The sequence below is a fragment of the Pseudomonas sp. Irchel s3a12 genome, from assembly GCF_900187485.1.
GTDB lineage: Bacteria > Pseudomonadota > Gammaproteobacteria > Pseudomonadales > Pseudomonadaceae > Aquipseudomonas > Aquipseudomonas neuropathica.
The window spans coordinates 1-115,343 of the sequence record NZ_FYDN01000015.1; the positions used below are offsets into that span (position 1 = coordinate 1).

At 59.4% G+C, this 115,343-nt stretch carries 99 protein-coding genes, 1 tRNA gene and 1 pseudogene (1 of these 101 running past the window's edge); 57 read left to right on the forward strand and 44 right to left on the reverse strand.

The annotated features are described in order from the left end of the window. Window positions 1-142 precede the first annotated feature (142 nt). Window positions 143-1,342: a tyrosine--tRNA ligase gene (gene tyrS / locus CKW14_RS23235; protein ID WP_095126209.1), complete on the reverse strand. Its 1,200-nt coding sequence runs from the start codon at window positions 1,340-1,342 to the stop codon at window positions 143-145. A gap of 212 nt (window positions 1,343-1,554) precedes the next feature. Here tyrS and CKW14_RS23240 point away from each other — a divergent pair, with 212 nt between their 5' ends. Both CKW14_RS23240 and CKW14_RS23245 read left to right on the forward strand, forming a co-directional pair. After that, window positions 1,555-2,973 carry a peptidoglycan DD-metalloendopeptidase family protein gene (locus tag CKW14_RS23240; RefSeq protein WP_095050332.1) on the forward strand — a complete coding sequence of 473 codons (1,419 nt, stop codon included), beginning with the start codon at window positions 1,555-1,557 and terminating at the stop codon, window positions 2,971-2,973. A 3-nt stretch (window positions 2,974-2,976) separates the two neighbouring features. Further along, complete coding sequence (locus CKW14_RS23245; protein ID WP_095050331.1) at window positions 2,977-4,068, forward strand: anhydro-N-acetylmuramic acid kinase; 1,092 nt, start codon at window positions 2,977-2,979, stop codon at window positions 4,066-4,068. Window positions 4,069-4,139: 71 nt separating this feature from the next. On the opposite strand, the gene erpA is transcribed toward CKW14_RS23245, so the two are convergent. Together erpA and argC are read right to left on the reverse strand one after the other, a co-directional pair. Beyond that, a complete protein-coding gene (gene erpA, locus CKW14_RS23250) occupies window positions 4,140-4,490 on the reverse strand; it encodes an iron-sulfur cluster insertion protein ErpA (RefSeq protein ID WP_008077999.1) in 351 nt (116 codons plus the stop codon). Between the two features lie 168 nt (window positions 4,491-4,658). Beyond that, window positions 4,659-5,693 (reverse strand): N-acetyl-gamma-glutamyl-phosphate reductase, encoded by a 1,035-nt coding sequence (argC, locus tag CKW14_RS23255; RefSeq protein ID WP_034155112.1) that lies wholly within the window; start codon window positions 5,691-5,693, stop codon window positions 4,659-4,661. 133 nt (window positions 5,694-5,826) lie between these two features. On the opposite strand from argC, the gene hemJ reads away from it, so the two are divergent. From hemJ to coq7, 6 genes are all read left to right on the forward strand, one after another. Beyond that, window positions 5,827-6,255: a protoporphyrinogen oxidase HemJ gene (gene hemJ, locus CKW14_RS23260; RefSeq protein ID WP_034155111.1), complete on the forward strand. Its 429-nt coding sequence runs from the start codon at window positions 5,827-5,829 to the stop codon at window positions 6,253-6,255. A gap of 33 nt (window positions 6,256-6,288) precedes the next feature. Continuing rightward, a complete protein-coding gene (locus tag CKW14_RS23265; RefSeq protein WP_095050330.1) occupies window positions 6,289-7,260 on the forward strand; it encodes a nitronate monooxygenase family protein in 972 nt (323 codons plus the stop codon). Window positions 7,261-7,338: 78 nt separating this feature from the next. Beyond that, complete coding sequence (locus CKW14_RS23270) at window positions 7,339-8,289, forward strand: DUF805 domain-containing protein (protein WP_095126210.1); 951 nt, start codon at window positions 7,339-7,341, stop codon at window positions 8,287-8,289. A 61-nt stretch (window positions 8,290-8,350) separates the two neighbouring features. Beyond that, window positions 8,351-9,139 carry an SDR family oxidoreductase gene (locus CKW14_RS23275; protein WP_093441854.1) on the forward strand — a complete coding sequence of 263 codons (789 nt, stop codon included), beginning with the start codon at window positions 8,351-8,353 and terminating at the stop codon, window positions 9,137-9,139. 57 nt (window positions 9,140-9,196) lie between these two features. Next, window positions 9,197-9,535 (forward strand): histidine triad nucleotide-binding protein, encoded by a 339-nt coding sequence (locus CKW14_RS23280; protein WP_003228789.1) that lies wholly within the window; start codon window positions 9,197-9,199, stop codon window positions 9,533-9,535. A gap of 190 nt (window positions 9,536-9,725) precedes the next feature. Next, window positions 9,726-10,373, forward strand: coding sequence for a 2-polyprenyl-3-methyl-6-methoxy-1,4-benzoquinone monooxygenase (coq7, locus tag CKW14_RS23285; RefSeq protein ID WP_008077993.1), 648 nt, complete (start codon window positions 9,726-9,728; stop codon window positions 10,371-10,373). 120 nt (window positions 10,374-10,493) lie between these two features. Here the strand turns inward: coq7 and speD are convergent, their stop codons facing one another. Together speD and CKW14_RS23295 are read right to left on the reverse strand one after the other, a co-directional pair. Next, on the reverse strand, window positions 10,494-11,288 hold the full coding sequence (gene speD, locus CKW14_RS23290) for an adenosylmethionine decarboxylase (RefSeq protein WP_095050328.1): 795 nt from the start codon (window positions 11,286-11,288) through the stop codon (window positions 10,494-10,496). Window positions 11,289-11,525: 237 nt separating this feature from the next. Continuing rightward, window positions 11,526-11,948, reverse strand: a complete 423-nt coding sequence (locus CKW14_RS23295) for an OsmC family protein (RefSeq protein WP_003228794.1) — start codon at window positions 11,946-11,948, stop codon at window positions 11,526-11,528. Between the two features lie 237 nt (window positions 11,949-12,185). On the opposite strand from CKW14_RS23295, the gene crp reads away from it, so the two are divergent. Continuing rightward, a complete protein-coding gene (gene crp, locus CKW14_RS23300; RefSeq protein WP_095126211.1) occupies window positions 12,186-12,830 on the forward strand; it encodes a cAMP-activated global transcriptional regulator CRP in 645 nt (214 codons plus the stop codon). A 9-nt stretch (window positions 12,831-12,839) separates the two neighbouring features. Here the strand turns inward: crp and CKW14_RS23305 are convergent, their stop codons facing one another. The 4 genes from CKW14_RS23305 to CKW14_RS23320 form a co-directional block, all read right to left on the reverse strand. Continuing rightward, window positions 12,840-13,541 carry a lipoate--protein ligase family protein gene (locus tag CKW14_RS23305; protein WP_095126212.1) on the reverse strand — a complete coding sequence of 234 codons (702 nt, stop codon included), beginning with the start codon at window positions 13,539-13,541 and terminating at the stop codon, window positions 12,840-12,842. A 135-nt stretch (window positions 13,542-13,676) separates the two neighbouring features. Then, a complete protein-coding gene (gene trpC / locus CKW14_RS23310; protein WP_095050326.1) occupies window positions 13,677-14,513 on the reverse strand; it encodes an indole-3-glycerol phosphate synthase TrpC in 837 nt (278 codons plus the stop codon). Continuing rightward, window positions 14,510-15,559, reverse strand: a complete 1,050-nt coding sequence (gene trpD, locus CKW14_RS23315) for an anthranilate phosphoribosyltransferase (RefSeq protein WP_095050325.1) — start codon at window positions 15,557-15,559, stop codon at window positions 14,510-14,512. The genes trpC and trpD overlap by 4 nt, the downstream gene beginning before the upstream one ends. Window positions 15,560-15,568: 9 nt before the next feature. Further along, window positions 15,569-16,162, reverse strand: coding sequence for an aminodeoxychorismate/anthranilate synthase component II (locus CKW14_RS23320; RefSeq protein WP_095050324.1), 594 nt, complete (start codon window positions 16,160-16,162; stop codon window positions 15,569-15,571). A 408-nt stretch (window positions 16,163-16,570) separates the two neighbouring features. On the opposite strand from CKW14_RS23320, the gene estP reads away from it, so the two are divergent. Then, the gene (estP, locus tag CKW14_RS23325; protein ID WP_095126213.1) at window positions 16,571-18,478 is read left to right on the forward strand and encodes an esterase EstP; all 1,908 of its coding nucleotides are present in this window, start codon (window positions 16,571-16,573) and stop codon (window positions 18,476-18,478) included. A 172-nt stretch (window positions 18,479-18,650) separates the two neighbouring features. On the opposite strand, the gene trpE is transcribed toward estP, so the two are convergent. From trpE to CKW14_RS23375, 10 genes are all read right to left on the reverse strand, one after another. After that, a complete protein-coding gene (gene trpE / locus CKW14_RS23330) occupies window positions 18,651-20,132 on the reverse strand; it encodes an anthranilate synthase component I (RefSeq protein ID WP_095112702.1) in 1,482 nt (493 codons plus the stop codon). A 71-nt stretch (window positions 20,133-20,203) separates the two neighbouring features. Further along, window positions 20,204-21,022, reverse strand: coding sequence for a phosphoglycolate phosphatase (locus tag CKW14_RS23335; protein ID WP_038363360.1), 819 nt, complete (start codon window positions 21,020-21,022; stop codon window positions 20,204-20,206). Continuing rightward, entirely contained in the window at window positions 21,019-21,693 is a 675-nt protein-coding gene (rpe, locus tag CKW14_RS23340; RefSeq protein WP_095126214.1) for a ribulose-phosphate 3-epimerase, read from the reverse strand. The genes CKW14_RS23335 and rpe overlap by 4 nt, the downstream gene beginning before the upstream one ends. Before the next feature lie 114 nt (window positions 21,694-21,807). Next, entirely contained in the window at window positions 21,808-22,956 is a 1,149-nt protein-coding gene (locus CKW14_RS23345) for an iron-containing alcohol dehydrogenase (RefSeq protein WP_095050322.1), read from the reverse strand. Window positions 22,957-23,347: 391 nt separating this feature from the next. Beyond that, window positions 23,348-24,172 carry an ABC transporter permease gene (locus CKW14_RS23350; protein ID WP_008084123.1) on the reverse strand — a complete coding sequence of 275 codons (825 nt, stop codon included), beginning with the start codon at window positions 24,170-24,172 and terminating at the stop codon, window positions 23,348-23,350. 12 nt (window positions 24,173-24,184) lie between these two features. Continuing rightward, complete coding sequence (locus CKW14_RS23355) at window positions 24,185-25,432, reverse strand: ABC transporter permease (protein WP_093441896.1); 1,248 nt, start codon at window positions 25,430-25,432, stop codon at window positions 24,185-24,187. A gap of 198 nt (window positions 25,433-25,630) precedes the next feature. Continuing rightward, the gene (locus CKW14_RS23360) at window positions 25,631-26,674 is read right to left on the reverse strand and encodes an ABC transporter substrate-binding protein (protein ID WP_038363355.1); all 1,044 of its coding nucleotides are present in this window, start codon (window positions 26,672-26,674) and stop codon (window positions 25,631-25,633) included. A 48-nt stretch (window positions 26,675-26,722) separates the two neighbouring features. Further along, window positions 26,723-27,847, reverse strand: a complete 1,125-nt coding sequence (locus tag CKW14_RS23365; RefSeq protein WP_095126215.1) for an ABC transporter ATP-binding protein — start codon at window positions 27,845-27,847, stop codon at window positions 26,723-26,725. Window positions 27,848-28,199: 352 nt separating this feature from the next. Then, window positions 28,200-28,829, reverse strand: coding sequence for a response regulator transcription factor (locus CKW14_RS23370; RefSeq protein ID WP_093441901.1), 630 nt, complete (start codon window positions 28,827-28,829; stop codon window positions 28,200-28,202). Between the two features lie 85 nt (window positions 28,830-28,914). Beyond that, a complete protein-coding gene (locus tag CKW14_RS23375) occupies window positions 28,915-31,311 on the reverse strand; it encodes a PAS domain S-box protein (RefSeq protein WP_095050320.1) in 2,397 nt (798 codons plus the stop codon). Window positions 31,312-31,384: 73 nt separating this feature from the next. Between CKW14_RS23375 and CKW14_RS23380 the strand changes: the two genes are divergently transcribed. Continuing rightward, window positions 31,385-32,368, forward strand: coding sequence for an alpha/beta hydrolase family protein (locus CKW14_RS23380; RefSeq protein WP_095126216.1), 984 nt, complete (start codon window positions 31,385-31,387; stop codon window positions 32,366-32,368). Window positions 32,369-32,494: 126 nt separating this feature from the next. Here the strand turns inward: CKW14_RS23380 and CKW14_RS23385 are convergent, their stop codons facing one another. The 3 genes from CKW14_RS23385 to CKW14_RS23395 are packed head-to-tail and all read right to left on the reverse strand — an operon-like array spanning window position 32,495 to window position 34,951. Continuing rightward, complete coding sequence (locus CKW14_RS23385; RefSeq protein WP_093441918.1) at window positions 32,495-33,262, reverse strand: TerB family tellurite resistance protein; 768 nt, start codon at window positions 33,260-33,262, stop codon at window positions 32,495-32,497. Between the two features lies 1 nt (window position 33,263). Further along, on the reverse strand, window positions 33,264-33,935 hold the full coding sequence (gene murU / locus CKW14_RS23390) for an N-acetylmuramate alpha-1-phosphate uridylyltransferase MurU (RefSeq protein ID WP_095050318.1): 672 nt from the start codon (window positions 33,933-33,935) through the stop codon (window positions 33,264-33,266). Further along, the gene (locus CKW14_RS23395; protein WP_095050317.1) at window positions 33,932-34,951 is read right to left on the reverse strand and encodes an aminoglycoside phosphotransferase family protein; all 1,020 of its coding nucleotides are present in this window, start codon (window positions 34,949-34,951) and stop codon (window positions 33,932-33,934) included. Before CKW14_RS23395 ends, murU begins: the two co-directional genes overlap by 4 nt. Before the next feature lie 130 nt (window positions 34,952-35,081). Here CKW14_RS23395 and CKW14_RS23400 point away from each other — a divergent pair, with 130 nt between their 5' ends. The 11 genes from CKW14_RS23400 to CKW14_RS23450 all read left to right on the forward strand — a co-directional run bounded on the left by CKW14_RS23400 (window position 35,082) and on the right by CKW14_RS23450 (window position 49,190). Next, entirely contained in the window at window positions 35,082-37,895 is a 2,814-nt protein-coding gene (locus CKW14_RS23400; protein WP_095126217.1) for an LPS-assembly protein LptD, read from the forward strand. After that, window positions 37,870-39,192 carry a peptidylprolyl isomerase SurA gene (surA, locus tag CKW14_RS23405; RefSeq protein ID WP_176471329.1) on the forward strand — a complete coding sequence of 441 codons (1,323 nt, stop codon included), beginning with the start codon at window positions 37,870-37,872 and terminating at the stop codon, window positions 39,190-39,192. Before CKW14_RS23400 ends, surA begins: the two co-directional genes overlap by 26 nt. Beyond that, window positions 39,189-40,178, forward strand: a complete 990-nt coding sequence (gene pdxA / locus CKW14_RS23410) for a 4-hydroxythreonine-4-phosphate dehydrogenase PdxA (protein ID WP_095050315.1) — start codon at window positions 39,189-39,191, stop codon at window positions 40,176-40,178. Before surA ends, pdxA begins: the two co-directional genes overlap by 4 nt. After that, window positions 40,175-40,993, forward strand: coding sequence for a 16S rRNA (adenine(1518)-N(6)/adenine(1519)-N(6))-dimethyltransferase RsmA (gene rsmA, locus CKW14_RS23415; RefSeq protein ID WP_095122616.1), 819 nt, complete (start codon window positions 40,175-40,177; stop codon window positions 40,991-40,993). Before pdxA ends, rsmA begins: the two co-directional genes overlap by 4 nt. 113 nt (window positions 40,994-41,106) lie before the next feature. Further along, window positions 41,107-41,487, forward strand: coding sequence for a Co2+/Mg2+ efflux protein ApaG (gene apaG / locus CKW14_RS23420; RefSeq protein WP_095050313.1), 381 nt, complete (start codon window positions 41,107-41,109; stop codon window positions 41,485-41,487). After that, window positions 41,487-42,368, forward strand: a complete 882-nt coding sequence (locus CKW14_RS23425) for a symmetrical bis(5'-nucleosyl)-tetraphosphatase (RefSeq protein WP_095126218.1) — start codon at window positions 41,487-41,489, stop codon at window positions 42,366-42,368. The genes apaG and CKW14_RS23425 overlap by 1 nt, the downstream gene beginning before the upstream one ends. Before the next feature lie 33 nt (window positions 42,369-42,401). Continuing rightward, window positions 42,402-42,731, forward strand: coding sequence for a thiosulfate sulfurtransferase GlpE (gene glpE / locus CKW14_RS23430; protein ID WP_095126219.1), 330 nt, complete (start codon window positions 42,402-42,404; stop codon window positions 42,729-42,731). Between the two features lie 297 nt (window positions 42,732-43,028). Then, window positions 43,029-44,951, forward strand: a complete 1,923-nt coding sequence (locus CKW14_RS23435; protein ID WP_007910115.1) for a PrkA family serine protein kinase — start codon at window positions 43,029-43,031, stop codon at window positions 44,949-44,951. 121 nt (window positions 44,952-45,072) lie between these two features. Continuing rightward, window positions 45,073-46,344 carry a YeaH/YhbH family protein gene (locus CKW14_RS23440; protein ID WP_007910114.1) on the forward strand — a complete coding sequence of 424 codons (1,272 nt, stop codon included), beginning with the start codon at window positions 45,073-45,075 and terminating at the stop codon, window positions 46,342-46,344. After that, on the forward strand, window positions 46,341-47,903 hold the full coding sequence (locus CKW14_RS23445; RefSeq protein WP_093441957.1) for a SpoVR family protein: 1,563 nt from the start codon (window positions 46,341-46,343) through the stop codon (window positions 47,901-47,903). Before CKW14_RS23440 ends, CKW14_RS23445 begins: the two co-directional genes overlap by 4 nt. Before the next feature lie 63 nt (window positions 47,904-47,966). Next, on the forward strand, window positions 47,967-49,190 hold the full coding sequence (locus CKW14_RS23450; RefSeq protein WP_095126220.1) for a multifunctional CCA addition/repair protein: 1,224 nt from the start codon (window positions 47,967-47,969) through the stop codon (window positions 49,188-49,190). A 91-nt stretch (window positions 49,191-49,281) separates the two neighbouring features. On the opposite strand, the gene folK is transcribed toward CKW14_RS23450, so the two are convergent. Next, complete coding sequence (gene folK / locus CKW14_RS23455; RefSeq protein WP_095050309.1) at window positions 49,282-49,797, reverse strand: 2-amino-4-hydroxy-6-hydroxymethyldihydropteridine diphosphokinase; 516 nt, start codon at window positions 49,795-49,797, stop codon at window positions 49,282-49,284. Beyond that, on the reverse strand, window positions 49,788-50,144 hold the full coding sequence (gene folB / locus CKW14_RS23460; RefSeq protein WP_064390789.1) for a dihydroneopterin aldolase: 357 nt from the start codon (window positions 50,142-50,144) through the stop codon (window positions 49,788-49,790). The genes folK and folB overlap by 10 nt, the downstream gene beginning before the upstream one ends. A gap of 74 nt (window positions 50,145-50,218) precedes the next feature. Here folB and plsY point away from each other — a divergent pair, with 74 nt between their 5' ends. Then, entirely contained in the window at window positions 50,219-50,788 is a 570-nt protein-coding gene (gene plsY, locus CKW14_RS23465) for a glycerol-3-phosphate 1-O-acyltransferase PlsY (protein WP_095050308.1), read from the forward strand. Window positions 50,789-50,811: 23 nt separating this feature from the next. On the opposite strand, the gene tsaD is transcribed toward plsY, so the two are convergent. Next, window positions 50,812-51,837 (reverse strand): tRNA (adenosine(37)-N6)-threonylcarbamoyltransferase complex transferase subunit TsaD, encoded by a 1,026-nt coding sequence (gene tsaD, locus CKW14_RS23470; RefSeq protein ID WP_093441977.1) that lies wholly within the window; start codon window positions 51,835-51,837, stop codon window positions 50,812-50,814. 199 nt (window positions 51,838-52,036) lie between these two features. On the opposite strand from tsaD, the gene rpsU reads away from it, so the two are divergent. The 18 genes and pseudogenes from rpsU to CKW14_RS23565 all read left to right on the forward strand — a co-directional run bounded on the left by rpsU (window position 52,037) and on the right by CKW14_RS23565 (window position 73,949). Then, the gene (gene rpsU, locus CKW14_RS23475) at window positions 52,037-52,252 is read left to right on the forward strand and encodes a 30S ribosomal protein S21 (RefSeq protein WP_002551877.1); all 216 of its coding nucleotides are present in this window, start codon (window positions 52,037-52,039) and stop codon (window positions 52,250-52,252) included. 486 nt (window positions 52,253-52,738) lie between these two features. Then, the gene (dnaG, locus tag CKW14_RS23480; protein ID WP_093441982.1) at window positions 52,739-54,703 is read left to right on the forward strand and encodes a DNA primase; all 1,965 of its coding nucleotides are present in this window, start codon (window positions 52,739-52,741) and stop codon (window positions 54,701-54,703) included. A 67-nt stretch (window positions 54,704-54,770) separates the two neighbouring features. Then, window positions 54,771-56,615, forward strand: a complete 1,845-nt coding sequence (gene rpoD / locus CKW14_RS23490; protein ID WP_093441990.1) for an RNA polymerase sigma factor RpoD — start codon at window positions 54,771-54,773, stop codon at window positions 56,613-56,615. A 126-nt stretch (window positions 56,616-56,741) separates the two neighbouring features. Further along, window positions 56,742-60,488, forward strand: a complete 3,747-nt coding sequence (locus tag CKW14_RS23495) for a bifunctional diguanylate cyclase/phosphodiesterase (protein WP_095126221.1) — start codon at window positions 56,742-56,744, stop codon at window positions 60,486-60,488. A 15-nt stretch (window positions 60,489-60,503) separates the two neighbouring features. Continuing rightward, window positions 60,504-60,580, forward strand: a tRNA-Ile gene (locus CKW14_RS23500). A gap of 282 nt (window positions 60,581-60,862) precedes the next feature. Beyond that, a pseudogene (locus tag CKW14_RS23505) lies at window positions 60,863-61,376 on the forward strand (PAAR domain-containing protein). Further along, window positions 61,369-61,593: a hypothetical protein gene (locus CKW14_RS30025; protein ID WP_176471330.1), complete on the forward strand. Its 225-nt coding sequence runs from the start codon at window positions 61,369-61,371 to the stop codon at window positions 61,591-61,593. The pseudogene CKW14_RS23505 and the gene CKW14_RS30025 overlap by 8 nt, the downstream one beginning before the upstream one ends. 188 nt (window positions 61,594-61,781) lie before the next feature. Continuing rightward, a complete protein-coding gene (locus CKW14_RS23515; protein WP_095126222.1) occupies window positions 61,782-62,876 on the forward strand; it encodes a pyridoxal phosphate-dependent aminotransferase in 1,095 nt (364 codons plus the stop codon). Between the two features lie 147 nt (window positions 62,877-63,023). Beyond that, entirely contained in the window at window positions 63,024-63,485 is a 462-nt protein-coding gene (locus CKW14_RS23520) for an Lrp/AsnC family transcriptional regulator (protein ID WP_007910086.1), read from the forward strand. A 223-nt stretch (window positions 63,486-63,708) separates the two neighbouring features. After that, complete coding sequence (locus CKW14_RS23525; RefSeq protein ID WP_095050305.1) at window positions 63,709-65,391, forward strand: NAD(P)/FAD-dependent oxidoreductase; 1,683 nt, start codon at window positions 63,709-63,711, stop codon at window positions 65,389-65,391. 12 nt (window positions 65,392-65,403) lie between these two features. Then, a complete protein-coding gene (locus CKW14_RS23530) occupies window positions 65,404-66,198 on the forward strand; it encodes a carbon-nitrogen hydrolase family protein (protein ID WP_095126223.1) in 795 nt (264 codons plus the stop codon). A gap of 38 nt (window positions 66,199-66,236) precedes the next feature. Beyond that, window positions 66,237-68,651, forward strand: coding sequence for a pyrroloquinoline quinone biosynthesis protein PqqF (pqqF, locus tag CKW14_RS23535; RefSeq protein ID WP_095126224.1), 2,415 nt, complete (start codon window positions 66,237-66,239; stop codon window positions 68,649-68,651). 156 nt (window positions 68,652-68,807) lie between these two features. Then, window positions 68,808-68,882, forward strand: a complete 75-nt coding sequence (gene pqqA / locus CKW14_RS23540) for a pyrroloquinoline quinone precursor peptide PqqA (RefSeq protein ID WP_003422658.1) — start codon at window positions 68,808-68,810, stop codon at window positions 68,880-68,882. A gap of 81 nt (window positions 68,883-68,963) precedes the next feature. Further along, window positions 68,964-69,875 (forward strand): pyrroloquinoline quinone biosynthesis protein PqqB, encoded by a 912-nt coding sequence (gene pqqB, locus CKW14_RS23545; protein WP_095126225.1) that lies wholly within the window; start codon window positions 68,964-68,966, stop codon window positions 69,873-69,875. Window positions 69,876-70,015: 140 nt separating this feature from the next. Next, window positions 70,016-70,768, forward strand: coding sequence for a pyrroloquinoline-quinone synthase PqqC (gene pqqC / locus CKW14_RS23550; RefSeq protein ID WP_095050302.1), 753 nt, complete (start codon window positions 70,016-70,018; stop codon window positions 70,766-70,768). After that, window positions 70,765-71,040, forward strand: a complete 276-nt coding sequence (pqqD, locus tag CKW14_RS23555; protein ID WP_095050301.1) for a pyrroloquinoline quinone biosynthesis peptide chaperone PqqD — start codon at window positions 70,765-70,767, stop codon at window positions 71,038-71,040. Before pqqC ends, pqqD begins: the two co-directional genes overlap by 4 nt. Next, the gene (gene pqqE, locus CKW14_RS23560; RefSeq protein ID WP_016983158.1) at window positions 71,033-72,172 is read left to right on the forward strand and encodes a pyrroloquinoline quinone biosynthesis protein PqqE; all 1,140 of its coding nucleotides are present in this window, start codon (window positions 71,033-71,035) and stop codon (window positions 72,170-72,172) included. The genes pqqD and pqqE overlap by 8 nt, the downstream gene beginning before the upstream one ends. Continuing rightward, the gene (locus tag CKW14_RS23565) at window positions 72,138-73,949 is read left to right on the forward strand and encodes a S9 family peptidase (RefSeq protein ID WP_095126226.1); all 1,812 of its coding nucleotides are present in this window, start codon (window positions 72,138-72,140) and stop codon (window positions 73,947-73,949) included. Before pqqE ends, CKW14_RS23565 begins: the two co-directional genes overlap by 35 nt. A gap of 133 nt (window positions 73,950-74,082) precedes the next feature. Here the strand turns inward: CKW14_RS23565 and CKW14_RS23570 are convergent, their stop codons facing one another. Next, a complete protein-coding gene (locus tag CKW14_RS23570) occupies window positions 74,083-74,241 on the reverse strand; it encodes a YqaE/Pmp3 family membrane protein (protein WP_003228885.1) in 159 nt (52 codons plus the stop codon). Between the two features lie 193 nt (window positions 74,242-74,434). After that, window positions 74,435-75,718 (reverse strand): aspartate aminotransferase family protein, encoded by a 1,284-nt coding sequence (locus CKW14_RS23575; RefSeq protein ID WP_095126227.1) that lies wholly within the window; start codon window positions 75,716-75,718, stop codon window positions 74,435-74,437. 169 nt (window positions 75,719-75,887) lie between these two features. On the opposite strand from CKW14_RS23575, the gene CKW14_RS23580 reads away from it, so the two are divergent. After that, a complete protein-coding gene (locus CKW14_RS23580; protein WP_077574788.1) occupies window positions 75,888-76,802 on the forward strand; it encodes a LysR family transcriptional regulator in 915 nt (304 codons plus the stop codon). Between the two features lie 227 nt (window positions 76,803-77,029). Here the strand turns inward: CKW14_RS23580 and CKW14_RS23585 are convergent, their stop codons facing one another. The 10 genes from CKW14_RS23585 to bioB form a co-directional block, all read right to left on the reverse strand. Continuing rightward, window positions 77,030-78,808: an acyl-CoA dehydrogenase C-terminal domain-containing protein gene (locus CKW14_RS23585; RefSeq protein ID WP_095126228.1), complete on the reverse strand. Its 1,779-nt coding sequence runs from the start codon at window positions 78,806-78,808 to the stop codon at window positions 77,030-77,032. Window positions 78,809-79,022: 214 nt separating this feature from the next. Next, window positions 79,023-80,819, reverse strand: a complete 1,797-nt coding sequence (locus tag CKW14_RS23590; protein ID WP_095126229.1) for an acyl-CoA dehydrogenase C-terminal domain-containing protein — start codon at window positions 80,817-80,819, stop codon at window positions 79,023-79,025. 90 nt (window positions 80,820-80,909) lie between these two features. After that, entirely contained in the window at window positions 80,910-82,199 is a 1,290-nt protein-coding gene (locus CKW14_RS23595; protein WP_095050296.1) for a GGDEF domain-containing protein, read from the reverse strand. 301 nt (window positions 82,200-82,500) lie between these two features. Next, on the reverse strand, window positions 82,501-84,306 hold the full coding sequence (locus CKW14_RS23600) for a phenylacyl-CoA dehydrogenase (RefSeq protein ID WP_095050295.1): 1,806 nt from the start codon (window positions 84,304-84,306) through the stop codon (window positions 82,501-82,503). Window positions 84,307-84,580: 274 nt separating this feature from the next. After that, window positions 84,581-84,877, reverse strand: a complete 297-nt coding sequence (locus tag CKW14_RS23605) for a pyrroloquinoline quinone biosynthesis protein PqqE (protein WP_093429944.1) — start codon at window positions 84,875-84,877, stop codon at window positions 84,581-84,583. A 107-nt stretch (window positions 84,878-84,984) separates the two neighbouring features. Then, the gene (gene bioD / locus CKW14_RS23610; RefSeq protein ID WP_095050294.1) at window positions 84,985-85,665 is read right to left on the reverse strand and encodes a dethiobiotin synthase; all 681 of its coding nucleotides are present in this window, start codon (window positions 85,663-85,665) and stop codon (window positions 84,985-84,987) included. After that, on the reverse strand, window positions 85,662-86,471 hold the full coding sequence (gene bioC, locus CKW14_RS23615; RefSeq protein ID WP_095126230.1) for a malonyl-ACP O-methyltransferase BioC: 810 nt from the start codon (window positions 86,469-86,471) through the stop codon (window positions 85,662-85,664). The genes bioD and bioC overlap by 4 nt, the downstream gene beginning before the upstream one ends. Next, a complete protein-coding gene (locus tag CKW14_RS23620) occupies window positions 86,464-87,195 on the reverse strand; it encodes an alpha/beta fold hydrolase (RefSeq protein ID WP_095050292.1) in 732 nt (243 codons plus the stop codon). Before CKW14_RS23620 ends, bioC begins: the two co-directional genes overlap by 8 nt. After that, a complete protein-coding gene (gene bioF / locus CKW14_RS23625) occupies window positions 87,188-88,366 on the reverse strand; it encodes an 8-amino-7-oxononanoate synthase (RefSeq protein ID WP_095126246.1) in 1,179 nt (392 codons plus the stop codon). The genes CKW14_RS23620 and bioF overlap by 8 nt, the downstream gene beginning before the upstream one ends. Before the next feature lie 159 nt (window positions 88,367-88,525). Beyond that, window positions 88,526-89,581 carry a biotin synthase BioB gene (bioB, locus tag CKW14_RS23630; RefSeq protein WP_007910031.1) on the reverse strand — a complete coding sequence of 352 codons (1,056 nt, stop codon included), beginning with the start codon at window positions 89,579-89,581 and terminating at the stop codon, window positions 88,526-88,528. Between the two features lie 91 nt (window positions 89,582-89,672). Here bioB and CKW14_RS23635 point away from each other — a divergent pair, with 91 nt between their 5' ends. The 5 genes from CKW14_RS23635 to rarD all read left to right on the forward strand — a co-directional run bounded on the left by CKW14_RS23635 (window position 89,673) and on the right by rarD (window position 95,569). Then, complete coding sequence (locus CKW14_RS23635; protein WP_095050291.1) at window positions 89,673-90,407, forward strand: ComF family protein; 735 nt, start codon at window positions 89,673-89,675, stop codon at window positions 90,405-90,407. Window positions 90,408-90,593: 186 nt separating this feature from the next. Beyond that, on the forward strand, window positions 90,594-91,358 hold the full coding sequence (locus tag CKW14_RS23640; RefSeq protein WP_095126231.1) for a TOBE domain-containing protein: 765 nt from the start codon (window positions 90,594-90,596) through the stop codon (window positions 91,356-91,358). Between the two features lie 70 nt (window positions 91,359-91,428). Next, window positions 91,429-93,330 carry a PhoX family phosphatase gene (locus tag CKW14_RS23645; RefSeq protein ID WP_093429938.1) on the forward strand — a complete coding sequence of 634 codons (1,902 nt, stop codon included), beginning with the start codon at window positions 91,429-91,431 and terminating at the stop codon, window positions 93,328-93,330. 170 nt (window positions 93,331-93,500) lie between these two features. Beyond that, entirely contained in the window at window positions 93,501-94,475 is a 975-nt protein-coding gene (locus tag CKW14_RS23650; RefSeq protein ID WP_093429937.1) for a serine/threonine protein kinase, read from the forward strand. Between the two features lie 206 nt (window positions 94,476-94,681). Continuing rightward, the gene (rarD, locus tag CKW14_RS23655; RefSeq protein ID WP_093429936.1) at window positions 94,682-95,569 is read left to right on the forward strand and encodes an EamA family transporter RarD; all 888 of its coding nucleotides are present in this window, start codon (window positions 94,682-94,684) and stop codon (window positions 95,567-95,569) included. 223 nt (window positions 95,570-95,792) lie between these two features. Here the strand turns inward: rarD and CKW14_RS23660 are convergent, their stop codons facing one another. Continuing rightward, window positions 95,793-96,311 (reverse strand): glycine cleavage system protein R, encoded by a 519-nt coding sequence (locus CKW14_RS23660; protein WP_093429935.1) that lies wholly within the window; start codon window positions 96,309-96,311, stop codon window positions 95,793-95,795. A gap of 453 nt (window positions 96,312-96,764) precedes the next feature. Here CKW14_RS23660 and CKW14_RS23665 point away from each other — a divergent pair, with 453 nt between their 5' ends. After that, entirely contained in the window at window positions 96,765-98,942 is a 2,178-nt protein-coding gene (locus tag CKW14_RS23665) for a malate synthase G (protein WP_095050288.1), read from the forward strand. 399 nt (window positions 98,943-99,341) lie between these two features. Here CKW14_RS23665 and CKW14_RS23670 read toward each other — a convergent pair whose 3' ends face one another. Further along, complete coding sequence (locus CKW14_RS23670) at window positions 99,342-99,788, reverse strand: response regulator (protein ID WP_095050287.1); 447 nt, start codon at window positions 99,786-99,788, stop codon at window positions 99,342-99,344. A gap of 259 nt (window positions 99,789-100,047) precedes the next feature. Between CKW14_RS23670 and CKW14_RS23675 the strand changes: the two genes are divergently transcribed. From CKW14_RS23675 to CKW14_RS23710, 8 genes are all read left to right on the forward strand, one after another. Then, entirely contained in the window at window positions 100,048-101,982 is a 1,935-nt protein-coding gene (locus tag CKW14_RS23675; RefSeq protein ID WP_305883329.1) for a putative nucleotidyltransferase substrate binding domain-containing protein, read from the forward strand. Then, window positions 101,979-102,686, forward strand: coding sequence for a PolC-type DNA polymerase III (locus CKW14_RS23680; protein WP_095050285.1), 708 nt, complete (start codon window positions 101,979-101,981; stop codon window positions 102,684-102,686). The genes CKW14_RS23675 and CKW14_RS23680 overlap by 4 nt, the downstream gene beginning before the upstream one ends. Window positions 102,687-103,039: 353 nt before the next feature. Further along, the gene (locus CKW14_RS23685) at window positions 103,040-103,516 is read left to right on the forward strand and encodes an RNA polymerase sigma factor (protein ID WP_256587280.1); all 477 of its coding nucleotides are present in this window, start codon (window positions 103,040-103,042) and stop codon (window positions 103,514-103,516) included. Then, entirely contained in the window at window positions 103,513-104,487 is a 975-nt protein-coding gene (locus tag CKW14_RS23690; RefSeq protein WP_095050284.1) for a FecR domain-containing protein, read from the forward strand. Before CKW14_RS23685 ends, CKW14_RS23690 begins: the two co-directional genes overlap by 4 nt. Window positions 104,488-104,721: 234 nt before the next feature. Next, on the forward strand, window positions 104,722-107,148 hold the full coding sequence (locus CKW14_RS23695; protein ID WP_095126233.1) for a TonB-dependent siderophore receptor: 2,427 nt from the start codon (window positions 104,722-104,724) through the stop codon (window positions 107,146-107,148). Window positions 107,149-107,222: 74 nt separating this feature from the next. Beyond that, the gene (locus tag CKW14_RS23700) at window positions 107,223-108,353 is read left to right on the forward strand and encodes a PepSY domain-containing protein (RefSeq protein WP_095126247.1); all 1,131 of its coding nucleotides are present in this window, start codon (window positions 107,223-107,225) and stop codon (window positions 108,351-108,353) included. Then, entirely contained in the window at window positions 108,350-108,529 is a 180-nt protein-coding gene (locus CKW14_RS23705) for a hypothetical protein (RefSeq protein ID WP_095050282.1), read from the forward strand. The genes CKW14_RS23700 and CKW14_RS23705 overlap by 4 nt, the downstream gene beginning before the upstream one ends. Before the next feature lie 209 nt (window positions 108,530-108,738). Beyond that, window positions 108,739-109,368, forward strand: coding sequence for a glutathione S-transferase (locus tag CKW14_RS23710; RefSeq protein WP_095126234.1), 630 nt, complete (start codon window positions 108,739-108,741; stop codon window positions 109,366-109,368). A gap of 208 nt (window positions 109,369-109,576) precedes the next feature. Here CKW14_RS23710 and creD read toward each other — a convergent pair whose 3' ends face one another. The 4 genes from creD to CKW14_RS23735 form a co-directional block, all read right to left on the reverse strand. After that, window positions 109,577-110,947, reverse strand: a complete 1,371-nt coding sequence (gene creD / locus CKW14_RS23720) for a cell envelope integrity protein CreD (RefSeq protein WP_095050279.1) — start codon at window positions 110,945-110,947, stop codon at window positions 109,577-109,579. Between the two features lie 168 nt (window positions 110,948-111,115). Continuing rightward, window positions 111,116-112,534: a two-component system sensor histidine kinase CreC gene (gene creC, locus CKW14_RS23725; RefSeq protein WP_095050278.1), complete on the reverse strand. Its 1,419-nt coding sequence runs from the start codon at window positions 112,532-112,534 to the stop codon at window positions 111,116-111,118. Further along, window positions 112,534-113,214: a two-component system response regulator CreB gene (creB, locus tag CKW14_RS23730; RefSeq protein WP_038363216.1), complete on the reverse strand. Its 681-nt coding sequence runs from the start codon at window positions 113,212-113,214 to the stop codon at window positions 112,534-112,536. The genes creC and creB overlap by 1 nt, the downstream gene beginning before the upstream one ends. Window positions 113,215-113,287: 73 nt before the next feature. Next, window positions 113,288-113,791, reverse strand: coding sequence for an ATP-dependent zinc protease (locus tag CKW14_RS23735; RefSeq protein WP_095050277.1), 504 nt, complete (start codon window positions 113,789-113,791; stop codon window positions 113,288-113,290). Between the two features lie 185 nt (window positions 113,792-113,976). On the opposite strand from CKW14_RS23735, the gene CKW14_RS23740 reads away from it, so the two are divergent. Then, a complete protein-coding gene (locus tag CKW14_RS23740; protein ID WP_095050276.1) occupies window positions 113,977-114,864 on the forward strand; it encodes an acyltransferase in 888 nt (295 codons plus the stop codon). A gap of 1 nt (window position 114,865) precedes the next feature. Here the strand turns inward: CKW14_RS23740 and CKW14_RS23745 are convergent, their stop codons facing one another. Next, window positions 114,866-115,343: the 3' portion of a DUF2780 domain-containing protein gene (locus CKW14_RS23745; protein ID WP_095050275.1), read on the reverse strand. The gene runs 80 nt beyond the window's last position; only the last 478 of its 558 coding nucleotides appear in the window; its start codon lies beyond the right edge, outside the window; its stop codon occupies window positions 114,866-114,868.

A 115,343-nucleotide genomic window follows, 5' to 3' on the forward strand; every position in this document is an offset into this window, starting at 1 on the left:
TCTGGCTTCGATGAACTGAAGCAACCTGCCGCCGAAACCTACATAACTCATTGAATATCAAGGAGTTTTCCGTTTCGACTGCGCCGGAAGTGGGGCGAATTATAGACATCTGAAATTCGCCGTCAACACTTATTTTCAGCAATCACTCAGATTTCAGAGTGATACGCGCAAACGCCTTCTTGCCAGCCTGGCAAACGTGAGTCGCGCCCAGTACATATATAAAGGAGCGATCAACGACTGCACCATCGACGCGCACACCACCAGACGCCAACAGATCACGCGCTGCCGCCGAGTTCTTGACCAACCCCGCCTTATTAAGAACAGCAGCGATCGGCATATCTTCAGTAGATGCCAACTCGATCTCTGGCAGATCATCCGGCAGCTCGCCATCCTTCATGCGATTGCCCGCTGCACGATGAGCATTAGCCGCAGCCTCCTCACCATGGAAACGCGCGACGATCTCTTCCGCCAGTTTGATTTTGACATCACGCGGATTGGCACCGGCTTCTACATCAGCACGCAGCGCATTGATCTCATCCATCGAGCGGAAGCTGAGCAGCTCAAAATAACGCCACATCAATGCATCCGGAATCGAAACCAGCTTGCTATACATGACGCCCGGCGCCTCCTGGATACCGACGTAGTTGCCCAAGGATTTGGACATCTTCTTCACGCCATCCAGACCTTCGAGCAGCGGCATGGTCAAAATGCATTGAGCCTCTTGACCGTAACCACGCTGCAACTCACGCCCCATCAGCAAGTTGAATTTCTGATCGGTACCACCCAGCTCGACATCCGCCCGCAGCGCAACCGAATCGTATCCCTGCACCAGCGGATAGAGGAACTCGTGAATAGCGATTGGCTGATTGGTGGTGTAGCGCTTATCGAAGTCGTCACGCTCAAGCATGCGCGCCACGGTGTACTGAGAGGTCAGGCGGATGAAGTCCGCCGGCCCCATCTTGTCCATCCAGGTGGAGTTGAACGCAACTTCGGTTTTCGCCGGATCAAGAATCTTGAACACCTGCGTCTTGTAAGTCTCGGCGTTTTCCAGAACCTGCTCACGAGTCAACGGAGGACGCGTAGCACTCTTGCCGCTCGGATCACCGATCATTCCGGTGAAGTCACCTATAAGGAAGATAACTTGATGCCCCAGCTCCTGGAACTGGCGCAGCTTATTAATAAGCACCGTGTGGCCCAAATGCAGATCCGGAGCGGTCGGATCGAAACCAGCCTTGATACGCAGCGGTTGGCCGCGCTTGAGCTTCTCGATCAGCTCGGACTCGACCAATAGTTCTTCCGCACCACGTTTAATCAGCGCTAGCTGCTCTTCAACCGACTTCATAACAGACCCGCAAGGCTCAGATTCAAAGGGAACCAACCATACAAGATCGTGCACCAATTACAAGTTTTGCCCGGCGCACGGACACCAATCCACAAACGCGGCGTCTGCAGACTTGCTTCAGAGATGATTTGGTTATATTTTATACAGTTATTTCATCTTCATCATGTCATTCATCTTTTCCAATTCATCTTTTTTCAAAGTCAAAATTACTTATGACCACAGAACCGTCTAAAGCGCCTCCGCTTTACCCGAAGACCCACCTGCTCGCCGCAAGTGGAATCGCCGCCCTTCTCAGCCTGGCACTCCTGGTATTCCCTTCCAGTGATGTTGAAGCCAAAAAGACGACCCTGAGCCTTGAACTGGAAAGTCCTGCTGAACAACTGACACAAGATCAAGACGCTGCTGACGCAGCTCAAGCCACAAATGAGCCAGTAGCTTCGCCATTTGCTCAAATCGAAAACAGTAGCGAAAACACCCCGCAAACCGCAGAGGCTGCACCTACGCCAGCCGCCGAAAAGCCAAAAGCGCCTGGCCATCGCGAAGTCATCGTTGCCAAGGGCGATACCCTGTCGACCCTGTTCGAAAAGGTCGGCCTGCCGGCTGCCTCCGTTCACGAAGTCCTGGCCAGCGACAAACAAGCCAAACAGTTCAGCCAACTCAAGCATGGCCAGAAACTCGAATTCGAATTGAATCCTGAAGGCCAACTGACCAGTTTGCACAGCAAGGTCAGCGACGTCGAAACCATTACCCTGACCAAGAATGACAAGGGTTATGCCTTCAACCGGGTTACCGCAAAACCAACCGTTCGAACTGCTTACGTCCATGGCGTAATCAATAGCTCGCTCTCACAATCAGCAGCCCGTGCCGGTCTCTCCCATAGTCTGACCATGGATATGGCCAGCGTCTTTGGCTACGACGTCGATTTCGCTCAAGACATCCGCCAGGGTGACGAATTCGATGTGATCTACGAGCAGAAAGTGGTCAACGGCAAAGCCGTCGGCACCGGACCTATCCTGTCCGCTCGCTTCACTAACCGCGGCAAGACCTACACCGCCGTGCGTTACACCAACAAGCAAGGCAACAGCAGCTACTACACCGCTGACGGCAACAGCATGCGCAAGGCGTTCATCCGTACTCCGGTGGATTTCGCCCGCATCAGCTCGAAGTTCTCAATGGGCCGCAAACACCCGATTCTCAACAAGATCCGCGCCCACAAAGGCGTGGATTACGCTGCGCCACGCGGTACGCCAATCAAGGCTGCGGGTGACGGTAAAGTGTTGCTGGCCGGACGTCGTGGTGGCTACGGCAACACGGTGATCATCCAGCACGGCAACACTTACCGCACGCTGTACGGCCACATGCAAGGCTTCGCCAAAGGCGTGAAGACTGGCGGTTCCGTTAAGCAAGGCCAAGTCATCGGCTACATCGGCACCACCGGCCTCTCGACCGGCCCGCACTTGCACTATGAGTTCCAGGTCAACGGCGTTCACGTCGATCCGCTGGGACAGAAGCTGCCAATGGCTGATCCAATTGCCAAAGCCGAACGCGCTCGCTTCCTTGCACAGAGCCAGCCGCTGATGGCGCGCATGGATCAAGAGAAAGCCACCATGCTGGCTTCGAGCAAGCGCTAAGTCATGGCCCTGTATATTGGCGTGATGTCCGGAACCAGCCTCGACGGTCTGGACATTGCCCTGATCGAACAGACCTCGGCGATCAAACTGGTCGCCACGCATTACATTCCCATGCCTGAATCCCTGCGCACCGAGCTGCTTGGCTTATGCGCCAGCGGCCCTGACGAAATCGCCCGCTCGGCGATTGCCCAGCAGAACTGGGTGACACTCGCTGCGCAGGGCATTCATACCCTCCTCGATCAGCAGCGACTCAAGCCGCAGGACATTCGGGCGATAGGCAGCCACGGCCAGACCATTCGCCATGAGCCTGCACGCGGTTTCACCGTGCAGATCGGCAACCCCGCTCTGCTGACCGAACTGACCGGTATCACCGTAGTCAGCGATTTCCGCAGTCGTGATGTGGCGGCCGGTGGCCAAGGCGCTCCGCTGGTACCTGCATTTCATGAAGCGTTATTTGAAGAGCGTACCGGTAACCAGGCCGTCTTGAATGTCGGCGGTTTCAGCAATCTGAGTCTGATTGAGCCGACCAAACCTGTAGCCGGTTTCGACTGCGGCCCCGGGAATGTGCTGATGGACGCCTGGATTCACCAGCAGCGCGGCGAAAACTATGATCGCAATGGCGACTGGGCTAAAACAGGTACAGTCGAGCCGACACTGCTAAACGCACTCCTCAGCGATCCGTTCTTCGTCACCAAGGGGCCGAAAAGTACCGGCCGAGAAGTGTTCAACCTGCCCTGGCTGGAACAACATCTCTCGCACCTGCCAGCCTTTGCTGCCGAGAACGTGCAAGCGACGTTGCTTGAGCTGACCGCGTTGACGATCACTGAATCTTTGCAAAACGCTCAAACCGATACTCAGGAACTGTTGGTCTGTGGCGGCGGGGCGCACAACGCCACGCTGATGAAGCGTCTGGCCGAGCTGCTGCCGACCACCAAAGTCACCAGCACTGCCACTCACGGCGTTGACCCCGACTGGGTCGAAGCCATGGCCTTCGCCTGGCTGGCCCATTGCTGCCTAGAAGGCATCGCGGCCAACCGCCCAAGCGTCACCGGCGCACGCGGGCTGCGGATACTTGGCGCTATCTACCCCGCTTAAAGATTAAGCACAGCAAAACGCCGCAGAACCGTGAGGCTCTGCGGCGCTTTGTTATCTGGAGCGAGGAGCAATCAGATCGAGAACGAAGACCCGCAACCACACGTCGTGGTGGCGTTAGGGTTCTTGATCACGAAGCGCGAACCTTCCAGACCTTCCTGGTAATCCACTTCAGCACCGGCCAGGTACTGGAAGCTCATCGGATCCACCACCAGACTCACGCCTTCGCGCTCGACGATGGTGTCGTCCTCGGCCACATCTTCATCGAAGGTGAAACCGTACTGAAACCCTGAACAACCGCCGCCCGTAACGAATACGCGCAGCTTCAAGCGATCATTCCCCTCTTCATCGACCAGGCTCTTCACCTTGTGCGCGGCACCGTGGGTGAATTGCAAAGCCGTGGGGGTGAAGGATTCGACGCTCATGCTGACTATCTCCCGGCGTTACGCCGCCATAATGCGTGATGACGCGCATTATCCGCTTGTCCGAGAAAATCGGTCAACTATTGTTACGGTATATCAATAAACCCGACGAACTGTTCAGAATGCAAAAAGGCCCGCTTAACGGGCCTTTTGGCTGTGCTGCTTAAAGTATTACGGCAGCATACCGGCGTGGGACAGACCGAAACGCTCGTCCAGCCCGAACAGGATGTTCATGTTCTGCACCGCTTGACCCGACGCACCTTTGACCAGGTTGTCGATCACCGACAGCACCACCACCAGATCGCCATCCTGCGGACGATGAACGGCGATACGGCAAACGTTGGCACCGCGCACGCTACGGGTTTCCGGATGGCTGCCGGCCGGCATCACATCGACGAACGGCTCGTTGGCATAGCGCTTTTCAAACAACGCCTGCAGATCCACCGAGCGATCAACCACGGTCGCGTAGAGCGTCGAGTGAATGCCACGGATCATCGGAGTCAGGTGCGGTACGAAGGTCAGACCGACATCCTTGCCCGCTGCGCGACGCAGACCCTGGCGAATTTCCGGCAGGTGACGGTGACCTTTCACCGCATAGGCCTTCATGCTTTCTGACGTTTCGGAGTACAGCGAGCCGACAGCCGCACCGCGACCAGCACCGCTGACGCCGGATTTGCAGTCGGCGATCAAGCGCGAAGTATCCGCCAGACCAGCCTCGAGCAACGGCAGAAAGCCCAGCTGCGTAGCGGTTGGGTAGCAACCCGGCACCGCGATCAGGCGGGCCTTCTTGATCTGCTCGCGATTGACTTCCGGCAGACCGTAAACCGCTTCGTCCAGCAACTCAGGCGCGCCGTGCGGCTGACCGTACCACTTGGCCCACTCTTCAGCGTCTTGCAGACGGAAGTCAGCCGACAGGTCGATGACCTTGGTGCCCGCTGCCAGCAATTCACCGGCCAACGCATGAGCCACACCGTGCGGAGTGGCGAAGAACACTACGTCGCAAGCGCCGAGGGTCTTGATGTCTGGGACGCTGAAGGCCAGGCCGTCGTAGTGTCCGCGCAGGTTCGGGTACATGTCAGCCACGGCCAGACCGGCCTCGGATCGGGAAGTGATCACTACCACTTCTGCCTGCGGATGCTGCGCCAACAGACGCAGCAGTTCGACACCGGTGTAACCCGTGCCGCCGACGATACCGACCTTGACCATAACCTGCCCTCAAAGAACCCACTGGAAAGCCGTCGATAATAGGGGCCGCGCGGCCCTGCGACAACCGTCAAGGTGACGTGCGGACGCTCAAGCCTCTACTATCCGGCTTACCGTGAACCTGGAATAACTAAAAATGCTCTATCTATGGATCAAAGCTTTTCACATTGTCAGCATCGTTTGCTGGTTTGCCGGGCTGTTCTACTTGCCGCGTCTGTTCGTGTATCACGCGCAAAGCGAAGACACGATCAGCAAAGAGCGCTTCAGTGTCATGGAGCGCAAGCTGTATCGCGGCATCATGGGCCCGGCGATGATTGCGACGCTGATCTTCGGCGGCTGGCTGATTTACCTCAACCCGAGCATCTTCAGCATGGGCGGCTGGATTCACGCCAAATTGACCCTGGTCGTCTTGCTGATCGGCTACCACCACATGTGCGGTGCGCAGGTAAAACGTTTCGCCCGTGGCGAGAACACCCGCAGCCATGTCTTTTATCGCTGGTTCAATGAAGTGCCGGTTCTGATATTGCTGGCTATCGTAATTCTGGTCGTGGTCAAGCCGTTCTAACTTCAACAAGTACAGATCCTTGGGGTGTTCATAATGTCGCTGCCCGCTTTGCTCGAACAACGTCTGCGTTTGCCTGTAGTGGCGGCGCCGATGTTTCTGATTTCCAACCCTGAGCTGGTGCTCGCCTGCTGCCGTAATGGCGTGGTCGGGAGTTTTCCTGCGCTGAACCAACGCGAAAGCAGCGGATTCAAAGCCTGGCTGGAACAGATCGAAGCGGGCCTGGCGACACTGGACAACCCGGCGCCGTACGCGGTGAACCTGATCGTGCACAACAGCAACCCGCGCTTGCAGGCAGACCTGAACATCTGCGTCGAACACAAAGTGCCGATCGTCATCACCAGCCTCGGCGCGGTGAAGGAGTTGGTCGACGCGGTACACAGTTATGGCGGCCTGGTCTTCCATGACGTCACCACTCGCCGACATGCCGAGAAAGCGGCCGAGGCCGGCGTCGACGGATTGATTGCTGTGGCGGCCGGCGCCGGGGGCCATGCCGGGACCTGGAGTCCGTTTGCGCTGATCGCCGAGATCCGTCAGTTCTTCGATAAAACCCTGCTGCTTGCAGGATGTCTTAACCACGGGCATGAGATTCTCGCCGCACAGCTGCTCGGCGCGGATCTGGCCTACTTCGGTACGCGATTTATCGGCACCACGGAAAGTCATGCGCCCGACGCCTACAAGGAGATGCTGCTGACAGCCAAGGCGTCCGACATCATCCATACTCCAGCGGTCTCGGGAGTGCCGGCGAGCTTTATGCGGCAGAGCCTGGAAGCGGCCGGTTTCGACATGGCCGCTCTGCAAGGCAAAGGCGAAGTGAATTTCGGTGACAAGCTCAAGCCAATCAATGATGAAGCCAAAGCCTGGAAGACTGTGTGGTCGGCCGGACAAGGCGTCGGACAGATCGATGACCTGCCGAGCGTGGATCAATTGATCGCACGGCTGGACGCTGAATACCGGCAAGCCCAGGAACACGCAGCACAATTGCCAAAACGCTGGCCGCGCGAATAAAAAAACCGGGCAAGTCGACTCAAGACTGGCCTTACACTGACGACCTTTCAAACCATTCGCGACAAGGATGCCTCGGCCATGAGCGAACCCCGTTACAAGATCGTATTCGACGGTGCTTTGCAGCCCGGTGTCGATATCACTACGGCCAAGCTCAATCTGGCTGATCTTTTCAAAAGTGAAGTGGCGGCCATCGAACGCCTGTTCAATGGCCGCGCCGTAGCACTCAAACGCGACCTGTCCCACAACGATGCACAGGCTTATCTACAAGCTCTGAGCAAAACCGGGATTGATGCACGCATTGAAGCAGAGACGGCAATCGAACTGAATCTATCGGACGTCCAGGAACACTCCACTGTGGTGGCAGAACCGGACTCCCCGTATGCACCGCCTCGCGCCAATGTGGGGGAACATGTTCCGGCGTTCGCCACGCTCAAGCCGTTCAGCGTCGAAGGCCGCATAGGTCGCCTGCGTTTTCTTGCATGGACGATGGTACTGAGCCTGGTCACGCTGCCCATTATCGGGGTATTCGCCCTGTTGGCGCTTGGCCTGGTCAGCGGCGATTCCACCACCGGCCTGATCATCGGCGGAATCTTCGCGTTCTTCCTGTTTATCGCCTTCCTGATCGTCAGCATTCTGTTCAGCGTCCAGCGCCTGCACGATATCGGCTGGTCGGGCTGGCTCTGGCTATTGAACCTTGTACCGTTCGTGGGCAGCTTCTTCCCGCTGGTGATCATGGTCGTACCGGGCAACACCGGCGCCAATCGCTACGGCCCTCCCCCGCCGCCAAACAGCACCGCCGTGAAAGTGCTGTGCTCACTGTGGATCGTGTTCTTCGCACTGATTTTTGTCGGTGGAATGCTCGGCGGCATCTCAGCCATCCAGCAGGAATATGAAAGCAATCTGGAAAGCAGCTACGAAAGTGGCTCGGTGACCACTGATGAAGTCGAAGTAGAGGTCGAAACGCCTGCGGATTCCGCCGACGAGGCAGCCGAAGCGGCGCAGGCCCCTGTAGACTCTGCGAAAGAATGAACAGCGCTCCCCGCCGTGACACCCGCGTCGCCGGCGCGGAGCTGTTGCGATGGAGAATTGCATGACCCGTTACGCACTGATCACCGGCGCCTCCAGCGGCATCGGCCTGGCGATGGCCGAAGCACTGGCCCGGCGTGGCCGCAGCCTGATTCTGGTGGCCCGACAGCGTGATCAGCTCGAAAGCATTGCGATCGAATTGACCCAGCGTTTTGGCGTCGAGGTACTGTTCCGCGCCTGCGATCTGGGCGAGCCATTGCGTCTGTCCGGCTTCCTGCTGGAACTGGAAGAAGGTGACCGACAGATCGACTTGCTCGTCAATTGCGCCGGCATCGGCACCTGCGGCCCGTTTCTCGCACAGGACTGGATGACCGAGCAGGATCTGATCGAAGTGAACATCCTCGCCCTCACCCGTCTCTGCCACGCCATCGGCAACAGCATGGCGCTGCAGGGTGGCGGGCAGATTCTCAATGTCGCCTCGGTGGCCGCCTTCAATCCCGGCCCTTGGATGAGCACTTACTACGCCAGCAAGGCGTATGTGCTGCACTTCTCCGAAGCCTTGCGGGTTGAACTGAAACAAAGTGCGGTGAAGGTCTCGGTACTCTGCCCCGGCCCGACACGCACGGCATTTTTCCGCACGGCGCAGCTGAACAGCGACAAACTCAAAGACAGCAAGTTAATGATGAGCCCGGAGGAAGTCGCGCTATACACCGTACGCGCCCTCGACAAGAACCGCGCAATCATCATTCCCGGACGACGCAACCGCTGGTTCGCGTTCTTGCCGCGACTGGGCTCGCGCTGGCTCAATCGCACCATCGTCGGTATGGTCAATAAAGCTTACTGCCCGCGCTGAAGAAACCGGATTCAACGCGGTACACTCGATTCAGCCCAAACAGCGGAGAAAACAGCAGTGGATACTCTGTTCACCAAGATCATCAACCGGGAAATCCCGGCCAAGATCATTTACGAAGACGACCAGGTTTTGGCCTTCCATGACATCGCCCCTCAGGCACCGGTGCATTTCCTGGTGATCCCGAAAAAACCGGTGCGCACCCTCAATGACCTGACCGAAGATGACAAGGCATTGGCCGGGCACATCCTGTTCACTGCGCAGCGTCTGGCACTGGAACTGGGTTGCGAAGAAGGTTTCCGCGTAGTGATGAACTGCAATGAGAAAGGTGGGCAGACCGTCTACCACATTCATATGCACGTACTCGGTCAGCGTCAGATGAACTGGCCACCGGGCTAAAAAGCCCCCTGCGGGAGCGAGCCTGCTCGCGAAGACGTCGGCACGTTCAATATACCAGTGCCTGACACCACGCCTTCGCGAGCAGCATCGCTCCCACAAAAAAGCATGACCGCGCAGCAAATGACCCAGCGCAAACCTTCCACGGCCGATTCGGTTAAACTGGCCGTCGAGATTCTTCCCGGAGGTCAGCATGACTACCCAACGTCACTACTCGCCAATTGACCGTCTTCTGCTGCAAGCCGATGCCGCAATGCGTACCCTGCTGCCCTTCAGTGGCCAACCGTACCGTCCGTCGCCGGCGATTTTGCAGCCGGACACGCAAATGAGCGACGAAGACACCCGCCACGTTGCCGGCCTGATGCGCATCAACCATACCGGTGAAGTCTGCGCCCAGGCGCTCTATCAGGGACAGGCGCTGACCGCCAAGCTGCCTCAGGTGCGCGAGGCCATGGAGCACGCCGCCGAAGAAGAGATTGATCATCTGGTCTGGTGCGAACAACGTATTCATCAGTTGGGCAGCCATACCAGCGTTTTAAATCCGCTGTTTTACGGGATGTCGTTCGGTATTGGTGCGGTGGCCGGGTTGATCAGCGACAAGGTCAGCCTTGGATTCGTCGCGGCGACCGAGCATCAGGTGTGCAAGCACTTGAATGAACACCTGGAGCAGTTGCCGGCTGAGGACGAGAAATCCCGGGCGATTCTGGAGCAGATGCGCATAGATGAAGAACATCATGCGGAAAGTGCGCTGGAGGCTGGGGGTTTTCGGTTTCCGGCGCCGGTGAAGTTCGGGATGAGTATTCTGGCGAAGGTGATGACCAAGAGTACTTATCGGATCTGAGATCTGTGTGGGTGCTGAAGGCCTTATCGCGAGCAGCCTCGCTCCCACAGGGTGCTTTGTTCCAGCAATAAAAAAGGCGACTGTCCTGAGACAGTCGCCTTTTTTTTGTGCCCGGGAATCTTAAGTAGGCATGTTGCGCGCGTAGAAGATTTCGAGCATTTCGTGTTTCACCCGATCGGTCACCTGAGCACGCTGCTCGAGGGACAGATTGCTGGTGGCGTCGCCGAACAGGTAGTTGTCCAGTTCGAAGTTCTTCAGCAGCATTTTGGTGTGGAACAGGTTTTCCTGATACACGTTCACGTCGGTCATCTGGTACGCGTCGCGGGTGTCTTCAGAGAGGTAGTTCTGGATCGAGTTGATCTCGTGGTCGATGAAGTGCTTGTTGCCTTCAACGTCACGGGTGAAGCCGCGCACACGATAATCCACAGTCACTATGTCCGAATCGAACTGGTGAATGAGGAAATTGAGCGCTTTAAGCGGTGAAATGACACCACAAGTCGACACGTCGATGTCCACACGGAAAGTTGCAATACCGTCGTCCGGATGAATTTCCGGATAGGTGTGCACCGTGATGTGACTCTTGTCGAGGTGGGCCAGGATAATTTCGGGCAACGGGCCCGGCGACTCTTCAATCTGGCTTTCAGTCGGGGTTACCGGCTCTTCAGAAATCAGAATCGTGACGCTGGCGCCCTGAGGTTCATAGTCCTGACTGGCAATGTTCAGGATGTTGGCACCAATGATCTCGACAACTTCTGTGAGAATCTGCGTCAGGCGTTTCGCGTTGTACTCTTGATTGATGTACTCAACGTAAGCCTGCTGGTCTTGCGGGGTTTCCGCGTAGCAGATGTCATAGATGTTGAAGCTCAAGGTCTTTGTCAGGTTATTGAACCCGTGGAGCTTGAGTTTGCTTTTCACCGTAAAAAACTCTCTATGTATGCGGCCCGGCCGCGTGATCAAGCATGCCCGTCAAGTGCGAACAACGCACCTGCGTAGGACGGTTAACACCTCTTCGCGATGGCGATTTTGGTTATCTGTTCAGGCGGCTGATCCGTCGGCTGACCGATCACTGCCCTGAAAAAAGTGGCGCATTATGCAGACGTCAGCGGGGGATCGCCAGAGTCTGCACTGCTTTTATGATAGTTGAATGTCGGTTCAACCGAGTTCGACGATTTCGTAGTCGTGAGTGATCGCCACGCCAGCCGCGCCAAGCATGATCGAAGCGGAGCAGTACTTCTCGGCGGACAGTTCGATGGCGCGCTTGACCTGGGCCTCTTTCAAGCCACGGCCCTTGACCACGAAATGCATGTGAATCTTGGTGAACACCTTCGGATCTTCGGTCGCGCGCTCGGCTTCGAGAAAGGCCTCGCAGCTTTCAACGGCCTGACGGGACTTCTTCAGGATGCTGACCACGTCGAAGTTGCTGCAACCGCCGACACCCAGCAGAAGCATTTCCATCGGACGAACACCCAGATTACGACCACCAGCGTCCGGCGGACCGTCCATCACCACGACATGACCGCTACCGGATTCGCCGAGGAACATGGCTTCGCCAGCCCATTGGATGCGTGCCTTCATCGCCCAGACTCCACTGTAAAAAAAGGGTCGCCAGCTTAGCACAGGGCTTTACCCGGACAGCGAGCAACGTTCCTAGGACAGGATGCCTCCACGCTGTAGGTAATTTCTCGAATTTGCGACGAAGTGTCTGTTAAGCTGGCGCCAATTCGCTGGCGCCCATGTCAGCCCGTGTAGCGACCGCCTTCAGCGCCTCATAAAAAATCAAACATCACCGTGCAGTCTTTTCGGGATACAACCATGGTTGCTATTACCCCCACACCCAAAATCAAGAATCTCGACAAGCTGTTGATGCATTGCCAGCGCCGTCGCCATGCGGCCAAGAGCAACATCATCTGTGCGGGCGATCGCTCGGACACGCTGTACTTCATCATCAAGGGTTCTGTGACGATCCTGATCGAGGATGACGACGGTCGGGAGATGATCATCGCTTACCTCAACGCCGGGGATTTCTTTGGCGAACTGGGCCTGTTCGAGCAAGCGGGACAGGAACAGGAACGCAGCGCCTGGGTTCGGGCCAAAGTTGAATGCGAAACAGCGGAAATCAGCTACGCCAAGTTCCGCGAATTGTCGCAGCAGGATCCGGACATTCTTTTCGTACTCAGCGGACAAATCGCACAACGACTGCGCAACACCACGCGCAAGGTCGGCGATCTGGCGTTCTTCGATGTAACCGGTCGAGTCGCGCGTTGCCTGCTGGAACTGTGCAAACAACCGGATGCGATGACCCACCCGGACGGCATGCAGATCAAGGTGACCCGTCAGGAAATCGGCCGGATTGTCGGTTGTTCACGGGAGATGGTCGGCCGCGTGCTCAAGGATCTTGAGGAACGTAACCTGGTCGATGTGAAAGGCAAGACCATGGTGGTCTTCGGTACGCGCTAAGCCCGAAAGTCAGGCGCTGTAGATCTGCGCCAGCATCAATCGAAACAGCTCATCGAGACGCGCCAAGGCCTGTGGCGCGTTGAATTTCTCATGCAGGCCGATGTGGCTTTCAGCCCGCACGCGTTGCTCCAGGCCGCACACTTCATTGAAGCGATTGACCGCGGCGACCATCGATTCGCGCTCGTTATCCATCAGCATCGCCCCGTGCACCAGGCCCACCGGACGTTGCCCGCCCTGACTCTGGCGCCAGCGCTGGGCCGTGCCGACCATTTTGCGACCGTCCAGATTGACGTTGAAGCGACCGTCGCAGAATGCGCCATCGATTTCACCCAACGATGACGAGCCGCCCAACTCCTCCAACAACTGACAGATCGGATCGCAGAGACGGTGGTAGCCGGTTTCGATGCGGTTCAGGTCGCCTTCGCTGCGTGGTGGCGCATAGACCAGGGCGATGTTGATCGTCGCCGCTGATTGCGGGACGGGTTCGCCACCGGTTTCGCGTAGCAGGACGGGCCAGCCAGCGGCGGCTGAGACTTCGCAGGCGTGGTCGAACGCGGCGAGGCGATTGAGGCGGCGAGGCATGACCAACGCACGATCGCTGGGTTGCCAGAATAGAAGGCCGAATTCTGCGTCGCCGGCGCAGACCGAGGCCAGCAAGTCTTGTTCGGCTTGCAGACCGGCTTCGATGGTCAGGGAGGTTGGCAGCGACATAACAGGCTCCGGCAACATGGAAATCATTAGCGGTTTCGATGGACCCTTCGCTAGCAAGCTCGCTCCCACATTGGAATGCATTTCCCCTGGGGGAGTGAGCCTGCTCGCGATGGTCTCGACTCGGTCTAGAGCGAATCAGTCGAGGGTCGAACCGCTGATGGAAGTGCCACGCTCCGGGAAGAACAGTCGCTGCAGTTCAGTGCCCGGATTCTCCGCACGCATGAACGCTTCACCCACCAGGAACGAATACACTTCGCTGATTTCCATCAACTCGACATCGGCACGATTGAGAATACCGCTCTCGGTAATCACCAGGCGATCGCGCGGAATGCGCGGCAGCAGGTCGAGGGTGGTTTCCAGGCTGACGTCGAAGGTGTGCAGGTTACGGTTGTTGACCCCGACCAGCGGCGTGTCGAGGGTTTTCAACGCACGCTCCAGCTCATCGCCATCGTGCACTTCGACCAACACATCGAGACCGACGCTTTTGGCGACAGCGGCCAGCTCGGCCATTTTCACGTCATCCAGTGCGGAGACGATCAGCAGCACACAGTCAGCACCCAGCGCGCGGGCTTCGACGATCTGGTAAGGATCGATCATGAAGTCCTTGCGAATCACCGGCAGTTTGCACGCGGCCCGGGCCTGTTGCAGATAAGCATCGGCGCCCTGGAAGTAATCGATGTCGGTCAGCACGGACAGACAGGTCGCCCCGCCCTTCTCGTAGCTTTTGGCGATGTCGGCCGGAATGAAGTTCTCGCGGATAACACCTTTGCTCGGCGAGGCCTTTTTGATTTCGGCAATGACCGCGGGCTGCTTCTTCTTGGCTTGCGCCAGCAACGCCTGGGCAAAACCACGGGGTGCATCGGCCGCCTTGGCCAGACTTTCCAGCTCACTCAGGCTCACACGGGCGCTACGCTCGGCGACTTCCTGAACCTTGCGGGCCAGAATGTTTTCCAGAACCGTCGGTACACTCATCCCTCATTCTCCACTTTGAATACCGCGGTAAAGGCACCCAGCTCCTCGAGTTTTTCCCGAGCGAGACCGGTGTGCAGGGCGTCGTGCGCAAGCTCCACACCCTGTTTCAAACTACTCGCCACGTCAGCGGCATACAGCGCCGCACCGGCATTGAGCACAATCATTTCGGCGGCTTTCTGGCCGTTTTCGGTTTTGCGCTTGCCGAGAGCATCACGGATCAGCGCCAGCGACGCCTCCGGGCCTTCGACCGACAGACCGTGCAGGCTCTGGCTCTTCATGCCGAGATCTTCCGGCTCGACCCAATACTCGGTGATTTCGTTGTTCTTCAACTCGGCAACAAAAGTCGGCGCGGCAAGACTGAACTCGTCCAGGCCGTCTTTCGAATGCACCACCAGTACATGCTTGCTGCCCAGGCGCTGCAAGACTTCGGCCAATGGCCGGCACAATGCCTGAGTGAACACGCCCACCACCTGATGTTTCACACCGGCCGGATTCGTAAGCGGGCCGAGCATGTTGAACAGCGTACGCAAGCCAAGATCGCGGCGCGGGCCGGCGGCGTACTTCATGGCTTTGTGGTGGGTCTGGGCAAACATGAAACCGATGCCGACGTTGTCGATGCAACGCGCGACTTGCACCGGCGTCAGGTTCAGATAGATGCCGGCGGCTTCCAGCAAGTCGGCGCTGCCGCTCTTGCCCGATACCGCGCGGTTGCCGTGCTTGGCCACGGTGCAACCGGCTGCCGCTACGACAAACGAAGAGGCGGTGGATACGTTGAAGATGTTCGCGCCGTCACCGCCGGTGCCGACCACATCGACCACGCCGTCGAGGGTTTTCAGTTCAACTTGATCGGCCAGCTCACGCATCACCGACACGGCGCCGACGATTTCGTCGATGCTCTCGCTCTTCATGCGCATGGCCATCATGAACGCGCCGATCTGCGCGTCGGTGCATTGGCCGGTCATGATTTCGCGCATCACGTCGCGCATTTCATCGGTGCTGAGGTCGAGGTGATCGACGATACGGCTCAGGGCTGTCTTGATATTCATGGGAAGTCCTTAGCGCGTGCCGCCGGTTTGTTTGAGGAAGTTGGCAAACAGTTCATGGCCCTGCTCGGTCAGGATCGACTCGGGGTGAAACTGTACGCCCTCAATGTTCAGGGTCTTGTGACGCAGGCCCATGATTTCGTCGACCGAACCGTCATCGTGCTGGGTCCATGCGGTCAGTTCCAGGCAATCGGGCAACGTGTCGTGCTTGACGATCAGCGAGTGGTAACGGGTGACGGTCAGCGGATGATTGAGGCCGGCGAAAACGCCCTTGTCCTCGTGGAATACCGGACTAGTCTTACCGTGCATCACTTGGCGGGCGCGCACCACGTCACCGCCAAACGCCTGGCCGATGGACTGATGGCCAAGGCAGACACCGAGGATCGGCAGCTTGCCGGCGAAGTGTTTGATGGCTTCGATGGAGATGCCGGCTTCAGTCGGCGTGCAAGGACCGGGGGAAACCACAATGCGCTCAGGCTTGAGGGCTTCGATTTCAGCGATGGTCAGTTCATCGTTGCGCACCACTTTGACTTCGGCACCCAGCTCGCCGAGGTATTGCACAACGTTGTAAGTAAAGGAGTCGTAGTTGTCGATCATCAGCAACATGGCGTGTCGAACCTCTTGAATTCTGATTTGAAAACAGCCTTCAGATCACTTGCCCGCAGGGCGCTGCACGATGTCGGACGCAGGAAGATGCGTCGGCACAGCGGCATTTCAAACAGGCAAGGAAGGCAAAGCGATACAGATCCGGCGGGGCCGGCAGAAAAGATTCAGGCGCGCCAACGCCAGCGGGCGTGTGCCTTGATGACTTGATCCAGAAGTTTGCTGGTGATCAACACGGGGAAGGTCTCGTTCATACGTTCCGGCACAGTAACTTAGCTGGGCGGAGCGTGCAATATGGCCGGGGCTGCGGCAGATAAAACCGGGGGAGGATTCGCGACCGATGGCAAAACGCCGGGAGTTTTTGGTACTGTCGTTTCGTTCACCTACAACAATAACTAAACGGACTTGCTCATGATCAAACAGACGTTGTTTGTACCGCTGGCCGGCTGCCTGCTTGCACTGGCCTGCGCTCAGGCCAATGCTGCACCCAATCCTTATTCCAGTTTCATTGTGTTTGGCGACAGCCTCAACGACGCAGGCACCTTCACCGACACTGGCGGACCGGCCGGCTCCACCGAGCGTTACACCAACCGGACCGGGCCGGTGTATCAAGATGGCAGCGGTGAACTGCATTCATTGAATTCCACGCAGTTGCTCGGCGGACGCCTTGGCTTTTCGCCAGACCAGACAGCCTCCTCCAGCTCCGCCGTGCGCGCCGAAAACGGCCAGCCGGACGGTAACAACTGGGCGGTCGGCGGTTATCGCACCGACCAGATCCTCGACTCGATCACGACGCAATCCGCTACCGGCGAACGCACCCGCGCCGGTTACCTGCCATCGAACGGCTTCCGCGCCGACCCGAAGGCGCTGTATTACATTTCCGGCGGCGGTAACGACTTCCTGCAAGGTCGCATTCTCAGCCTGCCGCAAGCCAACGCCGCCGCCGATCGACTGGCCGACAGCGTGCAAACCCTGCAAACCGCCGGCGCCAAATACGTGATGGTCTGGCTGTTGCCTGATGTTGGCCTGACGCCAGCGATCAACGGTACACCGCTGCAAGCTTTCAGCAGCCAGCTCGCCACTCAGTTCAACAGCCAGTTGGTCACGCGCCTGCAAGGCATCAACGCCGAAATCATTCCGCTGAACATTCCGGTCCTGTTGTCGGAAGTGTTTGCCGATCCTGGGCGCTTTGGCCTCGCGACCGACCAGAACCTGACCGCGACCTGCTTCAGTGGCAGCGGTTGCACCGAGAACGCGCGATACGGGATCAACAGTGCAACGCCCGATCCGACCAAGCTGATCTACAACGACGGCGTGCACCCGACCGAGGCCGGGCAAAAGCTGATCTCCGATTACGCCTATTCCCTGCTCGCCGCGCCGTGGGAGCTGACGCTGCTACCGGAAATGGCCCACGCCACCGTGCGTGCGCATCAGGATGAACTGCGCAATCAATGGCAGGCGGACTGGGAGAACTGGCAAGCGGTAGGTCAATGGCGCGCCATTGTTTCGGCGGGCGGCCAACATCTTGATGTCGACAGCCAAAGCAGCGGCGCCAGCGCCGATGGCAGCGGTTACAACCTTAACGTCGGCGGCAGCTACCGCTTGAATGAAGCCTGGCGTGTCGGTGTGGCAGGAGGTTTCTACCGGCAGAATCTGGAGGCCGGTCACAACGACTCGGATTACAAACTCAACAGCTACATGGCCACTGCATTTGCCCAGTACCAGCAGAACCGCTGGTGGGCTGACGCGGCGTTGACCGGTGGCAAACTCGACTACGACAACCTCAAGCGCAAATTTGATCTGGGCGTCAGCGAAGGTGCTGAAAAAGGCGACACCGACGGCAGCCTCTGGGCCTTCAGCGCCCGCGTCGGTTACGACATTGCCCAACCGGGCAGCGAGTGGCACCTGTCGCCATTCGTCAGCGCCGACTACGCCAGCGTCGATGTCGACGGCTACTCAGAGAAGGGCAACCGCGCCACGGCGCTGACTTTCGATGATCAGACTCGTGACTCGAAACGCCTGGGGCTGGGCTTGCAGGGCAAGTACAACATCACCCCGCAAACCCAGGTATTCGGCGAGTACGCTCACGAGCGTGAGTACGAAGACGACGTGCAGAAGGTCAACATCGCGCTCAACACCTTGCCGGCGAATGACTTCAAACTTGAGGGCTACACGCCGCAGAGTCATTTGAACCGTTTGAGCCTGGGCGTCAGCCACAAACTCACGGCGGATCTGGCGCTGCGTGGCGGCTACTCGCTGCGTAAGGATGATGACTTTACCCAGCAGGGCGTTAACGTCGGGGTCGTTCTGGACTTCTAAATCGCAGGCAAAAAAAAGCGGCGCTCTCACAGGCGCCGCTTTTTTATGACCGAACACAGATCAAATGTAGGAGTGAGCCTGCTCGCGATTACGGTGGTTCAAACAACATATCCGTTGAATGTTAATCCGCTATCGCGAACAGGTTCACTCCTACAGGGGGTTTTGCGTGAGTTCAGGCTTCCGGGGTTTGCTCGGCCAGGGCCACGGCGCGGAACATCGCGCGGCGTTTGTTCAGGGTTTCTTCCCATTCCAGTGCCGGCACCGAGTCGGCGACGATACCGCCACCAGCCTGCACGTGCAGTTCGCCGTTCTTGATCACCGCCGTACGAATCGCAATCGCGGTGTCCATGTTGCCGTTCCAGGCGAAGTAACCCACCGCGCCGCCATACACTCCACGCTTGACCGGCTCCAGTTCGTCGATGATTTCCATCGCGCGAATCTTCGGCGCGCCCGACAAGGTGCCCGCCGGCAGAATCGCTCGAAGTGCATCCATCGCCGTCAGCCCGGCTTTCAACTGGCCGGTGACGTTGGAGACGATGTGCATCACGTTGGAATAGCGCTCGATAACCATTTTCTCGGTGAGCTTCACCGAGCCGATTTCCGACACGCGCCCGGTGTCGTTGCGACCCAGATCGATCAGCATCAAGTGCTCGGCGATCTCCTTGTCGTCCGACAGCAAGTCCTCTTCCAGCGCCACATCCGCTTCTTCCGTGGCGCCACGTGGGCGCGTGCCGGCAATCGGGCGCACGGTGATCAGGTTGTCTTCGACCCGCACCAGCACTTCCGGCGAACTGCCAACGACGTGGAAGTCGCCGAAGTTGAAGAAGTACATGTACGGCGTCGGGTTGAAGCAACGCAAAGCGCGGTACAGATCGATCGGCGCAGCCTTGAAGTCGATCGACATGCGCTGCGACGGCACGACCTGCATGCAGTCACCGGCAAGGATGTACTCCTTGATGGTGTCGACGGCTTTTTCGTAATCGTCTTGAGTAAAACTCGAACGGAACACCGGATCAGCCGCTTGTTGCTTGCTGAAGTCCAGGCCACGGCGCGGGGTGATCGGCTGACGGAGCTTTTCCAACAATGCCTGCAGTTGCGCCTGACCTTGTTCGAAGGCATCCGCCTGCGCAGGGTCGGCGAGCACGATCGCGTGCATCTTGCCGGCGAGGTTGTCGAACACCACGACGGCGTCGGAAACCATCAGCAGAATGTCTGGCACGCCAAGTGGATCCGGGTTCGGGCACTTGCCCAGGCGCTTCTCGACATAACGCACGCAGTCGTAACCGAAGTAACCGACCAGACCACCGTTGAAGCGCGGCAGACCGGCGATGGTCGGCACGTTGTAGCGCGCCTTGAAGGTTTCGACGAAGGCCAACGGATCTTCAACATCGTGGCTTTCGGTCTCGACGCCATCAACGGTGATGCTCACGTGATGGTCGTGAACGCGCAGCACGGTGCGGCACGGCAGGCCGATGATCGAATAACGGCCCCATTTCTCGCCACCCTGCACCGATTCGAGCAGGTAGGAGTTGGGCTGGTCGGCCAGTTTCAGGTAGATCGACAGCGGCGTGTCGAAGTCGGCCAGGGTTTCGCAGGCCAACGGAATGCGGTTGTAGCCGTCAGCGGCCAAGCGCAGGAATTCTTCGCGGATCATAAGGTGCCTCGTGGTGTGAGGGGCAAATCAGTCAGGTATGCAAACGCGCCGGCAGGCCGGCCAGGAACAAGTCAGGCGCGCCAACGCCAGCGGGCCAGGGCCTTGATGACTTTCATCCAGAGTTTGCGAGTGACCACCACGATGGCGTTTCCAGAATGGGATTGAGCAGCGTCGGGCAACGTTATCTCAGCGGCCGAACCTAGGCAACCGGGAATTAGCTTGCGCAGATCGTCGATGACCAGCGCCGGTGATTCTTCGGCAATCGGTCGACCGTGGTTGTAGCCATAGCTCAGCGCCACGCATTTGACCCCCGCCGCTTTCGCCGCCAGCACATCGCTGCGCGAGTCGCCGACGAAGAGCGATTGCGAGGCCGGGATGTTGGCCATTTTCATCACAAAGAACAGCGCTGCCGGATCAGGCTTTTTCTGCGGCAGGGTATCGCCACCGATGATCCACTTGAAGTAGCGGCCGATCTTCATCTGATCCAGCAGCGGCGCGACGAAACGCTCCGGTTTGTTGGTAATCAGCGCCATGGCCACGCCTTGCTTGTGCAGCCACTTGAGAGTGTCGCGCACGCCGGGATAGACCACGGTCAGCTCATGGCTGGCGCCGTAGGCTTGCATGAACACTTCCAGCGCGTGCTCGGCTTCGACGTCATCCACCGCCGAATGATCGATACCACCGGCCAACGCACGGCGCACCAGTACTGGCGCGCCGTTGCCAACCCACTCGCGCACCGAATCGATGCCCGCCGGTTGACGGCCGAGGGAGAGCAGCATGGTGTCCACGGCGGCTGCCAGGTCCGGAACCGAGTCGATCAGTGTGCCATCCAGATCGAACATCACCAGCCGTGGCAGTTTTCCCGGGAACAGCTGCTCAAAACCGCTCATGGGCGCGCCAGCGCCAGTTCGGAACGCATCTTGTCGATGACTTCCTGATAGTTCGGCGCATTGAAGATTGCCGAGCCGGCAACAAAGGTGTCAGCGCCAGCAGCGGCGATTTCGCGGATGTTGTTGACGTTGACGCCGCCATCGATTTCCAGGCGGATGTCACGGCCCGAGGCATCGATGATTGCCCGCGCTTCGCGCAGTTTATCGAGGGTGCCAGGAATGAACTTCTGCCCGCCGAAGCCCGGGTTGACGCTCATCAGCAAGACCATGTCGACCTTGTCGATCACGTACTTGAGCACATCCAGCGGGGTCGCCGGGTTGAATACCAGACCGGATTTGCAGCCACCTTCGCGGATCAGTTGCAGCGAACGATCAACGTGCAGCGTGGCTTCCGGGTGGAAGGTGATGTAGGTGGCGCCGGCTTCGATGAAGTCGCCGACAATGCGATCCACCGGGCTGACCATCAGATGCGCGTCGATCGGCGCGGAAACGCCGTACTTGCGCAATGCCGCGCAGACCATCGGACCGATGGTCAGGTTTGGCACGTAGTGGTTGTCCATGACGTCAAAGTGGACGAAGTCGGCGCCAGCGGCGAGAACGTTGTCTACTTCCTCGCCGAGGCGGGCGAAGTCGGCGGAGAGAATCGACGGAGCAATTACGAAGGGCTGCATGACGCACCTTTTCTGAGCTAAATCACGATGGCGCGCATTGTATACCTCAAGTTTCCAAGCGCGCACCGTGACCGCGATGATTGGGTTATGCCATGACCGATGACCGGCGCTGACTCAATACGCCGCGCGGTAGATCTTCTCGATATCGACAGCACTGAGTTTGCGCGGGTTATTGCGCATCAGCCGCTCAATGCCCGCGGCTTCCACGGCCATCGCCGGGATCGCCTCTTCCGGCACGCCGAAACTACGCAGCCCGGCCGGGATTTCCACGGCCGCGCACAAATCGGTCATCGCTTGCACAGCTTTGTCTGCCGCTTCGGCTGCACTCAAATGAGCGGTCTTCACCCCCATGGCTTCGGCAATATCCTGCATGCGTTCGACGCAGGCCATCTTGTTCCAGGTCATGACATACGGCAGCAGCAACGCATTGCTCACGCCATGAGCGATGTTGAAGCGCCCGCCCAGCGGATACGCCAGCGCATGCACCGCGCCGACCCCGGCGTTGCCGAACGCCATGCCGGCCATCAGGCTGGCGGTGGCCATGTCTTCGCGGGCCTGCAGGTTGGCGCCATTGGCGTAGGCCTTGGGCAGCGCTTTGGCGATCAGCTTGATGGCGCCAAGGGCCAGAGAGTCGGTGATCGGCGAGGCATTCACCGACAGATAGGACTCGATGGCGTGCACCAAGGCGTCGATGCCACTGGCGGCGGTGACACTGCGTGGGCAGGTCAGGGTCATCTGCGGGCTGACCAGCGCCACGTCCGGCAATAGAAAGTCGCTGACGATGCCTTTCTTCAACTGTGCGACTTTGTCCGAGAGAATCGCGACGTTGGTCACTTCGGAGCCGGTGCCAGCGGTGGTCGGAATCGCGATCAGCGGCGGGCCTTTGCGTGGTACCTGGTCAACACCGAACAGATCCTCCAGTGCGCCGTGGTAACCGGCGTATGCAGCAACACTCTTGGCGATGTCGATGGCGCTGCCGCCACCGAGGCCGATCAAACCGTCATGCCCGCCTTCGCGGTAAACACGCATGCAGTCTTCGACGATGGCAATTTCCGGGTCGGGCAGTACGCGATCGAAAATCTCGTAGTCGCGCCCACCGAGTTGCACCAACGCTAGCTCGACGGTGCCGGACTTGACCAGCGCGGCGTCGGTGACGATCAGTGGATTGTCGATGTCCAGACGCGTGAGCTCAGCGGCCAGTTGTTCGATGGCGGCGGCGCCGGTGATCAGTTTATGAGCGATTTTGAACTGGGACAGACTCATCGTACGCAGCCTCTTATAGATGTGGGAGCTGGGCACAAGATTAGCTGGGGATTTGGGGTTGTCTGCTATTCAGGTGGTGAATGGTTGATCGGTTAGAAAATCAAGAGCCCCTCACCCTAGCCCTCTCCCAAAGGGAGAGGGGACTGATCGAGGTGAATGTGAGAGGTACACCGACTTGAGATACCGAGTCGAACTCGGGTTTTGAAAAGCACAACGATCTGCTCCCTTTTCCCCAGAAGGTAAAAAGACTGACCGAGGTGCATGGAGGAGATACACCGACGTGCGATACCAAGTCGGATTCAGGTTTTGAAAACCATGAAGATTTGCTCCCTTCCCCCTCGCCCCCATGGGGGAGAGGGTTGGGGTGAGGGGGTGGCTTTTGACCTGGCCCTTAAACCTGAGCCGTACGCAGTTTTTCGCTACGCCCGCGCAGCCATTCCAGGGTCAGCAGCAAAATGACGGAGAAGGCGATCAGCAACGTGGCAGCAGCGGCAATCGTCGGACTCAGGTTCTCACGAATCCCGCTAAACATCTGCCGAGGCAACGTCGCCTGCTCAGGCCCGGCGAGAAACAACGTCACCACCACCTCATCAAACGAAGTCGCAAACGCAAACAGCGCCCCGGAAATCACCCCCGGCGCAATCAGCGGCAAGGTCACCCGGCGGAACGCAGTCAACGGCGATGCACCCAAACTCGCCGCCGCCCGCACCAGATTATGGTTAAACCCCTGCAACGTCGCCGACACCGTGATGATCACAAACGGCACACCCAGCACCGCATGCACGACGATCAATGAGAAGAAGCTGTTACCCAACCCCAACGGCGCGAAGAACAGATAACTCGCCACGCCGATGATCACCACCGGCACCACCATCGGCGAAATCACCAGCGCCATCACCAGCGCTTTGCCGGGGAAGTCACCGCGAGTCAGACCAATCGCCGCCAGCGTACCGAATATCATCGCCAGCACCGTCGCCGCTGGGGCAACAATGATGCTGTTCTTCAGTGCGCGCATCCATTCCGCCGAGGCGAAGAAGTCGTGGTACCACTGCAGCGAGAAACCCTGCAGCGGATAGACCAGAAAACTCCCCGAGTTAAATGACAGCGGAATAATCACCAGCACCGGCAGAATCAGGAACAACAGAATCAGGCCGCAGAGGATCCGCAGGCTGTAGAACCACACCCGTTCAATGGGCGACATGTAAGGACTCAGCATTTCGAATTCCCCTTAGCTCAGGCGCAGGCGACTGGCGCCGACCAGCCAGCTGTAAATCAGATAAAGCACCACGGTCGCCAGCAGCAACAGCCCGCCCAGCGCGGTGGCCATGCCCCAGTTGATGCTGGTGTTGGTGTAGAAAGCGACGAAGTAGCTGACCATTTGATCGTTCGGGCTGCCGAGCAGCGCCGGGGTGATGTAGTAGCCGATAGCGAGGATGAACACCAACAGGCAACCGGCGCCAACACCGGCGTAGGTCTGCGGGAAGTACACCCGCCAGAAACTGGCGAACGGGTGGCAGCCGAGGGAAATCGCCGCGCGCATGTAGGTCGGCGAGATGCCTTTCATCACGCTGTAGATCGGCAGGATCATGAACGGCAGCAGAATGTGCACCATCGAGATGTACACGCCGGTGCGGTTGAACACCAGTTCCAGCGGTTTATCGATGATGCCCATGGCCATCAGCCCACTGTTGATCAGACCGCCCGATTGCAGCAGTACGATCCACGCGGCGACGCGCACCAGGATCGATGTCCAGAACGGCAGCAGCACGAGGATCATCAGCAGGTTGCTTTGCCGCGACGGCAGGTTGGCCAGCAGGTACGCCAGTGGATAAGCCAGCAGTAGGCAGATCACGGTGATGACCAGACCCATCCAGAAGGTGCGGGCGAAGATGTCGAGGTAGATCGCCTGATCCGGGGTGGCCGGGGCGATTTCGCCGAGGTCGTCGATACGGTGATCGACCGCTGCCAGCAAGTAGTAAGGCGTGATGCTGCTGGTGTTGCGTTTGACCGCTTGCCAGTAGGCCGGGTCGCCCCAACGCTCGTCGAGGCCTTCCAGTGCTTCTTTATAGGAGGCCGGTTCGCTGGCGAACGGCAGCGCCCGGGCGGTTTTGGTCAGCAGGCTGCGATAGCCGGCCAACTCCATGTTCAAGCGCTTGGACAAATCGCCCAGCGTCTGGTTTTTACGCGCTTCGGCGAGGTCTTCGCCAGCGGCTTTGTAGACCGGTTCAGCGGGCAGGCCACGGCCGTCCCAACTGGCGATGGCCGCCACGGTGCGCGGCATGCCGCCGACCACTTCGGGGTTGCCGACGCTTTTGTAGAGCAGCGCCACGATCGGCACCAGAAACACCAGCAACAGAAACAGCACCAGCGGCGCAATCAGCGCTTGAGCCTTCCAGCGGTTGACCCGCTCGGCGCGCTTGAGCTTCTGCTTCAAGGTGGGGCTGGTGCCCTCGTTCAGGGGAACGGCGATGGCCATGACGTACTCCGCAAATCTTTGATCGTTACAGAGGTGGCGAACGCTACCTCGAACTTTGGGTACTGATCGTTCCCACGCTCTGCGTGGTAACGCATCCAGTGACGCTCTGCGTCACAGGGACGCGGAGCATCCCGGGCGGCATTCCCACGCAGAGCGTGGGAACGATCATCCGGAAAGCCCTCGGTCCGTATGCTCGGGTTACTTCGCAGCCCAGGAATTGAAGCGCTGCTCCAGTTGCTCGCCGTTGTCAGCCCAGAAGCTGACGTCGATCTGCACCTGGTTGGCGATGTTTTCCGGGGTGGTCGGCATGTCTTTCAGGACGTCCTTGGCCAGCAGAGGCACAGCCTGGGTGTTGGCCGGGCCGTAGGCGATGTTTTCCGAGTAGGTTTTCTGCTGCTGCGGCTGTACCGAGAAGGCGATGAATTTCTTCGCCGCTTCGGCGCGCTTGGCGTCCAGACCTTTCGGGATGGCCCACGCGTCGAAGTCGTAGATGCCGCCGTTCCACACCACTTTCAGGTTGGATTCTTTCTGCACCGCCGCGATGCGACCGTTGTAGGCCGAACTCATCACTACGTCACCGGAAGCGAGGTATTGCGGCGGTTGTGCGCCCGCTTCCCACCATTGGATGCTTGGCTTCAGCTCATCAAGCTTCTTGAACGCACGATCCTGGCCACCCTTGCTCGCCAGCTCTTTGTAGACGTCTTTCGGCGCCACACCGTCGGCCATCAGCGCGAATTCGAGGGTGTACTTGGCGCCTTTGCGCAGGCCACGTTTACCCGGGAACTTCTTGGTGTCCCAGAAATCGGCCCAGCTGGTTGGCGCGGTTTTCAGCTTGTCGGCGTTGTAAGCGAGCACGGTCGACCACACGAAGAAGCCCACGCCGCATGGCTGAATCGCGCCTTTGACGTAGTCTTCAGTCTTGCCGAACAGTGCCGGGTCGAGTTGTTCGAACATGTCTTCGTCGCAGCCACGGGACAGCTCTGGCGATTCAACTTCGACCAGATCCCACGACACGCTCTTGGTGTCGACCATGGCTTTGACCTTGGCCATTTCGCCGTTGTATTCGCCGGCGACGATCTTGCCGTTACCTGCCGCTTCCCACGGTGCATAGAAGGCTTTGACTTGCGCCGCCTTGTTCGCCCCGCCAAACGACACCACGGTCAAATCCGGGCCAGCGGCCATTGCGCTTGCCGCACCCATCAGGCCCAGGGTCAGGGCGGTGAACTTCAGGGATCTCAACATTTATTGTTCTCTCCACGTGCAGGGTTGGTGTTGGTATTGCCGGGGCGATCAGTTCGCCTCTAGAAGAGGATCGAGTGCGCGTACGTGCTCGACCTGCCAGCCAAGCGGAACCACGTCACCGACTGCGAGCGCGGGATCGAGCTCGGCAATCGGCTGTTTCACGAAGAAGTCGGTCTTGCCGCAGACTTCCAGGCGCACCCGGACGTGGTCGCCCAGATAGATGAATTCCGCCACCCTCCCTGAGAAGCGGTTAACGCATTGATCGCTCGAACCGTTGAGGCTGACGCGCTCCGGACGGATCGACAGGGTCACCGGTTCGCCGGTCTGGCCGACATTGACCGCCAGCGCCTCGACCTTTTCGCCACGGCCCAACTCGACCACGCAGCGCTCGCCGCTCTGGCTGAGCAGACGACCGTTGAGGCGGTTGTTCTCACCGATGAAGTTGGCGACGAAAGTGTTTTTCGGTTCTTCGTAGAGGGTGCGCGGTGGGGCGATCTGCTGGATTTCGCCTTGATGGAATACCGCAACGCGGTCGGACATGGTCAGCGCTTCACCCTGATCGTGGGTCACGTAGACCACGGTCACACCGAGGCGCTGGTGCAGGTGCTTGATTTCCATCTGCATGTGTTCACGCAGCTGTTTGTCGAGGGCGCCAAGAGGTTCGTCCATCAGCACCAGTTGCGGTTCGAACACCAGCGCACGGGCCAATGCCACACGTTGTTGCTGACCGCCGGACAGTTGCGCCGGATAACGCGAGGCGAACGCGTCGAGCTGAACCATGCTGAGGACTTTTTTCACGCGGTCACTGACATCGCTTTTGTTCAGGCCACGGACGGTCAGTGGAAACGCGAGGTTTTCCGCAACGGTCATGTGCGGGAACAGCGCGTAGTTCTGGAACACCATGCCGATGTCGCGCTTGTGCGGCGGCACGTTGTTGATCGAGCGCCCGGCCAGCAGAATCTCGCCAGCGGTCGGTGTTTCGAAACCGGCGAGCATCATCAGGCTGGTGGTCTTGCCGGAACCGGACGGCCCGAGCAGGGTGAGAAACTCGCCTTTGCGGATGTCCAGGTTGAGGTCTTTGACGATCAGGTTCTCGCCGTCGTAGCTCTTCTGCACTCCACGAAAGCTGACCAGCACATCACTGGCCCCTGCGTTTGTTTCGACCTGGCTCATACCCACACCTTTGTTGTTGATGACTGCTTGTGGATTAAGCCTAGTGGTTGCTGACAGGCGCGCAAATCGGGGCGCAGGAGAGAATCGCCTCAGCCGGATGGAAGGTTGGGGGTAGGGATTGCCCTACAAGGATGGCGCTAATGGATAAGGCAGTGGCGAGGGTTGAGCTGCAAGCTGCAAGAACAAGCAAAAGCGCGTGTCGCTAACAGATATGCTCAAAATTTCTGGCGCTATGGAGATCCCCTGTAGGAGTGAGCCTGCTCGCGATAGCGGTGGATCAGCCACCACAGCAGTGAATGATCCACCGCTATCGCGAGCAGGCTCACTCCTACAGTTTTGATCGCGGTGATCTTTAGAGGAGTTTGTGTTCCATCGCGTATTTGACCAGTTCGGCCAGCGAGGTGATGTTGAGTTTCTGCATCAAACGCGCCTTGTGGGTGCTGATGGTTTTGCTGCTCAGGGCCAGTTGCTGGGCGATGTCGTTGACGTTGGCGCCTTGGGCCAGGCGCTCGAACACCGAGAATTCGCGCTCCGACAGCAACGAATGCAGCGGCCGCGCATCGGTCAGGCCGACTTCGAAGACCATGCGATCCGCCAGATCCGGATCAATGTAACGCCCACCGGCCGCGACCTTGCGAATGGCGGTGAGCAACAACGCCGGATCACTGTCCTTGGTCGCATACCCGGCAGCGCCAACCTTCAGCGCCCGAGCAGCCATCTGCGCTTCGTCATGCATCGACAGCACCAGAATCGCTGGCGGATTGTTCAGAGCACGGATGCGCGGGATCGCTTCGAGGCCATTGACGCCGGGCATGGAGATGTCGAGCAGCACCACTTCGCACGGCACATTGCGCAGGGTTTCGAGCAGTTGCTCACCATTGCTCGCCTCGCCCACCACTTGCAGATCCTTGGCCAGGCCAATCAATTGCTTGATGCCTTCGCGGACAATGGTGTGGTCTTCGGCTACCAGTACACGGATCAAATCTTTTCTCCAGATTTCAGGTACACACCAATCCCTGTGGGAGCGAGCCTGCTCGCGATAGCGTCAGCCCAAACACCACAAACCTTCAAACCTCACTCACCGGCACCCGCACCACCAGACTGGTGCCCTCCCCCGGCTCACTCTCCAGCGTCAGCCGCCCGCCCATGATCAGCACCCGCTCACGCATGCCCACCAGCCCAAACGAAGTCGGCCGACCGGCAGCAGCGACGAATCCTACGCCATCATCGGCGACCGTCAGACACAATTCGTCGCCTTCCAGCGCCAGCGTCAGTTCCACAGTATGCGCCTGGGCATGGCGCATCACATTGGTCAGCGCCTCCTGCAGGATCCGGAACAGGCCAATCGCCTTGGCATCACTGAGCGCCGGCAGATTGTCCGGCACCTGCACCAGGCATGGAATCTGCGTACGCGCCTCGAACCGCCGCGCCTGCCACTCGATTGCCGACGCAATCCCGGCATCGAGAATCGGTGGTCGCAGCGCCGTCGCCACATCACGCACCAATTGAAATAACTGCGCGATCAGGCGCTTCATGCTGTTCAACCGTTCGTTCAGACCGGGATCGAGTTGCGCGTAGGCCAGTTCGCACATCGATGTTTCCAGTTTCAGCACCGTCAACATCTGCCCCAACTCATCGTGAACCTCGCGGGCAATTCGCGCCTTCTCTTCTTCACGCACGCTTTCAAGGTGCGCCGACAGTTCGCGCAGTTGCTCGCGGGAGGCCGCCAGTTCCAGCTCGATACGCTTGCTCTCGCTGATGTCCCAGACGATGCCGTCCCACACGTACGCGCCGTCCTCCAGTTGGCGAGTGATCGCTTTGATCTCGGCCCAGCGCTGCTCGCCCTGACGCGTGAGGATCCGGCCTTGCCATGACCAGTCACTGTCGGTGTCCAGCGCCTGATCCTGAGTGCGGTGATAACTCGCCTTATCTTCGGGATGCACCAGGCTGCGCAGGCCCATGTCGCGATGGGCAATGGTGGCCGGGGCATAACCGACCAGACTTTCGCTGCCCTCGCTGATGTAGGCAAAGTCGATCTGCCCGGTCACTGGCGCCCGCTCCAGACGGAACACCAGCCCCGGCACATTCGCCGCAATGCCTTGCAGACGCGCCTCGCTTTCCTGCAACGCCGCCAGTGCACGGCGGCGCTCGGTGACATCCGTGAGGTAAACCACCAGGTATTCGCTGTCACGAAAGCGCAGGAAACTCAGCGACACGTCCGCAGGCAAAACACTGCCATCGGCGCGCACGCAACTGGTTTCGAAACTCAGCGGCCCTTCTTCGCTGGCCCGCGCGCGCTTCCACAGATTGAGCCAGCGATCCATGTGCAGTCCCGGCTCGAAGTCGATCAGGGGACGCTCGATCAATCCGCCTGAGGGGTAACCGAGCATGTTTTCCGCCGCACGATTGGCGTAGCGCACATGGCTGTCCCAATTAACCCAGAGGATGCCGACGGTGCTTTGATCGATGGAGAACTGCGTCAACCGCAGCGCTTCTTCGCTGGCTGCGCGCAAGGCGATGTCTTCCCGGGCGGCCAGCAATCGCTGCTCAAGGCTGTGCTGTTGGCGGCGCTGCCAGAGCACGATCGCGACACAACTGAGCAGGATCACCGCAAACAACAGACTGAGGTTCTGCCAGAAGCCGGGCGACTCCGACAGTCGCGGGTATTTCGGTTGCAGCCATTGGTTGTGCAGTTGCTCCAGATCTTTGGCCGGGATCGCGCGCAAAGCACTTTGCACAATGCCGGCCAGCTCCGGCCAATCGCGGCGCGAGCCGACTCGCAGCAGTTGCGGCAGGCCGATATCGCCCACCACCACCAGTTCGGCGAACTCCGGCTCTACCGACAACCGCCCGAGTTGTGCCTCGTCGACCACGGCGTAGGCGGCCTGCTGCGTCAACAGCAACTGCAAGGCTTGACGCTCTAGCGGCACGCCTTGCAGGTTCAGGTGTGGATAGTTGCTGCGCAGATAGTCCGCGGTGCTGCTGGGCATGCGCACGGCGACGCGGACCTGGCTGTCGAGTTTCTCCAGATCGACCACGCCACTGGCCTTCTGCTCACTGACCACCAGTTGCGGCACGCGCATGTAGGGATCGGAAAACTGCCACAGACGCAACGCACTCGGGGTTTGACTCAGGCCCGGAGCGATATCGATCTCGCCCTCGCGCACGGCGGTTTCCAGTTGTGCGAGATCCTGAAAGTTACGCCAGCTCAGTTCGACATTGAGCGTCTTGGCCAACAACTTCATCAGTTCGACGTTAGCCCCGGACAGCCGCTGCAAACGCCGGTCGTATTGCGCATACGGTGCTTGCAGGACCAGACCGACGCGCAGTTCATTGTGCTGCGCCAGCCATTGCTGCTGGCCCGCCGACAATTGCGCAACGTGGGCCGGGGGCGCAGGCGCCGCCCAGCCCATCAAGGGAAACCACAAACAGCCGATAACCCACAGGCAGCAAAATCGCTTCATTGAAGTCTCATACACTGACAAATTCTGACCAACCCATTAGGCTGCCGGGATACTTTCTGGCCTGGAATAACCGATGCCCTCTGTTTACCGCCTGGCAATGCCAGCATTGTGCCTGTCGCTGATCCTGCCCTGTGCGTTTTCCGTCAACGCCGCCGACCCCACTCCTGCGGCGGAAAAACCGGCAGAAGAAAAACCGGCCGAACGCCAGCCACTGCTAGAGCGTAGTCAGGAAGAGGCCGCCGCACTGGAACGTAAAGTCCCGGCGCAAGAACAGCAACAATTGCAGGCCGGCAGCGACAGCTTCCTCGCCCTGTGGAAACCGGCCAACACCGCCGAGCCCAAAGGCGCGGTGATCATCATCCCTGGCGCCGGCGAAACCGCTGACTGGCCGCAGGCAATCGGCCCATTGCGGCGCAAACTGCCGGATGCACAATGGAGCAGCCTGAGTATCACCCTGCCCGACCTGCAAAGCGACGCCATCGCACCGCGCGTGGTTGAAGCGCAGGTTGCGCCGAAAGCACCGGAGTCAGGTAGCAAGGACTCCACCACCGCGCAGCCAATTGAACAAGCCGCTGGCGGTGAAGCCGAAGTGGCGGATCAAGTGGTCGCCGAAAACACTGAAGAACAATCCAAGGCTGACGCCGAACGCATCTTCGCGCGCATCGACGCAGCGATTGCCTACGCCGAACAGCAGAGCGCACGCAGCATTGTCGTGCTCGGACACGGCACTGGTGCCTATTGGGCCGCGCGATACCTGAGCGAGAAACAAACGGCGCAGGTAGAGAAATTCGTCATGGTCGATGCACAGATGCCAGCCAAGGCCAAACCGCCACTGGCCGAGCTGACGCCAACCCTGAAGCTGCCGACCGCAGATATTTTCTACATGGACAAGCCGCTGGATCGCAACGCCGCGCTGGAGCGCATGCAGGCGAGCAAGCGCTTGAAGACTTCGGCGTTCAGCCAAGTGGCGCTGAGAGCCTTGCCAGACAACAAGGCTGAGCAGGAACAGTTGTTCCGCCGGGTGCGTGGCTGGCTGAATCCGCAGAACACAGACTGACCGAATAAGACCGAGGCGCCTTCATTCGCGAGCAAGCTCGCTCCCACAATGGATTGTGTACACAGATCCAATGTGGGAGCGAGCTTGCTCGCGAAGGGGCCATCACCGCCAACACAGCTCTAACGACTAGCGAAAATCCCGCCGCTCACGAATCAACGTGTAAGCATTGTGCAGCTCCCGGGTTCTATCAGTCGCTTCACGCACCTGCGCTGGCGTCGCCCCCGTTCCGGCAATCTTGTCCGGATGATGACGACTGAGCAGGCGCCGATAGGCCCGCTTGATCTGCGCCGGCTCACTGGACGCCGACACGCCCAATAAACGCATCGCCTCCTGATAGCTCACTGCAGCACTGACGATCGGACGCTTGCCCGGTTCGTAATCACTGGCCAGCGCCTGCACCTGATGCGTTGTCCAGCCCAGCCATTTGCCCCACTGCGCCAACAATTCACGCTCGCTGACGCCGGCACGACCATCGGCCCAGACCATCCGCCAGCACGCACGCAAGACACCCTCGGCCGCATGGGGCTGCGCGCTCAAGCGCCGCAGATAACCGCGCAGATTGTCATTTTCAGACTTGCCACGGTTGAATGCCGCGATGGCACGGCGCGTTGCCGGCTCACTCATCTCCAGCGCACGCATCTCGTTGCGCGCCTGCTGGATATGCCCGTCGGTAACCCGACCATCACTCTTGGCCAGACGCCCGAGCAACACAAACAACAGTTCGTCGTTGCGCAGCATCGGCCGACCGCCGAGTTTTTCCCGCAAGTGTCCCCAGCTCTGCAAGTGCAGACGCCGATCCAGCGCCTGCCCCAACAATGCCCCAAGCATGGCCCCCGGAATGCTGGCGATTGCAAAACCCGCTCCGGCTCCAATCAGAGTCCCTGGCCACAACATGTCAGCGACTCGCTTCTATCAAGGTTTCTGCTTCGGCCAGACGCTCATGCGTACCAACATCGACCCAGTGCCCTTTCAGGCGCTCGCCACTCACTTCGCCAGCCGCCATGGCTTTGCGCAGCAGCGGTGCCAGCTTGAACGCGCCGTCGGTGCAGCCATCGAACAGTTGCGGATGCAGCACAGCGATGCCGCTGTAGGTCAGGGTTGCAGCATCAGGCTGGCCATCGATCACCTGGCCGTCGGCCAACGTGAAATCACCGTTCGGGTGATGCGTCGGGTTGTCCGCAAGGACCAGATGCGCGAGTCCGTTGATCGGCTGGTGCAGGACGCTGAAGTCATAATCGGTCCAGATATCACCGTTGACCACCAGGAACGCATCATCGCCAAGCATCGGCAGCGCCCGGAAAATCCCGCCGCCGGTTTCCAGTGGCTCACCTTCGGGCGAGTACTGAATGCTCACACCAAATCGCGAGCCGTCACCCAGATAATCCTCGATCTGCTGACCGAGCCAGGCGTGGTTGATCACGATCTCGTTGAATCCTGCGGCCGCGAGGGCGCGCAGGTGATATTCGATCAGGGGAACACCGCCGGCACGCACCAGTGGTTTCGGCGTGGTCAGGGTCAGCGGACGCATGCGCTCGCCTTTGCCTGCCGCCAGAATCATTGCCTTCATGCTGTTGCTCCACCCCGCAGGCTGGTGAACAGCGCTTGCAGTTCGGCCAATTCCGGACGTCGCGCAATCACCGCTTCTATATAGGAGAAGAAACGTGGCACGTCGGCCAGGTAACGCGGCTTGCCGTCACGGTGGCAGATGCGCGCGAAGATGCCGATGACTTTCAAATGGCGCTGCACGCCCATCAGATCGCTGGCGCGCAGGAAGTCTTCAAAGTCGGGCTGCACTGGAATGTTCAGCGCCGATGCTTGCTGCCAGTAATTTTCCAGCCAGCCGTGCACGCGCTCTTCGGGCCAGCTGAGGAAGGCGTCCTTGAACAGGCAGGTCACGTCGTAGGTCACCGGGCCATAAACCGCATCCTGGAAATCCAGCACGCCGGGATTCGGTTCGCTGAGCATCAGGTTGCGGGGCATGTAGTCGCGGTGTACCAGCACTTTGGGTTGAGCGAGTGCGCTGTCGATCAGCAGATCACTAACCTGCTGCCACTGCTGTTGCTGAGTCGAATCGAATTCGACACCGAGTTCACGCTTCACATACCACTCAGGGAACAGTTCCAGCTCACGGCGCAGCAAGGCAACGTCGTAGCTCGGCAACGGTGCAACCATCGGCAACTGCTGAAAAGCCAGCAGCGCTTGCAAGGCATCGGCGAACAATGCGTCGGCATTTTCGCCATCGATCACGTCGAGATAGGTCTGGTTGCCCAGGTCATTGAGCAAAAGAAATCCGCGCTCGAGGTCCTCGGCATAAATTTTCGGCACATTTATTCCGGATTTCGCCAGCAAAAAAGCGATATCCACGAACGGTTTGCAGTTTTCCTGGGGGGGCGGCGCGTCCATCACGACGAAGCTGCGCCCCTCGCCTTCCCAGCGGAAGTAACGGCGGAAACTCGCGTCGCTGCTGGCCGCAGTCAACGTGGCCGGGGGCACGGTGCCCCAGCCCTGATCTGCAAACAGGATTGCCAACTGCTCATCGAGCCAAACTTTCAGGTGTTGCAAGCGTACATCTTGGTCAGGCATTGCAAGGGTCTCCGACGGCGCTAGCCGTCAAGCGGGTCATGCTTTATTATCCAGCATCTTTTTCAGACCATCGAGAGGCGTGCGGCCCACACCGCGGGCAGATGGCACGCAGGAAGCCCGGACTAATAAGATGGCATTGAAATCCCCCGCGTTTCGTAAAAAATTTCCGTTGTTGGTAACCGGCAGTCTGCTGGCTATGCAACCTCTGGCCAGTCAATTCGTTGTTGCCGCCGAGCAGTATGACTGCTCCGTCTCGGCTTCGGGTGGTTGGGCCTGTGCGCCCAAATCAACCGCTGCTGCGTTGCCGCCGCGTCCGGTGCATGACGGCAGTGCCGTCAGTGCTACGGGCGAAGCGGCGACCGAGAACGGTTCGGCTGCCGACACAGCGCCTAAAACGGCGCTGGTCACCGAAGCCAAGGGCCGCGGTTTGAAATCCCGTAGCGAAGACTTCAGTCACCTCGACTGGGTTCCGCGCGAGAAGCTCACCGCCGCCCAATTGGCCGAGACCGGGCCTTACTGCTCTGGTGCCTATATCGAACCGATTCGTCCTGGCATGAATGACAAGACGAACAAAAGCGATGCTCCGACCTTTATCGGCGCAAAAGCCTCGCGCTATAACACCGATGATCAAGTCGGTACGCTGGCCGGTGATGTTGTCCTGCGTCAGGGCAGCATGCAGGTCGAATCCGACGAGGCCAGCCTGTATCAGGCCGAGAGCCGCGCCGAACTCAATGGCGATGTACGTATCCGCGACAACGGCGCGCTGATTGTCGGCGACCACGCCGATGTGCAGCTCGACACCGGTGAAGCCAAGGTCGACAACGCCGAATACGTGATGCACAAATCGCGCATCCGCGGTAACGCGCTGTACGCCAAGCGTGCCGAAAACGCGATCATCCGCCTGAAGGACGGCACGTACACCACGTGCGAACCGAACAGCAACGCCTGGCAGCTCAAGGGCAACAACATCACCTTGAACCCGGCCACCGGTTTCGGTACCGCGACCAACGTGACGCTGCGCGTAAAAGACATTCCGATTCTGTACACGCCGTACATCTACTTCCCGATCGACGACCGTCGTCAGTCGGGCTTCCTGCCGCCGACCATCGGCAGCGGCAGCGATACCGGCTTCATGCTGGTGACCCCGTACTACTTCAACCTGGCGCCGAACTATGACGCCACGTTGTACCCGCGCTACATGAGCAAGCGTGGCATGTTGGTGGAGGGTGAGTTCCGTTACCTGACCAAGTCGAGTGAAGGTCAGTTTGGTGCGGCGTATCTGAACGATGACGATACCGAGCGCAGCAAGCAGACCGACTACGAAAAAACCCGCTACATGTACAACTGGCAGCACAAGGGTGGTCTCGACTCCCGTGTGCTCACCGAAGTCGACTACACCAAGATCAGCGATCCTTATTACTTCCAGGATCTGCAGACTGACCAGATTGGCGTGAAATCCAGCGACTTCGTGAACCAGCAGGGCGCGGTTACTTATCGTGGCGACAGCTATACCGCTCGCTTGAATGCTCAGCAGTACCAATTGGCTACTGTTTCGAACATCACGCCGTATGGTCGTCTGCCGCAGATCACCTTCAATGGTCAGCTGCCGTATCATCCGGAAGGTTTGAATTTCGATTACGAGACCGAGATTGTGCGGTTTGATCGTGATTTGAAAACTGGCAACTTCATCGATGAAAACGGTAACGCGTCACCGCGTCTGGATACCAACGTTCAAGGCCTGGCCCGTGCCAACGGCGACCGTCTGAATTTGAAGCCGGGTGTCAGCCTGCCGATGAACTGGACCTATGGCTTCTTGAAGCCATCGCTGAAGTATCAGTACACCCAGTATCAGCTGGATCTGGACGGTACCGGTAAGTCGCAGATCGTTGCTCAGCAGAATGCTGCAGCTGCGGCAGGCACCGACTACGTAGGTGGCAAGTTCGGTAGCAATCAGAACCGTGGCGTGCCAATCGCCAGCATCGACAGCGGCCTCTACTTCGACCGCAACACGTCTTTCTTCGGCAAGAACTACCGTCAGACGCTGGAACCGCGACTGTTCTACCTCTACGTGCCCGAGGAGAATCAGGAAGACATTCCTGTATTCGACACCAGCGAGTACACCTTCAACTACTCGTCGCTGTTCCGTGACAACCGCTTCTCCGGCTCCGACCGTGTCGGCGACGAGAACAAACTGTCGCTGGGCGTGACCAGCCGCTGGATTGAAGACGACGGTTTCGAACGTCAACGCATCAGTGTCGGCCAGGCTCTGTACTTCAAGGATCGCGAAGTTCAACTGCCAGGTATCGATGCCAAAACCCGTGACGACGCGAAATCCAACGTTTCGCCATATGCACTGGAATACGAATACCGCTGGAACCGCGATTGGCGCACCACGGCCGACTACAACTGGGATCCGGACAGCCGCAGCCCACGTTCCGGCAGCGCGATGTTCCACTACCAGCCTGAAGACAACCCGAACAAGGTTATCAACGCCGGCTACCGCTATCGCAATGACCAGGTCCGTTATGACCAAAACACCGGCAAATGGTCGGTGGGTGGTGGTGACTACGGCACTCCGGGCACACCTGGCTACGTGAAGGACTACTACAAGATCCAGCAGCATGACTTCTCGGTTATCTGGCCGATCGTTCCACAGTGGAACGCGATCAGCCGCTGGCAGTATGACTACAACCGTAACCGTACCTTGGAAGCCTTCGGTGGTTTCGAGTACGACAACTGCTGCTGGAAACTGCGCCTGATCAACCGTTACTGGGTTTCCTATGACGAGTTCAGCCAGGAAGCTCCGCAAAACGAAAAAGGCGACCATGGCGTCTTCCTCCAAATTGTTCTGAAGGGACTCGGCGGCCTCACTGGCGCCAAGGTAGAGAGCTTCCTCGACAAAGGCATTCAAGGTTATCGTGAACGTGAAGACCAAGCTTTCTGATTGTCTGCGCCCGCTGATGCTGGGCGCGCTGTTCCTGGGTACTGCGGCGAACGCCGCAGTTCAATCCATCGACAAAGTGGTAGCGATCGTCGACAACGATGTGGTCATGCAGAGCCAACTGGATCAACGCGTCCACGAAGTACAGCAGACCATCGCCAAGCGTGGCGGCGGCTTGCCGCCTCCTGGCGTACTGGATCAACAGGTGCTTGAGCGCCTGATCGTCGAAAACCTGCAACTGCAGATCGGCGAACGCTCCGGCATCCGCATCACCGATGAAGAACTGAACCAGGCGGTCGGCACCATTGCCCAGCGCAATAACATGTCGGTTGAGCAGTTCCGTGCTGCTCTGGCTCGCGACGGCCTGAACTATGACGACGCCCGCGATCAGATCAAACGCGAGATGATCATCAGCCGCGTGCGTCAGCGTCGCGTGGCAGAACGCATTCAGGTTTCCGAGCAGGAAGTGAAGAACTTCCTCGCTTCCGACCTGGGCAAAATGCAACTGTCCGAAGAGCTGCACCTGGCCAACATCCTGATCCCGACGCCGGAAAGCGCCAACTCTGAAGCGATTCAGAGCGCTGCCCGTCAGGCCATGGAGGTTTACCAGCAACTCAAGCAAGGCGCTGACTTCGGCCAGATGGCCGTTGCCAAATCCGGCAGCGACAACGCACTGGAAGGCGGCGACATGGGCTGGCGTAAAGCCGCGCAACTGCCTCCGCCGTTCGACCGCGAGTTGAGCAGCATGGCTGTTGGCGACATCACTCAACCTGCACGCACGCCGGGTGGTTTCATCATCCTCAAGCTGCTGGCAAAACGTGGTGGCGAAGCGCAGATGCGCGACGAAGTGCATGTACGTCACATTCTGGTTAAGCCGAGCCCGATTCGCGATGAAGCGAAGACCAAGGCACTGGTTCAATCCTTGTACGAGCGCATTCTGGCCGGTGAAGATTTTGCCACTCTGGCGAAAAGCTATTCCGAAGACCCGGGCTCGGCGCTCAACGGCGGCGACCTGAACTGGATCGATCCAAATGCACTGGTTCCGGAATTCCGCGAAGTGATGGCCAAGACCCCACAAGGTCAGCTGTCCAAGCCATTCCAGACTCAATATGGCTGGCACGTTCTGGAAGTCCTTGGCCGTCGCGCCACCGACAGCACTGAACAGGCCCGCGAGCAGCAAGCCATGACCGTACTGCGTAACCGCAAATACGACGAAGAGCTGCAAACCTGGCTGCGTCAGATCCGTGACGAAGCGTACGTAGAGATCAAACTCCCTGGTGCAGACCAGGCAGCGCAGTGAAACCCCAGCGTTTCGCGCTGACACCCGGCGAACCAGCCGGCATCGGTCCCGACCTGTGCCTGCTGCTCGCCTCGCAAGCCCAGCCACATCCCCTGATTGCCATCACCAGCCGCGACCTGCTCTCCGAGCGGGCCGCGCAGCTGGGGCTGGCCGTCAACTTGCTGGATATCGGCCCGAATCACTGGCCGGACGCCCCGGCACCCGCAGGCAGCCTGTATGTCTGGGATACGCCGCTGAGCGCCCCCGTGGTTGCCGGGCAACTGGATAAGGCCAACGCTGCGTTCGTCCTCGAAACCCTGACCCGCGCCGGCAACGGCTGCCTCAACGGCGACTTCGCCGGGATGATTACCGCCCCTGTACACAAAGGCGTGATCAACGAGTCGGGCATCGCGTTCTCCGGACACACCGAATTCCTCGCCGACCTGACTCACACCGCCCAAGTGGTGATGATGCTCGCCACCCGTGGCTTGCGCGTGGCGCTGGTCACCACTCACCTGCCCCTGCGCGAGATTGCCGATGCGATCACACCAGAACGGCTGGAGCGGGTCACACGGATTCTGCACAGCGACCTGCAAAACAAATTCGGCATCGCCCAGCCACGCATCCTCGTCTGCGGACTCAACCCGCACGCCGGTGAAGGCGGACACCTGGGCCATGAAGAAATCGACATCATTGAACCGACATTAGAGCGCCTGCGCGGCGAGGGCATGGACCTTCGTGGCCCGCTGCCTGCCGACACTCTGTTTACCCCCAAATATCTGGAGCACTGCGACGCAGTGCTGGCGATGTACCACGACCAGGGTTTGCCTGTGCTTAAGTACAAAGGCTTCGGCGCTGCCGTCAACGTGACCCTTGGTCTGCCGATCATCCGCACGTCGGTCGATCACGGCACCGCCCTGGATCTGGCCGGCAGCGGCAAGATCGATACCGGCAGCCTGCAAGTCGCCCTGGAAACCGCCTACCAGATGGCCGAGACCCGTTTATGACCGAGCAATACCAACACAAGGCGCGCAAACGCTTTGGCCAGAACTTCCTGCACGATGCCGGCGTCATCGACCGCATCCTGCGCTCCATCAGCGCCAAGTCTGAAGATCGCCTGCTGGAAATCGGCCCGGGCCAGGGCGCACTGACCGCCGGCCTGCTCAACTCCGGCGCACAACTCGACGTGGTGGAACTGGACAAGGATCTGATCCCGATCCTCAACCAGCAGTTTGCCGGAAAGAGCAACTTCAACCTGCATCAGGGCGATGCACTGAAGTTCGACTTCAACACGCTCAACGCCGCGCCAAACAGCCTGCGTGTGGTTGGCAACCTGCCGTACAACATCTCCACGCCGCTGATTTTTCACCTGCTGAACAATGCCGGCATCATTCGCGACATGCACTTCATGCTGCAGAAAGAAGTGGTTGAGCGTCTGGCCGCAGGCCCTGGCGGTGGTGACTGGGGTCGCCTGTCGATCATGGTTCAGTACCATTGCCGTGTGGAACACCTGTTCAACGTTGGTCCGGGTGCGTTCAACCCGCCGCCGAAGGTCGACTCGGCCATCGTCCGCTTGGTGCCGCACGCCGTACTGCCGCACCCGGCCAAGGATCACAAGCTGCTGGAGCGCGTTGTGCGCGAAGCGTTCAACCAACGCCGCAAGACCTTGCGCAACACTCTCAAGCAACTGCTCAGCAATGCCGAGATCGAAGCCGCCGGCGTCGATGGCAGCTTGCGTCCGGAGCAACTGGATCTGGCCGCGTTCGTACGTCTGGCCGACCAGCTCGCGGTACAAGTCCCGGCCTCCCCCGCCGCCGACTGATAAACGATGAACGCTATCGGGCAGGACGCCACTCTGGTTTACTGCCCGATACTTGCCTAGACTGAATCCCCATCAGCTACGCCCCGCGTTCCGCTTCGTTTAAGGCCTCTTGCATGTCCGATTCCCGTTACCAGGTCGATGTCAGCGTCGTCACCCGCTATCTGGCAGACCAATCGCAACCCGAGCACGACCGCTTCGCCTTCGCCTACACCATCACTGTGCAGAACAATGGCGCAATCCCTGCCAAGCTACTTTCGCGGCACTGGGTGATCACCGACGGTGATGGTCATGTAGAGGAAGTCCGCGGCGCTGGCGTGGTCGGCCAGCAACCGTTGATCGATGCCGGCAAAAGCCACACCTACAGCAGCGGCACAGTGATGACCACCAAGGTCGGCACCATGCAAGGCACTTACCAAATGGTCGCCGACGACGGTAAACATTTCGACGCCATCATCAAGCCGTTCCGCCTCGCCGTGCCCGGGTCTTTGCACTGATGGCGACGTATGCCGTCGGCGACCTGCAGGGCTGCCTCGAACCGCTGAAATGCCTGCTCAAGCAAGTGGCGTTCGACCCACAGCTTGATCGACTGTGGCTGGTCGGTGACCTGGTCAACCGTGGCCCGCAATCACTGGAAACCCTGCGTTTTCTATATCGCATGCGTGAATCGCTGGTCTGCGTGCTCGGTAACCACGACCTGCATTTGCTGGCAGCGGCTAGAAATATCGAGCGCTTGAAGAAGTCCGACACCCTGCGCGAGATTCTCGATGCCCCGGACAGCGCGGAACTGCTGGAGTGGGTACGCCAACAAAAGCTCATGCACTACGACGAGCAGCGCGATGTCGCCATGGTTCACGCTGGCATTCCACCGCAATGGTCGCTGAGCCGCGCACTGAAGTGCGCCGCCGAAGTCGAAACGGCCCTGCGAGACGACAACATGCTGCTCGCCTACCTCGACGGCATGTACGGCAACGATCCGGCGAAATGGGACAACGATCTCAAAGGCGTGACACGCTTGCGCGTCATCACCAACTACTTCACCCGCATGCGCTTCTGCACCGCCGAAGGCAAACTCGACCTCAAGAGCAAGGAAGGCCTCGACACAGCACCCGCCGGATATAAACCGTGGTTTCAGCACAAGGATCGCAAGACCAAAGGCCTGCGCATCATCTTCGGCCACTGGGCGGCACTCGAAGGCAATATCCATGAGCCAGGTATCTCGGCGCTCGACACCGGTTGTGTCTGGGGCGGCAGCCTAACCCTGATGAATGTCGACAGCGGCGAACGGCTGTCGTGCAAATGCGACGAACACGGCGGACTCGCGCCAACTGTCGCACCACTTATCCCCGAAACTTCGCCAGTCAGCGCACCGCGCTAGACTGCGCTTTCAGCCGAGCAACAGGAACCCGCCATGAGCGAATTCAAACGAATCCCCCCGGAACAGGCCCAGGCCCTGCGTGAACAAGGTGCTGTCGTGGTCGACGTACGCGACCCGGCGACTTTCGCCGCGCTGCACATCAGCGGCTCGAAGCATCTGGACGACCATTCCCTGCACGCTTTCATTCAAGGCGCTGACCTTGATGCGCCGACCGTCGTCGTCTGCTACCACGGCAACTCCAGCCAGGGTGCTGCGGCCTACCTGATCAGCCAAGGCTTCTCCGACGTCTACAGCATGGACGGCGGCTTCGAGCTGTGGCGTACGACTTATCCTGCGGAAACCGCGCAAGGCACCGCCGAATAATTTTTTTGTCACGCGCAGGCCCCGGCTGCCGTGGGCCCGCGCTGGCAGACGAACGGTCTTGCCACAACTAATTACGTATCTCGCCTTTACCTCCCGAATTCCCAACTATCCTTAAGCCCAGGCCATCCAAAACAGGGGAGAGCCGGTACACCGGCGCACGGGTCATCGGGAGTGACTTTCACGATTGTCGATCGTGAAAGTGTTCTGGGGGGTAAACAAACAGCTGCCTAAACGGTTGTTTGCCAGCATCGACTGAGTGATCCGGCGTCGGCTCCACGTATCGAGCGAGGTGACGTCATGAGTATCTTTAGCCACTTCCAACAACGCTTCGAGTCCACACGCCAGGAAGAACTCTCGCTGCAAGAGTACCTGGAGCTGTGCAAAAAAGACCGGAGCGCCTACGTTTCTGCCGCCGAGCGTCTATTACTGGCCATCGGTGAACCGGAACTGCTCGACACCTCGACCAATTCGAGGCTGTCACGCATCTTCTCCAACAAGGTGATCCGTCGCTATCCGGCCTTTGAAGACTTCCACGGGATGGAAGAATGCATCGACCAGATCGTCTCGTATTTCCGCCATGCCGCCCAAGGCCTGGAAGAGAAGAAACAGATCCTTTATCTGCTCGGTCCCGTCGGTGGCGGTAAATCGTCCCTGGCCGAGAAGCTGAAACAACTGATTGAAAAAGTGCCTTTCTATGCGATCAAGGGCTCGCCGGTATTCGAATCACCACTGGGTCTGTTCAACGCAACCGAAGATGGCGCGATCCTCGAAGAAGACTTCGGTATCCCACGGCGATATCTGAACACCATCATGTCGCCATGGGCGACCAAACGCCTGGCCGAATTTGGCGGCGACATCAGCCAGTTCCGCGTGGTCAAACTGTACCCGTCGATCCTCAACCAGATCGCCGTGGCCAAGACCGAACCGGGGGACGAGAACAACCAGGACATCTCCGCACTGGTCGGCAAGGTCGACATCCGCAAACTCGAGGAATACCCACAGAACGACGCCGACGCCTACAGCTACTCCGGTGCGCTGTGCCGGGCCAACCAGGGCCTGATGGAATTCGTCGAAATGTTCAAGGCACCCATCAAGGTGCTGCACCCATTGCTGACCGCGACGCAGGAAGGCAACTACAACAGTACCGAAGGCCTCGGCGCGATTCCGTTCACCGGGATCCTGCTCGCCCACTCCAACGAATCGGAATGGCACACCTTCCGCAACAACAAGAACAACGAAGCGTTCATCGACCGGATCTATATCGTCAAAGTGCCGTACTGCCTGCGCGTCAGTGACGAAGTGAAGATCTACGACAAACTGCTGTTCAACAGCTCCCTGGCCAAAGCGCATTGCGCGCCGGACACCTTGAAGATGCTCGCACAGTTCACTGTGCTGTCGCGCCTCAAGGAGCCGGAAAACTCCAACATCTATTCGAAGATGCGCGTCTACGACGGCGAAAACCTCAAGGACACCGATCCAAAGGCCAAGTCGATCCAGGAATACCGCGACTCGGCAGGCGTCGACGAGGGCATGAACGGGCTGTCGACCCGCTTCGCGTTCAAGATCCTCTCCAAGGTCTTCAACTTCGACCCGCATGAAATCGCCGCCAACCCGGTGCATCTGCTCTATGTGCTGGAACAGCAGATCGAACAGGAGCAATTCCAGGCCGAAACCCGCGAGCGCTATCTGCGCTACCTGAAGGAATACCTAGCGCCGCGTTATATCGAATTCATCGGCAAGGAGATCCAGACCGCGTACCTCGAGTCTTACAGCGAGTACGGCCAGAACATCTTCGACCGCTACGTGCTGTACGCGGACTTCTGGATTCAGGATCAGGAATACCGCGATCCGGAAACCGGCGAGATTCTCAACCGCGTCGCGCTGAACGAAGAACTGGAGAAAATCGAAAAACCGGCCGGCATCAGCAATCCGAAGGATTTCCGCAACGAGATCGTCAACTTCGTACTGCGCGCACGGGCCAACAACAACGGCAAGAACCCGACCTGGCTCAGCTACGAGAAACTGCGGGTGGTCATCGAGAAGAAAATGTTCTCGAACACCGAGGACCTGCTGCCAGTCATCAGCTTCAATGCCAAGGCCAGCAAAGAGGATCAGCAAAAGCACAACGACTTCGTCACTCGAATGGTCGAACGCGGCTACACCGACAAACAGGTACGGCTTCTTTCCGAATGGTACCTACGGGTACGGAAGTCGCAGTGAAGCAGCTGCAAGCTTTTAGCTACGAGCTGCAAGAACAAAGCGCGTAACCCACTGATGCCCGGGAACCTGCTTTTACTTGCAGCTTGAAGCTCACAACTTGAAGCTGCCCGGAGGGCTTCCTATGAGTTATGTGATCGACCGACGTCTCAATGGCAAGAACAAGAGCACGGTAAACCGTCAGCGCTTCCTGCGGCGTTACCGTGACCACATTAAGAAGGCTGTCGAAGAGGCGGTCAGCCGGCGCTCCATTACCGATATGGAGCACGGCGAACAGATCAGTATTCCCGGTCGCGACATCGACGAACCGGTGCTTCACCACGGCCGTGGCGGCAAGCAGACCGTGGTGCATCCTGGCAACAAGGAGTTCACCGCCGGCGAACACATCGCTCGCCCGCCGGGAGGCGGTGGCGGACGCGGCCCGGGCAAGGCCGGCAACTCCGGCGAGGGCATGGACGAATTCGTCTTCCAGATCACTCAGGAAGAATTCCTCGAATTCATGTTCGAAGACCTCGAACTGCCAAACCTGGTCAAACGCAACCTGAGCGGTACCGACACCTTCAAAACCGTGCGGGCCGGGATCAGCAACGAAGGCAACCCGTCGCGGATAAATATCATCCGCACGCTGCGTTCGGCTCATGCTCGGCGCATTGCCTTGTCCGGCAGCAGCAGGGCAAAACTGCGTGAAGTGAAAGAAGAACTTGAACGTCTAAGACGCGAAGAGCCAGATAACTTCGGCGATATTCAGGAGCTCGAGGCAGAAATCGAGAAACTCAGCGCGCGCATCCATCGTGTGCCGTTCCTCGATACCTTCGACTTGAAATACAACTTGCTGATCAAACAGCCCAACCCCAGCTCGAAAGCCGTGATGTTCTGCCTGATGGACGTCTCCGGCTCCATGACCCAGGCGACCAAGGACATCGCCAAACGCTTTTTCATCCTGTTGTACCTGTTCCTGAAACGGAACTACGACAAGATCGACGTCGTGTTCATCCGCCACCACACCAGTGCCCGGGAAGTCGACGAAGAAGAGTTTTTCTATTCACGGGAAACCGGCGGCACCATCGTTTCCAGCGCCCTGAAACTGATGCAGGAGATCATGGCCGAGCGTTACCCGAGCAACGAGTGGAATATCTACGCGGCGCAGGCTTCCGATGGTGATAACTGGAACGACGACTCGCCAATCTGCCGCGACATCCTGATCAACCAGATCATGCCGTTTGTGCAGTACTACACTTATGTGGAGATTACCCCGCGCGAACATCAGGCCTTGTGGTACGAGTACGAACGCATCGCCGAAGCCTTTTCTGACACTTTTGCCCAGCAGCAACTGGTCTCGGCCGGGGATATCTATCCGGTCTTCCGTGAACTCTTCCAGCGCAGGTTAGTGACATGACCGCCAAAGAGCAGAAGCGCCAACCCATTTCCACCGGCTCCGAATGGACGTTCGAGCTGATTCAGACCTATGACCGCGAAATCGCCCGGATCGCGGCCCGCTATGCGCTGGATACCTACCCCAACCAGATTGAAGTGATCACCGCCGAGCAGATGATGGATGCGTATGCCTCGGTGGGCATGCCACTGGGCTACCACCACTGGTCCTACGGCAAACACTTCCTCAGCACGGAAAAGTCGTACAGCCGTGGGCAGATGGGCCTCGCCTACGAAATCGTGATCAACTCTGACCCGTGCATCGCCTATCTGATGGAGGAAAACACCATCTGCATGCAGGCGCTGGTAGTGGCCCATGCCTGTTACGGGCATAACAGTTTCTTCAAGGGCAATTACCTGTTCCGCACCTGGACCGACGCCAGCTCGATCATCGATTACCTGGTGTTTGCCAAGCAGTACATCATGCAGTGCGAGGAGCGTCACGGCATCGATGCAGTAGAAGACCTGCTCGACTCCTGCCATGCGTTGATGAACTACGGCGTCGACCGCTACAAACGTCCTTACCCGATTTCCGCCGAAGAAGAACGGCGTCGGCAGAAGGATCGTGAAGAGCACATGCAGAAGCAGATCAACGATCTGTGGCGCACCATTCCCAAAGGCGCGGATAAATACAGCGACAAGGATAACGCCCGCTTCCCCGCCGAGCCGCAGGAAAACATCCTGTACTTCATCGAAAAACACGCGCCGTTACTGGAACCGTGGCAGCGCGAGATCGTGCGGATCGTGCGCAAGATCGCCCAGTACTTCTACCCGCAACGCCAGACCCAAGTGATGAACGAAGGCTGGGCAACGTTCTGGCACTACACGCTGATGAACGACTTGTACGACGAAGGGCTGGTCACCGACGGCTTCATGATGGAGTTCCTCACCTCGCACACTAGTGTGGTGTTCCAGCCAGGTTTCGATAGCCCTTACTACAACGGCATCAACCCCTACGCGCTGGGTTTCGCAATGTATCGCGACATCCGGCGCATGTGTGAAGAACCTACCGAAGAGGATCGTCACTGGTTCCCGGAAATTGCCGGGAGCGACTGGCTGTCGACCATCAAATTCGCCATGAGCAGCTTCAAGGATGAGAGTTTCATCCTGCAGTATCTGTCGCCCAAGGTGATCCGTGACCTGAAACTGTTCAGCATCATGGATGACGATCAGAAGGACGACTTGTTGGTGCCTGCGATTCATGACGAACCCGGCTACCGGATCATCCGCGAAACGCTGGCCGCGCAATACAACCTCGGCAATCGTGAACCGAACGTGCAGATCTACAGCATCGATCGGCGCGGCGACCGCTCACTGACCTTGCGTCACCAACAGCACGATCGCAAACCGCTGGGAGACTCCACTGACGAAGTGCTTAAACATCTGCATCGCCTGTGGGGCTTCGATATCCATCTGGAAACCCTGCAAGGCGACCAGATCATGAAAACCCACCACGTTCCCCCCCGCAGTGAACACAGCGAAGGGGATTACGGTCGACTTGACCTTGCCGTCATTCATCTTTGATCCGGTTCCGGCCTCCGAAAGTCTGACGCAAGGGTTATTCTGTCGGGCTAACGGAGGTTTTTTATGCAGATTTTCAAGGTTGGCGGTGCCGTACGTGATCGCTTGCTGGGCAAACCAGTCACTGACATCGATTGGGTCGTAGTCGGTGCCACCACGGAAGAAATGCTCGCCCAGGGTTATCGCCCGGTCGGCGCGGATTTCCCGGTGTTTCTTCATCCCAAAAGCGGCGAGGAGTACGCCCTCGCTCGAACCGAACGCAAGAGCGGGCGCGGTTATGGCGGTTTCACTTTTCACGCCAGCCCCGAAGTGACGCTTGAAGAAGACCTGATTCGTCGCGACCTGACCATCAACGCCATGGCCGAGGACAATGAGCACAATCTGACCGATCCCTACCATGGCCAGCGCGATCTGGAAGCCCGGATTCTGCGCCACGTTTCTCCGGCGTTCGCCGAAGATCCCCTCCGTGTATTGCGGGTTGCCCGTTTCGCAGCGCGCTATGCCGGGCTGGGTTTTACCGTCGCACCGGAGACGCTGGAATTGATGCATGAGCTCAGCGAGTCCGGTGAGCTGGAGGCGTTGACCGCCGAACGTAGCTGGAAAGAAATCTCCCGGGCACTGATGGAAGATCAGCCGCAAGTGTTCATTCAGGTGCTTCGCGACTGCGGCGCGCTGAAAGTACTGATGCCGGAAGTCGACGCGCTTTTCGGTGTGCCACAACCTGAAGCGCATCACCCGGAAATCGATACCGGCCTGCACACCCTTAGCGTCCTGGAGCAATCGGCGCGGCACAAACAACCGCTGACGGTTCGCTGGGCTTGCCTGCTGCACGATCTCGGCAAAGGTCTGACCCCGGAAGAAGAGTGGCCGCGACACATCGCCCATGAGCACACGGGGTTGAAGCTGATCAAAGCGGTCAACGAACGCTTTAAGGCACCAAAGGATTGTCAGGAGTTGGCCTTGTTAGTCGGCAAGTACCACACCCACAGCCACCGGGCGCTGGAGTTGAAGGCCTCGACGCTGCTTGACCTGCTGCAGAGTTTTGACGTGTATCGCCGACCGCAGCGGTTTGAAGAGTTTATCGCCGCATGCGAAATGGACGCCCGAGGCCGTAAAGGGCTGGAGCAGAGAAGTTATCCACAGGCGGATTATTTGCGCGGTGCGGCGAAGGCTGCGCGAGAGGTTGCGGTGCAGCCGTTGCTGGAGAAGGGATTCAAAGGGCCGGAGCTTGGCGAAGCGCTAAAGCGTGAACGGCTCAAGGCGTTGAAGGCTTACAAAGAGAACGCCTGAAGCAAGATCAGAAGATCGCAGCCTGCGGCAGCTCCCACACGGGAATATGCGTTTCTCTGCAGGACCTGCCGCAGGCTGCGATCTTTTGCTTTTAAAGATTCGGCGGGGTTAACTGCTCACCCCGCCATTCGAACGGCACTGGCGCCAGCACCTGATCAATCTGCGCTTCAGCCCACAAAGTCGCGAAGCTCTTTCCCACCCCCGGATGCACGCGATCCGGCGCAATCAGCGACAGCGGCCACAGCACAAAAGCATTTTTCAGAATCTCCGCGCGCGGCAGAACCAGTCCGTCGAAATTCCCCGCCAGATCACCATACAACAGCACGTCGATATCCAGCGGCAAGCCCTTGCGATCCGGCGCGTAACGTCCGTTATCCGCCTCAATGAATTTCAAGCGTCGGTCCAGCTCCATCAACGGCAGATCGGTATACGCCGACACCACGAAGTTGAAGAACGGCCCGCTTTTGATCCCCACCGGTTGGCTCTCGAACACCGCCGAACAGCGGATATCCACCAGAAACGTCGCCAACGCTTCAAGCCCTGCGCGCAAATGGGTTTCGCGCTCGATATTGCTACCGAGCCCGAGGTAGACCTGAGTCAGCGACATCCGCGCTCGATCTCCACACCCACGCCGCCCTTGGCAGCCGGAACGGCGCCGGGCTTGGTCAGCTTCAGGCGTACCCAAGTGATCTTGAATTCGCTCATCAGCACTTCAACCAGACGTTCGGCAAAGGTCTCGACCAGTTGAAACTGCGCTTGCTCGGCAAACGCCTGAATTCGCGTGGACACGCTGGCGTAGTCGAGCGCCAGGGTCAGGTCATCACCGGCCGCGGCCGGGCGATTATCCCAGGCGAAGCTCAGATCAAGCCGCAGGCACTGGCGGATGCCGCGCTCCCAGTCGTAGGCACCAATCACGGTGTCGACTTCCAGGCCTTCGATAAACACTCTGTCCAAGCACTTCTCTCCGCTGCACGACAAGGGCGCAATGCGCCGTTAGAATCAGGGCGTCCTCGCCCGGAATAGTTAGCATGTTTTGGTTACTGGCGACTCTCGCCTACCTGCTCGGCTCGCTGTCCTTCGCCATTTTGCTCAGCCGCCTGACCGGAAACCCGGATCCGCGAATGAGTGGCTCGGGTAATGCCGGTGCCACCAACATGCTGCGCCTGGCCGGTCGCAAACTGGCGATCCTGACCTTGCTGGGTGATCTGTGCAAAGGCCTGGTGCCGGTGCTGATCGCTTCGACTGCCGGCCTTTCGCTGCAGGATCAGGCGTGGATCGGCGTGTGCGCCGTGATCGGTCACCTGTTCCCGCTGTATTTCCGCTTCCGTGGTGGTAAAGGTGTTGCCACCGCCGCCGGCATGCTGCTGGGCCTGTATCCGCCCGCCGCGCTGCTGGCCATCTGCGCCTGGCTGCTGACGTTCTACCTGACCCGCACCAGCTCGCTGGCGGCCCTTATCGCTACGCCCCTGACCTTGCCTTTGTTGGCCTGGCAGGAACCGGAAGCGCTGCTGCCGATGAGCGCGCTGACACTGCTGATCGTCTGGCGCCACCGCGGCAATCTACGCGACCTGTTTGCCGGGCGCGAACGGCATTTTTAAATACCGGCCATGAGCGCCACTCATCACAACGCCGACAATTGCTCCATCGGCCAGCGCGCCTGCACGCTGATTGCCAGACTTTCCTGCTGACCGGCCTGCAAACGCTGGCAACCGGCAAACGCGATCATCGCGCCATTGTCGGTACAGAACTCCGGGCGCGCATAAAACACATCGCCCTTCATGTCGCCGAGCATCTTTTCCAGCGAAACACGTAACGCCTTATTGGCGCTGACGCCGCCCGCAATCACCAGACGCTTCATACCGGCCTGCTTCAGGGCACGCTTGCACTTGATGGTCAAAGTCTCCACCACGGCCTGCTGGAACGCCAGCGCGATGTCGCAACGGGCTTGCTCGCTGTCGTCCCCGGCGTTGACGCACTGCTGCCAGGCGTTGAGCGCAGAGGTTTTCAGACCACTGAAGCTGAATTGCAGACCCGGGCGATCACACATCGGACGCGGGAAGGTAAAACGTCCTGCGACGCCCTTCTCGGCCAGTTTGGCGATTTCCGGCCCCCCCGGATAATTGAGACCCATCATCTTCGCGGTTTTGTCGAATGCCTCACCAGCGGCATCATCCAGCGTCTCGCCGAGCAGACTGTATTGGCCGATGCCATCGACCTGAACCAGTTGCGTATGACCGCCGGAGACCAACAAAGCGACGAACGGGAATTCGGGCGGTTTCGGCTCCAGCATCGGCGCCAGCAAGTGGCCTTCCATGTGGTGCACGCCGAGCGCAGGAATGCCCCAGGCAAACGCCAGCGCCTGAGCGCAGGAAGCGCCGACCAGCAACGCGCCAACCAGGCCAGGACCCGCGGTGTAGGCGATCGCATCGATCTCGGTCGGCACGCAGTCGGCTTCTGCCAACACCTGACGAATCAAGGGCAGCATGCGCTTGACGTGGTCACGCGAGGCCAGCTCCGGTACCACACCGCCATAAGCGCGGTGCAGGTCGATCTGGCTGAACAGTGCGTCGGCCAGCAGGCCGCGTTCGCTGTCATATAATGCGACACCGGTTTCGTCGCAGGAGGTTTCTAATCCCAGTACTAGCATGGGTTTGCGCCTTGTTTAGGCTGAATTCGAAGGCGCGCATAATAGTCGCCGCGTGATGCCCCGACCAGCGGTTTTCGATCAGAGGCTTTGCATTCCGAGCGATGAGGGGTTAACATCCGCAACCCTTAAAAACCGACGTCTTCAAGTGCTCTTTTGCCGCGAGGATGTTGACCCCGGTAATGAATGAAGGTAGCTCTGGATGCCAGCCGTCAAAGTTAAAGAGAACGAACCCTTCGACGTAGCTCTGCGTCGTTTCAAGCGCTCCTGCGAAAAAGCCGGTGTACTGGCTGAAGTTCGTAGCCGCGAATTTTACGAGAAGCCAACTTCTGAGCGTAAGCGCAAAGCAGCAGCCGCTGTTAAGCGTCACGCCAAGAAAGTTCAGCGCGAACAGCGCCGCGCCGTTCGTCTGTACTAATACACAGACGTTCGTTGCAAGCTTCTTTGCCTAAGCCCGGCTCTCAGCCGGGCTAATGGCATTTGCGTAAAACGCTTGATGCTTCAACGTCGAAGCCGCACACGCGACCAAGACGAATCTGCTTCACACGTCAGACCTGGCTCTTTTGCCAGCGGTGCACGTCTTTTCTGACGAGCCTTTCAAGGCTACTGACGAGCACACCCACTGATTCCTCTTACGACGATCAGCCCAAGGCACCTGCATGCGTGCCCGCTTTATTGAGCTATCCGAGGCCCCTAACCGGCCGTCAGCGGATTCAGCGCAACACTTTCAAATAGTCGAAGGCTGATGAGTACTAACGTCAGTGGATTTTCGGCAGATACACTTCCCGACAGCGATTACGCAGACGACACCGGTCGAGCCGCATATTTTGCGCGCTTCAAACAATGACCCGCGTTCGGCAGCATTTCGCATCGGACTTATTACAGCGCAGACGACGAGTACGCCATGGCCGGGCTGATTCCCCAGAGCTTCATTGACGACCTGCTGAACCGCACCGACATCGTCGATGTGGTCAGTTCGCGCGTGCAATTGAAGAAGGCCGGCAAGAACTACACCGCCTGTTGCCCGTTTCACAAAGAAAAAACCCCGTCCTTCAGCGTCAGCCCCGACAAGCAGTTCTATTACTGTTTCGGCTGCGGCGCCGGCGGCAATGCCCTCGGCTTTCTCATGGATCACGACAACCTGGATTTCCCCCAGGCTGTCGAAGATCTGGCCAAAGCCGCCGGTATGGAAATCCCCCGCGAAGAAAGCGGCCGCGAGCGCAAGCCACGGCAGCCGACCGATTCGCCGCTGTATCCGCTGCTCACCGCCGCCGCCGACTTTTACCGGCAGGCGCTCAAGAGCCATCCAGCACGCAAAGCTGCGGTGGATTACCTAAAAGGACGCGGCCTGACTGGCGAGATCGCCCGGGATTTCGGCCTCGGTTTCGCGCCGCCGGGCTGGGACAATCTGTTCAAGCACTTGAGCAGCGATACATTGCAGCAGAAGGCCATGATCGACGCTGGCCTGCTGATCGAGAACGCCGAAACCGGCAAACGCTATGACCGCTTCCGCGATCGCGTAATGTTCCCGATTCGCGACACCCGCGGGCGGATCATCGCTTTCGGTGGCCGCGTACTCGGCGACGACAAGCCGAAATACCTGAACTCACCGGAAACCCCGGTATTCCATAAAGGCCAGGAACTCTACGGCCTCTATGAAGCACGCAAGAACAACCGCAACCTCGACGAAATCATCGTCGTCGAAGGCTACATGGACGTCATCGCCCTCGCACAGCAGGGGCTGAAGAATGCCGTCGCGACGCTGGGCACCGCGACCAGCGAAGAACATTTGAAGCGCCTGTTCCGCGTCGTACCGAACGTGCTGTTCTGTTTCGACGGCGACCAGGCCGGCCGCAACGCCGCCTGGCGCGCGCTCGAAGCTACGCTTTCAAGCCTGCAAGACGGCCGCCGGGCGCGCTTTTTGTTTCTGCCCGAAGGCGAAGACCCGGATACCTTGGTGCGCGCCGAAGGCACTGACGCCTTCAAGGCCCGGATCAATCAGCATGCTCAGCCACTGGCGGATTATTTCTTCCAGCAATTGACCGAAGAAGCCGATCCGCGCTCGCTCGAAGGCAAGGCCCACATGGCCACCCTCGCCGCACCACTGATCGACAAAGTGCCGGGCGCCAACCTGCGTATTCTGATGCGTCAGCGCCTGACCGAAATTACCGGCCTGAGCAGCGAAACCGTCAGTCAGCTGGCACAAAGCGCGCCACAGGAAGCGCCGCCTGCCTACGATCCGGGCATCGATTACGATGCGATGCCGGACTACAGCGACTACCATCAGCCGCAGGCACAGGACATGTATGTGCCGCAGCAGGAGTGGACGCCGAAAAAGCCCGGTGCTGGCGGCAAGAAGTGGGACAAAAAGCCCTGGGACAAGAACGGCAAACGTGGCGGTGATCGCGATCAGCAGCGCCCGCGCACACCGATTGGCGTCGAGTCGCCAACCCTGACCGCCCTGCGCACACTGCTTCATCACCCGCAATTGGCCAAGCGCGTCGAAGATGCCGGGCACATTGCGGACGAGAATCAGACCAACGCCCAGTTACTTGTGGCCCTGCTCGAAGCTGTACAGAAGAATCCCAAGCTAAACTCATTTCAGTTGATCGCGCGATGGCACGGCACTGAACAGGGACGCTTGCTCAAGGCTTTGGCAGAAAAGGAGTGGCTGATTGACGGCGATAACCTTGAACAACAGTTTTTCGACACCATTACTAGCTTGTCAGCCCGCCAACGCGAGCGAAATCTGGAACAGTTGCTCAGGAAAGCGCGTCAAAGCGAACTGAGCGTTGAAGAGAAAAACCAACTGCGCGACCTACTAAGTCGCAATGTTTCCGCATCAAACCCGACCTCAACTGGCGCGTGAGGTCATAGCTCAGGTATAATCCTCGGCTTGTTTTTTGCCCGCCAAGACCTTCAGTGGATAGGGTGTTATGTCCGGAAAAGCGCAACAGCAGTCTCGTATTATTGAGTTGATCAAACTGGGTCGTGAGCAGAAGTATCTGACTTACGCCGAGGTCAACGACCACCTGCCCGAGGATATTTCAGATCCTGAGCAGGTGGAAGACATCATCCGCATGATTAACGACATGGGGATCCCCGTACACGAGAGTGCTCCGGATGCGGACGCCCTTATGTTGGCCGACGCCGATACCGACGAGGCCGCTGCGGAAGAAGCAGCCGCCGCGTTGGCAGCGGTGGAGACCGATATCGGTCGCACCACTGACCCTGTGCGCATGTACATGCGTGAAATGGGTACGGTCGAGCTTCTGACTCGTGAAGGCGAAATCGAAATCGCCAAGCGTATCGAAGAGGGCATCCGTGAAGTGATGAGCGCAATCGCGCACTTCCCTGGCACGGTTGACCACATTCTCTCCGAGTACACCCGCGTCACCACCGAAGGTGGTCGCCTGTCCGACGTTCTGAGCGGTTATATCGACCCGGACGACGGCATTGCGCCGCCTGCCGAAGTGCCGCCGCCTGTCGAAGCCAAAGTGGCGAAAGCCGACGACGACACCGACGACGATGAAGCCGAATCTTCCGATGACGAAGAAGAAGCCGAAAGCGGTCCGGATCCGGTCATCGCTGCCCAGCGTTTCGGCGCCGTGGCTGACCAGATGGAAATCACCCGCAAGGCCCTGAAAAAGCACGGTCGCAACAACAAGGCAGCGATTGCCGAGTTGCTCGCACTGGCCGAGCTGTTCATGCCGATCAAACTGGTGCCGAAGCAATTCGAAGGCCTGGTCGAGCGTGTCCGCAGTGCCCTGGATCGTCTGCGTCAGCAAGAGCGCGCGATCATGCAACTGTGCGTACGTGATGCACGTATGCCACGCGCCGATTTCCTGCGTCAGTTCCCGAGCAACGAAGTCGACGAAAGCTGGTCCGACGCCCTGGCCAAAGGCAAGAGCAAATACGCCGAAGCCATTGGTCGCGTGCAACCGGACATCATTCGTTGCCAGCAGAAACTGATCGCGCTGGAAACCGAAACCGGTCTGACCATCGCAGAAATCAAGGATATCAACCGTCGCATGTCGATCGGTGAGGCCAAGGCCCGCCGCGCGAAGAAAGAGATGGTTGAAGCCAACCTGCGTCTGGTGATCTCGATCGCCAAGAAGTACACCAACCGTGGCCTGCAATTCCTCGATCTGATCCAGGAAGGCAACATCGGTCTGATGAAAGCGGTAGACAAGTTCGAATACCGTCGTGGTTACAAGTTCTCGACTTATGCCACCTGGTGGATCCGTCAGGCGATCACTCGCTCGATCGCCGACCAGGCCCGCACCATCCGTATTCCGGTGCACATGATCGAGACGATCAACAAGCTCAACCGCATTTCCCGGCAGATGTTGCAGGAAATGGGTCGCGAACCGACCCCGGAAGAGCTGGGCGAACGCATGGAAATGCCTGAGGACAAGATCCGCAAGGTATTGAAGATCGCTAAAGAGCCGATCTCCATGGAAACCCCGATCGGTGATGACGAAGACTCCCATCTGGGTGACTTCATCGAAGACTCGACCATGCAGTCGCCAATCGATGTCGCCACTGTTGAGAGCCTAAAAGAAGCGACTCGCGAAGTGCTGTCCGGCCTCACTGCCCGTGAAGCCAAAGTACTGCGCATGCGTTTCGGTATCGACATGAACACCGACCACACACTCGAAGAAGTGGGCAAACAGTTTGACGTAACGCGTGAGCGGATCCGTCAGATCGAAGCCAAGGCGCTGCGCAAGCTACGCCACCCGACGCGAAGCGAGCATCTGCGCTCCTTCCTCGACGAGTGATACCAGAACCCCCGGCCCAGGCCGGGGGTTTTGTTTATATGGCAGATTAAATCCTTCGCAACGCCCCTCCCCCGCATACCCCGTCTACACTCGAAACAATCATCCCCGAGCCATAACGAGAGCGTTATGCCCAGATTGGCGTCCGTGCTTTTTTTGCTGTCACTGATGATCTGGACCGCAACGGCTGACGCGCTGACTCTGACCGATGAAGAACGTAGCTGGCTGGCGGCTCACCCGGACTTGCGCCTGGGTGTCGATGCGTCGTGGCCGCCCTTTGAGTTTCGCGACGACCAGAGCCGCTATCAGGGCCTGGCTGCCGACTATATCGACGTGATTCGCCAACGCCTGGCAATCAAATTGACGCCCATCGAACCGGTGAGCTGGACGGTGGTGCTCGAACAGGTCAAATCAGGCAAGATCGACCTCCTGCCCGGCATCATGTCCACACCGGAGCGCCAGACTTACCTGTCGTTTACCCGCCCTTATCTCGACTTCCCTATCGTCATCCTCTCGCACATCGGCGGTGCACAACCGCGCAAACTTGACGACCTGTACGGCTTGAAGATCGCCGTGGTGGAAAACTACGCGCCCCACGAACTGCTGCGCACCCACCACCCCGATCTGAATCTGGTGGCCATGCCCAATGTCAGTTCGGCATTACAAGCGTTGGCGACCGACGAAGTGGACGCCGTCGTCGGCGACCTCGCCTCCAGCGTCTGGAGCCTGCGCCAGCTCAAGCTCGACGGTCTGTACGTCAGCGGCGAAACCCCATATCGCTACCAACTGGCAATGGCCGTCCCCCGTGACAACAAGATACTGGTGGGAATTCTCGACAAAGTCCTTGCTGACATGAGCTCTGATGAAATCAGCAGCATTCAGGAGCACTGGGTCGGCAACGTCCTTGATCATCGGACATTCTGGTCGGACCTGCTGATCTACGGTTTACCAGGTCTGTTGCTGTTGGTGACGATTCTCGCCGTGGTGATCCGCATCAACCGCCGCCTGAGTTCGGAAATCGCCCGACGTATCGACCTCGAACAGGAACTGCGCAGCAGCGAATACCACTATCGTGGCCTGGTCGAGAGCCTGTCGGCCATCGCCTGGGAAGCGCGGATGAGCGACTTCACCTACAGCTATGTGTCGCCCCACGCCGAAGACTTGCTTGGCTATCCACAATCGCACTGGCTGATTCCCGGGTTCTGGCACAACATTATTCACCCGGCCGACCTGACCCGTACGCAGAATTACTGCAAAGAAGCGCTTCGCCAGGGTCGCGATCACATCGTCGATTACCGCGTTATCACCGCTGATGGCCGCTGTTTGTGGGTACGCGACATCGTCAGCCTGATCGAACATGGCCACGAGCCGGTGATGCGCGGTTTGATGATCGACATCAGCGAAATCAAGCGCACTGAAGAAGCGCTGCGGCTTTCGGAACAAAAGTTCGCTTCGGTCTTCCAGCAGTGCCCGGACATTCTAGTGATTGCACGGCTGTCCGATGGCTGCCTGCTGGAGGTCAACGAAGCGTTTGAAGAACAAATCGGCTTGAAAGCCGAAGAAGTGCTGGGGCAAACCGCAACTGACCTGAATATCTGGGGGATACCCGGCGTCGGTCCCGGATTGCTGCAGCGCTTGCAGGCGGGCAGCATTCGCAATCTGGAGATGCCGTTTCGCCGCAACAATGGCCAGTTGTTCACTGGCCTGATTTCCGCCGAGCCGTTCGACCTCGATACCACCCCCGCGCTGGTTGTCGTAGTGCGCGACATCACCCAGCTCAAGGAAACCCAACAGCAACTGCAAACCTCCGAAGAGAAGTTCGCCAAAGCCTTCCACGCCTCGCCGGACGGTTTGTTATTGTCACGCCAGAGCGACGGCCTGCTGCTGGAGGTCAACGAAGGATTCAGCCGTATCACCGGTTTCAATAGCGCCATGTCGGTGGATCGCTCGGCACTGGATCTGGGAATCTGGGTCAACCTCAACGAACGCAAACAGATGCTCGATCTGTTGCATCGCGACGGCTTCGTCCGTGACTTCACCTGCCATATCCGCCGCAGTGACGGGCAGATCCGCCTCTGTGAAGTATCCAGCCGTCCGCTGCCGATTGGCGAAGATGACTGCATGCTGACCATCGCCCGCGACATTACCGAGCGGCATCTGATGCAGGAAAAACTGCAGCAGGCCGCCACCGTGTTCGAAAGTACCGCTGAAGGCGTATTGATCACCGACACCCAACAACACATCAGTGCGGTCAATCGCGCTTTCACCGAAATCACCGGCTACAGCGAAAGCGAAGCGCTCGGGCATACCCCGCGCCTGCTCGCATCCGGTCTGCACGACAGCGCATTCTACGCGGCAATGTGGCACCAGTTGACCGACGAAGGTCACTGGCAAGGCGAGATCTCCAACCGACGCAAGAACGGCGAGCTGTACCCCAGCTGGCTGACCATCAGTGCTGTGCGCAATCGCGACAAGTTCATTACCCACTTTGTCGCGGTGTTTGCCGACATCTCCAGTCTCAAGCATGCGCAAGCCAAACTCGACTATCAGGCGCACCACGACCCGCTCACCGGCCTGCCAAACCGCACGCTGTTCGAAAACCGCTTGCTGATGGCACTGAACAGTCAGCAGGAAAACGGCGGTCAGGGCGCCGTGCTGTTTCTCGATCTCGACCGCTTCAAACACATCAACGACAGCCTCGGCCATCCGGTCGGCGACCTGCTGCTCAAGGGCATCGCCGTGCGCCTGAAAGAGCAACTGCGCGATATCGATACCGTGGCGCGTCTGGGCGGTGACGAATTCATCATTCTGCTACCCGGCCTGCAACAGGCCAGCGACGCCGATAACATCGCCACCAAACTGCTCAACTGCTTTGGTGCGCCGTTCCAGGCTGGCGAACATGAGTTCTTCATCAGCGCCAGCATTGGCACCAGCCTCTACCCACGGGACGGTTGTGACGTCGCCACCTTGGTGAAAAACGCCGACGCGGCGATGTACCGCTCCAAGGCCAAGGGTCGCAACCGCGTCGAGAGCTACACCCGCGACCTCACCGCCCAGGCCAGCGAGCGCATTGCGCTTGAGCATGAACTGCGTCGGGCCATTGAACGTGATGAACTGTTCCTCTACTACCAACCGAAAATCAGCCTAGACGATCATCGCCTGGTCGGTGCCGAGGCGCTGATCCGCTGGCGTCACCCGACCTTCGGCGACGTGCCGCCAGAGCACTTCATTCCGCTGGCCGAAGAGAACGGCATGATCCTGCAGATTGGTGACTGGGTGCTCGAGACGGCGTGCCGGCAAATGTTCGAATGGGGGCAGGTCTACGACAGCCTCGGCCCGCTGTCGGTGAACCTCGCCGGTGCGCAACTGCGTCAGCCAAATCTGCTCGGACGCATCGAACAGCTACTCAACGACAACCGCCTGCAGCCGGATTTACTGCAACTGGAAATTACCGAGAATTTCATCATGAGTCAGGCTGAAGAGGCGTTGGCGGTGTTACACCAACTCAAACACCTCGGCGTTCAATTGGCGATTGATGACTTCGGCACCGGATATTCTTCGCTCAGCTACCTCAAACGGCTGCCGCTGGACATCCTCAAAATCGACCAGTCGTTTGTCCGCGGACTGCCCGACGATCCCCATGATGCGGCCATTGTCCGGGCCATCATTGCGCTGGGCCGGAGCATGCAATTCACGGTTATCGCCGAAGGTGTGGAAACCCAGGCACAACAACAATTTCTCGCCGCCGAAGGCTGTGAACAGATCCAGGGCTACATCGTCAGCCTGCCGTTACCACCAGAAGAGTTCGCCGCGACGTTTCTTCGTGTAACCGTATCGGATTATTCGGATAGCACAGCCGAGAAACCGTCGCTATAATCCGCGACCTACTGAGGGCCTATAGCTCAGTTGGTTAGAGCAGAGGACTCATAATCCTTTGGTCCACGGTTCAAGTCCGTGTGGGCCCACCAAACCTGAAAGCCGCGCAAATGCGCGGCTTTTGCGTATCTGAAGCGAAAAAATGCGGCTCCTCAAAATCGCGGAATAGCTTGTTCCGTCCATAATCTGTCCACTCGTGTGCACTGATGCTGCAACAGACACATCACCTTTCGCACTCCCACCGTCAAGGCCTTTAACCAGCGCGCGGCACCGGCAGTTGCTTCGCGACACTTGGTACTGGCTCACCAGCAGCACCCGGACTTGAGGCCTGCCGAGCGTTGCGCCGCTATCGCCCTTTTGCAAGGATTCGCAAAATGAGTGGTAAACCTGCTGCACGCGTTACAGATCCGACCGCCTGTCCATTGCCCGGACATGCAACCAACCCGATCGTTTCGGGTTCCCCCGATGTAATGTTCGAAGGCCTGCAGGCCGCACGACTGAACGACGCCACCGCTTGCGGAGGCCACATTGCTTCAGGAGTATCCTCCACCGTTTTCATCAACGGCCAACCCGCCGCCATGCTTGGCATGCGTCACCGACCACGGTGCACCGGTCATTCAGGGCTTGAGCACGATCATCATCGGCGACACGCACACTCCCGCGCCCTTCATCCCGATCCCGTCTCTACCCGCGCCATTCTCCGGGCGCTTTCAATTGATCAACCAGGAAACCGGCAAGCCCATGCCTGGCCGCAAGGTCAAGGTCTGGTCCTCCTCCGGCACCAGCTTCTTCGACACCACGGATGCCGAGGGTATGACCCGTTGGGTCAAGGATAAATCGTCGCAAACCCTTCATATCGACCTTGTGCAGGGTGAAAGCAATGACTGAACCGTCCGTATCCCAAGGTGGCATGAAACCAGAGGGTCAGATGAACCCTGTCAGCGTCCTGGAACCCAAACTCGACCCGCAGGACCGGGAAGTACTTTGCTCGGCGATGCGTCACTGCAGCGCTACGCCGAACATCAGCAAGGACGGCAAGAGCCTCAAGTTGCTGCGCGACGAACCGCATCTGGACTCTACAAATTCGCTGGCAGAACGCTTGTAGCGGTCTGCGCGCAGAGAAAAACCGATGCTCGCTGCACATGCTGAACCGCCCATGATGGGCGTTTTTTTTGCGTGTGCTTTTCTACTCATGAGATCACCCTCCTGTAAATCAACCATTAACCAGTTCGTTACTTCAGTATCCAGGCCCCACAGCCGTGGCGCATCTGATGATCCGAAAAGGGAGTTTTCATGGTTGATGTCACTCGACGCTCATTCGTTGGATTTGCTGCGACGCTGCCGTTACTGGCCCACAACCCCTGGGCACAGGCTCACATTGAAACCGCCTCGACAGCAGCAACTTCCGATGACGTGCTGATCAACTTCAACGAAAGTCCTTGGGGACCCTCAGCGGCAGCCCGGCACGCGATGCAGGAAGGTATCGCCCTGTCGGGACGTTATCCCTACAAGATCCAGTACCGACTCAATGCACTGTTTGCCCGCCAGCAAGGCATTCCCGAGGATTTCGTCCAGACGTATTGCGGCTCCAAACAGGCCTTGCAGCATGCCGTGCATGCCTTCACCCAGCAGGGCAGTCTGGTAGTCGCCGCCCCCTCCTACGAAGATCCCGCCCAGGCGGCTCGTGGCAGGAAAGTCACTGTCCACGAGGTTCCCCTGAACGCCGAGCATGCCCACGACCTGCCGCGCATGCTGGTTGCCGACCCTCGGCCCGGTTTGATCTATATCTGCAACCCGAATAATCCGACTGGCACTCTCACGGCTCGCAGCGATATCGAACGTGCCCTGAAGGACAAACCCAAAGGCTCGATTCTGTTGGTCGATGAGGCCTACATTGATTTCTCGCAGGCCACGACGTGCATTCCCCTGGTCAAGGAACACCCCGACCTGCTGGTGCTGCGTACCTTTTCGAAAATTTACGGCATGGCCGGCGCAAGGCTCGGTATCGCGGTGGGCAATCCGGTGTTGCTGGAACAACTGGAGGTGTTCGGCAACTACAACGTCCCAGCCGCATCGTCCCTGCTGGGAGCAATCGCCAGCCTTGAAGACGCGTCGTTGTTGAGCCAAAGGAAACACAACAATACGCGCCTGCGCGAGGAAACCGTCGCGTGGCTGAATACGCGCGGTTTTCGCTGCACGGCGTCCCAAGCCAACTGCTTCATGATAGACGTCAGACGCCCGGCGAGTGACATAGTCAAGGCTTTGGCCGAGCGTCGCGTGCATGTCGGTCGCGTCTGGAAAGAATGGCCGACCTGGGTTCGGGTGAGTGTCGGCACGGACGATGACATGCACCGGTTCCGGGAGGCGTTTGCCGAGGTTATGGCCTAAGCAACACGGGCGTGAAGTAACGGTCAGTTTTCAGCAGTTCAATATCGTCGACACGCAGATGAAAACCCGATCATCGCCTGCAAGCGTCCGCTCTATTGAGCCTGTAACATGCGCAAGCCACCGATTCGCGCCAATGGAGCCGCCCCCTTGCCAGACATCCGCCCGCCCGTGCTTGATGAAATCGACCGTCAGCTGATCGCCGCCCTGCAGATCAATGCCCGTGAAAGCGTAGCCATGCTCGCGCGGCAATTGGGCATCGCGCGCACCACTGTGACGTCGCGTCTGGCGCGGCTGGAAAAAGCCAAAGTGATCACCGGTTATGGCGTGCGTCTCGGCCAGCGAGTGGTCGATGGCGGGTTGCAGGCGTATGTCGGGATCAAGGTGCAGCCGCGCTCAGGCAAAGAGGTGTTGCGCCGGTTGAGTGCGATGGCGCAGGTGCAGCAGCTGTGTGCCGTGAGTGGCGAGTTTGATTATGTGGCGTGGTTGCGCACCGATTCGCCGGAGCAACTGGATCAGTTGTTGGATCAGATTGGCAGTGTGGACGGGGTGGAGAAGACGACGACGTCGATCATTCTGAGTAGCAAGATTGATCGGGGGCAGCCAGTTTAAGGTTTTGATCGGGCTTCTCGGCTGGATCAGAGGGCCTCTTCGCGAGCAGGCTCGCTTCTACACGCTGGTCGATGTGCAGTCTCTGATCGTCATATTGATATGTTAATTGGCAAAACGACGACATTTTGCGTCTTATTAACGTGTTCTACGCTCCCTAGAATGGCTGGCATCTTTTCCTATACTCAGACGCGCATCCTGCGTCGGGTCGCCAGCAAGGTCAGCCATGAACAAGAACAATCGCCATCCTGCAGACGGTAAGAAACCAGTCACTATTTTCGGCCCGGACTTTCCGTTCGCGTTCGACGACTGGATCGAGCACCCGGCCGGTCTCGGCACTATTCCTGAACATCATCATGGCGCTGAAGTGGCGATCGTCGGCGCTGGCATCGCCGGCCTGGTAGCGGCTTACGAGCTGATGAAGCTCGGCCTGAAACCGGTGGTCTACGAGGCTTCGAAGCTCGGCGGGCGTCTGCGCTCGCAAGCGTTCAACGGCACTGACGGCATCGTCGCGGAACTGGGTGGCATGCGTTTTCCGGTGTCCTCCACCGCGTTCTATCACTACGTCGACAAGCTCGGCCTGGAAACCAAACCTTTCCCGAACCCGCTGACGCCGGCCTCCGGCAGCACCGTGATCGACCTGGAAGGCAAAACCCATTACGCACAAAAGCTGGCGGATCTTCCTGCACTGTTTCAGGAAGTGGCTGACGCCTGGGCGGACGCACTGGAAGCCGGCTCGCAGTTCGCCGATATCCAGCAAGCCATCCGCGATCGCGATGTGCCGCGCCTGAAAGAACTTTGGAATACCCTGGTGCCGTTGTGGGACGACCGAACGTTCTACGACTTCGTCGCCACCTCCGAAGCCTTCGCCAAACTGTCGTTCCATCACCGCGAAGTGTTCGGGCAGGTCGGTTTCGGCACCGGCGGCTGGGATTCCGACTTCCCCAACTCGATGCTGGAAATCTTCCGCGTGGTGATGACCAACTGCGACGATCACCAGCACCTGGTGGTCGGTGGCGTCGAGCAAGTCCCACAAGGCATCTGGCGGCATGTGCCGGAGCGTTGCGTGCACTGGCCGGAAGGCACCAGCCTGAAATCCCTGCACCGTGGTGCGCCACGCTCGGGGGTGAAGAAAATCGCTCACGCGGCCGATGGCCGTTTCGCGGTCACCGACAATAATGGCGACACTCGCGAATACGCCGCAGTGCTGACCACTTGCCAGAGCTGGCTGCTGACCACCCAGATCGAATGCGACGAAACCCTGTTCTCGCAGAAGATGTGGATGGCCCTCGACCGCACCCGCTATATGCAATCGTCGAAGACTTTCGTGATGGTCGACCGGCCATTCTGGAAAGACAAAGACCCGGAAACCGGCCGCGACCTGATGAGCATGACCCTCACCGATCGCCTGACCCGCGGCACTTATCTGTTCGACAACGGCGACGACAAACCGGGGGTGATCTGCCTGTCGTACTCGTGGATGAGCGACGCCTTGAAGATGCTTCCGCACCCGGTGGAAAAACGCGTTGAGCTGGCGTTGAACGCGCTGAAAAAGATCTACCCGAAAGTCGACATCGCCGCGCGCATCATCGGCGATCCGATCACCGTGTCGTGGGAAGCCGACCCTTACTTTCTCGGTGCGTTCAAGGGCGCCCTGCCCGGCCACTATCGCTACAACCAGCGCATGTACGCGCACTTCATGCAGGACGAGATGCCCGCCGAGCAGCGCGGGATCTTCATCGCTGGCGACGACGTTTCGTGGACACCGGCATGGGTTGAAGGCGCGGTGCAGACGTCGCTCAACGCGGTGTGGGGGATCATGAAGCATTTCGGCGGTTCGACACATAAAGCGAACCCGGGCCCGGGTGATGTGTTCAAAGACATCGGCCCTATCGCCCTGCCCGAGTAAGAGGAATCCTTGATGCGTGTAGCCCTTTACCAATGTCCACCGCTGCCTCTGGACCCTGCCGCCAACCTGCAACGCCTGCATCAAGTGGCGATGGAGGCCAAAGGCGCCGATCTGCTGGTGCTGCCGGAGATGTTCATGACCGGCTACAACATTGGCGCCGAAGCGGTCAGCACCCTGGCTGAGGTCTACAACGGGGAATGGGCGCAGCAGATCGGCCGCATTGCCAAGTCGGCCGGTTTGGCGATTCTCTACGGTTACCCCGAGCGCACGGCGGACGGGCAGATCTACAACGCCGTGCAGTTGATAGACGCCAACGGTGAGCGCCTGTGCAATTACCGCAAGACGCACCTGTTCGGTGACCTTGATCGCTCGATGTTCAGCCCCGGTGAAGGCGATTTTCCGCTGGTTGAACTGAACGGCTGGAAACTCGGTTTCCTGATCTGCTACGACCTGGAATTCCCGGAAAACTCCCGACGCCTGGCCCTCGACGGCGCCGAGCTGATTCTGGTGCCGACGGCGAACATGATTCCGTTCGATTTTATCGCCGATGTCTCCGTACGCTCCCGCGCCTTCGAAAACCAATGCTACGTGGCCTACGCCAACTACTGCGGCCATGAAGGCGATATCCACTATTGCGGGCAAAGCAGCATCGCCGCGCCTGACGGCAGCCGTATTGCTCAGGCCGGTCTGGACGAAGCATTGATCGTCGGCGAACTGGATCGGCAGTTGATGATCGATTCACGCGCGGCCAATCGCTACCTCAGCGACCGCCGCCCGGAGCTTTACGGCGCGCTGAACAAGCGCTAATCCGCTAGCATGGGCACTCCACTGTTCTGGAAGTGCCCATGCCTGCGCCGACTCACCCCCGCCCCCACACCGAAACCCTGGCCAACGGCTTGCGCGTGACCCTGCGTCATGTGCCAGGCCTCAAGCGCAGTGCCGCTGCCCTGCGGGTGGCTGCCGGTAGTCATGACGTGCCATTGGCGTGGCCGGGGCTGGCGCATTTCCTCGAGCATTTGCTGTTTCTCGGCACTGAGCGTTTTCCGGCGGACGAAGGGTTGATGGCCTACGTGCAGCGCCACGGTGGCCAAGTGAATGCCAGCACTCGCGAACGCACCACTGACTTTTTCTTTGAGCTGCCGACGCGCTCGTTCAGCAAGGGGTTGGAGCGTCTGTCAGACATGCTAGCCAAGCCGCGTATGAATCTGGACGATCAACTGCGGGAACGGGAAGTGTTGCAGGCGGAATTTGTCGCCTGGTCGCAAGATCCTGCGGCTCAGCAGCAGTTTGCGTTGTATGAGGGTTTACCGGCAGAGCATCCGTTGCGCGGATTTCATGCGGGGAATCGGGACAGCCTGAAAGTGGAATTGCCAGCGTTTCAACAGGCGTTGAAGGATTTCCACCAGCAGTTCTATCGCACCGGACAAATGAGCTTGAGCCTGGTGGGGCCGCAGAGCCTTGAAGAGCTGCGCGCGCTGGCCGAGCAGTTCGCAGCGGCTTTGCCGGTTGGGGATAAAGTTGCACAGGTGGCGCCCCTGCCGCTGGCGGTGAAAAGTTATCAACAGGCCGCTGAGCGACGCGGCAATCTGCTGTTTGCGTTCGATGATTTGCCGGAGACTTCCGCCGAGGCAATGGCATTCCTCTGCCACTGGCTGAACAGTGCCAAGCCCGGGGGGTTACTGGCGCATCTGCAGGAACAGAATCTGGCGGATGATCTGAAAGCCGCACCCCTGTACTGCTTTGCGGGGCAAGCCTTGCTACATCTGGCATTCATCGCACCAGCCGAATCGATGAACGCCATTAGCGAACGCGCAAAGGATTGGCTGAGCTTCTTCGCGCAACAGGATTGGACGCCGCTGCGGGCGGAATACACGGCCCTGGTTCAGCGCCAGCAACAAGTCAGCGGCGCTCTGCAACTGGCACGACTCGACAGCGAGCGACAAGAGAGTGGTCTGTCCGACAGCGGCATCAGCGCCCTCAAACATCTGCTCCGTGAAATCGGTGTTGTGGATAACTTCAGCGCTCACTGGCGATTACCTGCTGCCAATCCATTCCTGCGCACCAGCGAACCGCTCGCCAATGCAGGCCTGATTCGCGGCCAAACCAGCGCCCACCGTGGCCTTCGTACATTTGCTCAGGATCGCTCGCGCGGCCGTCGCGAACGCTCGCCGATGCAGTTCAGCCAGGTCTTGCCGGACAGCGGCAATGAAGGCGCGATTTATCTGCGTTGGCAGGTTGAGTCTGCCGCCAGCCCTGATCTGCACTCGAGATTGCAACGCAGTCTTCGGGAAACTCAGCAAGACGCGCGCGAGGCTGGAGTCGAGTTGTCTTTCAGCACCACAGGGCATCAATGGTTGCTCAAGCTCACCGGCCTGCAGGAGCCAATGCCCAGCGTCCTGGAGCATGCGCTGAAATGTCTGACGCAAGTTGACGCCGATTCGTTGCGTAGTGAGGCGGAAACGCCGCTGATCCCCATTCGCCAGTTGCTGAAAGCGCTGCCGGAACAGGCGCTGGAATCAGCTAAAACCGGCGACGACGCCCAACAGCTGTGGACAACTTCGCATTGGGACGGCCTCGCGTTGGGACTGAGCCAACAGACCCAGTCCGCCTTGGGCCTGGCCCTGAGCCGGGTTCCCGGCATCCCGGACAACCAACTGGCAGCGCCGGCGGCAATCACCGCGCAAAAACACTGGCGCCATGTCGATACCGCCTCCAGCGAACACGCCGTGCTGTTGTTCTGCCCCGCCACCAGCCGCGACATCGTCGAGGACGCCGCGTGGCGACTGTTGGCGCACGTGTGCCAGACGCCGTTCTACCAGCGCCTGCGCGTCGAATTGCAATTGGGCTATGCGGTGTTCAGTGCGCTTCGTCAGATGAATGGCCAAACCGCCCTGCTGTTTGGCGTGCAATCCCCGAGCGCCAGACCTGCGGAGTTGCTCAAACACATTCAACAGTTCCTCAAAGGTATGCCCGCGCTGATCGAACAGTTTGATGAGGCCAGCCTCAACCAGCAGCGGCATAACCTCGCGGATCAATTCGACGCAGCCAATCTATCCAGCAAAGACGCTGCTGAGCTGCTCTGGCAGGCCAGACTCGCAGGCCACTCGTCGGATTATCTTGGGCAATTACTCGCCGCCATTGGCCAACTGGATCGCCAGGCGTTGTTTAACGCAGCACAGCGCTTGATCAACGCCGAAGGCGGCTGGCTCTGTCTCGCCAGCGACCCCGCACCCGGTAACCCATGGCAAACGACAAATTGATCATTACCGAGGCTGCAAGGAGCTTTCTCGAATATTCACGGGCAAACCCGGTGAAATTTTGAGTAACATAGCCGCCTAACTATTTGGAACATCTTTGCGCTGCCGTGGACTATACCTATGGACAGCGCTATCCCACCCAACCTGAGGAGACACCCTATGTCCTGGACAAAACCGGCTTACACCGACCTGCGTATCGGCTTCGAAGTCACCATGTACTTCGCCAGCCGCTGAGTTCTGCTTACGTAGAATTGCAGTGCAACGCCTCGGCTCGCCGGGGCGTTTTATTTTCCGCGTAGAAATGATGGAGCGTTCATGTTCGTCCAGATTCTGGGTTCGGCCGCCGGTGGCGGTTTTCCGCAGTGGAACTGCAACTGCGTCAATTGCGCAGGCTTTCGCGACGGCAGCCTGAATGCCAAGGCCCGCACCCAATCGTCCATCGCGATTTCCGATGACGGCGTGAACTGGGTACTGTGCAACGCCTCGCCGGACATCCGCGCACAGCTGCAAAGCTTCGCCCCGATGCAACCGGGCCGCGCCCTGCGTGACACCGGCATCAGCGCGATCATTCTGATGGACAGCCAGATCGACCACACCACCGGCCTGCTCAGCCTGCGCGAAGGCTGCCCGCATCAGGTCTGGTGCACGGACATGGTTCATGAAGATCTGAGCACTGGTTTTCCGCTGTTCAAGATGCTCACCCACTGGAACGGCGGGCTGGACTGGAACCGCATCGAACTCGACCAGAGCTTCACCGTGGCCGCATGCCCGAACCTGCGCTTCACCCCGCTGCCGTTGCGTAGCGCCGCGCCGCCGTACTCGCCGCACCGCTTCGATCCTCACCCGGGCGACAACATCGGTTTGATCGTTGAAGACTTGAAGACCGGCGGCAAATTTTTCTATGCGCCGGGCCTGGGCAAGGTCGATGCGCCGTTGCTGGAGATCATGGCCGGCAGCGATTGCCTGCTGGTGGACGGCACGATGTGGGATGACGATGAAATGCAGCGCCGTGGCGTCGGCACCCGCACCGGTCGCGAGATGGGCCATCTGGCGCAGAACGGCCCTGGCGGCATGCTCGAAGTGCTGGAGCAGTTGCCTGAGCAGCGCAAAGTGCTTATCCACATCAACAACACCAATCCGATTCTCGATGAAGATTCGCCGGAGCGTGCTGAGTTGGCCCGGCGTAATGTTGAAGTGGCGTTCGATGGCATGAGTATTGTGCTGTAAGCATTTGAGACCGCTGCGCGGTCTATCGCGAGCAGGCTCACTCCTACATTGGAATGCGATCACTTGTAGGAGTGAGCCTGCTCGCGATAAGGCCGGTACAGACACCAGATATTTCTAGGGTTGTTCCCCGGAGAACCGCAATGACCGACACCCCGCTTTCCCCGGCCGAATTCGAAGCGGCCCTGCGCGCCAAAGGCGCCTATTACCACATCTACCACCCGTACCATGTGGCGATGTACGAAGGCCGCGCCACCCGCGAACAGATTCAGGGCTGGGTCGCCAACCGCTTCTACTATCAGGTGAACATCCCCCTGAAGGACGCGGCGATCCTCGCCAACTGCCCCGATCGGGAAATCCGCCGCGAGTGGATTCAACGCCTGCTCGACCACGACGGCGCCCCCGGCGAGGACGGCGGCATCGAAGCCTGGCTGCGTCTCGGCCAAGCGGTCGGCCTCGACCCTGATCAACTGCGTTCCCAGGAACTGGTGCTGCCCGGCGTGCGTTTCGCCGTCGACGCCTACGTCAACTTCGCCCGCCGCGCCAGTTGGCAGGAAGCCGCCAGCAGCTCGTTGACCGAACTGTTTGCACCACAGATCCACCAGTCGCGCCTCGACAGTTGGCCGCAGCATTATCCGTGGATCGACCCGGCCGGTTACGAATACTTCCGCACCCGTCTCGGTCAGGCGCGACGCGATGTCGAGCACGGTCTGGCGATCACGCTTGAGCACTACAAGACGCGTGAAGGCCAGGAGCGCATGCTGGAAATTCTCCAGTTCAAACTGGACATTCTTTGGAGCATGCTCGATTCCATGAGCATGGCCTACGAACTGAACCGCCCGCCGTATCACAGTGTCACCGAGCAACGCGTCTGGCACAAAGGAATCACCTTATGAGTTTCGACCGCAGCAAAGTCCCGACCTGGCGTCCCGGCTACCGCTTCCAGTACGAACCGGCGCAGAAAGGCCATGTGCTGCTCTACCCCGAAGGCATGATCAAACTCAACGAAACCGCTGCGTTGATCGGCGGTTTAATCGACGGCGAACGCGATGTCGCGGCAATCATTGCCAAACTTGATGAGCAGTTCCCGGGCGTGCCTGAGCTCGGTGACGACATCGAGCAATTCATGGAGGTTGCCCGTGCGCAGCACTGGATCGAACTTGCCTGATCTGCCGCCCAAGCCTGAAGTCGGCCTGCCGCTGTGGCTGCTCGCCGAGCTGACCTACCGCTGCCCGCTGCAATGCCCGTACTGCTCCAATCCGCTGGATTTCGCCGAGCAGGGCAAAGAGCTGAGCACCGAGCAGTGGATCAAGGTGTTCCGCGAAGCGCGGGAGATGGGCGCGGCGCAACTGGGCTTTTCCGGTGGCGAGCCGCTGGTGCGTCAGGATCTCGCCGAGCTGATTCATGAAGCGCGGCAGTTGGGTTTCTACACCAACCTGATCACCTCTGGCATCGGCCTGACCGAGCAGAAAATCAGCGACTTCAAGAAGGCCGGGCTCGATCACATCCAGATCAGTTTTCAGGCCAGCGATGAGCAAGTGAACAACCTGCTGGCCGGCTCGAAAAAGGCTTTCGCGCAAAAGCTGGAAATGGCTCGCGCAGTGAAGGCCCACGGCTATCCGATGGTGCTGAACTTCGTCACCCATCGGCACAACATCGACAAGATCGACCGCATCATCGAGCTGTGCATTGCGCTGGAAGCCGACTTCGTTGAACTCGCCACCTGCCAGTTTTACGGTTGGGCGCAGCTCAATCGTGTCGGCCTGTTGCCGACCAAAGAGCAACTGGTGCGCGCCGAGCGCATCACCAACGAATACCGCGCGAAGCTGGAAGCCGAAGGGCATCCGTGCAAGCTGATTTTCGTCACCCCGGATTACTACGAAGAACGCCCGAAGGCCTGCATGAACGGCTGGGGCAGTATTTTTCTGACAGTCACACCGGACGGCACCGCCCTGCCTTGTCATGGCGCCCGACAGTTGCCGGTGCAATTTCCCAATGTGCGCGATCACAGCATGCAGCACATCTGGTACGACTCGTTCGGCTTCAACCGCTTCCGTGGTTACGACTGGATGCCCGAGCCGTGCCGCTCGTGCGACGAGAAAGAAAAAGACTTCGGCGGCTGCCGCTGTCAGGCGTTCATGCTCACCGGTGATGCGAGCAATGCCGACCCGGTGTGCAGCAAGTCCGAACATCACGGCGTGATTCTCAAGGCCCGCGAAGAAGCCGAGACTGCCACTCAAACCATCGAACAACTGGCCTTCCGCAATGAACGAAACTCGCGCCTCATCGCCAAGGGCTGAGCCATTCAGCGCTTCGCAAGCCGTCGCTGCCGGCATGGACTTCGCCGAACTTCAGCTCGGCGCCAACGGGCTGTTCTGGAATGAATATCGTCCGGAAGATGCCGCGTGCCGGATCTGGCATTGGCGCGATGGCGTGACGAAATGTCTGACGCCGAATGGTTTTAGCGTGCGCAGTCGCGTGTACGAATATGGCGGTGGCGCGTTTTGTCTGACGCCGGATGGGGTGGTTTTCGTCGCTGAGGCGGATCAGCAGTTGTATCGCCAGAAGCTCGGTGGCGAGCCGGAAGCATTGACCTCGGGCGAGTGCCGTTATGGCGATCTGCATTTTGCTTTCGGCCAAGTGCTGGCGGTCGAAGAACAGCAAGATCAGCATCGGCTGGTAGCAATCGATCTGGCTGACGGTGGGCGGCATTTATTGGCTGAAGGCGCGGATTTTTATGCGGCGCCAATCCTTAGTGTGGATGGCCAGCGCTTGGCCTGGATCGAGTGGAGTCGGCCGCATCAGCCGTGGACGTCGACCCGGTTGATGGTGGCTGAGCGTTCGACTGACGGTGCATTTGGTTCGCCGCAATGCATTGCCGGCACCGAGGTTGAAGAGTCCATTCAGCAACCGCGATTCGATGCCGACAATCGCCTTTATTGCCTGACCGATCGTGGTGGATTCTGGCAGCCGTGGGCTGAGACTTCCAACGGTTTGGAGCCATTACCTGCTGCGCAAGCCGATCACGCGCCAGCACCGTGGCAACTGGGCGGCTGCACTTGGTTGCCTGTTGAAAATTCGGTTTTAGCCAGTTGGAGTGAAGGCGGTTTCGGCCGTCTGACATTAGGCGATGACGACTTCACCGGTGACTACAGTCGTTTCCGGCATTTGGCTTTGGATGCGCAATTTATCTACTGCATCGCCGCCTCGCCGATCAGTCCTTCTGCGGTCATCGCCATTGATCGGGCGACGCGCAAAGTGAACATGCTGGCCGGCGGCGTAGCGCCTTTACCCGCAGAGCGCATTAGCCGTCCGCAAACCCTGTGTTACCCAAGCGGTTCGGGCGAAGCGCATGGGTTCTTTTATCCGGCCATGAGCGGCGAGACAAACCCGCCGCTGGTGGTGTTCATCCACGGCGGCCCGACATCGGCCTGCTACCCGATGCTCGACCCGCGCATTCAATACTGGACGCAACGCGGCTTCGCCGTGGCCGATCTCAACTATCGCGGCAGCAGCGGTTATGGCCGCGAATATCGGCAGGCCTTGCATCTGAGCTGGGGTGAGGTGGATGTCGAGGATGCTTGTGCGGTGGTGAGTTATCTCGCCGGCCAGGGTTTGATCGACGGTGATCGCGCATTCATTCGTGGCGGCAGCGCAGGTGGCTACACCACGTTATGTGCGCTGGCGTTCAAGCAAGTCTTCCGCGCTGGAGCGAGCTTGTACGGCGTCAGCGACCCGGTTGCGTTGGCTCGAGCTACGCACAAATTTGAAGGTGATTATCTGGACTGGCTGATCGGCGATCCCGAGCAAGACGCCGAACGCTACGCCGCACGCACGCCGTTGTTGCACGCAAACAACATCCGCGTACCGGTGATTTTCTTTCAGGGTGAACTGGACGCCGTGGTAGTGCCGCAACAGACCCGCGACATGGTCACGGCGCTGGAGCACAACGGCGTCCCGGTCGAAGCGCATTACTACCCCGACGAACGCCACGGCTTCCGCCGCGCGGCCAATCAAGCGCATGCGCTGGAGCAGGAGTGGAAGTTCTATCGCCAGGTAATGGGATTGACGGACTGATCACCGCGCCCCGTTCAAAACCGGGTTGCCCCATTCGCGAGCAGGCTCGCTCCCACATTGGATCTGTGTTGTTCACAAATCCCCTGTGGGAGCGAGCCTGCTCGCGAAAGCTATCTACTTGGCGCCGCAGTACTCAGCGCTTGGCGATGATGTACACCGCATGCACGATCCCCGGAATATAACCGCACAACGTCAGCAGAATGTTCAACCAGAACGCCCCGCCAAACCCGACCTGCAGAAACACGCCCAGTGGTGGCAACAGAATAGCGATGATGATGCGAATGAAATCCATGGGGCAGCTCCTGTATGGGGGTTGGCTCACTTGAGCCATACAAGCTAATCGACCTGCGCCGCTCGTCAGGGTTCAGTGCAACGGCCATTTGATCGCCACCACCTCAAAAAAAACGCCCCACGCCAAAAGAATCAGGCGTGGGGCGTGCGTTATACCGCGAGACGGTTCTGGAAATCGGGTAAGAAACTTCAGTTCAGACGGCAATCCCCTTGCGGCATTGCAGTTGTGCGGTTCGCACTCGCGAGAAGGCGCGGCCCAGGCGCAGGAGCATTTCGTCGATGTTGGTTTTGCTGACGGTAAGGGCCGGGGTGAAGCGCAGGCAGTTGGCTTGCGGGGCGTTGAGCAGCAAGCCTTCGTGAAGGGCGGCGTGGACCACGGCCTCAGCGGAATCGTCCGACAGGGTCAGTCCGTAGAACAAACCTTGGCCACGCAGTTCGCCGTGGTCGTAGCGGTGCGCCAATCGGGCCAGGCCTTCGCGCAGATGCTGGCCATTATCGTTGACCTGCTGCAGGAAACTGCGGTCGTACACGCTGTCGAACACCACCAGGCCAGCCGCTGTCATCAGCGCATTGCCGTGATGCGTGCCGCCCAGTTCACCCGTGTCGAAACAACACGCCTTGCCCCGCGCCAGCAGCGCCGCCAAGGGCACACCGCCGCCAAGGCCTTTGCCGAGCACGACGATATCGGCGCGTACGCCATAGGACTGTTCGGCAAGCAAGGTGCCGCAGCGACCGATGCCGGTTTGTACTTCGTCGAGGATCAGCAGAATGCCCAGCTCTCGGCACAGACGTTCAACGCCTTTTAGGTAATGCTCAGTCGCCGGAACAACCCCGGCATCGCTCTGGATCGGCTCCAGCATGATCGCCACGGTTTGCGCATCGACCGCGGCGTGCAGCGCGGGCAAGTCGTTGAACGGCACCAGATCGAAACCCGGCAGTAACGGCGCGAAACGGTTGTGCAAGTTGCAGCTATCGGAGGCAGAAATCGTCGCCAGACTGCGACCATGACAGCCCTGCTTCGCCACAATGATTCGCGAAGCGCCGCCACGATGCAGTTGGCCCCATTTGCGCGCCAGTTTGATCGCCGCTTCACAGGCTTCGCTGCCGCTGTTGAGCAGATAGGCCTGATCGCTGGAGGTGCTGGCGCACAGCCGTTCAGCGAGGCTGAGCATGCCGCGATTGTGCAGGTTGAAACCGGGATTGATCAGCGCCTGCGCCTGGCTGGCAATCGCTTTGACCAGCGCTGATGGGCTGTGGCCAAGACTGTTGGCGCCACCGGCCTGGGAAAAATCGAGGTACGCGCGGTCATTGCTGTCCCACAGCCACGAACCCTGACCACGCACGAACACCTGTTGCGGCCGTTCGACGCTGGGCATCAGGCGCTCGGAGCTAAGATTTTCGTTGATATCAGAAGGATCAGCCTCAAAAGCGAGGTCATCGAGACTCGGCGTCTGGCGCCGCAAACTGAACAGATTCATTGAAAAACACCACGTTTAAGGTGTTTTGAACTGCCTATGCAAACACTGTCGAAGCGAACGCTATTCATCGCGCTTTCTGGCCCTGTAAGCCTTGTGAATGCGTTTAGACTAGGCTCACTGAGGTCTGCGGGCCATTTCGATTTACCAGCATTTTCGATAAGCATTACTTATGGATTTCAAACAACTGCGTTATTTCGTCGCGGTCTACGAAGAAGGCCATGTCGGCCGCGCCGCCGAACGCCTGTCGATCTCGCAACCGGCACTGTCGCAGCAGATCCGCCAGCTCGAACAGAACCTCGACGTCACCTTGTTCGAACGCAGCAGCAAACGCCTGCTGCCGACCCTCGCCGCGCACACGTTGTACAACCACGCTTTGCCACTGCTCGACGGATTGCAGCGGGCGCGTGAGGCGCTGGGCAACTTCAAGGGGCAGGCCTTGCGCACGCTGGCAATCGGCGTGCTGCAAACGGTTCACACCAGTCTCGTTCCGCAAATGCTTGAGCGGGTGCGCAAGGCACAGCCACATCTGGTGGTGCAGATCTATGAATTGACCGGACTTGAGATCGAGCGGCGGCTGCTCAACGGTTCTTTGGACATCGGCATCAGTTACCTGCCGCCGCGCCAACCCGGCCTGCACGGCGTGATGCTCTACGAAGATGAACTGACGCTGGTCATTCCGGCGGATCATCCGCTGCGTGAATTCAAGAAAGTTTCGATGCGCCAGGCTGCCGAGCTGCCGATGTTGCTGCTGGGCGAAGAGTTTCAGATCCGCCAGATCTGGCAGGCGCAATTGACCGCGCTCGGACGACGCCCGCAGGTGCAGGCCGAACTGAACAATATGGTGGGGATACTCGACAGCCTGCCGCACACCAAACTGGCGACGGTGCTGCCGGGGCGTTCGCAAAAGGAGTACGACGATCAGGATCTGCTCTGGAAACCGCTGAGCGAACCGCGCGTGCCGCTGAAGGTAGGGTTGGTCTGTCGCGATGTGCAGCGCCAGCAGGCGCCTTTGGCGCTGTTGCAGACATTGTTGGAAGAAGTGATGGAGCGCGAAGTGAAGCCGGCGCTTGATCCGCTGGCCTGACTACTTTTCTGCAGGCAAAAGAAAACCCCGCCGAAGCGGGGCTTTGCAGACTGTTTCCCTGACATCCATTTCACTCCGCCACCCTGGCAGAATCCTACGTGTCCGTGTTGTTGCTTTGCGCTTCCTGCGCGACGTCCATGAAATGTAGATTAGCCGTGGATCCAATCTACGCATATGGGAGAACAGCAGCACGTCATGTAAGAGAATGCTTACATGACGTCATCGCATCAGAATTGCGCCGCATCCAGCAGGAACAGCGACTCGCTACCGGCCTTCACCGACGTACTCAACGAGTGAATACGCGGCAGCAAACGGGCGAAGTAGAAGCGCGCGGTGCCCAGTTTGCTGGCATAGAAATCGTCTTGCGCTTCTTTGCCCAGCGAAGCTTTGGCCATCAATGCCCACATGTAGGCGTACGCTGTGTATCCGAATGCTTGCAAATATTCGACCGAAGCCGCGCCGATTTCGTTCGGGTTGTTTTTCGCCCGATCCAGCAGCCACGAGGTCAGCTCGTCGAGGGTGTCGACGGCATCGTTCAGCGGTTTGGTGAATTCGCCCAGATCGGCGCTGGCCGTCGCGGTGAAATGGCGGATCTCGTCAGTAAACAGCTTGTAGAAAGCGCCACCGCTGCCGACGATCTTGCGCCCGACCAGGTCCAGTGCCTGAATGCCGTTGGTGCCTTCATAGATCTGGGTGATGCGCACGTCACGTACCAGTTGCTCCTGACCCCACTCGCGGATGTAGCCGTGGCCGCCGAAAATCTGCTGGCCGTGCACGGTGGTTTCCAGACCCAGGTCGGTGAGGAATGCCTTGGCCACAGGCGTCAGCAACGCGACCAGATCTTCCGCACGTTTGCGGGTGGTGGCGTCTTCGCTGAACTTGGCGGTGTCGAGCTGCATCGCTACGTAGGTGGAGAACGCACGGCCGCCCTCGTTCGAGGCTTTCATGGTCAGCAACATGCGCCGCACGTCCGGGTGGACGATGATCGGGTCAGCGACTTTGTCTTTGTTCTGCGCGCCAGTCGGCGAACGGCTTTGCAGACGGTCGCGGGCGTATTCGACGGCGTTCTGATACGAACGCTCGCCAGTCGCCAGGCCTTGAATGCCAACACCGAGACGCTCGTAGTTCATCATGGTGAACATCGCGGCCAAGCCCTTGTTCGGCTCGCCGACCAGATAACCGACGGCTTCGTCGAAGTTCATCACACAGGTCGCGGAGGCCTGGATACCCATTTTGTGTTCGATCGAACCGCAGTTCGCCGGGTTACGCGCGCCCAGGCTGCCGTCGGCATTGACCATGAACTTCGGCACCAGGAACAGCGAAATACCTTTCGGACCGGCTGGGGCGTCCGGCAGTTTCGCCAGCACCAGGTGAATGATGTTTTCGGTGAGGTCGTGTTCGCCACCGGTGATGAAGATCTTGGTGCCGCTGACCTTGTAGGAACCGTCGGCCTGAGGCTCGGCCTTGGTGCGGATGATCCCCAGGTCGGTGCCAGCGTGCGGCTCGGTCAGGCACATCGAGCCGGCCCAGACGCCAGCGTACATGTTCGGCAGGTACGCGGCTTTCAGCTCTTCGCTGGCGTGAGCGTTGATCGACAGGCAGGCGCCGGCGGTCAGCATCGGGTACAGACCGAACGACAGGCTGGCGGAGTTGACCATTTCTTCGACTTGCGCCGACACGGCTTTGGGCATGCCCATGCCGCCGTATTGCGGATCGCCACCGACGCCAACCCAGCCGCCTTCAGCGTACGTCTGATAAGCCTGTGGGAAACCGGCCGGCGTGGTGACGGCACCGTCCTTCCAGTGGCAGCCTTCTTCGTCGGCAGCGCGGCTCAGAGGTGCGATGCTTTTGCTGGTGACTTTGCCGGCCTCTTCGAGAATGGCTTCAACGGTTTCGGCGTCGACAGTCTCGGCCAGGGCCGGCAGTTCGGCCCAGAGCTTGGCGACCTCGAACACTTCATTGAGGACGAAGCGCATATCGCGCAGCGGCGCTTTGTAGTCAGCCATGGCAAACCTCGCAAGATCTAAACAGGTGATTCGTGGAATGATGTTTTCGTTGAGCCCGAGTGTACCTCAACAACTTTTGCGACACATAGGGTCAACCCGTGACCGTTTTGTTATTTTTAGTCATCACAAAAAAGATCGCAGCCTGCGGCAGCTCCTACAGATAAAACTCGGTCCCATGTAGGAGCTGCCGCAGGCTGCGATCTTTTGATCTTGCTTAAAGCGCAAACATTTCCGCCGGCAACTTCATCAAGCAATCACTGCCCGCCTCGATCGCCGCACGATGCGCCGCCGTACGCGGCAACAAGCGCTTGAAGTAAAACTCGCAGGTCGCCAATTTCCCGCGCAGGTAATCCCCCTCGCCCTCGCCCGCCTCCAGTTGCGCCTGCGCCACCAGGCCCATGCGCAACCACAGATAGCCAAGGATGATGTAACCGCTGTACATCAGGTAGTCCACCGACGCCGCGCCCACTTCATCCGGGTTCTTCATCGCCGCCATCCCGACCTTCACGGTCAGGTCGCCCCACTGCTGGTTCAGCTGATTGAGCTGCGCAACGAAACTGCCCAGCTGCGGGTGCTCAGCGTTGGCTGAGTAGAACTTATGGACGATTTTGGTGAAACCGCGCAGCAACTTGCCCTGACTGCCCAGCACCTTGCGTCCGAGCAGGTCCAGCGCCTGAATGCCGTTGGTGCCTTCATAGATCGGTGCAATCCGGCAATCGCGCACCAGTTGCTCCATGCCCCATTCGCGAATGAAACCGTGGCCGCCGAACACCTGCATGCCGTGGTTGGTCACTTCCAGGCCGGTGTCGGTCATGAACGCTTTGCAGATTGGCGTGAGGAACGCCAGCAAATCCTCGGCCTCCTGCCGTGCTTCGGCATCACCGCTCAGATGCGCGACATCGAGCAACTGCGCGGTGAAGTAGGTCAGCGCCCGATTGCCTTCGTTAAAGGCTTTCATGGTCAGCAGCATGCGCCGCACGTCCGGGTGGACAATGATCGGGTCGGCAGGTTTATCCGGGGCTTTGGCGCCGGTCAGCGCGCGCATCTGCAAGCGGTCGTTAGCGTATTTGATCGCGCCCTGGAAGCTTGCTTCGCCCAGACACAAACCCTGCATGCCGGTGCCTAGCCGCGCGTGGTTCATCATGGTGAACATGCAGTTCAGGCCCTTGTTCGGCTCACCGATCAGATAGCCCTTGGCGCTATCGAAGTTCAGCACACAAGTGGCCGAAGCCTTGATGCCCATCTTGTGTTCGATCGAACCACAGGAAACACCGTTGCGCTCGCCCGCTTCACCCGCCGTATCCGGCAAGAACTTCGGCACGATAAACAGCGAAATCCCTTTGGTCCCGGCCGGCGCATCCGGCAACTTGGCCAACACCAGATGGATGATGTTATCGCTCATATCGTGCTCGCCGGCAGAGATGAAAATCTTGCTGCCGGTAACCGCGTAACTGCCATCAGCCTGAGGCACGGCGCGGGTCTTGATGATGCCCAGATCGGTGCCGCAGTGGGCTTCGGTCAGGCACATGGTGCCGGTCCACTGGCCGGCGGTGAGTTTGCTCAGGTAGGTGTCTTTCTGCTCGGCGCTGCCATGGGCATGGATCGCCGACATCGCGCCGTGGGTCAGGCCCGGGTACATGCCCCAGGAAGTGTTGCTGGAGCCGACCATCTCACTGATCACCAGCCCCAGCGAACTTGGCAGCCCTTGGCCGCCGTAGCTCGGATCTGCCGCCAGACCATGCCAGCCACCTTCGACATATTGTGCGAATGCCTGCTTGAAGCCTGTAGGCGTTGTCACCACACCGTTGTCGAAATGGCAGCCCTCTTCGTCACCGCTGCGATTGAGCGGTGCGAGCACGTTCTCGCAGAACTTCGCGCCCTCTTCGAGGATCGCGTTGATCATGTCCGGGCTGGCGTCGTGGGCGCCGAGGGCGGCGTAGTTGCTGTGAAAGTCGAAGACGTGGTCGATCAGAAAGCGCATGTCGCGCAGGGGAGCTTTGTACTCAGGCATGGTGGCTTCTCCGTCAGCAGATTTCTCCAACCTACTGCCGGCCACCACGCCCCACAATCATTGTGCAGGCGCTGAATGCGCCGTCATCACTCAACCTGCGGCCGTGTCCATGCGCACCGCGCCACGACGGTTCTGGCCGAACGCAACCACGCAGTTACGCCCCGCGCCTTTAGCGGCGTAAAGCGCCTCGTCGGCGGACTTCAGCACTTGTTCCGGGTTGCGTTGCTCCACTCGCTCGGCGACGCCGATGCTCACCGTGACCGAAACGCTGGAAGCACCGGAACCGGCGCGGCGCTGACGACCTTGCTGATCATCCTGCGGACGGTTTTCCTGATTGCGCAGTTGAATGCTGTAGGACGCAATCGACTCGCGGATCACCTCAAGGTGCGGCATGCACTCCTCAAGGGTTTTGCCTGCGAACACCAGGGCGAATTCCTCACCGCCATAGCGATACGCCCTACCGCCACCGCTGATTTTCGACAGTTTGCTGGCGACCAGACGCAAAACCTGGTCACCAACATCGTGGCCGTGGGTGTCGTTGAATTTCTTGAAGTGATCGACGTCGCTCATCGCCAATACATAGTTGCGACCCAAGCGCTGCATGCGTTCATTGAGCGCGCGACGGCCCGGCAGTCCGGTGAGTTCATCGCGGAAGGCCATTTGATAAGCCTCATGCGCAACCGCGGCGGCGATCATCAACATCACCTGACTGCACATGATGTTCAGGGTAAACGGCAGGATGAACGTTTTCGGCAGCATCCAGAACACACCGAGCAAACCCACCAGTTGCGCCGCATGCAGCGGACGCGGGTTGCGCCAGTATTGCCAGGCCAGCAGCAGGAACGCCGAGATGAACACTGGATACGAGAGCTGAATCAGACTCATCCACGCGCCGTGTAGCGCCGGCCAGCGAATTTCCGAGAGCCACATCAGCAATGCCTGGGGATAACTTTGCTCAAGCCCCAATGCCACGCTGCCAAAGGCCAGCAACACGGCGAAACGCGCGACCATGTCCTGGAACAGATGTGTACGTTCCTGCCATGCGGCGAACAAGCCGAACAACAACGGCAACAGCAGGCAGACGAGGTGGAAGACCACCGCAGCGTCTTCGCGGACCTTGCCATTGTCGCGGTAATAGTCGGTCTGGGTGTCGAGCAGAAAGTAGGCGATGTACACCGTGAGCATCAGAAACAGCTCGCGCTGACGGCGGTATACCGCGCAATACGCGCCGCCCAGCAACAGCACCAACGTCGGCAACACGTTGAACAGCGACGTGAAGAACACGCTAAGGTCTTTGACGTACGCAGCCGCCAACCCCGCGAGTAACAACAGCAGTGAAGGTAGGAAATGGCTGAAACGTACAGCGGAAGAACGCGGCAAGGGTAAAGCTCCGACCCGTCATGGCAAAGAGATGGCATTGTGCCTGCAATGCATGCAGTTAAGCACACACAATGTGATCCAGATCACACGCAGTCTCTTTAACGGCCGGAAACGCTGATTTCTGAGCCTTCGACCAAGGTTTTTTGCCTCCTTGGAGATGAAATCTCCTTCATGGCCATCATGCTTGATGGCCATGTCGGGAATTTCTTCCAGGAATACCCACAACCGGAGGAAATCCGCGCATAAAAAAACCGCTGCCCCCCCAAGGGAGCAGCGGTTTTTCAACAGACCGCGTTAATGCTTAGTAGCCCAGTGCGAAGTCTTCTTCTTTCATGTCCATCAGGTTGTTGGCGCCCGACAGCATGGTGGCCACATGCGTACGGGTACGCGGCAGGATGCGCTGGAAGTAGAAGCGCGCGGTTTGCAGCTTGGCCGTGTAGAACGCCGCGTCGCCGGTGCCTTCTGCCAGCTTTTCAGCTGCCAGACGCGCCATGTCGGCCCAGAAGTAAGCCAGGCAGGCATAACCGGAATACATCAGGTAGTCCACGGAAGCCGCGCCGACTTCTTCGCGATCTTTCATGGCAGCCATACCGACCTTCATGGTCAGCTCGCCCCATTCCTTGTTGATCGCGGCCAGCGGTGCGACGAACTCTGCAACGGCTTCGTTGCCTTCGTTGTTCTGGCAGAACTTGTGGACGATCTTGGTGAAGCCTTTCAGGGCCTCGCCTTGCGTCATCAGCACTTTACGGCCCAGCAGGTCGAGTGCCTGGATACCGGTGGTGCCTTCGTACAGCATCGAAATGCGGCTGTCGCGAACGTTCTGCTCCATGCCCCATTCGGCGATGAAGCCATGGCCGCCGTAGATCTGTACGCCGTGGTTGGCGGATTCAAAACCGACTTCGGTCATGAACGCCTTAGCGATCGGGGTCATGAAGGCCAGCAGTGCGTCGGCTTTCTTTTTCTCTTCTTCGTCGACGCCGTATTTGACGATGTCGACCTGTTTGGCAGTGAAGTACACCATCGCACGGTTGCCTTCGGCGAACGCCTTCATGGTCAACAGCATGCGGCGAACGTCAGGGTGCACGATGATCGGGTCAGCGGCTTTGTCCGGCGCTTTCGGGCCAGTCAGGGAGCGCATTTGCAGACGGTCGCGAGCGTATTTCAGGCCGCCCTGGAAACCGATTTCGGCGTGGGCCAGACCTTGCAGTGCGGTACCCAGACGTGCGGTGTTCATAAAGGTGAACATGCAGTTCAGGCCTTTGTTCGCCGGGCCGATCAGGTAACCGGTGGCGCCGTCGAAGTTCATCACGCAAGTGGCGTTGCCGTGGATGCCCATCTTGTGTTCCAGCGAACCGCAACTCACTGCGTTGCGTGCACCGACGGTGCCATCAGCATTGGGCAGGAACTTTGGAACGATGAACAGCGAGATGCCTTTGGTACCAGCCGGTGCGTCCGGCAGGCGGGCCAGCACGATGTGGACGATGTTATCGGCCATGTCGTGTTCACCGGCCGAGATGAAGATCTTGGTGCCAGAAACCTTATAGGAACCATCGGCCTGAGGTTCGGCCTTGGTGCGCAGCATGCCCAGGTCGGTGCCGCAGTGTGGTTCGGTCAGGCACATGGTGCCGGTCCATTCGCCGGAAACCAGTTTGGTCAGATAGGCTTCTTGCTGCTCAGGGGTGCCGTGCTCGGAGATGGTGTTCATCGCACCGTGCGACAGGCCTGGGTACATGCCCCACGACCAGTTGGCTTCGCCAACCATCTCGCTCACTGCCAAACCCAGCGATTCAGGCAAGCCCTGACCGCCGTGCTCAACGTCGTGAGCCAGGCTTGGCCAGCCGCCTTCGACGAATTGCTTGTAAGCCTCTTTGAAGCCGGTCGGGGTTTTCACGCCGGACTCGCTCCAGGTGCAACCTTCGAGGTCGCCCACGCGGTTCAGCGGTGCCAGTACCTGCTCACAAAACTTGGCGCCTTCTTCGAGAATGGCGTCAACCATGTCCGGAGTTGCGTCTGCGCAAGCCGGAAGGCTCTGATAGTGCGCTTCGTAGCCGAGCAGTTCGTCACGAACGAAGCGAATATCACGCAAGGGGGCCTTGTAGTCAGGCATAGCGATAAACCTCTGCTGATGTAACCGGGAATGAACGACCGTGTTGATTTGTTGTGACGGTCAAACAGTTGTTTGAAACATACGTTTACGCCGAAATCTTGTCAAGCATCGATCTTTTGCCGTTCGTCCCCGCATCTTTCAAACAGCGGACGCAGCAAACCGCCATGAGCTCGAACGAGTCATGGGCGCTGAAAAAAGATTAGTTGAGGGAGAAGGACTTACAACGAAAAACGCCGCGACAAAGCGCGGCGTTCAGGGTGTAGATGGTGAAAAATCAGGCGAAGGTGTCGATGATCGTACCGAGCATTTCGTCGGAAGCTTTGGCAACTTTTACGCCTAGCTCCACCTGAAATTTGCCCTGGGCCATTTGCACCATGTCGCTGCCCAGGTCCATTTGCTGGCTGCGATCAACGCCGCGCAGACGATCGACCTGCGCTTCCGAAGACTGGCTGGTGACCGAACGCTCAATGGTGTTGTTGGCAATCTGGCTGGCGGCCTGATCAACGCGGTTCTGCCCGCTTTGAATCGAGCTCAGACCTGCATAAAAAGCTGTGTTACCGGAGATTTCCATAACAGTTCTCATCCTTGGGAAGGATCAATGGCGCCATTGAACCAGAGGCGCCAGAAAAACACCCGTCAAAAACACTAATGGCACAGTGCCTGCCCATAGAGAAAAGCTTAGTCGAGCAGATCCAGTTGCAAATGATCCGCTACCGCTTCGGCACTCAAGCTCTTGAGTTTCGGCACGCGCCCAAGGCACGGCGCCGGAATTCTCTCGGCCAATGTGGCGAGGTTCTCCTCAAGCCGCGAAGTCTTCGGATCGATGATATTCGCCACCCACCCGGCCAATTGCAGCCCATCACGGGCAATCGCCTCGGCCGTCAGCAGGGCATGACTGATGCACCCCAGCCGCACACCCACCACCAGAATCACCGGCAGCTTCAACGCAATCGCCAGATCCGACAGATTGTCCTGATCCGCCAACGGCACCCGCCAGCCACCCGCGCCCTCGATCAAGGTGAAATCGGCGTTCATCGCCAGAATCTCGCGCATCGGCGCCAGCAACGATTGCACGGTCAACGCTACTCCGGCCTCACGCGCCGCCAGATGCGGAGCAATCGCAGGCTCGAACGCCACGGGATTGACCTGTTGATAAGTCAGCGGCAGCGAACATTCGGCCAACAGCGCCAACGCATCGGAATTGCGCAGCCCCTTGGGCGTCACTTCGCACCCGGACGCCACCGGTTTGCCCGCCGCTGTGCTCAGCCCGGCCGAACGCGCCGCGTGCAGCAACCCTGCGGCAACCGTGGTCTTGCCGACATCGGTGTCCGTTCCGGTGATGAAATAGGCTGCGCTCATACGGGTTTCTCCAACACGGCGTAGACCACCTGATAAGTCGCCGGCAATCCCGACGCTTCACGGAACTGCTCGTAAGCTTCCACCAGCCCGAGAATCCGCGCGCGCCCGGTCAAACCACCGGGCCGTCCGGGATTCAGATTGTGCGCACCCAAGGCCTTCAATTCATGGGTCAGGCTGCGCACATCGGGGTAATGCAGCACGTGAGGCTGATTCTCCAGGCTTAGCGTACGCAAGCCACTGGCCGTACACAGTTGCTCATAACGGGCGAACTCGCGGAAGCGGTTGACGTGCACCATCCCGTCGACCTGCCGCCAGCTGTCGCGCAACTCAAACAGCGTCCCGACACAAAGACTAGCAAACGCAAAAATCCCACCCGGTTTCAGTACGCGAAAGGCTTCGCTGAGCACTGCATCGAAATCCGCGCACCACTGCACCGCCAGGCTGGAAAAGATCAGGTCGCAAGTCGAGTCCTGCAACGGCAGACGCTCCGCATCGCCAGCAATGAAGTACTCAGCGCCGCCCAACGGCCGCGCGTGATCGAGCATGCCCTCGGCAATGTCCAGCGCCAGACCGTGCCCCTCGATAAAATGCGAGGCCAGTGCCCGGGTGAAATAGCCGGTGCCGCAGCCCAGATCCAGCCAGCGCGACGGTGAAAAATCCGCCGGCAAGCGTTGAAGCAATTGTGTACCCACATCACGTTGCAACTCGGCGACGCTGTCGTAACTGGCCGCCGCGCGGGAGAAAGAGGCCGCGACCTGACGCTTGTCAGGCAAGCCGCCAGGCAGCACAAGAGACAAATCAGTCATCACCGCACTCATGTAAAAAAGCCTGGATAGCGCCCGCCAGTCCGTGGGGGTCTTCCAGAAGGAACGCATGACAGGCCTGTTCGATCAGACCTATTTCGATGTCCGGCAACAGGACGAACAACGCCCCCGCCGCTTCCGCCGGAACGAGAGCGTCCTGTCCGGCGAACAGATGAAATTGCGGGCCGCGAAATGCTTGCAGTGCTTCGCGGGTGTCCAATTGCGCGAGCAATTCCAGGCCCGCCATCAACGCCGACGGCGCCGTGTGCGGTGCGCCGCCGAGCATCAACCGCGACAAGCCGCGCGCATCTTGTGCACCTTGAGCACAGAGCAGCGAAAAGCGTTTGAGGGTCAGCCGGGGATCGGCCTGGCAACCGGCGAGAAATGCATCGAAGGTCTCGCCCGGCATCGCGGTCGGCCACTGTTCATGGGCAACGAAGGAAGGGTTGCTCGCCAGAGTCAGTAAACCGCAGCAGCGCTCGCCACGGCGCGCCGCCAATTCGGACGCGAGCATGCCACCCAGCGACCAGCCACCGAGCCAGACGTCTTGTGGAATGCGTTCATCGAGTTCATCGAGCCAGTCTTGCAGGTCACTGGAATCCAGCTCCGGCAGCGGCTCGATTTCCACTTTCAGATGCTCGTCGAGCCCTTGCAAAGCGGCGGCCAGAGGCTCCATCGGCGACACACCGAGGCCCCAGCCGGGCAGCAGAATCAGGCGATTACGCATGGCTTGGCTCCGACGACAGTTGGGCAAAGCAATCGGCCAGTCCCTCTAACAATAGCTGCACCTGCGCCTCGCTGTGGGCGGCGGTCAGGGTCACGCGCAAGCGCGCGCTGCCGGCGGGCACGGTCGGTGGGCGGATGGCGGTAACCATCAGCCCGCGCTCGCGCAACATTTGCGACAACCGCACCGCGCGCCCGGCATCGCCGATCAAGATCGGCTGGATCGGCGTGAAGCTGTCCATCAACTCCAGGCCGATCTGCTCGGCGCCCTGGCGGAACTGGCGGATCAAGGTCTGCAGATGATCCCGGCGCCAGTGTTCAGTGCGTAGCAACTCCAGACTTTTCAGGGTCGCGCAAGCCAGCGCCGGGGGCTGGCTGGTGGTGTAAATGTACGGACGGGCGAACTGGATCAGGCTTTCGATCAGCTCTTCGCTGCCCGCGACGAAGGCGCCAGCGGTGCCGAAGGCTTTACCGAGGGTGCCGACCAGCACCGGCACGTCCTCCTGACTCAAACCGAAATGCTCGACGATGCCGCCACCGTTCGCACCCAGCGGCCCAAAACCGTGAGCGTCATCGACCATCAGCCACGCGCCTTTGGCCTTGGCTTCACGAGCCAATGCCGGCAGGTCAGCGAGATCGCCGTCCATGCTGAACACACCGTCGGTGACTACCAGCGTATTGCCGGTGGCTTTCTCAAGACGCTTGGCCAGGCTCACCGCGTCGTTGTGCAGATAACGATTGAAACGCGCGCCGGACAACAGACCCGCGTCCAGCAGCGAAGCGTGATTGAGGCGGTCTTCCAGCACCGTATCGCCCTGCCCGACCAGCGCCGTGACCGCGCCGATATTAGCCATGTAGCCGGTGGTAAAGAGCAATGCACGCGGTCGACCGGTGAGATCGGCCAGCGCTTCTTCCAGTGCGTGATGCGGGCCACTGTGGCCAATCACCAGATGCGAGGCACCGCCACCGACGCCCCAGCGTTCAGCACCGGCGCGCCAGGCTTCGATCACTTGCGGATGATTGGCCAAGCCCAGGTAATCGTTGTTGCAGAAGGCGAGCAACGGTTTGCCGTCGACCACCACTTCAGGCCCCTGCGGGGACTCAAGCAGCGGTCGCTGGCGATAGAGATTTTCGGCACGACGGGCAGCAAGGCGTGCGGCGAGATCGAAAGACATGCAGGCCTCGACTTTCAAGTGACACAGATCCCTTGTGGGAGCGAGCCTGCTCGCGAATAGGCCTTCACATCCAACATCAATGTCGACTGAGGCACCGCTTTCGCGAGCAGGCTCGTCCCACAAGGGGTTTTGCATTCCTTCAGAGGAATCCGCGCAGCTTTAAACCGCGGCGTTGTAGAACTGCTCGCTGCTCTTCTGCTCCACCAGCGCCTGTTCGATTGCGGCCTGGTGAACCTCATCGGAATGTTCTTCACGAGCTTCCGGCTGAATGCCCAGACGCGCGAACAACTGCATGTCCTTGTCCGCCTGCGGGTTGGCGGTGGTCAGCAGTTTGTCGCCGTAGAAAATCGAGTTGGCGCCGGCGAAGAAGGCCAGGGCCTGCATCTGCTCGTTCATCGCTTCGCGGCCGGCGGACAGGCGCACGTGGGATTGCGGCATGAGGATGCGGGCCACGGCGAGCATGCGGATGAAGTCGAACGGATCGACGTCTTCGGCGTTTTCCAGCGGGGTGCCGGCAACTTTCACCAACATGTTGATCGGCACCGATTCCGGATGCTCCGGCAGGTTGGCCAACTGGATCAGCAGATTGGCGCGGTCATCCAGCGACTCGCCCATGCCGAGAATGCCGCCGGAGCAGATCTTCATCCCCGATTCACGCACATAGGCCAGCGTTTGCAGACGTTCGCTGTAAGTACGGGTGGTGATGATGCTGCCGTAGAACTCGGGCGACGTGTCGAGGTTGTGGTTGTAGTAATCGAGCCCGGCCTTGGCCAGTGCCTCGGTCTGATCCTGATCGAGACGGCCGAGGGTCATGCAGGTTTCCAGGCCCATGGCCTTCACGCCTTCGACCATTTTCAGCACGTACGGCATGTCTTTGGCCGACGGATGTTTCCACGCCGCGCCCATGCAGAAACGTGTCGAACCGATGGCCTTGGCGCGTGCTGCCTCTTCGAGGACTTTCTGCACTTCCATCAACTTTTCTTTTTCAAGGCCGGTGTTGTAGTGACCGGACTGCGGGCAGTACTTGCAGTCTTCCGGGCAGGCGCCGGTCTTGATCGACAGCAGGGTCGACACCTGAACGCGGTTGGCGTTGAAATGTGCGCGGTGCACCGTTTGCGCCTGGAACAGCAAGTCGTTGAATGGCTGTACGAAGAGTGCTTTGACTTCGGCCAGAGACCAGTCGTGACGCAGGGTGGCAGTGGTGCTCGCGCTCATGGGTAGTTCCTTGGTTATGCTTGGCTGGCGGCTGCGGGAACGGAATACCCACAGGCGCGACACGGATGTTCGGCATATTTAAGGAAGAGTCATGCGCTGTCAACCACGATACGAAGGACAGGTTTACATCTGTTTAAATAATGTACAGAGCTGCTTGCTTTGCGATGAGCCGGCAGAAGCAGAAATGCCAATCTGTGTGGCCTGCGAAACTGATTTGCCGTGGCTCGGCGACCACTGCCAGACCTGCGCTCTGCCACTCTTCGCCGCCGGCCTGACCTGTGGCGAGTGCCTGCTAGAGCCGCCGGCATTCGAACAGGTGGTGGTGCCGTGGCGCTATGGCTTCCCGGTCGACAGTTTGATTACGCGTTTTAAACACAACGCAAAATGGCCGTTTGGTCACCTGCTCGCCGACGTTCTCGGGCAATACCTGCAACATCGCTTCGATGAGGGGTTGCCGAGGCCTGATGTGTTGTTGCCGGTGCCGCTGGCGAACAAACGCCTGCGTCAACGCGGGTTCAACCAGGCTGCGATGCTGGCGCGGTGGTTGAGTCAGTCACTGGATCTGCCGTGCGAAGAACGGGTTCTGCGGCGAATCAAGGATACCGACGCTCAGCAAAATCTCGATGCCAAGGCGCGTAAAGGTAATCTGCGCGATGCTTTCAGCCTGATACCCGACTCCGATGTGAAAGGCCGGCATCTGGCGTTGATCGATGATGTGCTGACTACGGGTGCCACTGCCCAGGCAATCGCCCGGTTACTGATGAACGCAGGCGCTGCGCGGGTCGATGTCTATTGCCTGGCCCGCACGCCAAAACCCGGCACCTGAGCCAGCACAATCCCTGTAGGAGTGAGCCTGCTCGCGATAGCGTCATCATTGCCAACATTTATGCTGACTGATCCACCGCAATCGCGAGCAGGCTCACTCCTACAAGGGATCTCGGCTCGACTTGACTCTCGCGTTGCGAGCGGCCAACTTCCTCCCCCACCGCCACAGCAAAAAAGCGCCCTATCCATGTCCATGCCTTCCCTGTTGTCCCAGCACATCGTCCGCCGTCCGCAGCGCATCGCCTTGCTGCAACATATCGCCGAACAGGGCTCGATCACCCGCGCGGCGAAAAGCGCAGGCCTGAGTTACAAAGCGGCGTGGGACGCCATTGATGAGCTGAACAACCTGGCGCAAAAACCATTGGTCGAGCGCGCCGTCGGTGGCAAGGGCGGCGGCGGCGCGAAACTCTCCAGCGAAGGCGAGCGCGTTTTGCGCCTGTACCAAAAACTGCAGGCCTTGCAGACCCAGGTGCTGGAGGCAGCGGAAGACGCCAGTGATCTGGATCTGCTCGGTCGTTTGATGCTCAGAACCAGCGCACGCAATCAGTTGCACGGCAAGGTCGTGGCGATCGAAGCGCAGGGCCGCAATGACCTGATCCGCCTCGAACTGGCCGAAGGCCTGTGCCTCGACGCGCAGATCACCCACGACAGCACCGTGCATCTGGAGCTGCAAGCCGGCACCGAAGTGGTGGCCCTGATCAAGGCCGGCTGGCTGGAATTGCTCAGCAACGAGCAGCCTGCAACGTTTGGTCACAATCTTCTCAACGGCACCATCGAAACGATCCTCGACGCCGAGGATGGCCCGAGCGAAGTGCGCATTGCCCTGCCCAACGGCCATACCCTCTGTGCCCTGGCGGAACCGCTGGACCTGCGCACTCGCGGGCTGGGCGTCGCACAACCGGTGCAGGTGCAGTTTTCGCCGTCCAATGTGCTGCTCGGCACGCCGCTGTAATCAGGCGCTGCAACGAAAGCGTCATCGACGCTCATTAAGGTGGCTGCCAAAACCATGCAGGGAGCCTGATGTGAGCCTATTAGAAGAAAACCAATCCACTGACCTGGAAAAAATGGTCGGCCTCAGCCGTCGCGGTTTCATCGGCGCCGGTGCGCTGTGCGGCGCGGCGATGTTCCTCGGCGGCAGCCTGTTGAGCCGCAGCGCGCTGGCCACTGGCGTCAGCGCCGGCAACAGTCGTCTGCTCGGTTTCGAGAGTATTCCGGCGGCAACCACCGACGTCATCACCCTGCCCAAAGGCTACAAGTCTTCGGTGCTGATCAGTTGGGGCCAGCCCCTGCAGAAGAACGGCCCGGCCTTCGACCCGAGCGGCAACGGCACCGCGGCCGCACAGGAAGTGCAATTCGGCGACAACAACGACGGCATGAGCCTGTTCGCCTTCCCCGACGACCGCAATCGCGCGTTGATGGCGATCAACAACGAATACACCAACTACCGCTACCTCTACCCGCACGGCGGCATGCCGCAATCGGCCGAAGACGTGCGTAAAGCACTGGCCTGCGAGGGCGTGTCGGTGATCGAGGTACAGCGCAAGAACGGCCAATGGCAGTTCGTTCAGGGCTCACGCTACAACCGCCGCATTCACGGCAACTCACCGCTGCGCATCAGCGGCCCGGCTGCCGGTCACGACTTGATGAAAACGGCAGCCGACAAACACGGCAAGAAAGTCCTCGGCACCTTCCAGAACTGCGCCAACGGCAAAACGCCGTGGGGCACTTACCTGACCTGCGAAGAAAACTTCACCGACTGTTTCGGCAGCAGCAATGCCCAGCAACAGTTCGACCCGGCGCAGAAGCGTTACGGCGTCTCGGTCGCCAGCCGCGAAATCAACTGGCACCCGTACGACCCGCGCTTCGACATGGCGAAAAACCCCAACGAACTCAACCGTCACGGCTGGGTGGTCGAGATCGATCCGTTCGACCCGCAATCGACCCCGGTCAAACGCACCGCGCTGGGCCGCTTCAAACATGAAAACGCCGCACTGGCCGAGACCGACGACGGTCGCGCCGTGGTGTACATGGGCGACGACGAGCGTGGCGAGTTCATCTACAAATTCGTCAGCCGCGACCGCATCAACCACCGCAACGCCAAGGCCAACCGCGACATCCTCGATCACGGCACCTTGTACGTGGCGAAATTCGACAACGGCGACAGCAACCCCGATCACCCGAAAGGCCAGGGCCAGTGGATCGAGCTGACCCACGGCAAAAACGGCATCGACGCCAGCAGCGGCTTTGCCGATCAGGCCGAAGTGCTGATCCATGCACGCCTCGCCGCCAGCGTGGTTGGTGCAACACGCATGGACCGCCCGGAATGGATCGTCGTCAGTCCGAAGGATGGCCAGGTCTATTGCACCCTGACCAACAACGCCAAGCGCGGCGAAGACGGGCAGCCGGTGGGCGGGCCGAACCCGCGCGAGAAAAACGTCTACGGGCAAATTCTGCGCTGGCGCACCGACCGTGACGATCACGCATCGAAGACGTTTGCCTGGGACCTGTTTGTAGTCGCCGGTAATCCGGGCGTGCATGCCGGGACGCCGAAGGGTGGCTCGAAGAACATCACCCCGCAGAACATGTTCAACAGCCCGGATGGCCTGGGTTTCGACAAGGCCGGTCGCCTGTGGATTCTCACTGATGGCGATTCGAGCAACGCCGGCGACTTTGCCGGGATGGGCAATAACCAGATGCTTTGCGCCGATCCCAAGACCGGTGAAATTCGCCGGTTCATGGTCGGGCCGATTGGTTGTGAGGTGACGGGGATCAGTTTCTCGCCGGATCAGAAAACCCTGTTTGTCGGGATTCAGCATCCGGGGGAGAACGGCGGGTCGACCTTCCCCGAGCATCTGCCGAATGGCAAGCCGCGGTCTTCGGTGATGGCGATCACTCGCGAGGATGGTGGAATCGTCGGCGCCTGACAGGCCCTCATCGCGAGCAGGCTCACTCCTACATTTGGAATGCGTGCGTTCCCCTGTAGGAGTGAGCCTGCTCGCGATAGCGTCAGCACAGACACCAACCACCTCCCCCGCTGCCATCTGCGCTACCATGCTGGGCCGGACGCGGCAGCCTGCTGCGCGCAGGAGTCAGCATGGCCCACCCGTTTGAAACCCTCACCCCAGACCTCGTGCTCGATGCCGTTGAAAGCATCGGTTTCCTGAGCGATGCGCGCATTCTCGCGCTCAACAGCTACGAAAACCGCGTCTATCAGGTCGGCATCGAAGACTCCGAACCGCTGATCGCCAAGTTCTACCGCCCGCAACGCTGGACCAACGAAGCCATCCTCGAAGAACATCAATTCACCTTCGAACTGGCCAACGTCGACATCCCGGTGGTAGCGCCGCTGATCCACAACGGCGAAACCCTGCACGAGCATGCCGGTTTCCGCTTCACCCTGTTCCCGCGTCGCGGCGGTCGTGCGCCGGAGCCGGGCAACCTTGATCAGCTGTATCGCCTCGGCCAGTTGCTCGGGCGCATCCACGCGGTCGGCGCGACCAAGCCGTTCGAACACCGTGAAGCCCTCGCCGTGCAGAACTTCGGCCATGCCTCGCTGAACACCTTGCTTGAAGGCAACTTCATTCCAAAAAGCCTGCTGCCGGCCTACGAGTCTGTCGCCCGCGACCTGCTCAAACGCGTGGAAGATGCCTACGCCAACACGCCGCACCAGAACATCCGCATGCACGGCGACTGCCACCCCGGCAACATGATGTGCCGCGACGAGATGTTCCACATCGTCGACCTCGACGACTGCCGCATGGGCCCGGCGGTGCAGGACATCTGGATGATGCTCGCCGGTGATCGTCAGGAATGCCTAGGGCAGTTGTCGGAACTGATGGACGGCTACAACGAGTTCCACGACTTCGATCCGCGAGAACTGGCGCTGATCGAGCCGCTGCGCGCCTTGCGCCTGATGCACTACAGCGCCTGGCTCGCGCGGCGCTGGGATGACCCGGCCTTCCCGCACAGTTTTCCGTGGTTTGGCACCGAGCGTTATTGGGGTGATCAGGTGCTGGCGCTGCGTGAGCAGCTATCCGCGCTGAATGAAGAGCCACTGAAACTCTTCTGATCACCACCTCCCCCTTGTAGGAGTGAGCCTGCTCGCGATAGAGCTTTGTCAGTCGACGTAAATGTTAAATGTCAGACCGCGATCGCGAGCAGGCTCACTCCTACATTTGTCCGGTGTTCACAATTTCCCGACCATTGCGCTACGGCACTCGTAGACAAATCTCCTTACAATCCCTCCTTTGTTAGCTGCCTAAGCAAGGATTCTGCATGCAAGCCGCCAACCCGCGTCGCGGGTACATTCTGGGCCTGAGCGCCTACATCATCTGGGGCCTGTTCCCGATCTACTTCAAAGCCATCGCCGAAGTGCCGGCCGTTGAAATCATCATCCATCGAGTGCTGTGGTCGGCGCTGTTTGGTGCGTTGTTGCTGATGGTGTGGAAACACCCGGGCTGGTTGCGCGAACTGCTCGACAACCCTAAACGTTTGGCGATTCTGGCCTTGAGCGGCACGTTGATCGCGGCCAACTGGCTGACCTACGTGTGGTCGGTGAATAACGGGCGCATGCTGGAAGCGAGCCTCGGTTACTACATCAACCCGTTGGTGAACGTGCTGTTGGGCATGTTGATTCTCGGCGAGCGCTTGCGGCGGATGCAGTGGCTCGCGGTCGGCCTGGCGGCGGTCGGTGTGGCGCAACAGGTGTGGCAGGTCGGCAGTCTGCCGTGGGTGTCGCTGGTGCTGGCGTTGACGTTCGGCTTCTACGGTCTGATCCGCAAACAGGCGCCGGTCAAGGCGTTGCCGGGACTGGTGGTGGAAACCTGGATGCTGGTACCGATCGCGATTGCCTGGCTGCTGTTCAATCAGACCGCGACCAGCGCCCAACCGGAGTTCTGGACCACCTCGCAAGCCTGGTGGCTGGTAGCGGCCGGCCCGGTGACATTGGTCCCGCTGGTGTGCTTCAACGCTGCCACGCGTCACTTGCCCTACACCACCATCGGCTTCTTGCAATACCTGGCGCCGACTTTGGTGCTGCTGCAAGCCGTGCTGCTGTTCGGTGAGCATCTATCGTCCAGCACACTGGTGGCGTTTATCTTCATTTGGGCCGGCCTGGCCGTTTACAGCGTCGATGCCGTGATCAGTTTACGCCGGCGCAGCTGATCAAAAAACGTACAAACCCTCACAGGCCACGGTTCTCGTGGCCTGCATCGTTCCTTCCCAAGGTTATCCACATCGTGATCCCCGCCGTTTGTGTGCAAGTCACTGAATGTTGGCGGTTTTTTGATCAGTTCCGCGCAAGCCCCGGCCGGCTTGGCGCTGCGCCCGGTCTCTACAGGTTATCCACAGGCAGGTGCACGTTAAAACTGGATAACCCGGTCAGCGCTTAACTGTCTGTGCGTAACACCAGTTCGACCATCAGATCATCAGCCAGGGTTTCCAGCCGCGACTGCAATACATCCAGCGACAGGGTTAGCGGTACCGCGAGAATCGCTTCGGCGTGGAACAGCGGTTCGCTGCTCATCGGTGCCGGACGCACTTCAGTCACCAGCCGCTCAAGGTTGACGCCCTGCTCGCTCAACAACCGAGTGATGTCGCGGACGATACCGGGCCGGTCATTGCCCACCAACTCCATGGCGATCGGCTTCCAGGTGCAGGATTGCTCGATGCCACTCTCGGCAATCAATACGCGAATGCCATGCGTCGACAATGCTTGTAAGGCATCGACTAATTCGTCGTAAGCCTCTGCCGGCACCCCGACCCGAAGAATCCCGGCGAACTGCCCGGCCATCCGCGACATGCGGCTTTCCAGCCAGTTACCGCCGTGTTCGGCAATGCATTGGGCGATGCGCTCGACCTGCCCGGGCTTGTCCGGGGCGAATACGGTGAGTACGAGATGGTCCATGGCGCAGCCCTCTTGTCATGACTTTTGTTGTAGAAGGGCAAGTATAGGCAAGGGACGGTCCGCCGCCTCAGACGCCCGAAACAACAAATCGTGTACAACTTTTTATATTTAGCTGGAACAATCCATCTGTTTTTTGAGAACATCCCGTTCCGCGATGTGACCGCAATGCGACATGAGGTCGCAGAACGACGTAATTAGTCTGATTTTCACAAGCGCAACTCATCATGTAGTATGCCGCAGCGCGCACTACATAACGCTGAATCGATGTCTGCCCAAAGCCTGTTCGCAACCCTGAAAGCCCCGTCAGCAAGGCCCCAAGCCGTTGATTGGTCCCAGCCCAGCCGCCAGCAATGGCATGTACTGGTCGGCAGGTTTGTGGTTTAAATGGCCAGAGGCTTCATTGTCAAATTGAAGAGCTGAAAAGCGAAATAGCTGAGCAGAGTGAGGCAAGCAATGACTGAACACGTTCAAGTCGGTGGCCTGCAGGTCGCCAAAGTCCTGTTCGACTTCGTGAACAACGAAGCCATTCCCGGTACCGGCCTCACCGCCGAAAAATTCTGGGAAGGTGCCGACAAGGTCATTCATGACCTGGCGCCGAAGAACAAAGCCCTACTCGCCAAACGCGATGACTTCCAGGCTCGTATTGACGCCTGGCATCAGGAACGCAACGGTCAGGCGCACGACGCCGTGGCCTACAAAGCCTTCCTGCAAGAAATCGGTTATCTGCTGCCAGAAGCGGCTGATTTCCAGGCAACGACACAAAACGTCGATGATGAAATCGCCCGTACCGCCGGCCCGCAACTTGTTGTGCCGGTGATGAACGCCCGCTTCGCTCTCAATGCCTCGAACGCCCGCTGGGGTTCGCTGTATGACGCCCTCTACGGCACCGACGCAATCAGCGAAGAAGGTGGCGCGGAAAAAGGCAAAGGCTACAACAAGGTGCGTGGCGACAAAGTCATCGCCTTCGCCCGTGCCTTCCTAGACGAAGCCGCGCCATTGGCTGCTGGCTCCCACGTCGATTCGACCGGCTACAAAATCGCCGACGGCAAACTGCTGGTCACCCTCAAGGGCGGCAGCAACAGTGGTCTGCGCGACGATGCACAACTGATTGGTTTCCAGGGCGACGCCAACGCGCCAATCGCGATCCTGCTGAAACACAACGGTCTGCATTTCGAAATCCAGGTCGACGCCACTACCCCGGTTGGCCAGACCGACCCGGCCGGCGTCAAAGACATCCTGATGGAAGCGGCGCTGACCACCATCATGGACTGCGAAGACTCCGTGGCCGCCGTCGATGCCGACGACAAAGTGGTGATCTACCGTAACTGGCTCGGCCTGATGAAGGGCGATCTTTCGGAAGAAGTCGCCAAGGGTGGTCAGACCTTCACCCGCACCATGAACCCGGATCGCACCTATACCGCGCCAAATGGCGGTGAAGTGACGTTGCACGGTCGTTCGCTGCTGTTCGTGCGCAACGTTGGCCACTTGATGACCATCGACGCGATCCTCGACAAAGACGGCAACGAAGTTCCGGAAGGCATCCTCGACGGTCTGGTGACTTGCCTGGCGGCGATGCACAACCTCAACGGCAATACCTCGCGTCGTAACACCCGCACCGGCTCGGTCTACATCGTTAAACCGAAGATGCACGGCCCGGAAGAAGCAGCGTTCACCAACGAGCTGTTCGGCCGCATCGAAGACGTGTTGGGCCTTACGCGCAACACCCTGAAAGTCGGGATCATGGACGAGGAGCGCCGCACCACGGTCAATCTCAAGGCCTGCATCAAAGCGGCCAGCGAGCGCGTGGTGTTCATTAACACCGGTTTCCTCGACCGCACTGGCGACGAAATCCACACCTCCATGGAAGCCGGCCCGGTGGTACGCAAGGCCGACATGAAGGCTGAGAAGTGGATCGGCGCTTACGAAAACTGGAACGTCGATATCGGTCTGAGCACCGGCCTGCAAGGTCGCGCGCAAATCGGTAAAGGCATGTGGGCGATGCCGGACCTGATGGCGGCGATGCTCGAACAGAAAATCGCGCACCCGTTGGCCGGTGCTAACACCGCTTGGGTGCCGTCGCCGACTGCTGCTGCGCTGCACGCGCTGCACTACCACAAGGTCGACGTGTTCGCCCGTCAGGCCGAACTGGCCAAACGTGCTCGCGCTTCGGTAGACGATATCCTGACCATTCCGCTGGCGGTCAACCCGAACTGGACGCCTGAGCAGATCAAGAACGAACTGGACAACAATTCCCAGGGCATTCTTGGTTATGTGGTGCGCTGGATCGACCAGGGCGTGGGTTGCTCGAAAGTGCCGGACATCAATGACGTCGGCCTGATGGAAGACCGTGCCACACTGCGTATCTCCAGCCAGCACATCGCCAACTGGCTGCGCCACGGTGTAGTCACCGAAGCGCAAGTGATGGAAAGCCTCAAGCGCATGGCGCCGGTGGTGGATCGTCAGAACGCCAACGACCCGCTGTACCGTCCGCTGGCACCCAACTTCGACAGCAACATCGCCTTCCAGGCGGCGGTCGAACTGGTGATCGAAGGCACCAAACAGCCGAACGGCTACACCGAGCCGGTGCTGCACCGTCGTCGTCGCGAGTTCAAGAAGGCCAACGGCCTGTAACTTGCGCTGAATGCCGGACATGAAAAAGCCCTGATCGAAAGATCAGGGCTTTTTTGTTTGTGCTGTGGATTGGATTTTTGTGGTGGGCTTGAGATCCATCCCCCCTCACCCCAGCCCTCTCCCCCAGGGGGGAGAGGGGGAAAGGGAGCAGATCTGTATGCTTTTCAAAATCTGAGCTCGACTCAGGAATTGCCAAGGGTAGAGGGGAAAGGGAGCCGATCTCTGTGCTTTTCAAAATCTGAGCTCGGCTCAGGAGTTGCCAAGGGTAGAAGGGAAAGGGAGCCGATCTTTGTGCTTTCAAAACCGGAGTTCGACTCGGGAATCTCAGGTCGGTGTACCTCAAACATTCACCGCGGTCAGTCCCCTCTCCCTCCGGGAGAGGGCTAGGGTGAGGGGCTCTTAGGGTTCAATCCCCAATTCATGTTTCACCAACTCCAACAACTTGCCCGTATCAATCGGCTTGAGCAGAAAATCCACCACGCTCAAATGCATCGCCGCGATCGCGTCTTTCACATCGGCATCGCCCGAGACAATGATGATCGGCATCGCCGCCCTTACCGACTCACGCACCTGGCGGATCAGCTCAAGGCCACCGACATGGCCCATGCGCAGATCGGTAATCACCAGCCCGATCGAAGGTTTTTCTTCGAGCATCTTCAGCGCCGTCTCGCCACTGGCTGCGGTCATGCAACGAATGCCATCCAACGCGAGAATCTCCGACAACAGCTCTCGGGCGTCCTTGTCGTCATCGACGATCAGTACACGCTGCGGCGGCAAATCGGGTTCGAGCATTACAGCGCTGAGCGCTTCACGCTCGGCGTCGCTCAAAATATCGTGGTCGGACATGGCGTTCTCTACGTTTTCAAATCAATCACCTGGCACAGTCGTCAGACATCGCTAAGCAGAGCTTCAATGTGCACTTCGTCGGATTTTTTTCCAAGAGGCTGGCGGGCGAATTTCCGACTGTTTTTGTAGGGCACTTCCCAAATGTGCCGAACGGCATGGCAAACCTAGACTTACGTCCAATGGGCACCCCGCCCGCAGGGGTCGACCATGGCCAGAACGATCCGACAACAACAATTCGAAAAAGACTGCGGTAATGGTTATGAGTAAAGCGGACGCCTTCACCCAGGCAGGGAAAACCGCGGTATTGCAGAACATTCAGGGCACCCTGCAATTCCTCCAGCGCTTCCCGCCCTTCAATCAGATGGAACACGCCCACCTGGCTTATCTGGTGGAGCAATGTCAGCTGCGTTTCTACGGCCAGGGCGAAAGCATCATCAAACCCGCCGACGGCCCGGTTGAACACTTCTATATCGTCAAGCAAGGTCGGGTGGTCGGCGAACGTCAGCACATCACCAAGCCCGGCACCGAGACCACGTTTGAAATCACCACCGGCGAATGTTTTCCGCTGGCCGCATTGCTCGGCGAACGCGCGACGCGCACCGAGCACCTTGCGGGCGAAGACACTTTCTGCCTGCAACTGAACAAACTGGCGTTCATCAAACTGTTCGCCCTCTCCAACGCCTTTCGCGATTTCGCCTTGCGCGGGGTAAGCAGTCTGCTCGATCAAGTCAATCAGCAAGTGCAGCAGAAAGCCGTGGAAACCCTCGGCACGCAGTACTCGCTGAACACCCGACTGGGCGAACTGGCGATGCGTCACCCGGTCACCTGCAGCCCCGACACGCCATTGCGTGAAGCGGTGAAGCTGATGCACGAGCAGCAGGTCGGCAGCATCGTTGCGGTGGATGCACACAAGGCGCCGCTGGGCATTTTCACCCTGCGTGATCTGCGTCATGTCGTGGCTGCGGGCGTCGGTGATTTCAGCGAGGCCATCGAGCGCCACATGACGCCTTCGCCCTTTTATCTTTCGCCGGATCACAGTGCGTTCGATGCGGCGATTGCCATGACCGAACGGCACATCGCGCATGTCTGTCTGGTCAAGGATCAGCGTTTGTGTGGCGTGGTCTCAGAACGTGATCTGTTTTCGCTACAACGGGTCGACCTGGTGCATCTAGCCCGGACGATTCGCAGCGCCCAACGCGTCGAACAGCTGGTCGGTCTGCGCGGTGAGATCGGCCAACTGGTCGAGCGCATGCTTGCTCATGGCGCGTCGTCGACGCAGATCACCCACATCATCACCTTGCTCAACGATCACACTGTGTGCCGGGTGATCGAGCTGACCCTCGCGGAAAAAGGCGATCCCGGCGTGCCGTTCAGTTGGCTGTGCTTCGGCAGCGAAGGCCGCCGCGAGCAAACGCTGCACACCGATCAGGACAACGGCATTCTGTTTGACGCCCGCGATGCTGCGCATGCAGCGGAGATTCGCGGCAAGCTGCTGCCAATTGCCCAGCAGATCAACCAGAGCCTGGCGCTGTGCGGCTTCACCCTGTGCAAGGGCAACATCATGGCCGGCAACCCCGAGCTGTGTCTGTCGCGGGCAGAATGGGCACGGCGCTTTGCAGCTTTTATTCGTGAGGCGACGCCGGAGAATCTGCTCGGGTCGAGCATTTATTTCGACCTGCGCGTGGTCTGGGGTGATGAACAAGGCTGTGAACAACTGCGCCGGGGCATTCTCGATCAGGTCGGCGACAACCGTTTGTTCCAGCGCATGATGGCCGAGAACGCCCTGCGCAATCGTCCACCGGTGGGGCGTTTCCGTGAGTTTGTGCTGGCACGCAAGAATGGCGAGAAAGCCACGCTGGACCTGAAGGTGCAGGGGCTGACGCCGTTCGTGGATGGCGCACGATTGCTCGCGCTGGCTAACGGTATCGACGCCAACAATACCCTCGAGCGCTTCCGTCAGTTGGTCGAGAAAGAAGTCATCGAGCGACTGGATGGCGCGGCGTATGAAGAGGCCTATCACTTCATACAGCAGACGCGCATGCAGCAGCATCAATTGCAGACGCGGGAGAACCTGCCCTATTCCAACCGCGTCGACCCGGACAGCCTCAATCATCTCGACCGGCGCATCCTGCGTGAATCCCTGCGCCAGGCCCAGCGCCTGCAAAGCAGCCTGACCTTGCGGTATCAGCTATGAGCCTGTTCTCGTGGCTGCGCCCGGCGAGTGCGGTGGTGCCGGTGGATTTTAAGCAGCGTCTGGCGCAGCTGCCGACGATTACCGAGTTGAGCGAATGCACACTGCGCGAACAACGTTGGGTAGTGCTGGATCTGGAAACCACCGGGCTGAATCTGAACAAGGACCGTGTGTTGTCGATTGGCGCGGTGGTGATCGAGGACGGCGCGATCGATTTCAGTCAGCAGTTCGAACGCACGCTGCAATGTCGCGAGCTGAAGCTCAGCCCCAGCGTGTTGATTCACGGGTTGGGGCCGAATGCGATTGCGGCGGGCAGTGAGCCGGCCGAGGCGTTGCTGGAACTCATGGAATTTATCGGCGACAGCCCGGTGTTGGCGTTTCATGCGCCGTTTGATCAGCACATGCTCGGGCGTGCGCTGAAGGAACATCTGGGGCACAAGTTGCAGCAGGTCTTTCTTGATGTCGCCGACATTGCACCGCTGGTGTGTCCGCAAGCGAATATTCGTGAGGCCGGGCTGGATGAGTGGATCGACTGGTTCAAGCTTGAGGTGTTCGAGCGGCATAACGCCAGTGCCGATGCGCTGGCCACTGCGGAGTTGGCGTTGATTCTGTTCAGCCGGGCGCGGGGGAAGCAGATTCATAGTCCGTTGAATTTGCAGCAGCGGCTGAGTCAGTGGAAGCGGCGGCAGCAGGCGCCTTCGTTCTGAAATTGAGTCAAGTCCAAGATCCATCCCCCTCACCCCAGCCCTCTCCCAGAGGGAGAGGGAGCCTACCGAGGTGTCTCGGGCTCTTCATCGACCTGAGAAATCGGGTCGATTATGGATTCCCTGAAGTTCGCTCAGGTCGGTGTACCTCCAGAATATCCCCCGATCGATCCCCTCTCCCCCCGGGAGAGGGCTAGGGTGAGGGTCTGCCTTTAAACGCTTACCTGACCAGTGGCCAATTGCTAACCATTCCCACCTCTGCCACAATCGCGAACAATTCGCGTTAGTTAATATTTCCCAATCGGTGATGTCCGGTGTCGTCAGTCCCAAGCCCTAACAGTGAGCTCGTCGGTGCGATGTATCGTGACCATCGCGGTTGGCTGCTGGCGTGGCTGCGGCGCAATGTGGCCTGCCCGCAGCGCGCCGAAGACCTGAGCCAGGACACCTTCGTCCGCCTGCTCGGTCGCGACGACATGCTGACACCCCGTGAGCCCCGCGCCTTTCTGGTGGCGATCGCCAAAGGTTTGCTGTTCGACTACTTCCGCCGTGCGGCGCTGGAACAGGCCTACCTCACCAAACTGATGCTGATCCCCGAAGGCGAACAACCGTCGGTGGAAGAACAGCAAATGATTCTCGAAGACCTCAAAGCCATCGACCGCTTGCTCGGCAAACTGTCGACCAAGGCCCGCGCCGCGTTCCTTTATAACCGCCTCGACGGCCTCAGCCATGCCGAGATCGCCGACAAGCTCGGCGTCTCGGTGCCGCGCGTTCGGCAATATCTGGCGCAAGGCATTCGGCAGTGCTACATCGCCCTGTACGGGGAACCGACATGAGTCCGGCCAGTTCCAGACCGGTGCCGGCGCATGTGCTGGACGCGGCGATTGCCTGGCAACTGACCCTCGACTCAAGCAGCCCGCTGGAGCGTGAGGAATTCGCCAAATGGCATGCGGCCCATGAAGAACACGCCCGCGCGTGGCGGCAACTGGGCATGCTCGATCAGCGCTTCAGCGTGGCCAAAGGTCCGGCCCGCAGTGCCTTGCTGCAGTCACGCGAAGGCATTCGCCGCCGGGTGCGCAGACTGGGCGGTGGGCTGGCCAGCGTTGTGGTGCTGGTCGGTGTGGGGCTGTTCGCCAGCGAACGCTTTCTGCCGCTGGATTACTGGCTCGCCGATCAACGCACCGCGACCGGTGAGCAGCGCACCGTGCGTCTGGCGGACGGCACTGTGTTGAATCTGAACACCCACAGTGCGGTGGATGTGCGGTTCGATGAGAAGCGCCGGTTGATCGTGTTGCAGGAAGGCGAAATTCTTGTCGAAACCGGGCATGGCGATGCGCGCCCTTTTATCGTCGAAACCCGCGAAGGCAGCATGCGCGCGCTGGGTACGCGGTTCCTGGTCAAGCGTGAAGAAGAAGGCACGCGCCTGAGTGTGTTGCAGTCGGCGGTCGCGGCGCACCCGCAATCCAACCCTGCAGAGCAAATCCTCCATGAAGGCCAGCAAGTGCTGCTGCGCAGTGATGGATTGGGTTCGATCGTCGCGCTCAACCCCGGCGCCGATGCCTGGACGCGCGGCATGTTGGTGGTCGATAACGCGCGGTTGGGCGATCTGGTGCACGAGCTCGGGCGTTATCGTCGCGGGCATCTGGGCGTGGCACCGGACGTGGCTGACCTGCGGATTACCGGTAGCTTCCCGCTGCATGACACCGATAAAGCCCTGAGCGCCCTGCTGCCGACCCTGCCGGTGCAGATCGAGCGGCATACGCCATATTGGGTCACAGTCGCTAAGGCCGAGCCCTCCTCCCCTTGACCTGATCGTTCCCACGCTCTGCGTGGGAATGCAGCTCGGGACGCTCTGCGTCCCTGCCGAAGCGGACGCAGAGCGTCCATTGAGGCATTCCCACGCGGAGCGTGGGAACGATCAAGCCCGCAGAAATGTGGCTGTTTCCAGTTAATCGAAATTATTTTCATCCTGCCCTATCACTTTCTGCTTTTCATCCGGCACACAGGCAATTGAGAAATATTTCCATTCAGGAGCCGCCGTATGTCCCGTTCGCTAGACACCTTGTTGCGCCCCGGTCTGCTGGCCGTCGCCATCGCGTTCAGCGCGCCGCTGATCAGCAGTCCGTTGCTCGCCGCTGAACAAGCGTCCAGCGTGCGCGCCTACAACCTGCCGGCGGCGCCACTGTCGACCACCCTGAACCAGATCGCCAGCCAGGGCAGCATTGCGCTGTCGCTGAGTCCGTCGCTGGCGGCAGGCAAAACCTCGGCACCGGTCAACGGCCAGTACGACGCGGCCGGTGCCTTGCGCGCGGCCCTGCGTGGCACCGGTCTGCAACTGGAACAAAGCAGCACCGGCACCTACACCCTTGTGGCGGTGCCTGAAGGGACGTTGGCCCTGCCGGAAACATCGGTTATCGGTGTGGAAAACTTCGAAAGCGCCTGGGGACCGGTCGACGGCTACACCGCCACCCGCACCGCCGCTGGCAGCAAGACCGACACCGCGCTGGTCGAAGCACCGCGTTCGATCTCCGTCGCTACCCGCCAGCAAATGGACGACCGCAGCGTGCACAGTCTCGACGACGCTGTGCGCTACATGCCGGGCATCACCGCCAGCAGCTACGGCAGCGACACCCGTGCCGACTGGCTGCGGGTGCGCGGTTTCGAACCGACCCAGTTCCTCGACGGCCTGCCACTGCCAAAAGGCGTGTACGCCAACCCGAAACAGGAAACCTGGAACCTCGACCGCCTCGCCCTGCTGCGTGGCCCGGCGTCGTCGGTGTACGGTCAGACCCCACCGGGCGGTTTGCTGGACATGGTCAGCCGTCGTCCAAGTGCTGAAGCCAGCAATGAAATTCAGCTGCAGTACGGCAGCGACAATCACCGTCAGATCAACTTCGCCAGCACCGGCAAGATCGATGACGCCGGCCAGTTCCTCTATGGTCTCAGCGGTGTGGTGCGCGACAGCGGCACGCAAGTCGATCACGTCGACAACAAGCGCTACAACATCGCGCCGAGCCTGACCTGGAACATCGACGACGACACCAAGCTCACCCTGCTGAGCCAGTTCACCCGCGACGATACCGGCATCACCAGTCAGTTCCTGCCGATTCAGGGCACCAAGATCAAGTCACCGTTCGGTGATATTTCCCACCACAAGAATCTGGGTGATCCGGACTGGGAATATTACGATCGCACCTACTACGCGCTGGGCTACGCCTTCGAACATCGTCTGAACGATGTCTGGCAGTTCAAGCAGAAGCTGCGCTACACCAAGTCGGACCTGTCGTTCCAGTCGCTGACGCCGGGTTCCTACCCGTTCACCGAAGTGGATGATCAAGGCAACGTCGGGCGCACCAGCACCAGCGTCGACGAAGACATCAGCCAGTTCGCCGTGGACAACAACTTCCAGGCTGACTTCGCCACCGGCGACATCCGCCACACCCTACTGCTGGGCCTGGATCATCAGCGCAGCAACACCAACTACACCTCGATCTTCGGCGACGGTTTGACCACCAACGTGATCACCCCGATCTACGGCCAGCCAATCGTACGTCCAGCGCGCTCCACGGCGTTTTACGATTACGACCAGAAAACCTACCAGACCGGCCTGTACATTCAGGACCAGATGGCCCTCGACCAGTGGCGCCTGACCCTCGGCGGCCGTGAAGACTGGGTGCACACCAGCACAAAGTTCATCAACAAGGGCGATGCCACCAACACCCAGCGTGACAAGGCCTTCAGCGGCAACGCAGCGCTCAGTTATGTCTTCGACAACGGTTTCGTGCCGTACCTGTCGTACGCCGAATCCTTCCAGCCGACCACGGGTGCCGACGCTACCTCGACGGGTTCGCTCAAACCGACCGAAGGCAAGCAGTGGGAACTGGGCATCAAGTACCAGCCACCGGGCAGTAAAACCCTGCTGACCGCCGCCGTGTACGACCTCACCCAAAAGAACGTCTCGGTCAACACCTTCGTCAACAACGTCTCGATCACCAGTCAGACCGGCGAAGTGAAAGTCAAAGGCCTCGAGCTGGAAGCGGTTTCCGACGTCACCGACAACCTGAAAGTCATCGCTGCCTACACCCTGGCCAAATCCGAAGTGCAGAATGGCGTCGACAAGGGCAATCGCCTGCAACTGATGCCGAACCAGCAAGCGTCGCTGTGGACCGATTACACCTGGCACGCCGGCGTCCTCGACGGCTTCGGCATTGGCGGTGGCGTGCGTTACACCGGCAACACCTACGGCGACAAGGCCAATACCTGGCTGGGCAAAGCGGACGCCTACACCGTGTTCGACGCAAGTGTGCATTACGACCTCGGCCGTCTGGACAACAGCCTCAAAGGCGCGTCGCTGGCACTCAACGCGACCAACCTGTTCGACAAGGAATACATTTCCACCTGCGACAGCTTCTACTGCTACTACGGCGACACACGCAGTGTCGTCGCCAGCGCCACTTACAAGTGGTAAGCGCTTGAGCTGAAACAGGCCCTGTGACCAGGCCGTCCTTCGTGGACGGCTTTGGTGTTTTTGAAGGTCATGAAATGAAAAGTAAAACAATTCGTCGCTGGTCGTTCATCCACACCTGGACCAGCCTGGTCTGCACCGTGTTTTTGCTGATGCTGGCACTGACCGGTTTGCCGCTGATCTTTCATCACGAGATCGAGCACCTGCTCGGCGACGCACCCGAAGTGCGCGAGCTGCCAGCCGATACGCCTCGATTGAATCTGGCGCAACTGGTCGAGGCCGCCGAAAAGCATCGCCCCGATGACGTCGTGCAGTACTTCGGCTTCGATGACGATGAGCCGAACGCCGTGCTGACGATCATGGCGAAAACCGCTGGCACCGAACCGAATTCCTCGCACACGTTCATGCTCGATGCGCGAACCGGGGAAGCGCTGGAAACGCCTTCGGCCAATGGCGGCTTGATGCTGTTCATCCTGCGACTGCATGTCGACATGTTCGCCGGGCTGCCGGGCAAATTACTGCTGGCGTTCATGGGGCTGCTGTTTGTCGTGGCCATCGTATCCGGGACGGTGCTGTACCTGCCGTTCATGCGCCGTTTGAAGTTCGGCACGGTGCGTCAGGACAAGTCGACACGGCTGCTCTGGCTCGACCTGCATAACCTGATCGGTGTTGTCACCCTGACCTGGGCGCTGGTTGTCGGCGTGACCGGTGTGATCAGCGCCTGCGCCGACCTGCTGATCGCTGCCTGGCGCAATGACGCACTGACTGCGCTGATCGAACCGTACCGCGGTGCGCCACCGCTGACCCACCTGGCGCCGGCCACGCGTTTGCTCGATATCGCTGCTGAAGTTGCGCCGGAGATGAAACCGGATTTCATTGCCTTCCCCGGCACACGCTTTTCCAGCGAACACCATTACTCGGTGTTCATGAAGGGCGGTACGCACCTGACCTCGCATCTGCTGACGCCGGTGCTGATCGATGCGACCACGCTGCAGGTCACCGCCGTGGCCGAACGGCCGTGGTACATGGACGCCATGGGCATGTCGCAGCCGCTGCACTTTGGTGACTATGGCGGCATGCCGATGAAAATCCTCTGGGCCACTCTGGATGTGCTGACGATCATTGTGCTCGGCAGTGGCGTGTATTTGTGGGTGGTGCGGCGCAGAGCGGCCAGGCCTGTGCTGGAAACGGCGGAGGCCTCTGCATGAAGCCGCGTCAGTCGAGTTTCTGGAAAGTGTTCAGCACGCCGATCGTGATTGCGTTGCTCAGTGCGGCGGGGTTGTTTGCGGCGTTGCTGGGGGATGGGATTTGGGATGCATTGAGCTGGGTCGGACTGGGTGTTCCGGCCTTTCTGGCGATCAGGGGATTGTTGCTGCGCAGGTAGTTTTTGTGCTGTCGGTGATGGCCTCATCGCTGGCAAGCCAGCTCCCACAAGGATCTCTGCTGGGCCTGAAATGTGTGTTCACTGCAAAAACCTGTGGGAGCTGGCTTGCCAGCGATGGCGGCCGGATGGGCGCCATAAATTCCCTCGCCAGCCATCGCGGTTCTGACTAGGCTAACCACCTGCTCTTCGACGATCACCGAGGTTTGCCAATGTCCGCCCCCAGCATGACCCTGTACCACAACACACTCTCCCCGTTTGTGCGCAAAGTGATGGTGTTGCTGCACGAAACCGGCCAGCAGGATCGCGTCGCGCTGCAAGACTGCGTGCTCAGCCCGGTCAGCCCGAGCGCCGAGCTCAATCTCGACAACCCGCTGGGCAAGATCCCTGCCCTGCGCCTGGCCGACGGCAATGTCATCCATGACAGCCGTGTGATCCTCGAATACCTCGACCAACAACACGTCGGCAACCCGCTGATCCCGCGCGAAGGCGCGGCTCGCTGGCGCCGCCTGACCCTGGCCTCGATGGCCGACGGGATCATGGATGCGTCGGTGATGGTGCGTTATGAAATGGTCCTGCGCGCGCCGGAAAAGCATTGGGATGAATGGCTCGAGGCTCAGCGCGACAAGATCCGCCGCGCCCTCGCAGTGTTGGAAAAAGATGCCATTGCCGAGCTGACCAGCCATTTCGATGTCGCGGCGATCAGCGTGGCGTGTGCGCTGGGTTATCTCGATCTGCGTTTCCCGGACCTGGGCTGGCGTGATGCCAACCCGCAACTGGCCAACTGGTTCTTTGAGGTGAGTCAGCGACCGTCCATGATCGCCACGATGCCCAAGCCTTAAATCGGCGGCGCCTGTTCCGGCCTCTTCGCTGGCAAGCCAGCTCCCGCAGGATTTGTGGTAGATCGGGGATTTGTGTCATCACCGAACTCATTGTGGGAGCTGGCTTGCCAGCGATGGCACCACCTCGGTTCCACAGGCAAAAAACCGATCATCCGCGTCACCAATCCCTCCCTCCAGCACTGATCCTCACGCAATCCCAGCGACCGGCTCATTGCATCGCCCCGACATCAAACTCCAACGGCTTCGCCGGTTTCTGACCGATCCCGTACCAATCCAGTTTGCGCGTCAGCACCATGAACACACCGAGCAAACCAAACAGCAACAACGAGCCCATCAACAACGCGTAATCCTCAGCGCTCAGCAAGCCATAAAGCAGGCCATACAACGCCGCCAGCCCCGCCGAAAAACTCAAGCCGTGACGCACACTGCGCAGCACATGGCAGACATAAAATCCGATCAACACCACACAGGCACTGGCCGACAGCAAATATGCCAGGGCAAAACCAATGTGCTCCGACAGCGACAGCAACAACAGATAAAAGAATGCCAGCGCCACACCAACCAGCGCGTATTGCACCGGGTGCACGGCCAGACTCTTGAGTACTTCGAAGAGGAAGAAACCGGCGAACGTCAGGACAATGAACAGCAGCGCATACTTGATCGCCCGGTCACTCTTCAGATATTGATCCACCGGATCGATAAAGCTCACACCGAAGCTACGACCGTTGAACGCCTCGCAATCATTGCTGCTCACGCAACGGCTCATGGCGTCTTGCAGGTTGGTGGAGAAAAACGTGGTCTGCCAATCGGCGCTGAAACCTTGATCATTGATTTCACGTTTGCCCGGCAGGAAGTTGCCGACAAAGCTTGGATGCGGCCAGTTGGCAGTGAGGCTGACGCTGCTGCTCTTGCCCACCGGCAGCACCTGCAATGAACCAGTGCCTTGCAGACGCAGGTCGAAGCCGAAGCTCAGTTCCGTGGTTTTACTGGTGTCGAGCAACGGCAGCGTGACCCGCACACCTTCACCGAGCCAACCGACTTGCGTACCCGGAACGAAATCGAGGCGCTGGCCATCGAGTTCCAGTTTCAGCGCATTTTCGATACCGCGAATATCGCTGATACCGACCGCGAGAAACGGTGCATCGAACTGGTAGTCGCTGAAGTCTTCCTTGATGCCCAATTGCGCCGGCAATGAGAAATGGCCGTTGATGCGGTTATCGGCGTGGAACAGCCGCGCCTCATAAATGCCCCGCGCACGCAGTTCGGTTTGCACCTGGCCGTCCAGTTCAAATCGTTCCGGCAGGAAGTACAAACGCCCGCGTTCTTCGCCCGGTTCGTCGTAACGCTGGTTGGTTTTATCGTTGGTTTTCCAGTTGTGAATCACTTTGCGATACGGCACCACCATCACCGGGCCGCTCAGTTGCTGGCTGTAGCTGGAGCTGCGGGCAATGTCTTCGAGCACGCCATCGCGCAGCTGTTGGCGCTCGTCGATGACGCCGTCGATCATCAGCAGCGGGATCAATAACAGCAGGATCAGCAGGGCGATGGCGCCGAGCTTTATAGTCAGATTCTTGTTCATGGGACTCTCCCTGTTTGGATGGGGAGAGTCTGCTGAGTGGGTGTGGGGGTTTTGTGGGGGGAATGTGGAGATTGTGTGGAAAAATCAAAAGATCGCAGCCTTCGGCAGCGCCTACAGGTGTACGCACCCTATGTAGGAGCTGCCGAAGGCTGCGATCTTTTGACGGAATCAAGGCAAGCGCAATGTCACCTCAACACCACTTTCGACATTACGAATCTGCATCGTCCCACCATGTAACTTGACCACTTCTTCAACGAAGTTAAGCCCCAACCCCGTGCTTTTTCGTCCACTGTCCGGGCGCGGCAATGAGTAGAAGCGTTCAGTCAAACGCGGCAAAGCGTAGTCAGGAATCGGCGCCGTTTCATTGAACAATCGAAATTCGATCTGCTCGCCAACCCGCTCGGCACTGAAGCGCAGCAGCCCCTCAACCGGGGTGAAATCCAGCGCATTCTCCAGCAGATTACCCAACGCCTGACGCAGCAGAAACGGCTCGCCGATCAACAGAAGATCAGCCGCAATCGCCTGTTCGATGCGCAACTGCTTTCCTTCAATCCGCGCCGCCTGCCCCTGCAACAACTGATCAACCAGCGCCGCCAACGGCACGGCGACCCGCTCTTCAAGGCCCTGACGTTGTTCCACTTGTGCCAGATTCAACAACCGCTCGATCAACTGCTGCATCCGCGCACTTTCACTGTCGATGTTGCCGACAAAGCGCAATCGCTGAACCGGCGGCATGTCCCCTTGCAGCAACTCCGCCGCGCCACGAATCGCCGCCAGCGGACTTTTCAGTTCATGGGTCAGCGTGTGCACATAACGCTCGACGTAGGCCTTGCCTTCCAGTTGCGTGCGCATCTGTTCCACGGCGGTAGCCAATTGTTCCAGTTCACCGCCACGGTAATGCGGCACTTCCACCCGCCGGCCCTCACTCACCGCTTGGGCATAACCGGTCAGACGATGCAGCGCGCGGCTCAGCCACCACGACAGCAATGCGCCAAAGAGCAGACCGAGACCGATCAATCCGGCGCCGTAAAACAGCAGGCGCCGCTCGGTGCGATCGACGTAGGGCTGCAATGAGCTGTTCGGCTTGGCCACGGTGACCACACCGATGATCTGGCCGTTGTCGCGGATCGGCGCGCCGACGTGCATCACCGACGAGCTGGCGTCATCCGGATCACTGCGGCTCGAACGTGCGCCGTACTCACCGCGCAGGGTCAGGTAGACGTCGTTCCAGCGCGAGTAATCCTGACCGACCGCGACACCACTGGAATCGAGCACGACGATGCCTTTCGCGTCGGTGACGTAGATACGGTGGTTGACCTGATTTTTCGGCAAGCCCCAGATGGTCGCTTGCGGCTGACGCTCGCCATACGCGCGCAGCAATTCAGGCCAGCGATTCTCACTGAGGGTGCCGGCCTTGAAATCATCACGGAGGATTTCCGCCATCAGGTTGGCGGTATCGACCAGGGTTTCTTCGGTGGACTGGCGCACGCCGGGGCGGATTTCTTCCATCACCGTGTTGAGCACGAAATACCCGGTCAGGCCGACAAACAGCACATACACCAAAAAGATCCGCAGCCCCAGTGACATCAGCTGTGCCCCGGGCTGTAGCTGTAACCAAGGCCGCGATGGGTCTGGATCGGCTCGGCGTCGGCACGCACCAGACGCAGTTTGGCGCGCACGCTTTTGATGTGGCTGTCGATGCTGCGCTCGTAACCGGCGTCGGCCGCCACGCCCAGCGCATCGAGTAATTGCTCGCGGCTGAAGACCCGCTCGGGTTGTTCGAGCAGGCATTGCAGCAGGCGGAATTCGTGGCGGGTCAGGCTTAACGTCTGGCCGCGATAAATGATTTGAATCCGTTCCGGATCAATACGGAACAGCGCTGAACTGGTCTCAATCGCTGGACGCGGCGCCATGCGTTTCAGGATTGCCTTTACTCGCGCCGCGACTTCTCGCGGGCTGAACGGCTTGACCACGTAGTCGTCGGCGCCGATTTCCAGCCCGACCACACGATCAATCTCGGCATCGCGGGCGCTGAGGAACAGCACCGGCACCTCGCTGAAGCGCCGCAGTTGCTTGCAGGTCTCGAAACCGCTGATGTCCGGCAGGCCAATGTCGAGGATGATCAGATCGGCCGGCGTCTGCCGCTGATGTTCAAGCGCCGCCGCGCCTAGGCTCAGCCACGTGGTGGTGAAGCCCTCGCCCTGCAGAGCAAAAATCAGCGTGTCGGCAATCGCCGCTTCGTCTTCGACAATCAGGATATGAGGCATGGCGTCCGAGCCCGTGGGTTAGGTGCGCGAACGGTGCCCCAAGCCTGACGTTACGTCAATGAGACCACTTGGTTCAGCAGTCCGGTTTGTCGGCGGTGAAGCGCCGCGCCGGGTTCACTGCCGCGCCGAATTCACGCAAGGCCTTGGCACCGATCAGCAGCGGGTAGTTGAAGTTGCTGCGGTCGGTCAGGTTGACCTCGACGGTACGCTTGACGTTACCCAGACACAGTTCCAGATCGACCACCGGGCGCTTGGCGACTTCGGTGCTTTCGCCCTCGTCCTCTTCATCCGAACGGCTCTTGATCTTGCTGATCCGCGCGACCTTGTGTTCATAGACCTTGTTGCTGGCGTCTTTGGTGGCGAGGCGGAACCGCACCCATTCATCGCCATCGCGGGTGAAGGTCTCGATGTCCTTGGCCGACAGCGAGGCGGTCAGGGCGCCGGTGTCCATCTTGGCCTTGAGCACTTCACCGCCGATTTCCGGCAGCGCGATGTATTCATAGCGCCCGTACAGGGTCGGCTCGGCGGCCATGACCGGCAGGGCGACGAGGGCAAACAGTGCAAGGAGGGATTTCACGTAAGGGGCTTCCTTGAGAGGTTGGGCAACGGGATTTTAGACCGTTGCGCGCTTGATCGTTCCCACGCAGAGCATGGGAACGATCAGGTTAACGCGACTAAAGTGAAACATTCGTCACCGCCGATTTGGCCTGTCGCGCGAAGCTGCTTATCATGGCGTGCCCATCCGTTTGCAAAGAGTTGCTTATGCGCCGCCTGCTCACCGGCTGTTTCGTCACCCTGCTGCTGTTGCTCAACACCCTGATCCTGATCGGGCCGTTGCTGGTATTTGCTCTGCTCAAACTGATCGCACCAGGCCGCTGGCGCGATTACGCGTCGGGGGCGGTGATGTGGATCGCCGAGACCTGGGCCGAAATCGACAAGCTGATTTTCCGCCTGTGCATCCCCACCCAATGGGACATTCGCGGTGGCGAAGACTTGCGCAGTGACACTTCGTATCTGGTGGTCAGTAACCACCAGTCGTGGGTCGACATTCCGGCGCTGATCCAGACCCTCAACCGCCGCACGCCGTTCTTCAAATTCTTCCTCAAGAAAGAACTGATCTGGGTGCCGTTTCTCGGACTGGCATGGTGGGCTCTGGATTACCCGTTCATGAAACGCTACACCAAGGCGTTTCTGGCGAAGCATCCGGAGCTGGCCGGCAAGGATCTGGAAATCACCAAACAGGCCTGCGAGCTGTTCAAGCGTCAGCCAGTGACCGTGGTGAATTACCTGGAAGGCACGCGCTACACCGCCGCGAAAAGCGCGCAGCAGCAATCACCGTTCAAGTATTTGCTCAAGCCCAAGGCCGGTGGCGTAGCGTTTGTGCTGGCGGCGATGGGTGAACAGCTGGATGCGATTCTCGATGTCACGGTGGTTTATCCACAGGCGAACATCCCGGGTTTCTGGGATTTGATCAGCGGCAAAGTGCCGCGCGTGATCATCGACATCAAGACCCGCGAACTCGACCCGGCACTGTGGCAGGGCGATTACGAGAATGATCCGGCGTTCCGCCAGACGGTCCAGAACTGGGTCAACCAGCTCTGGAACGAGAAGGATCAGCGCATCGCCGAACTGCGCAGCGAACGCGGCTGAATCAGCTACCGGTGCCGGCACCCCAGATGCTGCCCAGGCTGCTCAGCAGCGAACCGCCGACGCCCTGCTGACCGAGGTATTGCAACAGCACAGGGGCAAACTGGCCGATCATGCCGCTGTCCATGCCCAATGCGCTGAAGGCATTGTTCAGGTCATTGGTGTCCTTGACGTTGCCCAGCGCATTCTCCAGCCCGGCGGACTTGCCGGACGAGCCGAGCAAAGCGCCCAACGCCGCCAGATTGCCGCTGCCACCCGACAGTTTGTCGATGCCTGGCACTTCTTTGGCCAACTGCGAATAATCGGTACTGCTCAATTGATTCTTGGCCAGACCGAGCATCGCACTGGTGCCGCCAACGGCTTGCTCCGGCGTGACATCCAGCGCACTGAGAGCACTGAGCAAACCGGCGGTTTCCGAGGTCGGCGCCGCAGCGGCCGCCTTGTCACCGCCCTGCATCCCCGAAACCGCACCAGCGACGTCG

Excerpts from the sequence above, each read along its gene's own strand:
- bioB (WP_007910031.1), bottom strand. The coding sequence starts at position 89,581 with ATGAGCGCGAGCACCACTGCCACCCTGCGTCACGACTGGTCTCTGGCC.
- CKW14_RS23685 (WP_256587280.1), top strand. The coding sequence starts at position 103,040 with ATGTATCGTGACCATCGCGGTTGGCTGCTGGCGTGGCTGCGGCGCAAT.
- CKW14_RS23700 (WP_095126247.1), top strand. The coding sequence starts at position 107,223 with ATGAAAAGTAAAACAATTCGTCGCTGGTCGTTCATCCACACCTGGACC.
- rsmA (WP_095122616.1), top strand. The coding sequence starts at position 40,175 with ATGACCGAGCAATACCAACACAAGGCGCGCAAACGCTTTGGCCAGAAC.
- CKW14_RS23435 (WP_007910115.1), top strand. The coding sequence starts at position 43,029 with ATGAGTATCTTTAGCCACTTCCAACAACGCTTCGAGTCCACACGCCAG.
- CKW14_RS23580 (WP_077574788.1), top strand. The coding sequence starts at position 75,888 with ATGGATTTCAAACAACTGCGTTATTTCGTCGCGGTCTACGAAGAAGGC.
- CKW14_RS23345 (WP_095050322.1), bottom strand. The coding sequence starts at position 22,956 with ATGAGTCTGTCCCAGTTCAAAATCGCTCATAAACTGATCACCGGCGCC.
- CKW14_RS23660 (WP_093429935.1), bottom strand. The coding sequence starts at position 96,311 with ATGGACCATCTCGTACTCACCGTATTCGCCCCGGACAAGCCCGGGCAG.
- CKW14_RS23425 (WP_095126218.1), top strand. The coding sequence starts at position 41,487 with ATGGCGACGTATGCCGTCGGCGACCTGCAGGGCTGCCTCGAACCGCTG.
- CKW14_RS23695 (WP_095126233.1), top strand. The coding sequence starts at position 104,722 with ATGTCCCGTTCGCTAGACACCTTGTTGCGCCCCGGTCTGCTGGCCGTC.
- CKW14_RS23385 (WP_093441918.1), bottom strand. The coding sequence starts at position 33,262 with ATGTTGTGGCCAGGGACTCTGATTGGAGCCGGAGCGGGTTTTGCAATC.
- tsaD (WP_093441977.1), bottom strand. The coding sequence starts at position 51,837 with ATGCTAGTACTGGGATTAGAAACCTCCTGCGACGAAACCGGTGTCGCA.
- CKW14_RS23635 (WP_095050291.1), top strand. The coding sequence starts at position 89,673 with ATGCGCTGTCAACCACGATACGAAGGACAGGTTTACATCTGTTTAAAT.
- folK (WP_095050309.1), bottom strand. The coding sequence starts at position 49,797 with ATGTCGCTGACTCAGGTCTACCTCGGGCTCGGTAGCAATATCGAGCGC.
- bioD (WP_095050294.1), bottom strand. The coding sequence starts at position 85,665 with ATGAGCGCAGCCTATTTCATCACCGGAACGGACACCGATGTCGGCAAG.
- rpe (WP_095126214.1), bottom strand. The coding sequence starts at position 21,693 with ATGCAGCCCTTCGTAATTGCTCCGTCGATTCTCTCCGCCGACTTCGCC.
- CKW14_RS23575 (WP_095126227.1), bottom strand. The coding sequence starts at position 75,718 with ATGAATCTGTTCAGTTTGCGGCGCCAGACGCCGAGTCTCGATGACCTC.
- CKW14_RS23605 (WP_093429944.1), bottom strand. The coding sequence starts at position 84,877 with ATGGAAATCTCCGGTAACACAGCTTTTTATGCAGGTCTGAGCTCGATT.
- plsY (WP_095050308.1), top strand. The coding sequence starts at position 50,219 with ATGTTTTGGTTACTGGCGACTCTCGCCTACCTGCTCGGCTCGCTGTCC.
- apaG (WP_095050313.1), top strand. The coding sequence starts at position 41,107 with ATGTCCGATTCCCGTTACCAGGTCGATGTCAGCGTCGTCACCCGCTAT.
- creB (WP_038363216.1), bottom strand. The coding sequence starts at position 113,214 with ATGCCTCATATCCTGATTGTCGAAGACGAAGCGGCGATTGCCGACACG.
- trpE (WP_095112702.1), bottom strand. The coding sequence starts at position 20,132 with ATGATCCGCGAAGAATTCCTGCGCTTGGCCGCTGACGGCTACAACCGC.
- coq7 (WP_008077993.1), top strand. The coding sequence starts at position 9,726 with ATGACTACCCAACGTCACTACTCGCCAATTGACCGTCTTCTGCTGCAA.
- CKW14_RS23395 (WP_095050317.1), bottom strand. The coding sequence starts at position 34,951 with ATGCCTGACCAAGATGTACGCTTGCAACACCTGAAAGTTTGGCTCGAT.
- CKW14_RS23710 (WP_095126234.1), top strand. The coding sequence starts at position 108,739 with ATGTCCGCCCCCAGCATGACCCTGTACCACAACACACTCTCCCCGTTT.
- CKW14_RS23650 (WP_093429937.1), top strand. The coding sequence starts at position 93,501 with ATGGCCCACCCGTTTGAAACCCTCACCCCAGACCTCGTGCTCGATGCC.
- CKW14_RS23565 (WP_095126226.1), top strand. The coding sequence starts at position 72,138 with ATGAACGAAACTCGCGCCTCATCGCCAAGGGCTGAGCCATTCAGCGCT.
- pqqC (WP_095050302.1), top strand. The coding sequence starts at position 70,016 with ATGACCGACACCCCGCTTTCCCCGGCCGAATTCGAAGCGGCCCTGCGC.
- CKW14_RS23320 (WP_095050324.1), bottom strand. The coding sequence starts at position 16,162 with ATGTTGCTGATGATCGACAACTACGACTCCTTTACTTACAACGTTGTG.
- CKW14_RS23450 (WP_095126220.1), top strand. The coding sequence starts at position 47,967 with ATGCAGATTTTCAAGGTTGGCGGTGCCGTACGTGATCGCTTGCTGGGC.
- bioC (WP_095126230.1), bottom strand. The coding sequence starts at position 86,471 with ATGACTGATTTGTCTCTTGTGCTGCCTGGCGGCTTGCCTGACAAGCGT.
- CKW14_RS23380 (WP_095126216.1), top strand. The coding sequence starts at position 31,385 with ATGCCCTCTGTTTACCGCCTGGCAATGCCAGCATTGTGCCTGTCGCTG.
- CKW14_RS23240 (WP_095050332.1), top strand. The coding sequence starts at position 1,555 with ATGACCACAGAACCGTCTAAAGCGCCTCCGCTTTACCCGAAGACCCAC.
- CKW14_RS23440 (WP_007910114.1), top strand. The coding sequence starts at position 45,073 with ATGAGTTATGTGATCGACCGACGTCTCAATGGCAAGAACAAGAGCACG.
- CKW14_RS23705 (WP_095050282.1), top strand. The coding sequence starts at position 108,350 with ATGAAGCCGCGTCAGTCGAGTTTCTGGAAAGTGTTCAGCACGCCGATC.
- hemJ (WP_034155111.1), top strand. The coding sequence starts at position 5,827 with ATGCTCTATCTATGGATCAAAGCTTTTCACATTGTCAGCATCGTTTGC.
- CKW14_RS30025 (WP_176471330.1), top strand. The coding sequence starts at position 61,369 with ATGACTGAACCGTCCGTATCCCAAGGTGGCATGAAACCAGAGGGTCAG.
- CKW14_RS23585 (WP_095126228.1), bottom strand. The coding sequence starts at position 78,808 with ATGGCTGACTACAAAGCGCCGCTGCGCGATATGCGCTTCGTCCTCAAT.
- creD (WP_095050279.1), bottom strand. The coding sequence starts at position 110,947 with ATGAACAAGAATCTGACTATAAAGCTCGGCGCCATCGCCCTGCTGATC.
- CKW14_RS23335 (WP_038363360.1), bottom strand. The coding sequence starts at position 21,022 with ATGAGCGGTTTTGAGCAGCTGTTCCCGGGAAAACTGCCACGGCTGGTG.
- dnaG (WP_093441982.1), top strand. The coding sequence starts at position 52,739 with ATGGCCGGGCTGATTCCCCAGAGCTTCATTGACGACCTGCTGAACCGC.
- CKW14_RS23670 (WP_095050287.1), bottom strand. The coding sequence starts at position 99,788 with ATGTCCGACCACGATATTTTGAGCGACGCCGAGCGTGAAGCGCTCAGC.
- CKW14_RS23680 (WP_095050285.1), top strand. The coding sequence starts at position 101,979 with ATGAGCCTGTTCTCGTGGCTGCGCCCGGCGAGTGCGGTGGTGCCGGTG.
- CKW14_RS23495 (WP_095126221.1), top strand. The coding sequence starts at position 56,742 with ATGCCCAGATTGGCGTCCGTGCTTTTTTTGCTGTCACTGATGATCTGG.
- glpE (WP_095126219.1), top strand. The coding sequence starts at position 42,402 with ATGAGCGAATTCAAACGAATCCCCCCGGAACAGGCCCAGGCCCTGCGT.
- CKW14_RS23690 (WP_095050284.1), top strand. The coding sequence starts at position 103,513 with ATGAGTCCGGCCAGTTCCAGACCGGTGCCGGCGCATGTGCTGGACGCG.
- CKW14_RS23740 (WP_095050276.1), top strand. The coding sequence starts at position 113,977 with ATGCGCCGCCTGCTCACCGGCTGTTTCGTCACCCTGCTGCTGTTGCTC.
- CKW14_RS23570 (WP_003228885.1), bottom strand. The coding sequence starts at position 74,241 with ATGGATTTCATTCGCATCATCATCGCTATTCTGTTGCCACCACTGGGC.
- CKW14_RS23265 (WP_095050330.1), top strand. The coding sequence starts at position 6,289 with ATGTCGCTGCCCGCTTTGCTCGAACAACGTCTGCGTTTGCCTGTAGTG.
- CKW14_RS23270 (WP_095126210.1), top strand. The coding sequence starts at position 7,339 with ATGAGCGAACCCCGTTACAAGATCGTATTCGACGGTGCTTTGCAGCCC.
- CKW14_RS23525 (WP_095050305.1), top strand. The coding sequence starts at position 63,709 with ATGAACAAGAACAATCGCCATCCTGCAGACGGTAAGAAACCAGTCACT.
- CKW14_RS23350 (WP_008084123.1), bottom strand. The coding sequence starts at position 24,172 with ATGCTGAGTCCTTACATGTCGCCCATTGAACGGGTGTGGTTCTACAGC.
- CKW14_RS23400 (WP_095126217.1), top strand. The coding sequence starts at position 35,082 with ATGGCATTGAAATCCCCCGCGTTTCGTAAAAAATTTCCGTTGTTGGTA.
- rpsU (WP_002551877.1), top strand. The coding sequence starts at position 52,037 with ATGCCAGCCGTCAAAGTTAAAGAGAACGAACCCTTCGACGTAGCTCTG.
- CKW14_RS23245 (WP_095050331.1), top strand. The coding sequence starts at position 2,977 with ATGGCCCTGTATATTGGCGTGATGTCCGGAACCAGCCTCGACGGTCTG.
- tyrS (WP_095126209.1), bottom strand. The coding sequence starts at position 1,342 with ATGAAGTCGGTTGAAGAGCAGCTAGCGCTGATTAAACGTGGTGCGGAA.
- CKW14_RS23515 (WP_095126222.1), top strand. The coding sequence starts at position 61,782 with ATGGTTGATGTCACTCGACGCTCATTCGTTGGATTTGCTGCGACGCTG.
- creC (WP_095050278.1), bottom strand. The coding sequence starts at position 112,534 with ATGTCACTGGGGCTGCGGATCTTTTTGGTGTATGTGCTGTTTGTCGGC.
- CKW14_RS23445 (WP_093441957.1), top strand. The coding sequence starts at position 46,341 with ATGACCGCCAAAGAGCAGAAGCGCCAACCCATTTCCACCGGCTCCGAA.
- CKW14_RS23590 (WP_095126229.1), bottom strand. The coding sequence starts at position 80,819 with ATGCCTGAGTACAAAGCTCCCCTGCGCGACATGCGCTTTCTGATCGAC.
- trpD (WP_095050325.1), bottom strand. The coding sequence starts at position 15,559 with ATGAATATCAAGACAGCCCTGAGCCGTATCGTCGATCACCTCGACCTC.
- trpC (WP_095050326.1), bottom strand. The coding sequence starts at position 14,513 with ATGAGTGTACCGACGGTTCTGGAAAACATTCTGGCCCGCAAGGTTCAG.
- CKW14_RS23365 (WP_095126215.1), bottom strand. The coding sequence starts at position 27,847 with ATGAGCCAGGTCGAAACAAACGCAGGGGCCAGTGATGTGCTGGTCAGC.
- estP (WP_095126213.1), top strand. The coding sequence starts at position 16,571 with ATGATCAAACAGACGTTGTTTGTACCGCTGGCCGGCTGCCTGCTTGCA.
- bioF (WP_095126246.1), bottom strand. The coding sequence starts at position 88,366 with ATGTCTTTCGATCTCGCCGCACGCCTTGCTGCCCGTCGTGCCGAAAAT.
- rpoD (WP_093441990.1), top strand. The coding sequence starts at position 54,771 with ATGTCCGGAAAAGCGCAACAGCAGTCTCGTATTATTGAGTTGATCAAA.
- CKW14_RS23530 (WP_095126223.1), top strand. The coding sequence starts at position 65,404 with ATGCGTGTAGCCCTTTACCAATGTCCACCGCTGCCTCTGGACCCTGCC.
- murU (WP_095050318.1), bottom strand. The coding sequence starts at position 33,935 with ATGAAGGCAATGATTCTGGCGGCAGGCAAAGGCGAGCGCATGCGTCCG.
- crp (WP_095126211.1), top strand. The coding sequence starts at position 12,186 with ATGGTTGCTATTACCCCCACACCCAAAATCAAGAATCTCGACAAGCTG.
- CKW14_RS23640 (WP_095126231.1), top strand. The coding sequence starts at position 90,594 with ATGTCCATGCCTTCCCTGTTGTCCCAGCACATCGTCCGCCGTCCGCAG.
- CKW14_RS23355 (WP_093441896.1), bottom strand. The coding sequence starts at position 25,432 with ATGGCCATCGCCGTTCCCCTGAACGAGGGCACCAGCCCCACCTTGAAG.
- CKW14_RS23275 (WP_093441854.1), top strand. The coding sequence starts at position 8,351 with ATGACCCGTTACGCACTGATCACCGGCGCCTCCAGCGGCATCGGCCTG.
- argC (WP_034155112.1), bottom strand. The coding sequence starts at position 5,693 with ATGGTCAAGGTCGGTATCGTCGGCGGCACGGGTTACACCGGTGTCGAA.
- pqqD (WP_095050301.1), top strand. The coding sequence starts at position 70,765 with ATGAGTTTCGACCGCAGCAAAGTCCCGACCTGGCGTCCCGGCTACCGC.
- rarD (WP_093429936.1), top strand. The coding sequence starts at position 94,682 with ATGCAAGCCGCCAACCCGCGTCGCGGGTACATTCTGGGCCTGAGCGCC.
- CKW14_RS23620 (WP_095050292.1), bottom strand. The coding sequence starts at position 87,195 with ATGCGTAATCGCCTGATTCTGCTGCCCGGCTGGGGCCTCGGTGTGTCG.
- CKW14_RS23305 (WP_095126212.1), bottom strand. The coding sequence starts at position 13,541 with ATGTCGCTGCCAACCTCCCTGACCATCGAAGCCGGTCTGCAAGCCGAA.
- CKW14_RS23600 (WP_095050295.1), bottom strand. The coding sequence starts at position 84,306 with ATGCCTGACTACAAGGCCCCCTTGCGTGATATTCGCTTCGTTCGTGAC.
- CKW14_RS23295 (WP_003228794.1), bottom strand. The coding sequence starts at position 11,948 with ATGAAGGCACGCATCCAATGGGCTGGCGAAGCCATGTTCCTCGGCGAA.
- CKW14_RS23665 (WP_095050288.1), top strand. The coding sequence starts at position 96,765 with ATGACTGAACACGTTCAAGTCGGTGGCCTGCAGGTCGCCAAAGTCCTG.
- erpA (WP_008077999.1), bottom strand. The coding sequence starts at position 4,490 with ATGAGCGTCGAATCCTTCACCCCCACGGCTTTGCAATTCACCCACGGT.
- CKW14_RS23375 (WP_095050320.1), bottom strand. The coding sequence starts at position 31,311 with ATGAAGCGATTTTGCTGCCTGTGGGTTATCGGCTGTTTGTGGTTTCCC.
- pqqF (WP_095126224.1), top strand. The coding sequence starts at position 66,237 with ATGCCTGCGCCGACTCACCCCCGCCCCCACACCGAAACCCTGGCCAAC.
- CKW14_RS23360 (WP_038363355.1), bottom strand. The coding sequence starts at position 26,674 with ATGTTGAGATCCCTGAAGTTCACCGCCCTGACCCTGGGCCTGATGGGT.
- pqqB (WP_095126225.1), top strand. The coding sequence starts at position 68,964 with ATGTTCGTCCAGATTCTGGGTTCGGCCGCCGGTGGCGGTTTTCCGCAG.
- CKW14_RS23675 (WP_305883329.1), top strand. The coding sequence starts at position 100,048 with ATGAGTAAAGCGGACGCCTTCACCCAGGCAGGGAAAACCGCGGTATTG.